This is a genomic window from Paenibacillus sp. YAE3 (assembly GCF_057546105.1).
This window is the reverse complement of the sequence record NZ_BAAIYF010000009.1, coordinates 111,878-225,949: the sequence shown is the minus strand read 5'-3', so window position 1 is coordinate 225,949 and position 114,072 is coordinate 111,878. Positions and strand designations below refer to the sequence as shown.

The 114,072-nt window shown below is 54.8% G+C and carries 108 protein-coding genes, 6 tRNA genes, 1 pseudogene and 2 riboswitches (1 of these 117 running past the window's edge); of the genes and pseudogenes, 29 read left to right on the top strand and 86 right to left on the bottom strand.

Annotated features, from left to right (window positions below; genetic code table 11):
* Window positions 1-190: 190 nt before the first annotated feature.
* The 4 genes from AC27KL_RS18885 to cysT form a co-directional block, all read right to left on the bottom strand.
* The gene (locus tag AC27KL_RS18885; RefSeq protein ID WP_487170646.1) at window positions 191-1,258 is read right to left on the bottom strand and encodes a sulfate ABC transporter substrate-binding protein; all 1,068 of its coding nucleotides are present in this window, start codon (window positions 1,256-1,258) and stop codon (window positions 191-193) included.
* 462 nt (window positions 1,259-1,720) lie between these two features.
* Window positions 1,721-2,785: a sulfate/molybdate ABC transporter ATP-binding protein gene (locus tag AC27KL_RS18880; protein WP_487170645.1), complete on the bottom strand. Its 1,065-nt coding sequence runs from the start codon at window positions 2,783-2,785 to the stop codon at window positions 1,721-1,723.
* Window position 2,786: 1 nt separating this feature from the next.
* Window positions 2,787-3,584 (bottom strand): sulfate ABC transporter permease subunit, encoded by a 798-nt coding sequence (locus AC27KL_RS18875; protein ID WP_339322173.1) that lies wholly within the window; start codon window positions 3,582-3,584, stop codon window positions 2,787-2,789.
* Complete coding sequence (gene cysT, locus AC27KL_RS18870; RefSeq protein ID WP_339322174.1) at window positions 3,581-4,396, bottom strand: sulfate ABC transporter permease subunit CysT; 816 nt, start codon at window positions 4,394-4,396, stop codon at window positions 3,581-3,583. The genes AC27KL_RS18875 and cysT overlap by 4 nt, the downstream gene beginning before the upstream one ends.
* A gap of 298 nt (window positions 4,397-4,694) precedes the next feature.
* Here cysT and AC27KL_RS18865 point away from each other — a divergent pair, with 298 nt between their 5' ends.
* Window positions 4,695-5,096, top strand: coding sequence for a secondary thiamine-phosphate synthase enzyme YjbQ (locus AC27KL_RS18865; protein ID WP_339322175.1), 402 nt, complete (start codon window positions 4,695-4,697; stop codon window positions 5,094-5,096).
* A 316-nt stretch (window positions 5,097-5,412) separates the two neighbouring features.
* On the opposite strand, the gene AC27KL_RS18860 is transcribed toward AC27KL_RS18865, so the two are convergent.
* The 3 genes from AC27KL_RS18860 to AC27KL_RS18850 form a co-directional block, all read right to left on the bottom strand.
* Window positions 5,413-5,997: a TetR/AcrR family transcriptional regulator gene (locus tag AC27KL_RS18860; RefSeq protein WP_036715393.1), complete on the bottom strand. Its 585-nt coding sequence runs from the start codon at window positions 5,995-5,997 to the stop codon at window positions 5,413-5,415.
* A gap of 5 nt (window positions 5,998-6,002) precedes the next feature.
* Window positions 6,003-6,635 (bottom strand): YigZ family protein, encoded by a 633-nt coding sequence (locus tag AC27KL_RS18855; protein ID WP_341000601.1) that lies wholly within the window; start codon window positions 6,633-6,635, stop codon window positions 6,003-6,005.
* 104 nt (window positions 6,636-6,739) lie between these two features.
* On the bottom strand, window positions 6,740-8,095 hold the full coding sequence (locus AC27KL_RS18850; RefSeq protein WP_339322176.1) for a glucose-6-phosphate isomerase: 1,356 nt from the start codon (window positions 8,093-8,095) through the stop codon (window positions 6,740-6,742).
* 244 nt (window positions 8,096-8,339) lie between these two features.
* Between AC27KL_RS18850 and AC27KL_RS18845 the strand changes: the two genes are divergently transcribed.
* Complete coding sequence (locus AC27KL_RS18845) at window positions 8,340-9,239, top strand: NAD(P)-dependent oxidoreductase (RefSeq protein WP_339322177.1); 900 nt, start codon at window positions 8,340-8,342, stop codon at window positions 9,237-9,239.
* Between the two features lie 176 nt (window positions 9,240-9,415).
* Here the strand turns inward: AC27KL_RS18845 and ppnP are convergent, their stop codons facing one another.
* On the bottom strand, window positions 9,416-9,736 hold the full coding sequence (gene ppnP, locus AC27KL_RS18840; RefSeq protein WP_487170644.1) for a pyrimidine/purine nucleoside phosphorylase: 321 nt from the start codon (window positions 9,734-9,736) through the stop codon (window positions 9,416-9,418).
* Between the two features lie 56 nt (window positions 9,737-9,792).
* Window positions 9,793-11,811 (bottom strand): transketolase, encoded by a 2,019-nt coding sequence (gene tkt, locus AC27KL_RS18835; protein ID WP_487170643.1) that lies wholly within the window; start codon window positions 11,809-11,811, stop codon window positions 9,793-9,795.
* A 549-nt stretch (window positions 11,812-12,360) separates the two neighbouring features.
* Between tkt and AC27KL_RS18830 the strand changes: the two genes are divergently transcribed.
* Complete coding sequence (locus AC27KL_RS18830; protein WP_487170642.1) at window positions 12,361-12,495, top strand: hypothetical protein; 135 nt, start codon at window positions 12,361-12,363, stop codon at window positions 12,493-12,495.
* Here AC27KL_RS18830 and AC27KL_RS18825 read toward each other — a convergent pair.
* The 10 genes from AC27KL_RS18825 to AC27KL_RS18780 form a co-directional block, all read right to left on the bottom strand.
* The gene (locus tag AC27KL_RS18825) at window positions 12,492-15,413 is read right to left on the bottom strand and encodes a VWA domain-containing protein (protein ID WP_487170641.1); all 2,922 of its coding nucleotides are present in this window, start codon (window positions 15,411-15,413) and stop codon (window positions 12,492-12,494) included. The genes AC27KL_RS18830 and AC27KL_RS18825 overlap by 4 nt on opposite strands.
* Window positions 15,397-17,367, bottom strand: coding sequence for a vWA domain-containing protein (locus tag AC27KL_RS18820; protein ID WP_487170640.1), 1,971 nt, complete (start codon window positions 17,365-17,367; stop codon window positions 15,397-15,399). Before AC27KL_RS18820 ends, AC27KL_RS18825 begins: the two co-directional genes overlap by 17 nt.
* 39 nt (window positions 17,368-17,406) lie before the next feature.
* Window positions 17,407-18,342: a DUF58 domain-containing protein gene (locus tag AC27KL_RS18815; RefSeq protein ID WP_487170639.1), complete on the bottom strand. Its 936-nt coding sequence runs from the start codon at window positions 18,340-18,342 to the stop codon at window positions 17,407-17,409.
* Window positions 18,339-19,328, bottom strand: a complete 990-nt coding sequence (locus tag AC27KL_RS18810; RefSeq protein WP_487170638.1) for an AAA family ATPase — start codon at window positions 19,326-19,328, stop codon at window positions 18,339-18,341. The genes AC27KL_RS18815 and AC27KL_RS18810 overlap by 4 nt, the downstream gene beginning before the upstream one ends.
* A gap of 58 nt (window positions 19,329-19,386) precedes the next feature.
* A complete protein-coding gene (locus AC27KL_RS18805; protein ID WP_487170637.1) occupies window positions 19,387-21,048 on the bottom strand; it encodes a coiled-coil domain-containing protein in 1,662 nt (553 codons plus the stop codon).
* A gap of 89 nt (window positions 21,049-21,137) precedes the next feature.
* The gene (locus tag AC27KL_RS18800) at window positions 21,138-22,082 is read right to left on the bottom strand and encodes an ABC transporter permease (RefSeq protein ID WP_339322185.1); all 945 of its coding nucleotides are present in this window, start codon (window positions 22,080-22,082) and stop codon (window positions 21,138-21,140) included.
* Window positions 22,079-23,008, bottom strand: a complete 930-nt coding sequence (locus AC27KL_RS18795) for an ABC transporter ATP-binding protein (protein WP_487170636.1) — start codon at window positions 23,006-23,008, stop codon at window positions 22,079-22,081. The genes AC27KL_RS18800 and AC27KL_RS18795 overlap by 4 nt, the downstream gene beginning before the upstream one ends.
* Window positions 23,005-25,413, bottom strand: a complete 2,409-nt coding sequence (locus AC27KL_RS18790) for a hypothetical protein (protein WP_487170635.1) — start codon at window positions 25,411-25,413, stop codon at window positions 23,005-23,007. Before AC27KL_RS18790 ends, AC27KL_RS18795 begins: the two co-directional genes overlap by 4 nt.
* Before the next feature lie 328 nt (window positions 25,414-25,741).
* Window positions 25,742-26,644 carry a formyltetrahydrofolate deformylase gene (gene purU, locus AC27KL_RS18785; protein WP_036714779.1) on the bottom strand — a complete coding sequence of 301 codons (903 nt, stop codon included), beginning with the start codon at window positions 26,642-26,644 and terminating at the stop codon, window positions 25,742-25,744.
* 67 nt (window positions 26,645-26,711) lie between these two features.
* The gene (locus AC27KL_RS18780) at window positions 26,712-27,833 is read right to left on the bottom strand and encodes a deoxyribonuclease IV (protein ID WP_339322188.1); all 1,122 of its coding nucleotides are present in this window, start codon (window positions 27,831-27,833) and stop codon (window positions 26,712-26,714) included.
* A 122-nt stretch (window positions 27,834-27,955) separates the two neighbouring features.
* Here AC27KL_RS18780 and AC27KL_RS18775 point away from each other — a divergent pair, with 122 nt between their 5' ends.
* Together AC27KL_RS18775 and AC27KL_RS18770 are read left to right on the top strand one after the other, a co-directional pair.
* On the top strand, window positions 27,956-28,426 hold the full coding sequence (locus AC27KL_RS18775) for a DUF2621 family protein (protein ID WP_487170634.1): 471 nt from the start codon (window positions 27,956-27,958) through the stop codon (window positions 28,424-28,426).
* Between the two features lie 128 nt (window positions 28,427-28,554).
* A complete protein-coding gene (locus tag AC27KL_RS18770; RefSeq protein ID WP_487170633.1) occupies window positions 28,555-29,472 on the top strand; it encodes a TIGR01777 family oxidoreductase in 918 nt (305 codons plus the stop codon).
* Here the strand turns inward: AC27KL_RS18770 and AC27KL_RS18765 are convergent.
* The 12 genes from AC27KL_RS18765 to AC27KL_RS18710 all read right to left on the bottom strand — a co-directional run bounded on the left by AC27KL_RS18765 (window position 29,451) and on the right by AC27KL_RS18710 (window position 41,357).
* Complete coding sequence (locus tag AC27KL_RS18765) at window positions 29,451-31,427, bottom strand: DUF6382 domain-containing protein (protein WP_487170632.1); 1,977 nt, start codon at window positions 31,425-31,427, stop codon at window positions 29,451-29,453. The two genes, AC27KL_RS18770 and AC27KL_RS18765, sit on opposite strands and share 22 nt — an antisense overlap.
* A gap of 12 nt (window positions 31,428-31,439) precedes the next feature.
* A complete protein-coding gene (locus AC27KL_RS18760; protein WP_487170631.1) occupies window positions 31,440-31,952 on the bottom strand; it encodes an A24 family peptidase in 513 nt (170 codons plus the stop codon).
* A 72-nt stretch (window positions 31,953-32,024) separates the two neighbouring features.
* The gene (locus AC27KL_RS18755) at window positions 32,025-33,026 is read right to left on the bottom strand and encodes a TadE/TadG family type IV pilus assembly protein (RefSeq protein WP_487170630.1); all 1,002 of its coding nucleotides are present in this window, start codon (window positions 33,024-33,026) and stop codon (window positions 32,025-32,027) included.
* Window positions 32,995-35,229 carry a TadE/TadG family type IV pilus assembly protein gene (locus tag AC27KL_RS18750; RefSeq protein WP_487170629.1) on the bottom strand — a complete coding sequence of 745 codons (2,235 nt, stop codon included), beginning with the start codon at window positions 35,227-35,229 and terminating at the stop codon, window positions 32,995-32,997. The genes AC27KL_RS18755 and AC27KL_RS18750 overlap by 32 nt, the downstream gene beginning before the upstream one ends.
* A 20-nt stretch (window positions 35,230-35,249) precedes the next feature.
* Window positions 35,250-35,939 carry a TadE/TadG family type IV pilus assembly protein gene (locus AC27KL_RS18745; RefSeq protein ID WP_212952308.1) on the bottom strand — a complete coding sequence of 230 codons (690 nt, stop codon included), beginning with the start codon at window positions 35,937-35,939 and terminating at the stop codon, window positions 35,250-35,252.
* A complete protein-coding gene (locus tag AC27KL_RS18740; RefSeq protein ID WP_036714770.1) occupies window positions 35,917-36,111 on the bottom strand; it encodes a Flp1 family type IVb pilin in 195 nt (64 codons plus the stop codon). Before AC27KL_RS18740 ends, AC27KL_RS18745 begins: the two co-directional genes overlap by 23 nt.
* 13 nt (window positions 36,112-36,124) lie before the next feature.
* Window positions 36,125-36,976, bottom strand: coding sequence for a type II secretion system F family protein (locus AC27KL_RS18735; RefSeq protein ID WP_487170705.1), 852 nt, complete (start codon window positions 36,974-36,976; stop codon window positions 36,125-36,127).
* 34 nt (window positions 36,977-37,010) lie between these two features.
* Complete coding sequence (locus tag AC27KL_RS18730) at window positions 37,011-37,805, bottom strand: type II secretion system F family protein (protein ID WP_341000599.1); 795 nt, start codon at window positions 37,803-37,805, stop codon at window positions 37,011-37,013.
* 56 nt (window positions 37,806-37,861) lie between these two features.
* Complete coding sequence (locus tag AC27KL_RS18725; protein WP_487170628.1) at window positions 37,862-39,106, bottom strand: TadA family conjugal transfer-associated ATPase; 1,245 nt, start codon at window positions 39,104-39,106, stop codon at window positions 37,862-37,864.
* Complete coding sequence (locus tag AC27KL_RS18720) at window positions 39,099-40,244, bottom strand: P-loop NTPase family protein (protein ID WP_487170627.1); 1,146 nt, start codon at window positions 40,242-40,244, stop codon at window positions 39,099-39,101. The genes AC27KL_RS18725 and AC27KL_RS18720 overlap by 8 nt, the downstream gene beginning before the upstream one ends.
* 218 nt (window positions 40,245-40,462) lie before the next feature.
* Window positions 40,463-40,888: a thiol-disulfide oxidoreductase DCC family protein gene (locus AC27KL_RS18715; RefSeq protein ID WP_487170626.1), complete on the bottom strand. Its 426-nt coding sequence runs from the start codon at window positions 40,886-40,888 to the stop codon at window positions 40,463-40,465.
* Window positions 40,889-41,078: 190 nt separating this feature from the next.
* Window positions 41,079-41,357, bottom strand: a complete 279-nt coding sequence (locus AC27KL_RS18710; RefSeq protein WP_036713108.1) for a hypothetical protein — start codon at window positions 41,355-41,357, stop codon at window positions 41,079-41,081.
* Window positions 41,358-41,716: 359 nt separating this feature from the next.
* On the opposite strand from AC27KL_RS18710, the gene AC27KL_RS18705 reads away from it, so the two are divergent.
* The gene (locus AC27KL_RS18705; protein ID WP_487170625.1) at window positions 41,717-43,033 is read left to right on the top strand and encodes an Nramp family divalent metal transporter; all 1,317 of its coding nucleotides are present in this window, start codon (window positions 41,717-41,719) and stop codon (window positions 43,031-43,033) included.
* A gap of 120 nt (window positions 43,034-43,153) precedes the next feature.
* Here the strand turns inward: AC27KL_RS18705 and kdpC are convergent, their stop codons facing one another.
* From kdpC to AC27KL_RS18670, 7 genes are all read right to left on the bottom strand, one after another.
* The gene (kdpC, locus tag AC27KL_RS18700) at window positions 43,154-43,741 is read right to left on the bottom strand and encodes a potassium-transporting ATPase subunit KdpC (protein ID WP_487170704.1); all 588 of its coding nucleotides are present in this window, start codon (window positions 43,739-43,741) and stop codon (window positions 43,154-43,156) included.
* A 105-nt stretch (window positions 43,742-43,846) separates the two neighbouring features.
* The gene (gene kdpB / locus AC27KL_RS18695) at window positions 43,847-45,877 is read right to left on the bottom strand and encodes a potassium-transporting ATPase subunit KdpB (RefSeq protein ID WP_487170624.1); all 2,031 of its coding nucleotides are present in this window, start codon (window positions 45,875-45,877) and stop codon (window positions 43,847-43,849) included.
* A gap of 102 nt (window positions 45,878-45,979) precedes the next feature.
* Window positions 45,980-47,656 (bottom strand): potassium-transporting ATPase subunit KdpA, encoded by a 1,677-nt coding sequence (kdpA, locus tag AC27KL_RS18690; RefSeq protein WP_487170623.1) that lies wholly within the window; start codon window positions 47,654-47,656, stop codon window positions 45,980-45,982.
* Between the two features lie 59 nt (window positions 47,657-47,715).
* Window positions 47,716-47,793: a potassium-transporting ATPase subunit F gene (locus tag AC27KL_RS18685; RefSeq protein WP_445164822.1), complete on the bottom strand. Its 78-nt coding sequence runs from the start codon at window positions 47,791-47,793 to the stop codon at window positions 47,716-47,718.
* A gap of 131 nt (window positions 47,794-47,924) precedes the next feature.
* Entirely contained in the window at window positions 47,925-48,317 is a 393-nt protein-coding gene (locus tag AC27KL_RS18680; RefSeq protein WP_212952198.1) for a hypothetical protein, read from the bottom strand.
* Between the two features lie 177 nt (window positions 48,318-48,494).
* Window positions 48,495-48,670, bottom strand: a riboswitch (cyclic di-AMP (ydaO/yuaA leader).
* Window positions 48,671-48,779: 109 nt separating this feature from the next.
* Window positions 48,780-48,983, bottom strand: a riboswitch (cyclic di-AMP (ydaO/yuaA leader).
* Between the two features lie 465 nt (window positions 48,984-49,448).
* Window positions 49,449-49,531: transfer RNA gene (locus AC27KL_RS18675), tRNA-Leu, on the bottom strand.
* Between the two features lie 138 nt (window positions 49,532-49,669).
* Window positions 49,670-50,512 carry a helix-turn-helix transcriptional regulator gene (locus AC27KL_RS18670; protein ID WP_487170622.1) on the bottom strand — a complete coding sequence of 281 codons (843 nt, stop codon included), beginning with the start codon at window positions 50,510-50,512 and terminating at the stop codon, window positions 49,670-49,672.
* A 138-nt stretch (window positions 50,513-50,650) separates the two neighbouring features.
* Between AC27KL_RS18670 and AC27KL_RS18665 the strand changes: the two genes are divergently transcribed.
* Window positions 50,651-52,054, top strand: coding sequence for an MFS transporter (locus tag AC27KL_RS18665; RefSeq protein WP_487170621.1), 1,404 nt, complete (start codon window positions 50,651-50,653; stop codon window positions 52,052-52,054).
* A gap of 198 nt (window positions 52,055-52,252) precedes the next feature.
* Here the strand turns inward: AC27KL_RS18665 and AC27KL_RS18660 are convergent, their stop codons facing one another.
* The gene (locus AC27KL_RS18660) at window positions 52,253-52,606 is read right to left on the bottom strand and encodes a helix-turn-helix domain-containing protein (protein ID WP_339322206.1); all 354 of its coding nucleotides are present in this window, start codon (window positions 52,604-52,606) and stop codon (window positions 52,253-52,255) included.
* Window positions 52,607-52,858: 252 nt separating this feature from the next.
* Here AC27KL_RS18660 and AC27KL_RS18655 point away from each other — a divergent pair, with 252 nt between their 5' ends.
* The 8 genes from AC27KL_RS18655 (at window position 52,859) to AC27KL_RS18620 (ending at window position 60,930) form a co-directional block, all read left to right on the top strand.
* A complete protein-coding gene (locus tag AC27KL_RS18655) occupies window positions 52,859-53,476 on the top strand; it encodes a PAS domain-containing protein (protein WP_487170620.1) in 618 nt (205 codons plus the stop codon).
* Window positions 53,477-53,665: 189 nt separating this feature from the next.
* Complete coding sequence (locus tag AC27KL_RS18650) at window positions 53,666-54,097, top strand: MarR family winged helix-turn-helix transcriptional regulator (protein ID WP_246537169.1); 432 nt, start codon at window positions 53,666-53,668, stop codon at window positions 54,095-54,097.
* A gap of 11 nt (window positions 54,098-54,108) precedes the next feature.
* Complete coding sequence (locus AC27KL_RS18645; RefSeq protein ID WP_339322208.1) at window positions 54,109-55,338, top strand: MFS transporter; 1,230 nt, start codon at window positions 54,109-54,111, stop codon at window positions 55,336-55,338.
* 235 nt (window positions 55,339-55,573) lie between these two features.
* Window positions 55,574-56,596, top strand: a complete 1,023-nt coding sequence (locus tag AC27KL_RS18640) for a DUF2804 domain-containing protein (protein WP_487170619.1) — start codon at window positions 55,574-55,576, stop codon at window positions 56,594-56,596.
* Between the two features lie 53 nt (window positions 56,597-56,649).
* Entirely contained in the window at window positions 56,650-56,877 is a 228-nt protein-coding gene (locus AC27KL_RS18635; RefSeq protein ID WP_487170618.1) for a hypothetical protein, read from the top strand.
* A gap of 316 nt (window positions 56,878-57,193) precedes the next feature.
* Entirely contained in the window at window positions 57,194-57,850 is a 657-nt protein-coding gene (locus tag AC27KL_RS18630; RefSeq protein WP_487170617.1) for an urease accessory UreF family protein, read from the top strand.
* Between the two features lie 90 nt (window positions 57,851-57,940).
* A complete protein-coding gene (locus AC27KL_RS18625) occupies window positions 57,941-58,774 on the top strand; it encodes an AraC family transcriptional regulator (RefSeq protein ID WP_487170616.1) in 834 nt (277 codons plus the stop codon).
* Between the two features lie 206 nt (window positions 58,775-58,980).
* Complete coding sequence (locus tag AC27KL_RS18620; RefSeq protein ID WP_487170615.1) at window positions 58,981-60,930, top strand: amidase family protein; 1,950 nt, start codon at window positions 58,981-58,983, stop codon at window positions 60,928-60,930.
* Window positions 60,931-61,109: 179 nt separating this feature from the next.
* On the opposite strand, the gene AC27KL_RS18615 is transcribed toward AC27KL_RS18620, so the two are convergent.
* The 3 genes from AC27KL_RS18615 to AC27KL_RS18605 form a co-directional block, all read right to left on the bottom strand.
* Window positions 61,110-61,195 (bottom strand) — tRNA-Leu (locus AC27KL_RS18615).
* 20 nt (window positions 61,196-61,215) lie between these two features.
* A tRNA-Lys gene (locus AC27KL_RS18610) sits at window positions 61,216-61,291 on the bottom strand.
* Window positions 61,292-61,339: 48 nt separating this feature from the next.
* Window positions 61,340-61,411 (bottom strand) — tRNA-Glu (locus AC27KL_RS18605).
* Between the two features lie 216 nt (window positions 61,412-61,627).
* Here AC27KL_RS18605 and tlp point away from each other — a divergent pair.
* Complete coding sequence (gene tlp / locus AC27KL_RS18600) at window positions 61,628-61,843, top strand: small acid-soluble spore protein Tlp (protein WP_487170614.1); 216 nt, start codon at window positions 61,628-61,630, stop codon at window positions 61,841-61,843.
* A gap of 228 nt (window positions 61,844-62,071) precedes the next feature.
* Here the strand turns inward: tlp and AC27KL_RS18595 are convergent.
* The 3 genes from AC27KL_RS18595 to AC27KL_RS18585 form a co-directional block, all read right to left on the bottom strand.
* Window positions 62,072-62,160 (bottom strand) — tRNA-Ser (locus tag AC27KL_RS18595).
* 7 nt (window positions 62,161-62,167) lie between these two features.
* Window positions 62,168-62,243, bottom strand: a tRNA-Asn gene (locus AC27KL_RS18590).
* Window positions 62,244-62,275: 32 nt separating this feature from the next.
* On the bottom strand, window positions 62,276-62,755 hold the full coding sequence (locus AC27KL_RS18585) for a SprT family protein (RefSeq protein WP_487170703.1): 480 nt from the start codon (window positions 62,753-62,755) through the stop codon (window positions 62,276-62,278).
* 167 nt (window positions 62,756-62,922) lie between these two features.
* Here AC27KL_RS18585 and AC27KL_RS18580 point away from each other — a divergent pair, with 167 nt between their 5' ends.
* Both AC27KL_RS18580 and cmpA read left to right on the top strand, forming a co-directional pair.
* Window positions 62,923-63,273 (top strand): hydrolase/acyltransferase, encoded by a 351-nt coding sequence (locus tag AC27KL_RS18580; protein WP_339322214.1) that lies wholly within the window; start codon window positions 62,923-62,925, stop codon window positions 63,271-63,273.
* Between the two features lie 194 nt (window positions 63,274-63,467).
* Entirely contained in the window at window positions 63,468-63,596 is a 129-nt protein-coding gene (gene cmpA, locus AC27KL_RS18575; RefSeq protein ID WP_156124654.1) for a cortex morphogenetic protein CmpA, read from the top strand.
* A 204-nt stretch (window positions 63,597-63,800) separates the two neighbouring features.
* Here cmpA and AC27KL_RS18570 read toward each other — a convergent pair whose 3' ends face one another.
* A complete protein-coding gene (locus AC27KL_RS18570; RefSeq protein ID WP_487170613.1) occupies window positions 63,801-64,268 on the bottom strand; it encodes a DinB family protein in 468 nt (155 codons plus the stop codon).
* A gap of 189 nt (window positions 64,269-64,457) precedes the next feature.
* Here AC27KL_RS18570 and AC27KL_RS18565 point away from each other — a divergent pair, with 189 nt between their 5' ends.
* Window positions 64,458-65,033: a CGNR zinc finger domain-containing protein gene (locus AC27KL_RS18565; protein WP_339322216.1), complete on the top strand. Its 576-nt coding sequence runs from the start codon at window positions 64,458-64,460 to the stop codon at window positions 65,031-65,033.
* Between the two features lie 90 nt (window positions 65,034-65,123).
* On the opposite strand, the gene AC27KL_RS18560 is transcribed toward AC27KL_RS18565, so the two are convergent.
* The 6 genes from AC27KL_RS18560 to AC27KL_RS18535 form a co-directional block, all read right to left on the bottom strand.
* Window positions 65,124-67,334, bottom strand: coding sequence for a Tex family protein (locus AC27KL_RS18560; RefSeq protein ID WP_487170612.1), 2,211 nt, complete (start codon window positions 67,332-67,334; stop codon window positions 65,124-65,126).
* A gap of 604 nt (window positions 67,335-67,938) precedes the next feature.
* On the bottom strand, window positions 67,939-68,190 hold the full coding sequence (locus tag AC27KL_RS18555) for a hypothetical protein (RefSeq protein ID WP_339322218.1): 252 nt from the start codon (window positions 68,188-68,190) through the stop codon (window positions 67,939-67,941).
* Window positions 68,191-68,374: 184 nt separating this feature from the next.
* Window positions 68,375-68,725: a type II toxin-antitoxin system PemK/MazF family toxin gene (locus AC27KL_RS18550; protein WP_036648300.1), complete on the bottom strand. Its 351-nt coding sequence runs from the start codon at window positions 68,723-68,725 to the stop codon at window positions 68,375-68,377.
* Between the two features lie 3 nt (window positions 68,726-68,728).
* Entirely contained in the window at window positions 68,729-69,010 is a 282-nt protein-coding gene (locus tag AC27KL_RS18545; protein ID WP_036713120.1) for a CopG family ribbon-helix-helix protein, read from the bottom strand.
* A 232-nt stretch (window positions 69,011-69,242) separates the two neighbouring features.
* Window positions 69,243-70,430: an alanine racemase gene (alr, locus tag AC27KL_RS18540; protein WP_339322219.1), complete on the bottom strand. Its 1,188-nt coding sequence runs from the start codon at window positions 70,428-70,430 to the stop codon at window positions 69,243-69,245.
* Window positions 70,431-70,638: 208 nt separating this feature from the next.
* Complete coding sequence (locus tag AC27KL_RS18535; protein WP_339322220.1) at window positions 70,639-71,733, bottom strand: DUF4367 domain-containing protein; 1,095 nt, start codon at window positions 71,731-71,733, stop codon at window positions 70,639-70,641.
* A 304-nt stretch (window positions 71,734-72,037) separates the two neighbouring features.
* Between AC27KL_RS18535 and AC27KL_RS18530 the strand changes: the two genes are divergently transcribed.
* On the top strand, window positions 72,038-72,844 hold the full coding sequence (locus AC27KL_RS18530; RefSeq protein ID WP_487170611.1) for a DeoR/GlpR family DNA-binding transcription regulator: 807 nt from the start codon (window positions 72,038-72,040) through the stop codon (window positions 72,842-72,844).
* Window positions 72,841-74,139 (top strand): UDP-N-acetylglucosamine 1-carboxyvinyltransferase, encoded by a 1,299-nt coding sequence (gene murA, locus AC27KL_RS18525; protein WP_487170610.1) that lies wholly within the window; start codon window positions 72,841-72,843, stop codon window positions 74,137-74,139. Before AC27KL_RS18530 ends, murA begins: the two co-directional genes overlap by 4 nt.
* Before the next feature lie 127 nt (window positions 74,140-74,266).
* Here murA and AC27KL_RS18520 read toward each other — a convergent pair whose 3' ends face one another.
* The 5 genes from AC27KL_RS18520 to AC27KL_RS18500 all read right to left on the bottom strand — a co-directional run bounded on the left by AC27KL_RS18520 (window position 74,267) and on the right by AC27KL_RS18500 (window position 79,165).
* Complete coding sequence (locus AC27KL_RS18520) at window positions 74,267-75,586, bottom strand: MFS transporter (RefSeq protein WP_487170609.1); 1,320 nt, start codon at window positions 75,584-75,586, stop codon at window positions 74,267-74,269.
* A 57-nt stretch (window positions 75,587-75,643) separates the two neighbouring features.
* Window positions 75,644-76,141 (bottom strand): helix-turn-helix domain-containing protein, encoded by a 498-nt coding sequence (locus AC27KL_RS18515; RefSeq protein WP_487170608.1) that lies wholly within the window; start codon window positions 76,139-76,141, stop codon window positions 75,644-75,646.
* A gap of 675 nt (window positions 76,142-76,816) precedes the next feature.
* Window positions 76,817-77,434, bottom strand: a complete 618-nt coding sequence (locus tag AC27KL_RS18510; protein ID WP_487170702.1) for a YkoP family protein — start codon at window positions 77,432-77,434, stop codon at window positions 76,817-76,819.
* A 147-nt stretch (window positions 77,435-77,581) separates the two neighbouring features.
* A complete protein-coding gene (locus tag AC27KL_RS18505) occupies window positions 77,582-78,463 on the bottom strand; it encodes a DUF4362 domain-containing protein (RefSeq protein ID WP_487170607.1) in 882 nt (293 codons plus the stop codon).
* Between the two features lie 135 nt (window positions 78,464-78,598).
* A complete protein-coding gene (locus AC27KL_RS18500; RefSeq protein WP_036713066.1) occupies window positions 78,599-79,165 on the bottom strand; it encodes a GbsR/MarR family transcriptional regulator in 567 nt (188 codons plus the stop codon).
* A 368-nt stretch (window positions 79,166-79,533) separates the two neighbouring features.
* On the opposite strand from AC27KL_RS18500, the gene AC27KL_RS18495 reads away from it, so the two are divergent.
* Genes AC27KL_RS18495 through AC27KL_RS18485 form a run of 3 tightly spaced genes read left to right on the top strand, consistent with a single transcriptional unit; the run spans window position 79,534 to window position 82,487 of the window.
* Window positions 79,534-80,751, top strand: a complete 1,218-nt coding sequence (locus tag AC27KL_RS18495; protein ID WP_487170606.1) for a quaternary amine ABC transporter ATP-binding protein — start codon at window positions 79,534-79,536, stop codon at window positions 80,749-80,751.
* On the top strand, window positions 80,729-81,568 hold the full coding sequence (locus AC27KL_RS18490; RefSeq protein WP_339322232.1) for an ABC transporter permease: 840 nt from the start codon (window positions 80,729-80,731) through the stop codon (window positions 81,566-81,568). The genes AC27KL_RS18495 and AC27KL_RS18490 overlap by 23 nt, the downstream gene beginning before the upstream one ends.
* Before the next feature lies 1 nt (window position 81,569).
* Window positions 81,570-82,487: a glycine betaine ABC transporter substrate-binding protein gene (locus AC27KL_RS18485; RefSeq protein ID WP_487170605.1), complete on the top strand. Its 918-nt coding sequence runs from the start codon at window positions 81,570-81,572 to the stop codon at window positions 82,485-82,487.
* A gap of 190 nt (window positions 82,488-82,677) precedes the next feature.
* Here AC27KL_RS18485 and AC27KL_RS18480 read toward each other — a convergent pair whose 3' ends face one another.
* A complete protein-coding gene (locus AC27KL_RS18480) occupies window positions 82,678-84,120 on the bottom strand; it encodes an S-layer homology domain-containing protein (protein ID WP_487170604.1) in 1,443 nt (480 codons plus the stop codon).
* 337 nt (window positions 84,121-84,457) lie between these two features.
* On the opposite strand from AC27KL_RS18480, the gene AC27KL_RS18475 reads away from it, so the two are divergent.
* Window positions 84,458-85,363, top strand: coding sequence for a hypothetical protein (locus AC27KL_RS18475; protein ID WP_487170603.1), 906 nt, complete (start codon window positions 84,458-84,460; stop codon window positions 85,361-85,363).
* Window positions 85,364-85,456: 93 nt separating this feature from the next.
* Here the strand turns inward: AC27KL_RS18475 and AC27KL_RS18470 are convergent, their stop codons facing one another.
* The 7 genes from AC27KL_RS18470 to AC27KL_RS18440 all read right to left on the bottom strand — a co-directional run bounded on the left by AC27KL_RS18470 (window position 85,457) and on the right by AC27KL_RS18440 (window position 92,962).
* Window positions 85,457-86,218, bottom strand: coding sequence for a DUF6081 family protein (locus AC27KL_RS18470; RefSeq protein ID WP_487170602.1), 762 nt, complete (start codon window positions 86,216-86,218; stop codon window positions 85,457-85,459).
* A 41-nt stretch (window positions 86,219-86,259) separates the two neighbouring features.
* The gene (locus tag AC27KL_RS18465) at window positions 86,260-87,171 is read right to left on the bottom strand and encodes a prenyltransferase (protein WP_487170601.1); all 912 of its coding nucleotides are present in this window, start codon (window positions 87,169-87,171) and stop codon (window positions 86,260-86,262) included.
* A 228-nt stretch (window positions 87,172-87,399) separates the two neighbouring features.
* A complete protein-coding gene (ant(6), locus tag AC27KL_RS18460; protein ID WP_487170600.1) occupies window positions 87,400-88,260 on the bottom strand; it encodes an aminoglycoside 6-adenylyltransferase in 861 nt (286 codons plus the stop codon).
* A 141-nt stretch (window positions 88,261-88,401) separates the two neighbouring features.
* Window positions 88,402-91,074, bottom strand: a complete 2,673-nt coding sequence (locus tag AC27KL_RS18455) for a discoidin domain-containing protein (protein WP_487170599.1) — start codon at window positions 91,072-91,074, stop codon at window positions 88,402-88,404.
* Window positions 91,075-91,292: 218 nt separating this feature from the next.
* Window positions 91,293-91,625 carry a hypothetical protein gene (locus tag AC27KL_RS18450; RefSeq protein ID WP_487170598.1) on the bottom strand — a complete coding sequence of 111 codons (333 nt, stop codon included), beginning with the start codon at window positions 91,623-91,625 and terminating at the stop codon, window positions 91,293-91,295.
* A 244-nt stretch (window positions 91,626-91,869) separates the two neighbouring features.
* Entirely contained in the window at window positions 91,870-92,349 is a 480-nt protein-coding gene (locus AC27KL_RS18445; protein ID WP_487170597.1) for a DUF3888 domain-containing protein, read from the bottom strand.
* 286 nt (window positions 92,350-92,635) lie between these two features.
* The gene (locus AC27KL_RS18440; protein ID WP_197070098.1) at window positions 92,636-92,962 is read right to left on the bottom strand and encodes an ArsR/SmtB family transcription factor; all 327 of its coding nucleotides are present in this window, start codon (window positions 92,960-92,962) and stop codon (window positions 92,636-92,638) included.
* A 181-nt stretch (window positions 92,963-93,143) separates the two neighbouring features.
* Between AC27KL_RS18440 and AC27KL_RS18435 the strand changes: the two genes are divergently transcribed.
* Entirely contained in the window at window positions 93,144-94,520 is a 1,377-nt protein-coding gene (locus AC27KL_RS18435) for an MFS transporter (protein WP_487170596.1), read from the top strand.
* Window positions 94,521-94,634: 114 nt separating this feature from the next.
* Here the strand turns inward: AC27KL_RS18435 and AC27KL_RS18430 are convergent, their stop codons facing one another.
* The 7 genes from AC27KL_RS18430 to AC27KL_RS18400 all read right to left on the bottom strand — a co-directional run bounded on the left by AC27KL_RS18430 (window position 94,635) and on the right by AC27KL_RS18400 (window position 102,016).
* Window positions 94,635-94,832 carry a DUF6199 family natural product biosynthesis protein gene (locus AC27KL_RS18430; protein ID WP_487170595.1) on the bottom strand — a complete coding sequence of 66 codons (198 nt, stop codon included), beginning with the start codon at window positions 94,830-94,832 and terminating at the stop codon, window positions 94,635-94,637.
* A 75-nt stretch (window positions 94,833-94,907) separates the two neighbouring features.
* On the bottom strand, window positions 94,908-95,834 hold the full coding sequence (locus tag AC27KL_RS18425; RefSeq protein WP_487170701.1) for a phosphatidylinositol-specific phospholipase C/glycerophosphodiester phosphodiesterase family protein: 927 nt from the start codon (window positions 95,832-95,834) through the stop codon (window positions 94,908-94,910).
* A 4-nt stretch (window positions 95,835-95,838) separates the two neighbouring features.
* On the bottom strand, window positions 95,839-96,117 hold the full coding sequence (locus tag AC27KL_RS18420; protein WP_487170594.1) for a hypothetical protein: 279 nt from the start codon (window positions 96,115-96,117) through the stop codon (window positions 95,839-95,841).
* A 153-nt stretch (window positions 96,118-96,270) separates the two neighbouring features.
* Window positions 96,271-96,696, bottom strand: a complete 426-nt coding sequence (locus AC27KL_RS18415; RefSeq protein ID WP_339322242.1) for a VOC family protein — start codon at window positions 96,694-96,696, stop codon at window positions 96,271-96,273.
* Window positions 96,697-96,804: 108 nt separating this feature from the next.
* Complete coding sequence (locus tag AC27KL_RS18410) at window positions 96,805-97,416, bottom strand: flavin reductase family protein (RefSeq protein ID WP_339325231.1); 612 nt, start codon at window positions 97,414-97,416, stop codon at window positions 96,805-96,807.
* The gene (locus tag AC27KL_RS18405) at window positions 97,416-98,372 is read right to left on the bottom strand and encodes a ring-cleaving dioxygenase (protein ID WP_487170593.1); all 957 of its coding nucleotides are present in this window, start codon (window positions 98,370-98,372) and stop codon (window positions 97,416-97,418) included. Before AC27KL_RS18405 ends, AC27KL_RS18410 begins: the two co-directional genes overlap by 1 nt.
* 320 nt (window positions 98,373-98,692) lie before the next feature.
* Window positions 98,693-102,016 (bottom strand): family 10 glycosylhydrolase, encoded by a 3,324-nt coding sequence (locus AC27KL_RS18400; RefSeq protein WP_487170592.1) that lies wholly within the window; start codon window positions 102,014-102,016, stop codon window positions 98,693-98,695.
* Between the two features lie 282 nt (window positions 102,017-102,298).
* Here AC27KL_RS18400 and AC27KL_RS18395 point away from each other — a divergent pair, with 282 nt between their 5' ends.
* Complete coding sequence (locus AC27KL_RS18395; protein WP_487170591.1) at window positions 102,299-102,904, top strand: TetR/AcrR family transcriptional regulator; 606 nt, start codon at window positions 102,299-102,301, stop codon at window positions 102,902-102,904.
* 107 nt (window positions 102,905-103,011) lie between these two features.
* Here AC27KL_RS18395 and AC27KL_RS18390 read toward each other — a convergent pair whose 3' ends face one another.
* The 5 genes and pseudogenes from AC27KL_RS18390 to AC27KL_RS18370 all read right to left on the bottom strand — a co-directional run bounded on the left by AC27KL_RS18390 (window position 103,012) and on the right by AC27KL_RS18370 (window position 107,273).
* Window positions 103,012-103,764 (bottom strand): SDR family NAD(P)-dependent oxidoreductase, encoded by a 753-nt coding sequence (locus tag AC27KL_RS18390; RefSeq protein WP_487170590.1) that lies wholly within the window; start codon window positions 103,762-103,764, stop codon window positions 103,012-103,014.
* Window positions 103,765-104,051: 287 nt separating this feature from the next.
* A complete protein-coding gene (locus AC27KL_RS18385) occupies window positions 104,052-104,441 on the bottom strand; it encodes a YmaF family protein (protein ID WP_487170589.1) in 390 nt (129 codons plus the stop codon).
* 248 nt (window positions 104,442-104,689) lie between these two features.
* Entirely contained in the window at window positions 104,690-105,097 is a 408-nt protein-coding gene (locus AC27KL_RS18380) for an exosporium protein C (protein ID WP_487170588.1), read from the bottom strand.
* 85 nt (window positions 105,098-105,182) lie between these two features.
* Window positions 105,183-105,792: pseudogene (locus AC27KL_RS18375) on the bottom strand (UbiX family flavin prenyltransferase).
* Complete coding sequence (locus AC27KL_RS18370) at window positions 105,789-107,273, bottom strand: UbiD family decarboxylase (RefSeq protein WP_487170587.1); 1,485 nt, start codon at window positions 107,271-107,273, stop codon at window positions 105,789-105,791. The pseudogene AC27KL_RS18375 and the gene AC27KL_RS18370 overlap by 4 nt, the downstream one beginning before the upstream one ends.
* A gap of 128 nt (window positions 107,274-107,401) precedes the next feature.
* On the opposite strand from AC27KL_RS18370, the gene AC27KL_RS18365 reads away from it, so the two are divergent.
* Window positions 107,402-108,316, top strand: coding sequence for a LysR family transcriptional regulator (locus tag AC27KL_RS18365; protein WP_487170586.1), 915 nt, complete (start codon window positions 107,402-107,404; stop codon window positions 108,314-108,316).
* A gap of 84 nt (window positions 108,317-108,400) precedes the next feature.
* On the opposite strand, the gene AC27KL_RS18360 is transcribed toward AC27KL_RS18365, so the two are convergent.
* Window positions 108,401-108,601 (bottom strand): YwbE family protein, encoded by a 201-nt coding sequence (locus tag AC27KL_RS18360; RefSeq protein WP_487170585.1) that lies wholly within the window; start codon window positions 108,599-108,601, stop codon window positions 108,401-108,403.
* A 128-nt stretch (window positions 108,602-108,729) separates the two neighbouring features.
* Here AC27KL_RS18360 and AC27KL_RS18355 point away from each other — a divergent pair, with 128 nt between their 5' ends.
* Window positions 108,730-108,957 carry a hypothetical protein gene (locus tag AC27KL_RS18355; protein ID WP_036709159.1) on the top strand — a complete coding sequence of 76 codons (228 nt, stop codon included), beginning with the start codon at window positions 108,730-108,732 and terminating at the stop codon, window positions 108,955-108,957.
* Between the two features lie 54 nt (window positions 108,958-109,011).
* On the opposite strand, the gene AC27KL_RS18350 is transcribed toward AC27KL_RS18355, so the two are convergent.
* The 8 genes from AC27KL_RS18350 to AC27KL_RS18315 form a co-directional block, all read right to left on the bottom strand.
* Window positions 109,012-109,164 carry a hypothetical protein gene (locus tag AC27KL_RS18350; RefSeq protein WP_212950249.1) on the bottom strand — a complete coding sequence of 51 codons (153 nt, stop codon included), beginning with the start codon at window positions 109,162-109,164 and terminating at the stop codon, window positions 109,012-109,014.
* Window positions 109,165-109,411: 247 nt separating this feature from the next.
* Window positions 109,412-111,031, bottom strand: coding sequence for a chaperonin GroEL (gene groL, locus AC27KL_RS18345; protein ID WP_339322250.1), 1,620 nt, complete (start codon window positions 111,029-111,031; stop codon window positions 109,412-109,414).
* A 59-nt stretch (window positions 111,032-111,090) separates the two neighbouring features.
* On the bottom strand, window positions 111,091-111,372 hold the full coding sequence (groES, locus tag AC27KL_RS18340; protein ID WP_036709147.1) for a co-chaperone GroES: 282 nt from the start codon (window positions 111,370-111,372) through the stop codon (window positions 111,091-111,093).
* 382 nt (window positions 111,373-111,754) lie between these two features.
* Complete coding sequence (tatC, locus tag AC27KL_RS18335) at window positions 111,755-112,531, bottom strand: twin-arginine translocase subunit TatC (protein ID WP_487170584.1); 777 nt, start codon at window positions 112,529-112,531, stop codon at window positions 111,755-111,757.
* A gap of 86 nt (window positions 112,532-112,617) precedes the next feature.
* Window positions 112,618-112,887, bottom strand: a complete 270-nt coding sequence (locus AC27KL_RS18330; RefSeq protein ID WP_339325232.1) for a twin-arginine translocase TatA/TatE family subunit — start codon at window positions 112,885-112,887, stop codon at window positions 112,618-112,620.
* A gap of 148 nt (window positions 112,888-113,035) precedes the next feature.
* On the bottom strand, window positions 113,036-113,521 hold the full coding sequence (locus tag AC27KL_RS18325) for a MogA/MoaB family molybdenum cofactor biosynthesis protein (protein WP_036709137.1): 486 nt from the start codon (window positions 113,519-113,521) through the stop codon (window positions 113,036-113,038).
* A 27-nt stretch (window positions 113,522-113,548) separates the two neighbouring features.
* Entirely contained in the window at window positions 113,549-114,025 is a 477-nt protein-coding gene (gene moaC / locus AC27KL_RS18320) for a cyclic pyranopterin monophosphate synthase MoaC (protein WP_036709134.1), read from the bottom strand.
* On the bottom strand, window positions 114,006-114,072 hold the 3' end of the coding sequence (locus AC27KL_RS18315) for a 5-formyltetrahydrofolate cyclo-ligase (protein WP_487170700.1). Its footprint extends 578 nt past the window's final position; the window shows 67 of its 645 coding nt (coding positions 579-645); its start codon lies beyond the right edge, outside the window — the gene reads right to left on this strand; it ends in the stop codon at window positions 114,006-114,008. The genes moaC and AC27KL_RS18315 overlap by 20 nt, the downstream gene beginning before the upstream one ends.

Below are 114,072 nucleotides of genomic sequence, written 5' to 3'. Positions count from 1 at the left end.
CATGGAATGCTTATATTGTATCACGCCGCGCAAAGGGGTGCCCGCCGAAAACCGGCGATATCGCTCTGCACAAAAAAACGGGATCTGCCACACAGGCATCTCCCGCTTGTTGTCACTATAGAGTCCCGCCAACATGTTAGCCGCAATTTCCCGTCCTTGACCGGCGGCTTTTGCCCGAAGAGGCGTCCGGCTAAATGCCGGCGAGCACCTGATACCAGATTCCTTTTTTGGAATAGAGCGTTTCCCGCACCTCGTCCCAGCCGCCCAGATAGGAGATGTCAAACAATCCGGAAGGCACCGGATACCGGCTTTCGTTGGCCTTCAGCACCTCTTCGTCCACCGGCCGGAAGCCGTATTCGGCAAACACCGTCTGCGCCTCCTTGCTTCGTAGGTACTCTACAAAAGCCTCCGCTACCTTGCGCGTTCCGTGCAGATCGGCGTACTTGTCGACGACGGCTGCGGGATTTTCGATTTTGATGGTGTATTTAGGGATGATCACGTCATATTTTTGCCCCTGCCTGATGCGGGCGAGCAGCTCGTTTTCGTAGGTCACGACCACGTCGCCGACGCCGTATTCGAAGGCGGCCATGGACGCCCTGCCGCTTTTGTCCAGCGATTCGATATTCCGGTGCACCTTTTCCAAAAAGGCTTTGGCGTATGCCGGATCTTTTTGTCCCTGCTCCTCCGAAAGCTTCAGTCCGGCTCCGTAAATGGCGTTGATATCCCACTGGGCCCCTCCGGAGGTTTGCGGGTTCGGATACAATACCTTGACGCCCGGTTTGGTCAAATCCGCAAAATCGCGGATGCCAAGCGGGTTCCCTTCCCGCGTGCCCAAAGCGACGATGGAGCGCGTAATCATGCCGCTGTCCGGCGCGTCCCGCCACTGCTTGCTGACGAGCCCCTCCTTGACCAGCTTATCGACGTCTCCTTCCATCGCAAGCAGCGTCACGTCCGCCTCAAAGCCGCCGATGATCGCGCGGGCCTGCGTACCGGACGCTTCATAGGATTCCTGGAATTTGACCGTTTGTCCGGTCTTGGCTTTCCATTCCTCTTGGAACTTGGGCAAAATATCCGCCATGGCGTCCTTGACGATGCTGTAAGCGCCGATGACCAGCGTGACCTCTTTCCCGCTCGCCGGAGCCGCGCTGGCTTCCGTGGCGGTTTCCCGGCTGCATCCGGACAACAGGGCCGACATCAGCAGAAGGAAGGCGAGCATACCCGACATATTCACTTTCAACCGGCTTAAGGATGGTTTCATATGCGCTTCCTCCTGATTTGAAAAAATTGTGAAGCGGCAGCGGTCGCCTGAATTTCTTTCCGAAAGGAAAGCTCGGTTTGTTAGGACAGGCTGCCCCGAACTGACTCAAGATGTTATTAGGCGTTTGACAATGAGCAAAAGTAGCGGAGGGGACGGAATCGATTCTTACGAAGCTAAAAGCTTTTTGCAAAAAAGCTACTTCGGAAGCATATGCTGCGTTCGCCTAAAAGCTTTCCGCAGGAAAGCTCGCTTCGAAAGCATATGCTGGCTCCGAATTTCTTCTTTTTGAAAAAACAGAATCAAAGAAATTTGGAGGCGGGCAGCGATCGGAAGAACGATCCCTAACCGTAGCGGCCACTTTGCACAATGCCAGAACGAATTTCAGCTTGGAATCAGGCAACCACCGAAAGGCCACCCGTAATTACAACCTCGCATAAAAAGCTCGCGTGAAAGCACCAATTTTTAAATCATCACCGGCATCGGATCAACCTTCAGCCGGTTTTCCTCCATCCAGCTCCGCTCCTCGTTGAACATATACGCGCGGTGCACCAGCACCCTCACATGCTGTCCCGGCGTCAACGACGGCTTCTCCAGCGAGCGGTAGGTCATCAGCTTATGGCCGCCGACCTCCACCTCCACCATCCACTCGCTGCCGCGGAAATGAAGGCGGTGCACGACCCCTTCCTCCGTGGCGGAAGGCATGGTGAATTCATGCGCATCCCCGACTTCGATGTATTCGGGCCGTATGAGGGCGCGCGTTCCTGCGCCCGATCCCGCTTCCTCAAAGCCCCGAAGCTCCGACACGTCGTCGATGATCGTGGATTCCCCGATGAACGACGCGACGAATGGCGTTTTCGGCTCTTTGTATATGTCCCAAGGCGTTCCTTTCTGCTCCAGGCGCCCCTGATTCATGATCATGATCTCGTCGGCGACCTCGATCGCTTCATCCTGGTCATGCGTCACGAAAATCGAGGTGATGCCCACGCGTTCGATCAGCTCGCGCAGCCAGGAGCGCAGCTCCTGCCTGATTTTGGCGTCGATGGCCGCAAAAGGCTCATCCAGCAGCAGCAGCTGCGGTTCGGGGGCCAGCGCCCGGGCAAAAGCGACGCGCTGCCGCTGCCCGCCGGACAGCTGATGGGGGTATCGCTTTTCGAAGCCGGACAAACCGGTCAGCTCCACCAGCTCCATCACCCGCTCCTTCAAAACCGCTTTCGGCACCTTTTTCACTTTAAGCCCGAACGCGATGTTGTCGAACACCGTCATATGCTTGAACAGCGCATAGTTTTGAAAGACGAAGCCGATCCCGCGCTCCTGCGGCAGCAGATCGGTGACCGGTTCCCCGTGGAACAAAATCTCTCCGGCATCCGGCTGCTCCAGGCCGGCAAGCATTCGGAGCACCGACGTTTTCCCGCCGCCGCTTGGTCCCAGCAGCCCGATCAGATGGCCTTTCGCAATGTCAAAGCTCACGTCCTTGACGGCGTGGAAACTGCCAAAATGCTTGTTTAAACCGTGAACCTCAATATGCATATCAGTGCACTCCCCTTCTTTTTTTCGCCCATTCCATCAGCAGCATGAGCCCGATCGAAAACGCCGCCAGCACCAGCGCCGCCCCGTTGGCCGAAGTGACGTTGAAGTTTTCGACGTCCTGGTAAATGAGGGTCGTCGCGGTCTGCGTACGGTTGATGATATTGCCGGAAACGACCAGCACCGCCCCGAACTCCCCGAGCGCCCGGGCGATCGTCAGCACCACGCCGTAAATGACCGCCCAGCGGATCGACGGCCACGTCACCTTCCAGAACGTCGTCCAGCTGTAAGCCCCGAGCGTGGAAGCCGCTTCCTCCTGCTGCGTGCCGATCTCCTGCAAAACGGGCATCACCTCGCGCACCATGAGCGGGAACGTCACGAACAGCGTCGCGATGACCATGCCGGGAAACGCATAGACGATCTTGAAGCCGATATGGTCAAAAAAAGCTCCCGCGGCGCTGCCCGGGCCAAGCAGCAGAACGATCATCAAACCGCCGATGACGGGAGACACCGCATAAGGCAAATCGACCAGGCTGTTCATCAGCCTTCTCAGCCATCGGCTCATCCAATTGCCGCGTACGAGGTAAACTGCCGTCATCATCCCAAGCAGTGTGTTCAAAATCGTGACCGTGACGACCACAAGCGCCGTCATCATAAACGCGTGAAGGGCCTCCGGCCGGGACAGCGCGTCTCCCAGCGCCCCAAGCCCGCCGCTGAAGGCGGCCGTCGTCATTTTAACGAGCGGAATGATCAAAAGAACGGTAAATACGGCATAAGTAAGTACGATCCACAGTTTATTCATTGATTTTTCCCCCGTGTCTGTACCCAGTTCACAACCCATAAAATAATGAAGGACAACGTCAGCAAAAGGACCGACACCGCGGCCGCGCCCGCCGTATGGTCGCTTTCGACTTCCCCGTAAATATACACGGAAGCGACCAGCGTGCGTCCGGGTATGTTGCCCGCCACCAGCACGACCGCGCCGAATTCCGCCAGCGCCCTGGAAAAGGCAAGCATGCCGCCGCTTAATATGCCGGGCAGCATGGACGGCAGTACCACTTGAAAAAAGACTCTAAAGCCCGACGCTCCCAGCGTTCTTGCTGCCTCCTCCTCGGACGGATCAATTTCCTCCAGCAGCGGCTGTACCGCGCGGATCACGAACGGAAACGTCACGAACACCATCGCGATAATGATCGCGGGCGGATGAAACACGATATCGAACCCCAGCGCTCCGGCAGCCTGGCCGACCCAACTGGCGGGTCCGAGCAGCAAAAGGATCATCAGTCCGCCCACGGCGGTCGGAAGCGCAAAAGGCAAATCCACCAGGCTGTTCAGCAGCGTTCTTCCCGGAAAACGGCAGCGTACCAGCACCCATCCGATCATCGTGCCGATCAGCATGTTGATGACGGCCGCGGCAAGCGCAAGCCGGAGCGTCAGCAGAACGGCCTTCCAGGCGATCGGATCCGTAACGCTTTCCGCAAATTGGCGCCAGCCTTCCGAAAAGGAATGATAATAGACGCCAAGCAAAGGAAGGATCACCAGCAGCAGAAAATATAAAAGCAGGGTGCTGCGGAACCCCCAGGTCCAGCCCTTATGTCGCAGCAATGTATTCATACGGCTTTCCTCCCCGTTTTTTTGAATCCGCGTGACGCAATGCGCCTATTGCGCGTATGGTGCATATGGTCATCAAAATGGTTTTTAATAAAATGAATTGAATTCCTATTTGTATACTCGGCTTTTCGCTTAAGAGATACTTTACCAAAAACTGTTTGTCATCGTCAATATGTAAGTTTGTATGGAAATTAGAAAATAATGTACACTGCAAAAGGAATTGAAAATAGCTGCGGCGAAGTAGTTGAGTTGCCGTAAATCATCAAATCGTATTGGAGAAAAAGAAGGGAGAATCCATATTATGCTGCATACGCTTGAATTGACCACTGCCGGCCGCGACGAAATGAGGGATATTACGCGGGAAGTCCGCTCGCTCGTGCAAAAAAGCGGAATCAAGGAAGGCACGGTGCTTATTTATTGCCCGCACACCACCGCCGGAATCGCCATTAACGAAAACGCGGATCCGGACGTCAAGCGGGACGTGTTGATGCGTTTGGACGAGGTCTATCCATGGGAACACCCGAAATACCGCCACATGGAAGGCAATACGGCATCGCATTTAAAATCGATCACCTGCGGACCGTCCCAAACGGTCATCATCGCCGGAGGCGATCTGCTGCTCGGCCGCTGGCAGGGCATTTATTTTTGCGAATTCGACGGTCCCCGCCGCAGGCAGTACCATGTCAAAATCATGCAGGGGTAACTTAGATCCACGCAAACGAAAAGCAAGCATCCAAAAGAAAACAGGCGTTGGGGTTCAGGCCGTTCCGCCTATCCCCTTCACCATCCCATCTGCACGATCGCTTTGACGCAATAACAATTTAGTGCTATAAAGTGAACGTCCGTCAAGAGACGGCCGATTCACGAATTTTCTCTTGTCCGCCGATCCCGTTGTCGTCGTTTTGGGGGGATTCGGAGGAGGCGGCATAAACCCGTCAAAAATGGCGCCGGGGCATCTTCCCAACGAATGAACCGCGCTTTGCGGAATGTTCATCAAATCTCGGACGGCCAAACCATAGCTACCGCAAGCATTCGCAGCATATTTTGACATGCGCGAGCGCTGCGGGCTTCACTTCCTCAAAAGTAACCCGGTCTTGGATGTAATACGAGATGAACCCGTGCATAGACAAAAACAGTGTCAGCGGAAGATTCCGGCAGAAATCCTGACCGTGCTTTTCTTCGTTCATGTAACGGCGCACGATGGATGCAAACAATTCCAAACAGCGCCCCTGCTCCGTCCGGCAGTAGGACAACAGCTCTTCGTCCCGGATCATGAACATGATCTCGTACTGGTACGGATGGTCCAGGCCAAAGCGGATAAACTCGAGCATGAGCTGCTCCACCTTGGTCAAATCCTGAACCGGGGAGGCCTTGATGACCTTTTTCAGCTGAACCGCCAGATTGTTGAAATCCTCCACGACGATAGCGTAAAACAGCTCCGCCTTTTCCTTAAAATGATAATACAAGGAACCATGACTGTAACCTAAATGCTGACCTATACTGCGCATGGAGATGGCCCTGTAGCCCTTTGTGACGAACAAATGTCTGGCTGCTTCCAGAATCCTCTCCCTGGATAACTCCTGTTCCACTGCTCTTCTTGCCATAGACCTTATTCCCCTTCAATAAAATAAAGCTGCTCACCCTCCGTAATCAGGGATTGACCCTGCGTCAGATCCACCATCCACGACATGAACGCATCCTTTTCCGCATCCAGCGGCAGGCATTCCAGCGTTACCTTGTCCGTAAAACGTGTCTCCCCCATGCGAACCTCGCGGTTCCGAAGCTCATTTTCAACCTTGCCGAGCCACGTGTAATCTAATTCTACAAAAATTTGCCGATGAAGTACACGAGTAATCGCTTCCCCGGCTTCAATCGCCGCGACGGCGCCGTCCGTGTAGGCCCGGATCAAGCCTCCGGCCCCGAGCATGATGCCGCCGAAATACCGGGTGACGACGATCGCCACGTTTTTCAGGCCCTGGTTTTTGATGACCTCGAGAATCGGCTTGCCCGCGGTTCCGCTGGGCTCCCCGTCATCGGACTGCTTTTGGATTTCGTCACGCTCCCCGATCATGTAGGCGAAGCAGTTATGCGTGGCGTTCCAGTGTTTTTTGCGGATATCCTCGATAAAAGCGTTTGCATCTTCTTCGCTTTCAACCGGCATGATATGCCCGATAAAGCGCGACTTCTTGATGATGATTTCTTTTTCCCCGCTCCTGCGAACGGTACGATAACGTTCAATCATGTCCTTCGGTACCCTTTCCCAGATTGGCAAGAAAGCAGTCCCCCGTATTTTCCCAACCGGTGAACTGCTTCCTTCTGCCTTATGTCTATGCTTAAGATGCGTCGTTATTCAGAAAGTCTGGCTTCCAGATCAGCCTTTTCTTTTTCATAGCCTGGTTTGCCAAGCAATGCGAACATATTTTTCTTGTAAGCTTCAACGCCCGGCTGGTCGAATGGGTTCACGCCGGAGAGGTAACCGCTGATGCCGCAAGCTTTTTCAAAGAAATAAACCAGGTATCCGAAAGAATATGGCGTCAGATCCGGCACGGTTACGATCAGGTTCGGAACCTGTCCGTCGGTGTGTGCCAGCATCGTGCCTTGGAAAGCCTTTTTGTTCACGAAATCCATCGTCTTGCCGGCGAGGAAGTTCAGGCCGTCCAGATCGTCCGGATCGCTTTCGATCGTAATTTCATGAGGAACCTTGTCCACCTGAATGACGGTTTCGAAAATGTTCCGGCTGCCTTCCTGAATGAATTGACCCATGGAGTGCAGATCGGTGGAGAAATCGACGGAAGCAGGATAAATGCCTTTGTAGTCCTTGCCTTCGCTTTCACCGTACAGCTGTTTCCACCATTCCGATACATAGTGCAAAGAAGGTTCGTAGTTCACGAGAATCTCGATGGCTTTGCCTTTGCGGTAGAGCGCGTTGCGAACGGCGGCGTATTGGTAAGCTTCGTTTTCAGCCACGTTCGGGTTGCTGTATTCTTTGGCCGCGTCGGCAGCGCCTTTCATCATTTCTTCGATGTCGATGCCGGCCGTTGCGATCGGCAGCAGGCCTACCGCGGTCAGCACGGAATAACGTCCGCCCACGTCGTCAGGAATCACGAAGGACTCGTAGCCTTCTTCGGTCGCAAGCTTCTTGAGCGCGCCTTTTGCTTGGTCCGTGGTAGCGTAAATGCGTTTTTTCGCTTCTTCCTTGCCGTATTTTTTCTCCAGGGCTGCGCGGAAAATGCGGAATGCGATCGCCGGTTCCGTCGTCGTTCCGGATTTGGAGATGACGTTAACGGAGAAATCCTTGCCTTCGATCAGGTCGAGCAAATGCGTCACGTACGTCGAGCTGATGTTGTTGCCGGCAAAATAAATCTCAGGCGTTTTGCGCTTGTCCTTCGGCAGGTAGTTATAGAAGGAATGCGACAAAGCTTCGATCGCCGCGCGCGCGCCGAGGTAGGAACCGCCGATGCCGATGACGATCAGGACGTCGGAATCGCTTTGGATTTTGGCCGCCGCTTTTTGGATGCGGGCGAATTCTTCTTTATCGTATGCCGTCGGCAGATCGATCCATCCCAGGTAGTCGGAACCTGCGCCGGTTTTGTTGTGCAGCTGCTCGTGAGCCAGCCGGATCGGATCGGCGAAATAATCCACTTCATGCTGGTTGACGAACGCAAGGGCTTTGCTGTAATCGAATTTCAACGGTTTTGACATTTGTCTGTACCTCCTGGTTTCATCTCTACTCCACGCTCTAAAAAATAGCTTTAGAATAGGATACTGTAATTTCTTGCCGCTAGCAAGCACGAAAGAAAGCTTCCATGAAAAGCGTCTCCTCGTGGTATGCCGGCCGGGCTTCATGGTAAAATAGATCCAGCTTCATAAATTCTCCGGGATGCGCCGGGGGCTTCATCCGAAGCCCCTTCGCGCGTTCCTCCACGGAAAGAAAAGGTGATCTGCTTTGAAAAAAATAGGTTTTATCGGACTGGGAACCATGGGAGCGCCGATGGCTTCCAATCTTCTAAAAAAGGGCTACGAAGTAACCGTATATAACCGCACGCCGTCCAAATGCGAGCCGCTTGTCGCCGAAGGCGCAGCAGCCGCCGCAACGCCGCGCGAAGCCGCGGCCGGCCGGGACGTCGTCATCACGATGGTCAGCAACGACGATTCCATCCGCGAGGTGTTTTACGGCGAGGACGGCATTCTGCGCTCGCTCGAGGCCGGCGTGACCGTCATCGATTCGAGCACCATCTCCCCCGGACTGGTCAAGGAAATCGCAGCTTCCGTCGGGGAGCTTGGCGCTTACTTCCTGGACGCCCCGGTGACCGGCAGCAAACCTGCGGCGATCGACGGCACGCTCGTGTTTATGGTCGGCGGCGAGGCTTCCGTACTCCAAAACGTCACCGACGTGCTGGATACCCTCGGCAAAAAGATCATCCACATGGGACCGAACGGCAGCGGCTCCGTTGCCAAGCTGGCGCATAACACCATGGTCGGCATCAACAACCTTGCGCTCGCCGAAGGTTTCGCCATCGCCGCCAAATCCGGCATCCCTGCGGACAGCTTCCTGGAGCTCGTTCAGCTCGGTTCGGCGGGAAGCAAAGCCGCGGATCTGAAAGGCCGCAAGATCATCGAAGCCGATTTCAGCAACCAGTTTTCGCTGGCCTTAATGCTGAAGGACCTCAAGCTCGCTTCTTCCCTGACCGACGTTTCCGGCATTCCCGCGCCGATGCTGAACATGGCCAAAAGCCTGTTCCAGGCCGGAGCGACGCAAGGTTACGGCGACGAGGACCTGTCTGCCGTCGTCAAATGCTATGAAGCTTGGATCGGCCAAACGATCGGCGGCAAGCCGCTGGATTAAGTTTGGCCCGTTCCTCCGCCCGTATGCATCTAAGTTTCGGCAATCCCGATGTTCGAACCTGCCAAGGGCCCTCTTGAAAAGATGACTAAAAGGGTAAGGCTGCGTATGACGCAGTCTTACCCTTTTATAATTATTCGTTTTTCGGATTCGGCCGCCCCCGTAGCATGGGGAACGTCTTAAGCTTCCTCCGGGTAGGAGCAGCAGTAATCCGTTACGCCGAACACTTCCAGGGCAAACTTCGAACGGGCGGGCACACGGAACGTCGCGGAGCCGTCAATGTCCTGCCAAGCTTCTTGGCCCGGCAAAAGCACTTTAAGCTTCCCGGAGAGGATTTCCATGATTTCAGGACCCTCCGTACCGAATTCATACTTGCCCGGAAGCATGATGCCCAGCGTAACCTTGCTTCCGTCTTCCAGGATGACGGTCCGGCTCGTGACCTGACCGTCATAATAAATATTCGCGGCTTTGACAACCGTCGCGTTGTTGAATTCCGACATGAATACCACTGCTCCTTGTCCCATGAAACTTAGATTGATGCCGATAGCGAAACGTATTAGAGCAGCGCTTTGACGCGTTTAACGACGTTTTCTACCGTAAATCCGTATTCTTTCATGACGACGTCCCCAGGAGCGGATGCACCGAAGGTCGTGATGCCAAGGATATCGCCTTTGTCTCCGACATAACGTTCCCAGCCGAAGGTTTGCGCCATTTCCACCGCAAGACGGGCTTTGACGTCAGGCAGGATCACGGAATCTTTGTAAGCCTGATCTTGCTTTTCGAACAGATCCCAGCTTGGCATGCTGATAACGCGAACTTCAATGCCTTCTTTGGCGAGTTCTTCCTGGGCTTTGACAGCCAGTTGAACTTCGGAGCCTGTTGCGATGATTTGGGCAACCGGTTTGCCGTTTTTCGCGTCGGATACGACGTAAGCGCCGCGCTTGATTCCTTCTCTTGCGTTTTCGACGGTTCCTTCAAGGATCGGCAGGTTTTGGCGAGTGAGCACCAGCGCTACCGGATTTTCCTTGTTTTCGACCGCATAAGCCCATGCCGCGGACGTTTCGTTGCCGTCAGCCGGACGAATGACCGTCAATCCAGGGATGATGCGCAGGGAAGCCAGTTGTTCGATCGGCTCGTGCGTTGGTCCGTCTTCGCCGACAGCGATACTGTCATGCGTCAGAACGTAAGTCACAGGCAGTTTCATGATCGAGGACAAACGTACCGCAGGGCGCAGGTAGTCCGTAAATACGAAGAACGTACCGCCGAACGGCTTCAGGCCGCCATGCAGCATCATGCCGTTAATGGCTGCTGCCATGCCGAATTCGCGTACCCCGAAGTAAATGTTGCGTCCGTCGCGGCTTTGCGGCGTATAGTTGCCCACGCCGTTCAAGTGCGTCATCGTGGAGCTTTCAAGGTCGGCGGATCCGCCGAGCAGCTGAGGCACGTTGCCTACCAGCCCGTTCAGCGCATTACCGGATGCCACGCGAGTGGATACGGCTTTGTCGCCTACGGCGTATTTCGGCAGGTCTTTATCCCAGCCTTCAGGCAATTCGCCGGCAACGGCTCTCTCGAATTGGGCAGCGAGTTCCGGATAAGCTTTTTTGTAAGCCGCGAACTGCTCGTCCCAAGCCTTGTTCGTTTGGATGCCGCGTTCTTTTACTTTTGCAAAATGCTCGCGAACTTCTTCAGGCACGTAGAAGTCTTCTTCGTATACCCATTTGTAGAATTCTTTGGTCAGCTTCGCTTCTTCGGAGCCAAGCGGGGAACCGTGCGTACCGCCATGGCCGCCTTTGCCCTGCTTGTTCGGGCTTCCGTAACCGATGACCGTTTTCACTTCGATCAGGGTCGGTTTTTCCGTTTCGGCTTGCGCTTCGGCAATCGCCTTTTCGATCGCGGCCAAATCGTTGCCGTCCTCTACGCGCAGCACTTGCCATCCGTAAGCTTCAAAGCGTTTTTGCACGCTTTCGGAGAAGGACAGGTTCAGTTCGCCGTCCAGGGAAATGTCGTTGGAATCGTAAAGCGTGATCAATTTGCCAAGCTTCAGGTGACCGGCAAGGGATGCAGCTTCGGAAGCTACGCCTTCCATCAGGTCGCCGTCGCCGCAAATGGCGTAAGTATAGTGGTCGACCACTTTGTATTGATCTTTGTTGTACGTTGCAGCCAGCTGCGTTTCGGCAAGCGCCATGCCGACAGCCATCGCAATGCCTTGGCCGAGAGGACCCGTCGTAGCGTCAACGCCGGCGGTATGCCCGAATTCAGGGTGGCCCGGAGTCAAGCTTCCCCATTGACGGAACTGCTTCAATTCTTCCATAGGAAGATCATAGCCGCTCAGGTGCAGCAAGCTGTACAGCAGCATGGAGCCGTGTCCGGCGGACAGGACGAACCGGTCGCGGTTGATCCAAGTCGGATTTTCCGGGTTGTGGTTCATCGTTTTGGCAAACAGTTGGTATCCCATTGGAGCAGAGCCCATAGGCATGCCGGGATGACCGGATTTCGCCTTTTCGATGGCATCGATGGCCAGCGTACGGATGGTCGTAATCGATAGGTTATCGATTGTCTGATTTTTGTCAGTCATGTGTATCCTCCTTAAAGGTTTTCGGATGAGGTAAAGCCAGCGGCGCCAAATCGCGTAACCGGGCGAACCAGCTGCAATAACACGACAAAAGAAAGCGCAAAAGCCTTCTCCCGCTTACGGATTTTTAAGAAGCTCCGCTTGAATGTTTCATTTTGACTTATTGTAACACTTGGCAGTCTTCTTTTCCATATCCTTTATCACCATTCCCTGCAGCGAACGTCATTATGCGGCAACAATTGACAACGGACGGAAGGTTGCAAAATCGTAATATACCGCGGATTAAAGCGGTCACATTTAGCTTGGCGCGCCTTACCCTAATGCACAACATTTGTCATAATTTTTTTTTGCCCGAAGGGGCTTCGCTAGAAGTTCAAGGGGATAAGCTGGAATGATTCGTCTTCCGGGATCGTCCATCACGAATCATGGGGACGGTCTTCGACCTGCCGGCGAGATCCTCATTTTGCAAAAGAAAAAGGCCCCTCGGACGAGGCCCTTATGGATGTACATACACGCCTTTAGTGGACGCACCCTCCGAAAGGAGGTGATGCGATGAACATTTCGTTCGGTGAACTTTTTTTCGATTGGACGCCGCCTTCTTTAGGATTGGGCATAAGCGCTGTCGGCTTTCCGTTGGCAAGCAGCGCTTACGCCCTTAGCTTTGCCTTTTTGGCTTCGCATAGCTAACGCGAATTGCGTTTGCGCGCGGCCAGCAGGCGGTCCATCGATGCGGACCGCTCGTCCTGCGGCGGCTTCGCTTCGGCCGCCGCCGGTTGGCCCGGCCCCGCCGCAGGCGGCCGGGCCGCTTCCCGCCCGCGCGCGCCGCCCTGGCTCTGCGCCGCGGGGCGGGCCTCCGAAGCCGGACGCTCCGCTCCGGCTTCGGGCTTCCCGGCGCGTGCCTGCGGCTGCGCCGGTTCGGGCGGCGGCGCTGGGCGTTCGCCGCCGCCGTAAAAGGCTGCCGCGCGCTGTTTCCGCGCGGCAAGCCTGCCCAGGCCGGCGTCCGGGGCTTCCGCCCCGCCGGCCGGCTGCGGCCGCCTGCGCAGCGCGGCGGCCAGGCGTGCGCCGATCCGGCCCCACGGGAGGGCCAGGCGGCGCACGGCGACATCCGCGACCCAAAGCATCAGGGCCGCGGCCAGCAGCGCATAACGGAGATCATGCAGCTGCCGGCTCGGGCGCGGAGGCGCCGCAAACAGCTCCTCCGGCCGGTCCCAGGACAACACGCGACCGCCGGTCATGTCGGCGAGACGTTGCAGCTCCCGCTCCGCGTCCCCGGTTTCGATCCGGTATTCGGGAGAATACGGGACGATCAGCCCGGTCGGCATGGCGACGTTTTGGCCGCTGCCGTCTTCCAGCGACAGCAGGAAAGATCCGGGCTGCTCCACCGTCATCTCCCCGCTGTAAGTGCCCGGCGATTCCTGAACCAACTCCGTCGTCACCGGCTCCAGCTCATCGCCGGTCACGATCGCCTGCAGCTGCTCGGGCCCGGTTCCGGAGGCGGAGCTTACTTCAAACCGCACCTTGTTCCCCTCGACCTGCGTTTTGACATCGTACGGGGAAGCGGCAAATTGCGGGAAGGTCCATTTCACCATTTGCGTCAGCACGTTGGAAAATGCCGGCCAGGACACCCAATCCTTCGACCATTTCCCCATCATGTCGCTCGTCCAGGCCACCGTGCGGCCCGAGCCGTACTGCCAGCGGGCAAGGAGCGGATCCGGTTCGGGGCTGGTCAGCACCGTCTGGGCCGCGGGCTTGGCCGTCGTTGCCACGTAACCGTAAATTTGCGGCACGCCGCCTTCAAACAACGATCTCCAGTCGCCCGGATCCTGCAGGGCGGGAACAAACGGCTTGTCCACAATATACGATTTCGAGATCATCGCCGCTTCGCGGCTGAAAATCGCCGGAATCGTCGTCTCGTCAAACGCCATGTAAAACCGTCCTTTGGCTCCATCGGCAAGCGTTTGAAGCAAGTTGACGTCCGCGTCGCTGCCTACGGCTACCGTGGACATCGTAATTTTGGCGTCGTTCATCTGTTCCAGAAGCGGCCCGTATCCGCCGTTGCCCGCGGACTGTCCGTCCGTCATCAGGATGATATGCTTGCGCTGGGCCTGGATCTTCAGCATTTCCTCTACCGCGGAAGCGGCGGCAGGATAAATGTCCGTTCCCCCGTCGCTTTGGATCGACTGGATTTCGTCGATCACTTCCTGCTTTTTATCATTCAGCGTCATGGGCGGGACGACCCACAAATTGTTGGTATCGAAAGCCAATACGCCGACCGTATCCTTGGACCGGAGCATTTCGACGGTACGGATCGCCGCTTCTTTGGCCATTTCCATTTTATCGCCGGACATGCTGCCCGAGCGGTCGATGACGAGGATGAGTCCCAGCGACGGGATTTGCCTTTTGCCTTCGAGCTCCATCGATACCGGCAAAGCCCGTTCGATCGGCGTTTTGAAATAACCGCCCATGCCGAAGGAATCCTCGCCGCCGACCATCATAAAACCGATGCCGTAGCTCTTGACGGCCTGCTCGATCATTTCCATCCGCCGTTCGCCGACCTGATCCCCGGATACGTCGTTAAAGATAATCGAATCGTAGGCGGCATATTTCGCGAGCTCCGTCGGCAGGAGCGCGGGGCTCGGCAAGATGTCATACTTCACGAGTCCGGATTGCAGCGCGGCCGCAATGTTCCCGGAGGTCCCCTTTTTGCCCTCCACGATGAGCACCTTCGGGGGACCGTCCACGCGGGTGAACGCATAACCGGCATTGTTCGCCGATTGGCCGTCGCCGTCCATGAACATTTCCGCCCGGTAACGGTGGAGTCCGGTCTGTTTCGCGAGCGCTTTGACGGCAAAACGGTTTTCGCCTGCGCGGATATCCACCGTTTCCCTGCCGATTTCCCGGCTGTCCTCGTAGAGCCTCAGTTCGCCGCGCCCTTTGTAGGTGCTCCTGACGAGCACCTCGATCGAAAAGGATTCAGCTTGGTATAGCTTGGATGGCACGGTAACTTCCTCCACCGAGACATCTTGGAGCTGCCGGGAAGGCGACGGCAGCACGTCGACGGGAATTCCCCGGTCCTTCAGCATCCGCCCTGCGGCCAGCATGCTGCCGACGTTTTCCTTGCCGTCGCTGATCAGCACGATCCTGGAATCTCCGCTGCCGCCCAGCAGGTTCCCTGCCAGCATAAGGCCTGACTCCAGGTTGGTGAACTCCGGCTTTCCGGCGGCGTTGAACCGGAACGGGTCCGGCAGCAGCTTCAGCAGCTTCTGCTCGTAAGAACCTTGGAGCGTCGAAGAGACGACGCCGACGGCGTCGGCTTCCTTTTTCGAAGCCGCCGATTTCTGCACCCAATCTTCCGCCGGCCCGGCTTCCGGCATGCTTGCGGACCGGTCCACGACATACACGACCTTTTTTTGCTCGAGTACCGTATACGATTGCAAACCGGAAATGGCCAGCACCAGCAGCAGGAGCACGGCGGAACGAACCGTCGCCGCCCCGATTTTCCGTGCGCCGGACAGTCGGTAATCCGATTTGAATGCGTACAGCATCAACGCCGCGAGCGGAATCAGCAGAAACAGCAGCCAGGGATGATTAAATTGAACGCCCACGCTGGTACACCCCCCATTCCACGAGTATAACGAGCAAAGCCAGGCAGGCAAGCAGCGTTATCAGCGGTGCTTGGCGCCGCTCCCCGCGGCTGTTGTCCGCGGCTACTTCAGCCGCCTTGCCGGCAGCAGCATCCTTCCCGTCAGCCGTTTGGCCTATCGCCGCAAGCTTGGCATTCGGCGTTCCCTGCTTCCCCTCGAAAGGATCGGCCGACGCTTCGGCGTAATACTCCGTCACTTGCCCTTCGCGATCCCGCTGCTCAAAAACGTACAACCCCGGAACCGGAGGCAGCTGCTGCAGCGCGTTGATTCCTTTTTCGTTCGCATCGGCCTCGATTTCCGGCACCTGGAGCGTTTTGGCCAACCCCTCTTTGGCCACCCACCGGGCCGAAACGGCATCGGCCGCGATCGGGATTTCGACCCGGGATCCCGCCGTATGGCGCCCCAGATTTTGGCCTCCGCTTCCCGTCAGCCAGGAGACCGCCTCATGAACGACGATCGGGAACTCCGCCGACAGCGGAAAATCCGTATCCTGCAGGTCGAACAAAAACGACAACCTCGGCTGTCCGTTTTCCATCCCCGCAATGACCGCGGGGTGGGTGCCGATGCTGACGATCGGGGACGCCCAATCCGGAAGCTTCCGGTTCAAGAGGCTCCCGATGTAGACGCCGTTATAGCTCGCATATTGGTTCACCGGGTGATTTTCAAGCTTCGGCTGGGCTCCGCCCGCGTCGATCTTGCTTTCGCCCCCGCCCACAGTCCACACCGGCGTACGGTCCATCAGCTTTTTCCAATCGTCCTGAGCCGTAAAAGACGGCGCCGACCCGTCGATGACGACCAGATCCGGCGGGTTCCCGGGAACGGCTGCCCTGCCTGCCCCGCCGGGTACGGACTCCTCGCCTTCTTTCCCGGGCAGCGTCATTTTGACGACTTCGGCGCCCGTCAGCTGCAGCGCTTTTTCCAGAAACAGATTGCCCCGGGTCAGCAGCAAAATCCGCGCCGTTTCATTCCGCTCCGAAAACGCGTACGCTTCGTTGTCGGCGGCGTAATCGTCCGCCTCCTCCACTTCGGCCCGGTACACTTCCGCCTCCGGCACCTCCCGGAACGTAAGCGTGGCCGTTCCTCCCGGCGCCAGCATTGCGTTTTCCGTTTGCAGCAGCTTGCCGTCGCCATACAGGTTGACGTGCGCTTCTTTCGCCGCGCCGCCGCTTTGGCCGACAACGGCCACCGCCGTTTTGCCTTCCGCTCCGTTTTTAACGCCAAATTGCTGGAGGGCAAGATTAAAACCGGCTTCCGCCTCTACATTCATCACTTTCACCGGAACCCCAAACGGCACCGAGTCCGGCTCCCCTCTCCACTGCCCGTCAGTAAACACGACGACTTCGGCATCCGTTTCATCCCGGGTGAGCGCGGAAGCGAGGGACAGCGTTTCATCGTAAGCAGCCCTTCCAAAATAGGGTTCCAGCGAATCGACGGCCTGCAAGGCGCGGCTGCGGTCTTTTTCCCGGGAAATAAGCAGGTTCGGCTCCGCATTCATGCCAAGCAGCGTAATCTCGCCGTCTTTGGCTTCGTGTTCGAGATAGTCTTTGATCATCCGCTTCATCAGCGCCAGCTTCTCCTCGCCCGGTTGCCCCTGTGCCGAACCGGAACGTGCGCTCATGCTTCCCGACGTATCGGCCACCAGCACGACATGCGCTTTGCCAATGTCCGCAGCAGACCAATAGGGCTTCATTAAGGCGAAAACGAGCAATGCCGCGGCAAGGAGCTGCAGCCAAAGAAGAAGCCTGTTTTGCAGCTTTTGCCAGGGCCGGTTGGCCTCCAGGTTTTTTATCACCCGTTGCCACAGCAAATGGCTTGGCACAGTCGTATCCAAAAATTTGCGCTTCAGCAAATACATCGCCAAAATCGCCGGTATGCTCAGGCCGAACCAGAGGCCCAGCCATGAACCGATCCCCACTCGGATTCCTCCTTCCCCCATTAGGATTCAAGTCCGGCTTTACGCCCGGATTAGCCCCGAGCCGGCCAACGCGCCGAACACCGCTTCTTGAAGCGTCATGCCGCTGGACAACGCGACAAAGGAAATGCCGCGCTCCGATGCGATTTTTCGCAGCTCGTTTTGGTAACGATGCAACTCCTCCCGATAACGTTCGAGCACCCGTCCGGTAATGGCCACTTCCTTCCCGGTGTTCAGTTCGCTGTCGACAAGCCGCAAATCGCCGCTAAGCTCGGGACGGATCTCCTCCGGCGACAGCACCTGCACCAGCACGACCTCCTGACCGGCGCCCGCCAAGCGGGAAAGCGCGTTTCCCACATCGACTTCGCCTTCGGCAAGCCAAAAATCGGAAAAGATCCAGGTCATGCCTTTCAACCTTGGGATTGCGCCGGGTTGTCCCAGCGCCGCTGATAAGCTTCCTTCCCTGCCGGGGGGCATGTCCTGCAAAAACTGAAACAGCCGCACCGCCGAGCCTTTCCCCCGCAGAACGGGCAAACGGGCGTCGATCCCGTCGCTGTAGCAGCAGACGCCGACCCGCTCGTAGGAGCAAAGGGCGATGTACCCGATGCTGGCGGCAAGCCTTTTGGCAAAAAGCAGCTTGTTTTCTCCGGACTTCCGGCCCCCTTTTTCATCCGGCGACGGCGCGCCGCCAAAATCCATCGAAGCCGAACAGTCCACATAGAGGCTCAGCATCAGCTCCTGCTCGTCCATAAACTGGCGCACAAACGGTTTTCCCGTGCGGGAATACACGCCCCAGTCAAAGCGGCGGATGTCGTCTCCGGGCGTATAGGAGCGGTAATCGGCAAATTCCAAGGATGAACCGAGCCTGCTCGAACGGCGTTTGCCCTGAAGCGTGCCCGCCACCCTTCTGCCGGAACCGAGCGTGAGCCTTTCAAGGCGCGCCATCCAGTCCGAAGGCAGCAGATGCGCGCTGGTCATGGCCGCCCTCCGAGGGCTTGCAGCATTTCGCCTATGATCTGGTCGGTCGTGATGCCGAGGGCTTGTCCCTCGAAATTCAAAAAGATCCGGTGCCGCAGGGCAGGCACGGCCACCGCATGAATGTCGCTTTGCGCCAGATGCATTCTTCCCTGGCAAACCGCCCGCACCTTGCCGGTCGATATGATGGATTGAATCCCGCGCGGCCCGGAGCCGAAACGCACGTATTTTTTGACGCCTTCGGGGGCCGAGGCTTCCTCCGGATGGGACATCATCAGCAGCCTGGCGGCATAATCGAGCACATCGTCGGCAACCAGGACCTCCCTGACCCCATGCTGGATTTCCAGAAGCTCCTCCGGTCCCGCCTGCTTCGCGATGGACGGGGCAAGATTTGCGGTCGTTCTTTTGACGATTTCCTTGAGCTCGTCGGCGCTTGGATACGGCACGAGGATTTTGAGGAGAAAACGGTCAAGCTGCGCCTCCGGCAGCGGATAGGTGCCTTCGTTTTCGAGCGGGTTTTGCGTCGCCAACACGAAAAACGGGCTTGGCAAACGATGCGTTTCGTTCCCGACCGTCACCGTTTTTTCCTGCATCGCTTCCAGCAGCGCGCTTTGCGTTTTGGGCGTGGCGCGGTTGATTTCGTCCGCCAGCACGATGCTGCTGAACAGCGGTCCGCGCTGGAACGTCATGCCCGTCTCTCCCTGCTTGCCGAAGGACAGGATTTGGGTTCCCGTAATGTCGCTCGGCATCAGGTCGGGCGTAAACTGGATGCGGGAGAAGGAAAGATCCAGCGTATCGGCAATGGTGCGGACAAGCATCGTTTTCCCGAGTCCCGGAATCCCTTCCAGCAGCGCATGCCCGCCCGCGAAAATGCACCAGAGCATCTGCTCGACGACCTCCTGCTGGCCGACGATGATTTCGCCGATTTGGCCGCGCACCCGCGCAATCGTTTCTTTCCAGGCTTCAGGCTGGATGATAGTTTCCTGCATCTTCGTGCTCCTTCCCGTTCCCTTATATGTGTTAGACCCGGTTCCATCCCGGATATCGTTACGGATTCGGATTGATCCCGGTAAAATAGCTTTCGACGAGGTTCTGCATCTGCTGCGGCAGCTCCTGCCGCCCCAGCGATTTTTTCGCTTCGGCTTCGTATTCCTTATAGACTTCTTCGTACGGGCGGCTCGCTCCATCTACGGCAGGGGCCGGGCCGCCTTTTTGGATCGTTCCGCCTTGGCCTTGCAGCGGGCCTTTGTCGTTTTGCTTATTCCCGCTGCCCGCAAATTTGCGCGGCGTCTTGACGAAATTTTGTTCCCCTGCGCCAAGCCCCGCTCCGGGTCCTTGACCCGTGCCCCTGCCTGCGCTTCTTCCCGACCCGGAACCGCTCCCGGAACCGCTGCCGCTGCCGGAGCCGCTCCCCTGCCCGGACCCTTGCGTTCCGCTGCTTCCCGGCGAAGCCGAACCCCCGTTTTCCGCATCGCTGATGTCGTATTCCTCGGCCAGGGCCAGCTCTTCTGCACTCCCTCCGCTGCTCCAGGCGTCCGAGACCTCCATGCCGGAGGCAGTCATTTGCGAAGCCAGGCCCAGCCCTTGCGAAGCCAGCTTCGAACTGAGGCTGGCGGCTGCCGCCGATTGGCTCGCGGCTTGCGCTTGGGCGGCAAGCGCTTTGGCAAGCGCGGCCTCCAGTTCGTCCAGCGCCTCTTCCGTCTCTTTGTCTTTAGCCCCTTCGGCAAGGGCCTTTTCCGCCTTTTTCAAGGCTTCCTTCAATGCCTTCGTTTCCGGGTTTTTATCGGCTTCGGCAGCCAGCTTGTTCAATGCTTCCCGGAGCTGCTCTTTTTGCTCCTTCGAAAGCCGCTTCACTTCCTGCTTGAATCGTTCCATCGATTTTTTCAGGTTCTCCGCTTGCCCATCCGCCAGGCTTTTCCCTAAAGAGGACATGTTCGGAGCGTTTTGCATCTTTTTCCCGAGTTCCTTGACGTTCCGCACGGCCGCTTCCTGTTTGGCCGCCGTTTTTTCCATTTCCTTCATCGTTTTTTCGAGCTCGGCCAACGCTTTTTCCGGATCCTTTTGTCCATCCAGCTTTTGTTGCAGCGATTGGAGCCGGTCTGCCAGCGGTTTTTTCACGGAAGGATCGAGTTTTTGCGTCTGAAGCTGCTGCACCAGCTCATCGGTTTTCTTTTTCTGATCCTGAACCCATTCCTTGCGGCGGTCCGCTTCGGCAAGTTTGGCGTCCATCGGGCTCGGCAGCAGCGAAAGCGCGATCGTCCCGATGAACAGCAGACTGGCCGCGATCGCGATTTTTTTATGGCTTGGAAACGGCAGCCTGCGGTTCAGCTGGGAAACGAAACGGTCCCCGTAAGCTTCCGCTTGCTTTCGCTGCCAAACGGCCGCCGGAGCGTCGGAACCGGCAAAAGAAAGCGCCGTGACCATCATATCGGTCCGCTCGGCTCCGCCGGTCGCCGCATCCATGGCCTCCGCGGCCTCGCGGTCCTTCACGCGGTGCGCAAGCCCCCACGCCATGCCGGCGGCGAGACCGAGGATCGCAGCGGCCAGCGCCAGAAAACGGTAAGACGGAACCGGCCACAGCCGGGCCGCGAGCAGAATCAGCAAGGCGCCCGACAGCCCTGCGGCGATCCCGTATAAGGAACAGCGCAAAAAACGGAACTGCTGCAGCCGAAATTTCGTTTTGCCGATGGATTTGCGAATGGCGTCCACCCGTGTCCCTCCTTTAACGTCGCGCGTTGTCGCCACGAACGTTTAATGCTCTTAAAGCAAGTCCAACCTTCCCCTAAAACGTCCAGGTCTCAAGAGGGATCGCTTGCGCCCGTTTCGACGGAAGGCGCGTCGTACCTCTGCTTTCTATGCTTGCGTCTCGCCACCGGTCGGATTTTGCGGATGCTGATCCACAACGATCCGATGATGACCACGCTGTACACCAACAAAAATTCCTGCCACAGCTGGATCGGGGCGTCGGAATTGAGATTGCCGTTCCGGACGAGAAACGCCCCCTTCGAAAAGCCGGGCTCGAACAAGCTGATCAGCGCCCCTGCCGGGTTCAGCCCAAGAATGTAACCGACAAAAGAGTACGTCGGCCCCGTTGCCGTCGTCGGCATCGAATAATAATTGCGCTGCACGATGCTCATCACGAACAAATAAAGCAGCCCCGTCATCAGAAATATGCACAAACCGACGCCATACGTGACAATGACGGAAATCATCGTCCGCTTGAACAAGGTCGAAAACAGCACCCCGAGCGAACCCAGCAGCAGCATGACAAACAAGTAGAACAAGAAAATATAGATCATTTGTTTCAGCGAAATGCCTCCGTACAGAAACACGATGCTGTAAATGGGCATGGTCGCCACGACAATCAGCGTCATAAAGCTCAAGGAAGAAAACAGCTTGCTCAGGATGATCGTGGACGAGCTTTGCTGCGTCGTCAGCAGCATGCTCAGCGTCTGCTTTTCCCGCTCGCCGCTGATGACGCCGGCCGTCAGCGCAGGGGCCATAAACGCGATCAGGACGAGCTGGGCAAAACTCAGCACGTAAAACATCATGCGGCCGGCGCCCGAATTAAAGGCCTGGTTCCCCTGCCGGTCAAGATAAAGCGAAACATAAATGTAGCCAAGGGCGATCAGCCCAAGCACCAAAACGTATGCCAGCAGGGAAATCGCCGACCGCGGGGTCCGCATGCGCAAGCGGAATTCCTTGTCGAGCACCGGGTTGATCCATTTGCGGCTCCAGTTCATTCGGCAGGCCCTCCTTTGGTGATTTCGAGGAATACGTCCTCCAGGTTGGTTTGCGCTTCATGGAAAGATATGACGGCAAATCCCCAGGAGATGATCTTTTGCAGCAGTTGTACCTGCTCCAGGTCTCCGCCGCCGAAATGGACGTGTACGCCCGTATTGTCGGACAGCACCGCCGAGACCATGGCTTCGTCCTGCAAACGCGCGGCCAGTTCTTCCTGGCGTTCCATGACGCGGATGTGGAGCACTTTTTTGACGCGGAGGCGCGCTTGGATGTCGGCCACCCTGCCCTGCGCCACCATTTCCCCGTGCTCGATGACGCCGATCTCGTCCACCATCTCCGCCAGCTCCGGCAAAATATGCGAGGAAATGATGATCGTTTTGCCCATCTGCTTCAGTTCCTTCAGGATTTCGCGCATCTCGATTCTGGCCCGCGGGTCGAGCCCGGAAGCCGGCTCGTCCAAAATAAGCACCTTGGGGTCATGGATCAGGCAGCGCGCGAGGCATAAACGCTGTTTCATCCCCCGCGACAGGCCGTCGACGTAAACGTCGCGTTTGTCGCTCAAGTTGACAAGCTCCAGCAGCTGCGGAATGAGCTTTTCGCGTTCGGCGCGCGGAATGTTGTAGCTCGCCCCGTAGAAATGCAAATATTCCGTCGTTTTGAGCTGGTCGTATACGCCGAAGAAATCCGGCATATACCCGATCCGTTTGCGGACCTCTTTCGGATGCCGGGTGACGTCGAAGCCGTCCACTCGGGCCACGCCCGAAGTCGGCAGCATCAACGTCGCCAAAATCGCCATGGTCGTCGATTTTCCGGCCCCGTTGGGACCGACGAAACCGAACACCGTCCCTTCGGGAATATGCAGATTGATATCTTTTAAGGCGGCAAAGTTGCCGTAACGTTTGCTTAAATGTTGAATATCGATCATGGTTTGACCGCCCCCTCTACCGCAAGCTCGGGCAGAATCAGCTCCGTTGCCGCTTTGGCCGTCACCTTCATGCGAATCCGTCCTTGCAAAGCATACTGGTCGTTCGGATTCGCTGCGCTCCACTGCTTGGAGGTATCCCATTGGATGAGCTCCCAATCCTGCTTTTTGTAATTGAAGATATGATATTCCGTTTGCTTGCCCGCATTTTTGCTCCGCAGCTTGAGGACGCCGCCCGCCATCTTTTTCAAATCCGGAACGTCGTAATCGAACGTGACGCTTCCTTGCTCGATATGGCTGATTCCGTTTGGTTCTTCGTACCACCCCGGCGCCGAGATCTGATTGACGACCGGCGCAATGAAGCCGAACGGAAGGTTCAATTTGCCGTTTTGGATCCAGTGGACGTTGACCGGCTGCAGCCACAGGTTCAGCTGTTCGCTTTCGATTTCGCGGTTGTCGCTGCGGTAATTGAACAGTTTATCGTTGCTGAACGCCAGCACATAGGCATCCCGGGATGTCCAGGCCGAACCTTGAAGGTAATTATCCACCATCCCTTTTTCCCGGACGTAAGGATCGTTGCCGTTCGGGTATCCCTGGAACAGCGCCAAGCTGATCATGCCGTTCCGGGCCGCCTGCACGTTTTGGACCGATGCCAGGGAGACGGTTTTGCCTTTCTCCAAATCCCCCAGCGGGTAAAGTTTCCCTCCGACGACGAGAGCGGCGTTCTTCAAGTTTGTGTTGGTCGTGTTTGCGACGTTTCCGTCGATATTGCCCTTGTCGTTGATGAACAGGTTCACTTTCAGCTGCCCTAAACCTTCGTTTTGGCGGCGTTGTTCCACCCAAAGCTTGGCGAGGGACCACTGCGGCATATCGAGCAGCTGGACTTCCGTGCTTTTCGGTCCGACCTCGACCAGATTGCGGCTGCTGTCCGACCCGGTAAATGCACCTCCGTCCCGTTGGACTTTCACGTACGTGTTTGCGGGAAGCTCCAGTCGGTAATCGCCGCTGCCCGGGGAGAAAAACGCGGTTGCGCTTTTGACCTTCCCCAGCCCGCTGCCGTCCAGCTCGACGACGTTGAGCGTGTGGGCAAGCTCCTTTGTTTTGTCCGAAGCGCCGATCATGTACACCGTACCGCTGGCAATCACCGCGACGAGCGGGATGATCCACCATGCCCATTCCCGCTTGTCCGCCTTTTTCAGCAGCCAATAAAGCAAAGGGGCGACAACAATGGCGTAAACCGCAATCAGCCAGGCGAGAACCTTGAACGACGGCATTTTAAGGGTAGGGAAAAAGTTCAAAACATAGCTCAGGTTCATCAGCGGACTGTAATTTCCGGTCATCGATTTCATGTTGTTTTTTTGCAGCTCATTGCCAAGCAGAGCGGACCATGCAAACGGATGGCCGGGCCAAGAAGCGACCGGCTCCTGGGCCAAATCGTAAGCGGCATACAGCACCCGCCCGTTTTCGATCTGCCTGCTTGCAAACAGCGGTTTCCCTGCGGTCGAATACAGCACCGTCGCTCCTTTCGCCAGCTGGACGTCAGCCAATGTCAGCTCGCCGTCCAAACTCAGCTTGCCGGGACTGCCTTTGCCGTTTCCTTGCTTGTACGCCCCGAGCTTTTCCAGTTCGGGCAACGCTGCAACGCTGAAGGTGCCTTTATATTCGACGGGCGAAATCGCGGCAAAAGGGGCAGCCGTTTTCGGATAAGCCGCGCCGCCTCCAAGCACCAGCTTGCCTCCCGTTCTGACCCACTGCTCGATCGCCCCCACCTGGGCAGGAGTCAGGGAGTCGGATGCGAAGCGGTTCAATACGATCACGTCCAAGCCGTCCATCAGCATCGGATCGCCAGGCACGTCCTGCTGCTTCATGTGAAGCACGCTCACTTTGGAATTGCCGCTCGGCAGGAGCGTCAGGAAATTCATCGCATCCGGATCCTCCGACAGGACGGCGACGTTCGTCGGATTCATGCCGGCTCCGGAAACATAACTTTTCCCGGACGAAAAACCGACAAGATTTCCTTTGTTTACGGATCCCTCATAAAAACGGATTTCGTTATTATTTTTGTCGTATTGCTGCCCCGGAATCGCCAAAACGACCTCTTTCGCCGTATCCTTCGGCAGTTCGACGTGCTGAATATAGGACGCCGGGCTGTTCCCGTAACGGTCCTGCGTCACTTGGAACACGATATCCCCGGAAAGGTCCCGGTTGCTCGTCAGAGTCAGTTTGAGCGGATTCCATGTCCCCTCTTTGATCGTTCCTCCGTAACCTGCTTCGCTTTTCAGCGCGATGGACGGCTTGTCATCGGCGTACACCGTGCCTGTACCCGATACCAGCGGAAGCAGCAGCAAAAGCGCGATCGCCCATAAAGGAAGCCTTGTCCGCCTTTTATTACGTGTCGTAAAAAACAATATTTCCGCTCCTCTCTTCTCATGAGTTGAAATGATTTTTATCTACACTGGCAAAATTGTCCTCATAATAAAGACGCATTTTTTTGCTGTTTCACTTCAATATTTTAAAAATTTTCTAAGAAATTTCCTGCCCGATCGTCAAAATTTGCGAGAAAAAGGCCAGCTGGAATCCTCCGAATCCCATCGGGATGCGCCATACATCGGGTTCCGAAGGCAACTCCCCCGCAGCAAAGGCCCTCCGGATTCGGGATGTATAAAAAAAGCCTGCTTCCATCCGAAGCAGACTTTTTTGTAAGTGAATATGGTTTTGACGATTTAAGACGAAGGTTTAGCCGTTAAATACGACCGTTTTGTTTTCATGCACCAAAATCCGGTCTTCGATATGCCATTTGACGGCTCTCGCCAGAACGACGCGTTCGATGGTCCGGCCGATCCGCTTCAATTCGCCGACATTGTCGCGGTGGCTGACGCGCTGCACGTCCTGCTCGATGATCGGACCGCCGTCCAGCACTTCCGTGACGTAATGGGCGGTTGCCCCGATGATTTTGACGCCGCGCTCATAAGCTTGGGCGTAAGGTTTACCTCCGACAAATGCCGGGAGGAAGGAATGGTGGATATTAATGATCCGGTTCCGGTAATGTTCGATGAAGGACGGCGAAATGATCTGCATGTACCGCGCCAAAATGATGACGTCGATATCGCTGCCGACCACTTCAAGCTGCCGTTGCTCGGCTTCTTTTTTCGTATCGGGCGTCACCGGAATGTGATGGTACGGGATGCCGAACGACTCCACGTATTCCTTCATGTCCGGATGGTTGCTCACCACCATCGCGATGTCGGCGTCCAAATCGCCCGCCTGCCACTGCCACAGCAGCTCGACCAGGCAATGGTCCTCTTTGGAAACGAAAATGGCGAGTTTTTTCTTGCGGTTAACGTCGTATATCTTCCATTGCATGCTGAACTTCGCCGCTACGGCCGCAAACTCTTTTTCAAGCTCGGGCAGCCGCTGCTGCAAATCCGGCAGGTCGAATTCGACCCGCATAAAAAACATGCCGCCTTCCGGGTCCATCGAATATTGGTCGGACTGAACGATATTCGCCCCGTGTTGATGCAGGAAATGCGATACGGCCGCGACGATTCCCGGTCCGTCCGGACAGGAGATCAGCATCCGCGCGCGGTTGGCATGTGCTTGGGATGTACTGGATGCATTTTTCTTGACGTGTAGTTCCATGAAGCTTCTGCTCCTCCTCGTTCTCTCTATAATCTTCTTTTGGTTCCAACGTTTCTTGGCCCGCTGGTTACTTCAACGCTTCTTTGCCGGCGAGGCAGGCGATAAGCCGTTGGTTGATTTGCTCCTCGCTGAGATCCGGGAACAGGTTCGCTTCGGCGATCATGTCGTATAAGCGTTCCAAAGGCTCCCGGGAATCGGCTTTTTTCGCTTTGGCATCGTTTTTGAGCAGCGTCCATACGTCCAGGACGTATTGGCTTGGCTGGATGTCCTGCTTCGCGAAAAACGAGTGCAGATCCTCCACCTGATTCATAAAATCCCCGCCGAAACGCTCGGATACGCTGCCGCGCAAAAGCGCGATTTCGATTTCGTACATCGGACGCTGCGTTTTGGCGTCTTTGCCGATCCAAGGCGTTTCCAAGATAAACGGTCTGCCGGCCAGCTTCTCATGATGCACGACGGAGCGAATCGTATCGAAACCGATCCATCCGGAACCGATCGGGGCGTGACGGTCCTTCCCGGCTCCGCGCGGGTTTTTGCTGTCATTGATATGCACGACCCCGATGCGATCCAATCCGATGATGCGGTCAAACTCTTCAAGGACGCCGTCCAGGTCGTTGACGATATCGTAACCGGCGTCGTGGATATGGCATGTATCCATGCAGATCGTGAGGCGGTCGTTTTTTTCCACCTTCTCGATCATGCGGGCGATTTCCTCGAAGGTCCGTCCCATTTCCGTCCCTTTGCCGGCCATCGTTTCGAGGGCGATGTGGACTTCCGTCTCATCGGTTCCGTTCAGCACCTCGTTCAGGCCGTCGGCGATCCGCTGAATGCCGTATTCCGGGTCTTTGTCTGTATATGCTCCCGGATGGAGGACGATATTTTTCACGCCGATGGCGTGCGTGCGGCGGATTTCCTCCTGCAGGAAGCTGACCGCAAGCTCGAACGTATTCGGCTTGTAAGATCCAAGGTTGATAATGTAAGGCGCGTGAACGACGATTTCCTCAAAGCCGCTCTCCTTCATTAATTGCTTGCCTTCTTCGAGATACATCGATTCGATCGGTTTGCGGCGCGTATTTTGCGGTGCGCCTGTATATATCATAAACGAGCTCGATCCATAGCTGTTGGCTTCGTTGGTTGCGCTTAACAGGCCCTTGTCCGAAAAGGACACATGAGAACCGATTTTTAGCATAATCCATCCCCCTCATTCGAATTAAACCTTATTTTATCGTGAATGCTGAAATAAATCTAGGAATGGGTTATAATTCTAAGAAGGTAAAATGAAAATCGAAGAATAGTGTAGAGGTGAACCGCATGCACAGTACATGGGGCGTGAGACTGCTGTCCTCGTCCATGCCTTCCGATATGTTCATGGATTCCATCATGTTATGGGCCGTCATCCTGCTCGTATTGATGATGATCGGCGGATATTTCATGATCCGGAAATTTTTGAAGGTCCTGCCGAAAAACGACGGCAAGTCCAAGCTCGATTGGCAGAACCATTGGGTCGAATCCAGCCGCCATCTTTGGACGGACGAATCCAAGGCATTTTTGGAAAAACTGGTCAAACCCGTGCCCGGACCGTTCCGGGACATCGCCAAACATTCCATCGCCGCCGAAATCGGCAGAATCGCTTTGGAAGAGGGAGCCGCGGAAGTGACCCGCGACCATTGCATTAAAGGGTACATCTCCGCGACGCCAAAAAAAGACAACAAGTTCCTCGTCGCTTTTCTGAACAAAAACCAGATCGACTACAAGCCGTACGAGCATTTGATGCAAAAGTAGGTTCCGAGATACTAGCGAAACAAGCCCCCGGCAGGAGCATCACTCTTGAAGAAATGAATCATTTCGTCAATTGGATCCCATGCCCGGGGGCTTTTGCATTCCGAGAACCGGATAAGAAGGTGATCAAGTTGAAGAACATAGCCATTGGCGGCGGAACGGGGTTCGTCGGGAAAGCACTGACGGCGCATCTGGTGGGACAAGGATGCGAAGTCACTATCATTTCCCGAAAAAAGCCGGCTGATGCCCAAGCCGGCGTGCGATACCTGACCTGGGATCAGCTCAAAACCGCCCCGGATCTTCTCGAAGGCACCGAAGCGATCGTCAATTTGGCCGGGGCTTCGCTAAATCAGCGCTGGACGCCAAAAGCCAAACAAAATATTATCGAGTCGCGCCTGGCCACCGTCCATGCCGTCGCCAAACTCGTTCAAGCGCTGCGCGAGAAGCCGGCGGTCGTCGTCCAAGGTTCAGCGGTCGCCATCTATGGCACATCGCTTACCGAAACTTTCCGTGAGGACAGCGAACGCCGCGTCGTCGATTTTCCTTCCTCCGTCGTCCAGGAATGGGAAGATGCCGCCGACGAAATTCAGGGCGTTCGTTTGGTCAAACTCCGGACGGGAGTGGTGCTAGGGAATGACGGCGGAGCGTTTCCGCTCATGAAGCTGCCGTATATGCTCGGTTTCGGCGGCCGAATCGGCAGCGGCAAACAGTGGGTCCCATGGATCCATGTGCAGGATATGGTTCGCCTGATCGAATACTGCATCCTCCATCCGGAATTGCGGGGGCCGGTAAACGCAACGGCTCCGGAGCCCGTAACCAACAACCGGTTCGGGCAAACGGTCGGCCGGATCTACCGACGCCCGCATTGGTTCCCGGTGCCGTCGTTTATGATGCGGGCCGTTCTGGGCGAACTCTCCCTCATGCTGCTGGAAGGCCAGCGGGTGATCCCGGAAAAGCTGCTCTCGCAAGGTTTCCGCTTCGAATATCCGACTTTGGAACAGGCTCTGCGGCAATTAAAGAAGGGGCATCAAGCGGATCGGAACGTATAACGTCCTTTGACGATCACGAACGTATCCCCGTCTTGCAGCAGATATTCCTTATAAGGCACCATCTCTTCCCCTTTGAGCCGCGTTCCGTTTTTCGAGCCGAGATCCTTGATCAAAAACCTTCCGTCTTCGCTCCGGCTCAATTCCACATGCGCACGCGATGTTCCTACGGAGCGCTCGACATACTGCGATACCTCTTCGGACCTGCCGATAACAAAATGCTGCTGCCTCAGCTCGATCCTTTCGGCTGCCCCTCCTCCCTCGCTTTCCCGAAGCAGGTAACCCGAAGGAGGGGAGGACACCGGTGTATGGCTTTCCCGACCCGACGAGGGGAGTGGACTTAAGAGCACGGTAGCGCCGGCGCCTTTTCCAGGCTGCAGAGTTTCCGTTTTTAGGCCAATGCCGCCGTCCCCCTCCCCCTCGTCTGTATCCGGAAAACGCAGCGGCACATGATCTTCGGCCCGGTTCCATCCTTCCCGGCGATGCGGGAGCCCCGTAATGCCCCCGGCTCCAGTGCCGCTCTCTTTTGTCATCATTGCACGGTTGCCGTCGCGGTCCTGCACGGCATCCTGCGGAGGGAATTTCCACTTCCACGCCGGCTCCGGATCCTTGTCCGCTTGAATGAAAGCCTCTTCTTTGTTTTTTCTCCCGCCTCTCAAAAATCCCGTAAACCGTTCAATTTCAAAACGAGAACGGCCCTGGCGAAGATTCGGTTCGGCGGAAAGCTCGGCGGAGCCGAAATCGGGCAGCGCTTCGAACGAAGTTGAATCCGCCGCGGCATATTTGGGCGCGAAGAGTTTGCCCATCCAGCTCAGAGTAGCGACGCCTCCCAAAATCACGGTCAATATGGCGCATAAGATCATCGTCCCGTTGCCCGGATCCGGCATATAAATCATCCTCCAGACAACTGCCGCGGCCAGCAAGCAGCCAAGCGCGATGTAGGTTTTGCGCGCGGAGGCGGATTTCTGCGCCGCCTCATCGACGTTTTCATCCGCTTCCGGTTCCGTTTCCGGGTCACCGCCGTTCCAGCTTTTCAAGAAATCGGGCAGCGCATCAACGTTCCGGCCGGCCGGATGAAGCTTCGAGCTCAAGAGATCTTCGCCAGGCATGGCAGCTTCGGCCTGCAACCCGCTTCGCGCCGCCGCAAGGCTCTCCGAGTCCCTGCGTAACCCCCGCTCTCTCACAGGGCTCACCGGTTTTTCCTGCAACCGGGAAACGGCTCCGGGACGTTGCCAAGGAAAGGTCCCCCCATTCATCGCCGCGGGTTCATCTGTTCCCCAACGGCCCGAATCCTCAATGCCTGGAGCTTCCTGCATCCGGTCCCGTTTCCTGGCGGCAGGAGGAGCATGATTGTTCGCGCCTGACTGAATCCGGACATCGCCTTCCTTAGAGAGAAGACCCAAGAGCAGCTTTTTAAATCCTCCCGGGGAAAAGTCCTCGGATGCCGTATAGTGCAGCAGCTGCTGCACTCCGCTGCCGCTCAGTTCGGTTACGGATGCCATGAACCGGGTGACAAGCTCCTTCAAAGCGTCATGAACGGGCTTTAAGCCTTCCGTCCGGTCAAGCGGAACGTAGGTCAGGTAAAGCGTCCCTTCCTGCAGCGACCCGTGCACGAAAATGTATTCTTCGTCCAACACGTATTTGAGCGGCTGCAGCATGTAAAGCGCGCTGTCTTCCAACGCCTCGGCCACCTGCAGCAGCAAAGCGTAATATTCGGTCATGTTGATTTTTTCGCTTTTCAGCATATGGGACAACATCTTTTTTTCCGTGATGTCGTACCAAAGCGTTACCCGAAGATCGACTTCTTTGACATGGAGGGGCAATAAGCGCGGGATCCGCGAAGCCCCGATCATCGCCACCTCTACCTTGCTCAGTTCGTCCGAACCGATGCCGGAGGAGTCCGACAATACCATATAGGTTCCGCCCTGCTGCATAAAATCGCGCGACAAACCCATCATTCCTGTTCACCTCTAACCGAGTGTATAGACGCTGGCCGCAACATAACCGGGAAGCACCGCAAGCATAAACGGAAAACGCAGCTGCTTCTCCTTGCCTGCCGTCAGGGACCGAAAATTCCTCAATATAAAAAACCCGGCCAAATTGCGTGCCACATTCCGCATTCTTTGCATGGTCTCGCGTCTCCACAATAAAATCAGAATACCGATGAATCCGGCGCATAGCACCGAATAAACGATGCACTGGATGGTTAACAGCGTCCCCAGCCATGCGCCAATCCCTCCAAACAGCTTGACGTCTCCGGCGCCGACCGCCCCCATCATATGCATCAGCAGAAGCAGCACGAACCCCGTTCCAAGTCCTTTGACCGAAAACAACAGTCCCTGGAAACCATCCGCTGCGAAATGGATCAGAATCCCGCTAAGCATCGCCGACAGCGTCAACCAATTCGGAATTTTCATCGTGCGAATATCCGTGACGAATGCCGAGATGATGATCAGCGCGCATCCCCAAATCCAAAAATCCATGTCCGAACCTCCTTTTCTTTCACGACGCGCCCGGCGCTATGAGACTTCAATCAGACTTTTTTGCGCCCGGGCTTATCCTTTGACAACCGTAAACATCACCTCGGTCCTTTTCCCGTCCGAGGTCGTAATGACAAACGGCCACGTGCCCGGCGTGGTATTGGTTCCGACGAACCACTCCCATTCGACATACCCTTCCGCATCCGCTTGTTGATCCCCGAGGTATTTGGCCGTGCTTTGCCCGCTTTTATAAAACACGGAAAGATTGGCCGACGCCCCGGGTTCGATTTTGACGCGCACCTTTGCCTTTTTGCCGACGTAGGCAGGGTCCGGTTTTTCAATAATTTGCACCGCCGATCCTTCGGATCCGGACTCGTCCCCTTTGCCCGCGTTCTCTTCCGTTTCCCCAATCCACAACCGTTCCTGGGCTTTCGCCTGGATTACGATTTTTTTATTCAGAAGCGGCACCTTCATCGGCAACTCATAGCTGACCTCGATCCCGAAATAGGGCTCCGTGCGGGTCCGCAAATTCGGAATTTGAATGTTCGATACATGGATGCGCTCATAGTCGAGCAGCCGGCTTTCCATGTACGGCTTAAGAATCGGCTTTACGACCGGGTCAAGGACGGCCTCCGCCGCCTGGTTTTTCAAATCCTGAAGCGGTTCGTCCGCCCTGGCGGCCGCGTCCGCCATCCATTCGTTCAAGGGAGCCGGCAGCGTATCCGTGTATTGGGCGGCCCAATCGCTTAAAGAAAGCTTCGGGATGCTCCAGCTTCCGGCAGGCTTTTTGCCGTCCTCGTTATCCCCTGGCTTTTTGGGCTCAATGGCCAGCGCAACCGGGTACATATGGGTGGATACCATTTTGACGGTATCGCTAACCGTGCTTTGCAGCGCCGTAGAAACCAGCGTCATCTGCACGATATAAATCAGGAAAAGGACAAAGAAGATAAACATCGGCATCACCAGGGATGCCTCGACGACCATGCTCCCCTGCTCGGTGCCGCCGGATCGGGGGCATCCTTTCCCGAAACTCGCCCGCATTCGGTTAATAAGAATAATCCGCTTGTTTGACCGCATAATATCGGCTTCCTTCCACCTTATCCGGACTGCCGCCGGCATATCCGACCCATTTCATCACGCCGGGGAGAAACCAGAGCCTCATGCCCATCTTCACCTCTCCCGAAGCGTAAGTGGCTCTTTCCGCGGGGTTGATTCCCGTATTGAAACGGATCAGCGCTAGCATACGCGACATTTTTTTCTGATTGTTGCTGTGCAGGAGTAAAAAAAGACGCAAATGGTCGCGGTACGTCAATTTCGCTTTAATGTAGCTGGACAGTTCTACGGATCCCGTCGTACACAGCGTGATCATGTCAGCCATCGCCATTTCGATGCCGTAGAGCAGAGCAGCAGCGAGCACAAGCAGCGGATGGCCGAGGCCGCTGTTTTTGACCAGCCCTTCCATCATACGGATCGCCAGCCTGGACGCGAAGATTTCGGCATAGGCCGCCGAAACGTTGCCTACGGGGTTATGAAACCCGTATACGATGTACTCCAATTCTTGGTTTTTGACGCTTAGCTGGTCTGCGACCGCGTCTCCCAAACCCGCCTTCGGATCGGATGCTGCATCCTTCAGACGGCTGATATCAAAATGATTAAAGTACATGGCCGCATATTCGTTTTGCAGCAATTCGTCCTTGACCCCGGACATCATGCCCCCCAGCGCTCCGTACAACCTGTCCATTCCGTTCATCGCCGACTTCCCTGCATCGTAAGGATCGTCGTCAAGGTCGGCTCCCTTGGTTTCCGCCTCGGCAGCTTGCTTGTTAAATTCGATGCTTTCGCCGTAATAGGTTTGCAGCGTGTCGTATTCTTTCATATAAGCCTTTGCCTTTTGATCCAGCTCGTTGATCCGTTCCAAAATATTCGCTGCCTCTTTCAATTTGGCCTTGCCCTGTTTTTCCTTTTCCTTCCGCTCTTTATCCGAACCGCGGTGCTGCTCGATCACCGCCGCTTCCTGGTCCAGCCTGTTCGCGGAACCCGACTCGGCGTAGGCCCGCAAATAGCCGTCGATCACCCCCCGGGCCGCAATGACCGCGCTTTTCATGCTGCTTGAGCTGCCGTAAAGCCCGGATGCCCCGGCCAGCTCGGACCGTGCCGACGAAAGGCTCTGGTCCGCCTGCCGGAACTCGTCCCGCTGGCGGCTGATCCCTTGCTTCAGATCGCCCAGCAGGCTTTCGCTCAGCAAAAGCTGGTCGGTTTGTCCGCGCAAGCCGCGGATCGTCGCCGCGTCATCCCCGTTGATTCCGGCCGTATGCCCCGGAATGACGCTTCGTGAAACCGCGTCGTAACCTGCGCTTTCGGAGCGGTTTTCCGAAGCCGCGATGACTTCTTTCATCTTTTCGTTCAGTTCGGATGCCTCCTGCCATGCCAGATCGGCCTCCTGCAGAAGCTTGCCGTGGCTGTTCGCCGCCGAACGATGCTTGCTGCCAAGCCGGGACGTCACGTCCGACGAATCCGTCAAATAATCCCGGATCTCGTCGCTGTACTGCGGCTCTTCATCCTCGCCGCGGTTCGCGTCTTCATTCGCCTTGGCGACGTAATCATCGTATTGGGCAGCAATGCCTGCTGCAGCGCTCACCCGCGAAGATCCGAGAGACTCATTGGAAATGGAGGAGGAATACACGCCCATGAGCATGCCCGGTATGCCGTTTGCGCTTTGCGCCGCCTGTCTTTGCTTGTCCAGCATCCGGTCCAGCGCGGCCTCCCGTTTGTCGTACAGCTTTTGCAGCTTGCGCAGCACGTCGACCGTATCGGAAGCCTCTTTCATCGAAGAAGACAACGGCTTCATTTTTCCGGCAATCTCAAGCGTAAAATCGATTGGCGCCTTATACTTCATTTCCTCCCCGATTTGTCGGTTGAAAATGTCGTATTCGCCGAGCATCCTTTCCATCTGCAGGCCGGAACTGTCCAGCTCCATCGGCAGCAAATCGAACCGGTCGCTCCTTTTCCCCTTTTCCAAACTGTTGCTCAACACGCCCGCCATAATCTGGTCCCCGCTCTGTTCCCCGTAGGCAAACAAACCGTACCGTTCCTGCAGCTCCACGTCATAAGAAGACATGACGGAACGTACCGCCGCATGCGCCAACCGTTCGGTTTGAACCTTCATCGCCGCGATGCGCGCATAATCGATAAAAAGAGCGACGAACGTAAATATAAAAGCAAGAATCATGATTAAAAACACGGAAACCGAACCGTTTTCCGCCCGCCTTCCAGCAAACACACCTTATCCCCTCTTTCCTGCTACCTGCCCGAAGACCTGAATTGATTCAGCACCTCCGCGGCGCTGCCCGGATCGGTTTTGGCGTCTTCCCTTGTACCTTTGAATTTCGAAGCATAATATCTCATTAAATCAACCGTACGAATGAATTCGACGGGTTCGACGACAGCGGAATTGCCAAAGCTGCTCGCATCCGAACCGTCTTTCAGCAGGGTATCCAGCGGCGGGAGGGACAGCATGCGAGTCAGGTCTACCCTCACCGTCCGCTGCACGATCGTGTTTTTGTAGCTGATCTCGCCTTTCATTTCAGGCGGGACCATGCTTCCGGAATGGTTCATTTTGATGACAGGAAGGCTGCCCCCCGCCCCATTTCCCCCCGGCATGGGAACGGTTTCCGTATTCTCCGTTATCCCGGTCCAGCCAAACAACGCCCCAAGCATCCCGTCTTCGCTCAGCCTCCAATACAAGGAATCGTATTGTCCTTTCCCGACCTGGCCGGTGGCTGCTTGCTTGTGGCTGTTGTCCCAGCTGTAAGCCGCCCGCTCCGCGACGGCGGACGCGGTCTGGTGCAAAAAGCTCTGCTGATACACGTACAGGCAAAAAAATACGAGCGTCATCGTGACAAACAGGACGATCGGAAGCACGAGGGAAGCTTCGACGGTGAAACTCCCCTCGCTGCCTTTGAGAGGTTTAGCTATCCGAAAAAACTTCATCGCTTTTTTTGTCCACTTTCGTTAACAGCCGTTGCACGATCCGAAGCAGCTCTTTTCGGAACAACAAGGCGATGATGATAATCACCGCAATGATCAAGATCATTTCGAGCATTCCGAGTCCGTCTTCCTGTTTCCAAAAATGTTTGGCTTTGCTCCAAGCAAGCATCCACATACCTTCATTCCTCCTACAAATTCATCATCATAAAAGCAGGCGTTCCGACAAGCACAATCACAATCATAAAAATGACGACCATCGGAAAGATCAGCTTGGAAGACGCCTGTTCTCCCCGGGTCCGCGTAATGGCCTTCCGTTTCTCCCACAGAACCCGGGACAAATCGGTCAATGCCAGCACGAAGTCGCTCCCGCCCCGCCTGAAATTGAGCAGAACGGTCGTCGTAAAAATCGAAACCTCCTGAACGGCGCAGCGTTTGCTGAAGTTTTCGAAGGACTGCTGAAAGGAGTATCCCCCTTCGAGATCATCCTTCATCTTGATCAGCTCGCGGTAGAGCGGATGATGAACCTGCTGCTTTTTCTGCTCCACGCAGTGGCTGATCGCCTTTTGGACCGTTTCGCCGGCTCCGACCAGCAGCACGATTTTGTTCAGCAGTTCCGGAAGCTCCGTCAAAATGTCCTGGTCGCGCTTGACGACCTTGCCGTGCATGTCCTTGATCATGGCCGCCGGCACCAGCACGCCCATCGCCCCGCCGATCGCCAGCCCCGCGGCGTCTTTCATGGCGAGCGTCAGCAAGCAGCCCAGCATAAGCAGCAGCCAGCCGTAAGCCATCATTTCCCCGGCGTATAACAGCGTCAATTCGGCGCTGTAGCGCTGGCCGTACAGCTTTTGGATCGAGCGCTGAATTTTGAAGAAAAACAGCGGGAAACGGGACATCAGCTTCAATCGCTCCACAACATACAGCATCGGGGGAGCCAACCTTTTAAGCCGAAGCCCCTCCATATGCAGCTTCGTCACGCTCCGGTATTTCGCGCCGCCGATCCGGTTCAGCACCACCCAACCACCCGCCAGCAGAACCAGCATCACGACCGCAATCAGCTCCACATCCTCACCCCGCTCAAATTTTGATGTTCATAATTTTGATAATCCATAGTAAACAGCCCGCAAGCCCAAGCAGCGCAAACGTCGATATGACCATCCCCATGCCCCCGAACATCGGCTTCATATAATCGCCCGAGGTCAGGTTCATGAACACCAGCATGAGGATGGGCGCGGCGAGGAGCGCCTTCGACTCGAATTTTTTCTGGGCCACGAGAACGGCGATTTCCTGCTGAATGTCCAGCTTTTCGCCGATGATGGAGGAGGTTCTCCGGATGACTTCCACCAGGTCTCCCCCCGTCCGTTTGCATGTGATGAATACATCCGCGAAATTCGTGATGTCCTCCATGGAGGCCCTGCGGCTGAAATCCCGCAGCGCGTCTTCGATCGGTTCCCCATATTCCAAGCGGGCGCAAATGATGGACAGCTCCGTAATCAAATCGTTTTCGGCGTCCGGATCAAGCATCCGCAAGTCGGAAATCGCCTCCCGAAAGCCGTTCTCCACGGATCGTCCGGCTGACAGCGAGGAGGAAAGCGAATAAAGGGCCTGCTTAAAATGCAGGTTTAATGCCGCGCGCCTCCGCTGCAGCATATGTTTCCTCCAAAATCGGGGAACAAGCAGGCCGCCCGTCGAAAGCACAAGCGCCATCAGCCACTGATGATAAAACAGGTATCCGATGCCAAAAAACAAGGCGGCTCCGGAAATGACGCACATTACCCGCTCTAACGGGCTTAAAACATAGACGCTGTAATCGGGCAGCTGCTTATGCCCTTCAGGCTTTGCTTTGGGGGGACGGCGGCTGCGGCGCAGCATGCTCCCGCTCCCGGCGTATCCCTGGCGGCCGCGCCCTTTGAACGCATGTCCGGTTTTCATACGACAGCCTCCTTCGACGCCGGGGGATCATAACGGATGCCGGCCATTTTCAGCTTGTCCTGGTTCAACAACGGTCCCTGAGGCTCCAGCTCCCCAATGATCCTTCCGTCCTTTTCTCCGGTTTCCCTGAACTTGTACAGCGTATGAAGGACGACTTCCCCATTTTCCAGGCCGGCCACCTCGCTGATTTCCATGACCCGCCGCGACCGGTCGCGCAGCCTGCTTAGATGGACGAAAACATCGATTGCCGAGGCGATCTGCTGCCGAACGACGGCGATCGGCAGCTCCGCACCGCTCAGCACCATCGTCTCCAGCCGGCTGATCATGTCGCGCGTGCTGTTCGCGTGCCCGGTGGATAAAGACCCGTCATGGCCGGTGTTCATGGCCTGCAGCATGTCCAGGGCTTCGCCGCCGCGCACCTCCCCGACGACGATCCGGTTGGGCCGCATCCGCAGCGAAGACCGGATCAGGTCCCGGATCGATATTTCTCCCCGTCCCTCCGTGTTGGCGTTGCGGGTCTCCAGCGACACGAGGTTCGGCACGGTCACGATCTGCAGCTCGGCCGAATCCTCGATCGTGATCACGCGCTCGTCCCCAGGGATAAACTGGGACAAAGCGTTCAAGAAGGTTGTTTTCCCCGAACCCGTGCCGCCGCTGATAAAAATGTTATACTTGCCAGCCACCAGCTTTTGCAGAAACAACGAAGCTTCCTCGCCGAGCGCCCCCCGCCTCGTCAAATCGTCCATCGTCATCGGTTTTTCCGGAAACTTCCGGATCGTCATGGTCGGACCTTTGAGCGCGATCGGGGGCAGGACGATATTGACGCGGGAGCCGTCCTTCAGCCTGGCATCCACGATCGGCGACGATTCATTGACGACCCGGTTCACGCCGGACACGATCGTCTGAATGATGTCCTCCAGCCTCGTCCGGGACTCGAATTCCAGCGGCAGCTTCGAAACCTCGCCGTTTTGCTCGATAAAAATGTCCCGATGGCTGTTCACCATGATTTCCGTGATCGCCGGATCATCGACGAGCGGCTGCAAAATATCGAGCCCGCGGAACGAATCGAATATGCGCCGGACCAGCTTTCTTTTTTCCGTCGCGGTCAGATCCAGCAGCTCCCTGCGGCTGAGCACCGTCCGCTCGATGAACTTCATCAGCTCGCCGTTGTCCAAAGCCGACGTGACGTCCAGGCCGGAGCGGACCTCCGCCCGCAGCTGCCTGAAAAGCTCTTCATCCATATCCCTTCACCCCGGTTCCGTTGACCAGCCCTTCCCCGAGCAAATCCCGGCAGAGCTTCAACATATCGCGTTGAAAAATCGGCGAGCTCAGCAGCAGCTCTTCGTTATGGTTTTGTTTCCAGGACGGTATATAAGGAAGGACTCCGTCAATCTCCCGAATGATCTCCGGGGGCGTATTGGCCAAGCTGCCGGCGAAACGGTTGACGATAAACCGGCTTTTCCCCGCCACAAGCCCGAATGCCTCGGGATGGCTGCGTTCCATGTAAGCAAGCTGCTGGCCGCTTTTATACATATGGATAAGGTCGTCCAGCAAAATCCAGACCAAATGCTCGCACCCCTCCAGGACGGCGGACGTCCGGTCATTCATTCCGGAATCGGTATCGGCGATGACGACGTCGTAACTCCCGCAGGCCGCGATTCGTTCGATCAAGTTCAGTACGTCGGCTTTGCTCAGTTGAAGAATTTCGTTGCGGTTCAATACCGGCTCGAACCAATCGCACTTCATCGCCGGATGTTTTACCGAAAACGGTTCGATCGGAATGGGCGCCGGACTTTTGCTTTCTTGCGCCGCCTTCAACTCGTACAGCAGGCGCGGCAGGCCTTGGGCGTCCTCCGCTTTGCGGTTGGGCCTGGAAAAAACGGCGCTGCTGTTCATCGTCTCCAGGTTCAGATAAAACACGGAACATCCCAATCCGCCGAGCTGCTTCGCCATATTGACCGCTGCCGTCGTTTTCCCGCTGCCTCCGACCGCGGACACAAAGCCGATCGTAACCGCCCCGTCCCCTTTCTGAGCCGCCTGTCCCGCAAGCATTCCTTCCTTGGAACAGGCTTGAAGCAATGCTTCGCATAATTCGGGAAGCGCCTGAAATTTCGCTATCTCATGAGGCGGGCCGCCGCCCGTTCCGAGCACCTTCCAGGAGCAGGTTTTGCCCCCTTCCATCCAAGGCTCAAGCAAATCCCGGTCCCCGACAACCAAATCGGGACGTTCGTCTCCGTTCATGAACTCCAAAAAAGCCTCCTGCTTCGTAAAACCGATCATCCGCAATTTGCTTCCGTATTCGCTCGCATGCACGTAATGGAGCAGCGGCTCCAAGTACTGCGGCTCTTTGACGGCAACGACCACCGTATACGGCACCATAAACCTTCGCATCCCCCATTCCAAGACATAAAAAAACACCGTTGAACAACCGCAAAGGCGGCTGTCAAACGGTGCTTCCGTTATCGGCTTCATATTAAGCTCGTCTATCATAAATTGATTATGACTTAATTAGGAATTTACCATATCCTGAAATGAATTACAATACAAAATGTGTAAAATATCGACATATCTTGGATAAAAAATACTCCGCGCCTTCCCTATAAAAACCGTTTTTTCAACTCGGGCGTCGGGAGCAAACACTGCTCCTCCTTGCCGAACCAGCGGTAGCGGTTCCGGGCGACATAACGGTACAGGCGATCCCGGATGGGCGTCGGTACCGCCACAAATATATACAGCAGCGGCCAAGGCATTTTCAATTGCCGGGCGATTCGCAGCACCGCCTCCGAACGGACATAATAGCGCCCCTTTTCGATCAGAACCACGGTATCCACCTCGCCTGCGGGCAAACCGCCCTTGACCAGCAGCTCGGCCCCGATCTCGGATTGCAAGGATGCGAAGCGGAATTTTGCCTTCGGGTCGCGCTCGATGATAAAACGGGTTAATCCCTGGCACAAATGACAGACTCCATCGACAAGCACGATGCCTTCATAGCCGCCGATTTCAGGCGTGCGTCCCTTTTCCATTTTCGGCACCTCCTGAAGTTAGTATCCGCCGTATTAGCCCTGAAATCAAGCATGGCAGAAAAAAGGGGCGGGGAAAACGAGCCGCATTTTTATCTATCAAGCAGGTATGAAACGTATCATTAGGCTTACATAATCCGAAAAAAGAAAAAAGCCCGGGTAGCTTCCCGCGCCTGTATCTCGGTTCGACAGCTTATTTCGCCAAAGCTTTGTCGATCCATTGGTTTTCTTCGATTTGCTGTTCCAGCTCGCCTTTGTAGCTCTCGATGCATTTGCAGATGAAGTCTTTGCGGCATACGGGGCAAGGCGTTTTTTGCAATCGGCTGATGTTTGTCATTTTCCATTCCGGAAAACGGCTATAGAACACGCGGCACACTGTTCCGTCAGCCAGGTTCATGATGAATTCGTACAATCCGCTTTGCTCGTTGCTGCTGGCTTCCTTCATGTTCGCAATCACTGGTCTGTAAGACATATGCATCACCCGTTTATAATAAATTTCTGAATCAAGTACCTAGACATATTAAAGAATTTTAAACTTCATGTCAATAAAAGCTTGCGTCACTTCGCGCGCCGCTATTCCGTTGGAAACTGGAAAATGCGGCGTCCTTCGTTAAACGATGGCGCACCGGCGGCGGCCTGGTAATTTTTTTCAGCGTAAAATCAGGCGATAAACCGGCAGGCGGTCGATAACCCTCCAAGTCCGTACTCTCTGCTTGCCCACATCCGGGCACCGCTATACTAAAAAATATTCAAACGGACCGCAAGTGAATAGCAAACGGGAGCATTTAGAAAACTACCCCATAATAAGGTGCACAAGGTGCGTGATACCGAATGAAGGGCTGGACCAAACCTAAAAGACGCTCCTCGCTCACAGGAATCAACCATTCGCTGGAAGTTCCACGCAGAGGCCCGGCATTCCGGAAATTTCTGGCTTTCGCCGGTCCCGGTTATCTTGTCGCCGTCGGTTACATGGATCCGGGAAACTGGGCGACGGACATCGCCGGGGGCGCCGGCTTCGGGTATTCGCTGCTGTCCGTCATTCTTTTGTCCAATCTGATGGCCGTGCTGCTCCAATCGCTTTCCAGCAAGCTGGGCATCGTCACCGGCCATGACCTGGCGCAAGCCTGCCGCACCCAATACAGCAAACCGGCGGCCATCGGTCTGTGGATCCTGTGCGAAGCGGCGATCGCCGCATGCGATTTGGCGGAAGTGGTCGGTTCGGCCATCGCCCTGAAGCTGCTGTTCGGTATTCCGATACTGTACGGCGTGCTGATTACGGCGCTTGACGTTTTGCTTATCCTGCTTCTGCAGCATCGAGGTTTTCGTGCCATCGAAACGCTGGTCATCGTGCTTGTGGCGACGATCGGGATCTGCTTTGCGGTCGACCTGTGGCTGGCCAAACCCCATCTTCCCAGCGTGTGGGCCGGATTCATGCCGACGCCCGACCTCATAACGAACCACGAGAAGCTATATATCGCGATCGGGATTCTCGGAGCCACGGTGATGCCGCATAACCTTTATCTTCATTCGTCCATCGTGCAAACCCGCCGGTATGAAACGACGGATGAGGGCAAACGCGAAGCGATCCGCTTTTCCGCCTGGGATTCCGCCATTGCGCTGACTTTGGCGCTCTTCATCAATGCCGCCATCCTGATCGTCTCCGCCGCGACCTTCCATCAAGCGGGTTTGACGGAGGTCGCTAATATCAGCGATGCCTTTCATCTGCTGACGCCGCTGGTCGGAACGACGCTGGCAAGCATCGTTTTCGGACTCGCGCTTCTTGCTTCGGGGCAAAACTCCACGCTGACGGGCACCCTGGCCGGGCAGATCGTCATGGAGGGTTTCCTGGACATCCGGCTCCCGCCCTGGCTTCGCCGGCTGGTTACGAGGCTGATCGCCGTCATCCCGGCCGTGATCGTCACGATGATCGCCGGCGAACAAGGAACCGAAGATCTGCTGATTTTGAGCCAGGTCATGTTGTCGCTCCAGCTTCCGTTTGCGGTGATTCCCCTCGTCCAATTTACCGGAAGCAAAAAGCTTATGGGTTCGTTCGCCAATCCGGCCTGGATCAGCTTGCTCGCTTGGTGCGTCTCCGCCGTCATCGTCGTTTTGAACATGTTTCTTATTTACCAAACCTTTGCAGGCTGAAGAAAAAACGCCATGGTTCGTCCCAAGCCGAACATGGCGTCTTTTTTCTTATGGCAATAACAGCTGCACTACGATCTGCCCTTTCTGCCTTCCACTTGAAACAGCCTGGAAATCCAAAGCTTATTCCCTGCCCGTCCCCAACTCCTTCAGGGCCAAATTCAGCTTCAGCACGTTCACTCTTTTTTCGCCGAACACGCCCAGGTCGCGCCCTTCGGTAAATTGTTCGACCAGCTCCTTCAATCGCTCCTCGGGAAGATGCCGGAGTGCGCCGATCCGCGGAATTTGCGCCATCGCGGCCGCGGGCGATATGTGCGGGTCCAGCCCCGAGCCGGAATTGGTGACCAGATCCACCGGCAGCTTATCGACCGGAACCTGCGGGTTTTCCTTCTCCCACCGGGCGATGGAAGCCTGAACCCGCTTCAGCAGCTCGGGATTGGACGGGGCATAGTTGTTGGACCCGGAGCCTGCGCCGTTATTGTCGATACTGGAAATCCGGCCCTGGAAAAACGACGGATCGGCAAACGTCTGCCCAATGAGCTCCGAACCCACCGTTCTTCCCGCGCCGTCCTTGATCATGCTGCCGTTGGCCTGGTGCGGAAAGAAAAGCTGGGCCAGCCCGGTGCTGGCCAGCGGGTACGCCAGACCGCAAACAACGATGAACAGCAAACTGGAGCGCAGCGCCAAAAGCCAAATGGAGCCATGCGGCATTTTTTCGAATTCAGCCGTGGTTTTCAATGGATATCACCCTTTTTCAAATCGTTAAGAGGAGCGTTCAGCTTTCCCCATGTATCTCTGCCATCCAAATCAGCATGCTCAGATCCACAAATGCACGACCAGATCGATCAGCTTGATGCCGGCGAACGGGGCGATGACGCCGCCGAGGCCGTAAACCGTCAGGTTGCGGCCCAGCAGCCGCGCCGTGCTCATCGGCTTGTAGCGGACCCCCTTCATCGCCAGCGGAATCAGCAGCGGGATGATGACCGCGTTAAAAATGAGCGCGCTAAGGATCGCGGACAGCGGGGAGCCGAGCCCCATCACGTTCAGCGCCTTCATCTGCGGAATGGCCGCCATGAACATCGCCGGAATGATGGCGAAATATTTGGCGACGTCGTTGGCGATGCTGAACGTCGTCAGCGCGCCGCGCGTCATCAGCAGCTGTTTGCCGATCGCCACCACTTCGATGATTTTGGACGGGTCGGAATCCAGGTCGACCATGTTGGCCGCTTCCTTGGCGGCGACGGTGCCGCTGTTCATCGCGATTCCCACGTCAGCCTGGGCGAGCGCCGGGGCGTCGTTCGTCCCGTCCCCCGTCATCGCGACCAGCTTGCCTTCGGCCTGCTCGCGGCGGATGACGGCGATTTTGTCCTCCGGCTTGCTTTCGGCGATAAACTCGTCGACGCCGGCTTCGCGGGCGATGGTTGCCGCCGTGAGCGGATTGTCCCCCGTGCACATGACCGTTTTGATGCCCATTTGGCGCAGCTGTTCAAAACGTTCCTTCATCCCCGGTTTGACGGTATCCTTCAAATGGATCAGGCCGTAGATTTTGCCGTCGACCGCCACGGCCAGCGGAGTGCCGCCTTCCGACGCGATCGCGTCGGACTTCGCCGCCAAATCCTCCGGAATGCTGCCGCCTTGGGCGAGCACCCACCGCCGCACCGCGTCGACCGCGCCTTTGCGGACATGCCGCCCGTCCTGCAAATCGATGCCGCTCATGCGGGTTTCCGCTTTGAATTCGACGAACTCGCCGCCGGCCGCAACCTCCGTGTCATAGGCGAGCTGCTGCTTGTTCATCAGCTCCAGCACCGACCGCCCTTCGGGCGTTCCGTCCTTGAGCGAGCCGACCGCGGCCCAGTACGCGGTTTCGGCAAGCGCCGCTCCTCCGACCGGAATAAATTCGCTCGCCATCCGGTTCCCGTACGTGATCGTTCCCGTTTTGTCCAGGATCATCGTGGTGATGTCGCCGGAGGCTTCGACCGCCTTCCCGGACATGGCCAGCACGTTGAACTGCGTCACCCGGTCCATCCCGGCGATCCCGATCGCGGACAGCAAGCCGCCGATCGTCGTCGGGATCAGGCAGACGAGCAAAGCAATGAGCACCGGGATATCCAGCGGAACGCCCAAATATGCGGCAATCGGTGCCAGCGTGACGACCACGATCAAAAAGATGAGCGTCAGCGTGGTCAGCAGCGTGTTAAGCGCAATTTCGTTCGGCGTTTTCTGGCGCGAAGCGCCTTCGACGAGCGAGATCATCCGGTCGATGAACGACTCGCCGGGATCGCTCGTGATGACGACCTTGATCCGGTCGCTCACGACCCGGGTTCCCCCGGTCACCGAGCTGAAATCCCCGCCCGCTTCCTTCATGACCGGAGCCGATTCCCCCGTAACCGCCGACTCGTCGACCGACGCAAGCCCTTCGATGACCTCGCCGTCGCCCGGGATCATTTCGCCTTGGGACACGACGACGATGTCGCCTTTGCGCAGCTCCGTGGAATTCACCGCGATGATTTCGGAACCGACGCATTTGTTCGCGGACGATTCCTTTTTCGTTTTTTTCAGGGCGTCGGCCTGCGCTTTCCCGCGCCCTTCCGCAAGCGCCTCGGCAAAGTTGGCGAACAATACCGTAAACCATAAGATCAGGAACACCGCCAGATTAAAGCCCGTGCGTCCGGCGGTATTGAAATACCCCGGAAACAGCACCATCAGCAGAACGACGAACGTGCCGATTTCCACCACGAACATGACCGGGTTTTTCATCATGACGACCGGATTCAGTTTAATGAAGCTGCCCTTCAGCGCCTGCTTCACGATGCTTCCCGTCAGCATGCTTTTTCGTTTTCCGTCCATGATTTTCTCCACCTCGTTTATCCATCGCTTAACATGCATTTTTCGATGGGACGCTCCCAGCGAACCATCGCTTCCGTTTGCAAACCATTTCCGACAGGCCCCTTACATCGTCAAAAACTCCGCGATCGGCCCCAGCACGAGCACAGGCAGGAAGGTCAAAGCCCCGATCAGGAGCACCGTTCCGACCAAAATCCCGGCAAACAGCTTCGTATCCGTGCGGAAGGTGCCGATCGATTCGGGAACGGGCTTCTTCCGCGACAACGAACCGGCCACGGCGAGAAGCGCGATGATCGACACATACCGTCCCAAAAGCATGACAAGCCCCGTGCTGACGTTCCAGAACACCGTGTTATCCCCCAGCCCTTCAAAGCCGGAGCCGTTGTTCGCCGCGGATGACGCAAATTCGTACAACGCCTGGCTGAGCCCGTGATACAGCGGATTCGAAAGGGCGTCCGTGCCGAGATGCGTCAGGAACGAAATGGCCGTCGGCGCCAAAATGATCAGCGGATGCGCCAGGATCGCGACGGCGATCAGCTTCATTTCCCGGCTTTCGATTTTGTTCCCGAGAAACTCCGGCGTCCGCCCGACCATGAGGCCGCAAATGAACACGCCCAATATGGCGTACATCAGCATGTTGACCAGCCCGACGCCTTTGCCCCCGAAGACGACGTTCAGCATCATCTGCGCCAGCGGAGCCAGCCCGCCGAGCGGGGTCAGCGTATCGTGCATGTTATTGACCGAACCGGTCGTCGCCGCGGTCGTCACCGCCGTGAACAAAGCGGACTGCGCCACGCCGAAACGAACTTCTTTTCCTTCCATGCTGCCCTGCGAAGCGTCGATGCCCAGCTGATGGATCAGCGGGTTGCCGCTTTTTTCCGAGACGTACGTCAGGGACAGGAACGCCAGGAACAGCACCATCATGGCCGAAAAAAGAATCCAGCCCTGCTTGCGGTTGCCGGCGAAACGCCCGAACGTGTAAGGCAGCGCGGCCGATATCGTCCACATGCTTAAAATTTCGATGACGTTCGTGAGCGGACTCGGATTCTCGAACGGATGCGACGAGTTCGCCCCGAAAAATCCGCCGCCGTTCGTTCCCAGATGTTTGATCGATTCCAGGGACGCTACCGGCCCCATCGCGATATGCTGCACAGCGCCGCCAAGCGTGTTCACGGTCACCGCCTGATCAAGCGTCTGCGGCACCTTCAACCCCACAAGCACCAGGGTAACGATCAACGCGAGCGGCAGGAACACCCGGACATGGGCTTTGACGAAATCCTCGAAAAAGTTGCCGAGTCCGTCCCCGCGGCGGGTTATGCCCCGCATGAAAGCGATCGCCACGGCCAGGCCGGACGCGGCCGACGTAAACATCATCATCGTGATGACGATCATTTGCCCCAAATACGACATGCCGCTTTCCCCGCTGTAATGCTGCAGGTTCGTATTCGTCATAAAGCTGATGACGGTGTTGAAGGACAAGCTCGCCTCCATGTTTCCCGTCCCGTTCGGGTTTGCCGGCAGTCCGCCCATCCATCTCAGCACCGCGTAACTTACGGCCACAAGCACAACGTTCGTCGCCATCATGCTTAAGGCATATGTTTTCCAGCTCATCCCGGAGCGTTTCCGAAGACCGATGACGGCATAAAAAAACTTCTCCACGGGACCGAACATCCGGTCCATCCAGTTCGCCTCGTTAGAAAACACGTGGTAAATATAACTGCCTGCCGGTTTGACCAACAGCAGCAGCACCACGATCACGATGCCTATCTGCAATATATCCAAAATCGTTTCCTCCTCTTATAAGCGGGTGAAGGCGTCTAAGCCTGCTCCGCCCGGCCTTTCTAAAACCGTTCCGGATGGATCAAGGCATACGCCAGGTAGACGAACACAAACGCCGTCAGCACCAAAACCACGATCATCGGCCTTCGCCTCCCCCATCCACGACATGGCCGCACCAGATGAGGAACAGCAAAAAGATTCCGAACACGCCCGCAAGCGTTAAAATCATTAAAAAATCCATCATGGTTCAACGCTCTCCTTGTCAAATCCCTTATTTCAGCAAAAATCCGACTTCGCCGTTCAACGTGTGAATGACGTGATCCGCGCCAAGCCCCCGGTAAATGCCCGGCGAGTGATGCGCCCGGGTGATTACGTAGATGGAATCCGGCGTCCAAGCACGGCAAATTTGCAAGTAACGGCACGTTAAATTCAAACTGTTTTCGAATATAAAAATCCGGCCGATCCGCCACTCAGGCACGACCCATTCCTCCGTGTTGTTGGTATGGAGCCGGATGACTTTGGAGACGCCCAGCTTCTTCAGATCGCGTTCTTCCTTGGCATTGTTCGTCAGTGCGGCGAAAGGCCGCTTGAGATAGATCAAAAGCTTGATAAAATTGCGCCCGGCCTCGTTCGGGGCCGTCACGACGATGAGTTCCTCCTCCACGGCTCTCGCCTCCTTTCGTTTCTGGATCGGGCAATCCGCAACAATCGCACCTTTTATTAAAAATGCTTATCCGAAATGCTGACCCGAATAAAAAAAAGCCGCAGGAAAGAGGATTCTTTCCCGCGGCTTCCAACATCCATGACCAAAGAAAGCCATGAAATATCGCTCACGACGAATGGGGCCTCTCCCGATACGCTTACGAGGTTAGCTGACGGATTCGGGCGTGAGAGTCGCCCTTCCCCCGTCCGGTTTTCGGACAAAGGGATTCACCCCGGCGCCATCCGCTTGTGGAAGCAAACGGCGCGTTGGTTCCCCCGCTTCCGGCCAAAGCCGGAATTCAGCGTTAAAGACGTTTCTATTGACTTTCATCCATTTTGTGCAACGTTGCGTTTTTGGCAATAAAAAACCACAGAGGTCATCCGATCCCCTGCGGCCGATGTTCATCGATCACAAGTTTCATCATTCCTCTCTCAGGCGACGCTTACGAGGTTAGCTGACGGATTCGAGCGGTGAGAGTCGCTCTACCCGCGATCGGATCCATGGCATCCGTTCGCAGGATTCACCCCGGCGCCTCCCTGCCTTCCGACTCTCACACCGGACGACGGGACGCGCGATTGGTTCCCCCGATTTCCGCTTCTTCAAACGGAAATTCAGCGATTTAAAAATGGAAACATGTTCAATTACGATTTGAATCATACACCCGCGTGCATCGGGATGTAAAGGAGACGCGAAATCGTTATCCGCGTAAAATGGCGACCCTATCATACAGGTTATCGCTTACAAAAGTCTTTATCTGCGCCAAGCTCTCGCATGCTCTCTATTTTTCGCGTTTTTGGCAATGGATGCGAAAGCCCCCTTCTATTGCGTTCCTTTGAATGCGGATCCCTTTTTCCGCAAACCGGCCGGGCCCAATCGAATCGTGAACCGTTGCCCTATGGCGACCTAAAAGCATAAAGAATGGAGCAAAACAAAAAAGAGGCCGCGTTGGCCTCTTTCGTTATATGTGAGTCTATGGAATTTCCCGCGGCGGCAAAAGCTTCTTTTTACGAACGAACGCTTGGATAGCGAAACATTGCCTGGTGCAACAAAAAAATCCCTGCAAAACAGGGATTTTCTCGGTCAGATCGTCAATGCGGTAGAGAGGACTCGAACCTCCACGGGCATACGCCCACTACCCCCTCAAGATAGCGTGTCTGCCATTCCACCACTACCGCATAATATTAACTTTTGCAGCAACTCTGTTATTATACACCGATTATCACGATATGTAAATAGTTTATTTCTTTTATGCAGTCCGATCCCTGGGAATATATGAACCGTTGCGTAAAAACGGGCCGTGGACCAAAGCCCATTCATTCCTTCAACAGCTTGCCCAGCTTGGCGACCGTATCACCTTCCGCCGTCGGAACGTTGATCGTGACGGTCAAATCCGGGTCGTCGGACGTCACAAACGAAACCTGCTCGAATTCGAGCCTGCCCGCGGCCGGATGATGAATGATTTTTTTCCCTTCGGGGCCGTTTAAGACGTCATGCCGCGGCCACCACGCCCTGAATTCTTCGCTTGCGCGGTTTAATTCACCGATCATGTCCGTCCACCATGGATCCCCGGCAAATTTGGCGTAGTTTGCCCGAAATTGCGCCAGACGGTGCCGGGCATGGGCTTCCCAACGTTCCCGGAGCAGGCTGCGGACATCCAGGGAGGTAAACGTACGCCAGACGGAGTTGCGTTCCCTTGCCGGCATCGTTTCATATTCTCCATACACCATGCTGGCGATCCGGTTCCATCCCACGATGTTTAAGCGCTGGTCGGTCACGTAAGCCGGGCTTGTTCCCTGCAGGTCCAGAAACCGCTGAAGCGCCGGCGTAATTTCCGCGGCAGCCTCCCCCGAAACGGGGGGATACTGCTGCAAGGCAAGCAGAAACAGATGTCTTTTTTCATCGGCATCAAGCTGCAGGGCGCGCGCGATGCTCTCCGTCACCTGGGAAGATACCTGTATGTTTCGGCCCTGTTCCAGCCACGTATACCAATCGACGCTGATGCCGGCAAGCAGCGCCACCTCGCTGCGCCGAAGTCCCGGAGTCCGCCTGCGCCCCTCCACCTTCAAACCGGCCTGCTCCGGCGTCATCCGGGCGCGCCGGGTGCGCAAAAACTGGGCAAGCTCCCGAAGACGCTCCCCATCCGCTTTTTCCCACAAGTGCTTCTCCTCCCCTTCCCGTTCCCTAGGAGAATTTCTCCTAGGATAAACCCTCATCTAGTCCCATGATAAGAACCATTATACACTTTCCCGGTAACGGCGATGACTGCCGAATTTGCCTTTTACGGAGGGATTGTCTTGGAAAAAGCGATGAACATCCAGTCCGACGGCCGCTGGAAGCCGGCTAAAGCGCTGCTGCTGCTCGGACTGTCGATCGGATACTTTATGGTGCTGCTGGACACGACGGTAGTCAGCGTCGCGCTGCCCGCGATCCGCGCCGACCTTGGCGGCGGGATTTCCGGCCTCCAATGGGTCGTCAATGCGTATACGATCGTGTTTGCCGGCTTCCTGCTCTCGATGGGCGGGCTGGCCGACAAACTGGGAGCCCGCCGCGTCTATGCCGGAGGCCTGGTCCTGTTTCTGGCCGCTTCGGCCTTGTCCGCGGCCGCCCCTTCGCTTGGCTTGCTGATCGCCTTGCGCGCCGTTTTGGGCATCGGAGGCGCGGCTCTGACGCCGGCCTCGCTAGCGCTCGTTGCCCATGCATTTCCCGAACCGTCCGCGCGCGCCCGGGCGCTTGGCATCTGGGCTGCGGTCACCGGGATCGCCATGGCTGCCGGGCCCGTTGCGGGCGGCCTGCTGGCCGATTCGCTCGGATGGCGAAGCATCTTCCTGCTGAACGTGCCGCTTGCCGTCATCAGCTTGGCCATCGTCCTGCGGCTCGGCGCCGAAACCGCCCGCAAGCGGCGGCAGCCCCTGGATTGGACGGGCCAATGGACGGCTGTAACGGCCATCGCCGCGTTATCCTTCGCGCTCATGGAGGGATCGGCTTACGGCTGGGGATCGCCGATCGTGATCGCCGCTTTCGTCCTGACGCTCGTCAGCGCGGCTCTCTTTGCGCGTGCCGAAATGAAAGGCCCCGACCCGCTGCTTCCGCTGGGAATGTTTCGAAACGCAACCGTATCGGCGGGAATGATTGCCGGCATGGCCGTCAATATCGGATTGTCGGGGATTTTGTTCGCGCTGCCGCTCTTTTTTCAACAAGCGCGCGGATTATCGGCTCATACGGCAGGCCTGGCCCTCCTTCCGATGACGATCCCGCTGGCGTTCAATCCGATCGTCACCGGCCGCATCGTCGGCAGGATCGGCGCCAGAATCCCGATGACCGCAGGGTTCCTTCTTGCAGCCGCAGGAACGATCTTCCAGCTGCGAACGGTTTCAACCTCCGATTACGCCCTTCCTTTGATCGGCCTGTTCCTGATCGGCCTTGGAGTTTCCCTCACCATCCCCGCGCTCATGACCGCGGTCATAGGCGCGGTTCCCCGGGAGCAGACAGGCGCCGCATCGGGCGCATTAAATTCGAGCCGGCAGGTGGGCGCGACCTTGGGCGTTGCCATGATCGGCTCGATCCTCGGCGGCACCCCGTCGATGACGGCGGGGATGCGCCTGGGGCTGGCCCTGACTGCGGCCGTCCTGCTGGCCGGGAGCCTGCTGTCGTTTGCCTTTATCGGCCGAAAGGGCCGCAACCCGCGGATTGAACGTTAATGTTCCCAACCACAAAAAAGAGCCTTGCTCCTAAAGCAAAGGCTTCTTTTTTGCGTTGTCCCGGGGCACGCCCCCCTATGATAGCCGCTCCCTGAAGGCTTGCCGCCACCCGGCTGACCAATCGGGATCGACGGTCCATCCTTCCTGCAGGAACAGACGCATGCGTCCCTTCAGGCCGTCGCGTCCGATTCTATTTGCTCATTCGCCGTTCGATTGTTTTTTTCGGTAACGCGTAAACTCGATATATTCCCTTATGAACTCTTTTTCCTTCTCGGACAACGGAACGTCGCCGTCATCCCCTTCCTCCCATGCATATGTACCTGTGTTTTCCTTCAAATGAAAACGCTCCTGGTCTTTGCCCAAAATCAGCCAATCGAGGCTGACGTCGAAAAAGGAGGCAATTTCGATCAGTTTATGGGTACCCGGCGTTGATTTTCCTCTTTTCCAATCCCCCAGATTCCCCGTGCTGATCCCGAGCTGCTCGCAAAACGATTTTTTCGTCATCCCCCGCATTTTGATTAACGATTCGATTCGATCGTAAATGGATTGCATATTAAACCGCCTTCCGATAATTCTTATGACGACGTATTTTCGTAATTTTTCTCTTGCAAAATGACGTAAAAAAGTATATACTTTTCTTTATGCTACAGTAATTATAACATAACAATAATTGGAGAAATAAGTTTATTCCTTTATTCACGCAATCCTCATACATCCCATGCGAACTCCCCGTCAGACAGACCTGAATCAGCACGCGTACCTGCGATAAAGCACTTCCAATACAAATAGAGGGAGCGACCTTAGTTGCCTAAAACAAGCTTCACTTTTCCCGAAATCATCGATTCGTTCAAGCAGGCCGTCGCGGTCGTCGATGCCGATGGCTGCATTGTCTCCGTCAACCGAAACTGGGTCCAAAATTCGATCGATGCGGGCATTCCCGAAACGTTCGAATGGATCGGCGTCAGCTTCATGCAGATTTATTACGCCCTGTCGGAGGCCGACGGACGGCCGCCGGACGAGCTTGATTCCGTATTGAACGGAACGCTGCCTTATTATCGCCAAGAAATCCAGTCCTCGATGCAGCATCCGAATAAGTGGTATCTGCTCGAAGCCTCGGCGATTTATGACGATGGCCGCCATACCGTCAAAGGGATGACCGTGTGCTTCACCGACATCACCAAGAGCAAAATGATCGAGCATGATTTGCTGGAGGCCCTGACCCAAATCCGAACGCTGCGCGGGCTCCTTCCGATCTGCGCCGTGTGCAAAAGAATCCGCGATGAACAAGATATTTGGAATTCGGTCGAAAGTTTTCTCGAAAAACATACGCACGCGGAGTTCACCCATGACATCTGTCCGGACTGCATCCGGCGCCTGTATCCGAAGTATTCCTCTATTTTGGACGGATCGTCCTGCTCGTAAACCGGCCTTAACATACGCATGCCCGGATTGTCGTTTCGATACGCGACGCTCGAAAGCCATCCGTGCTTGTATGCATTCGCAATGAATAACATTCCATTTTATGGATGTAACGTTGACGATTTCTATTTATATGAATATAATTGTTATGACAATTAATTGAAGGAGTGCATCTCTCTGAAAAGGTCCAAATTGCCCCACCAATCGATTGGATTCCGGTTCGGCAACATGTCCCGCAAAATGTCCTCCCTGTTTGCAAGCAGACTGAAGCCGTACGGCATCACCCCCGAACAATGGACGGTGCTGTACCAAGTGTATCTCCAGGAAGGAATCAACCAAAAGGAGCTTGCGCTGAGATCCGGCAAAGACCAGCCCTCCATTACGCGGATCCTCGACGTTCTCGACAAAAAGGGCTTCGTCCGGCGCAAACCCGACCCCGGCGACCGGAGAGCCTATTTGATCTATGCGACCCCGGCCGTTAAGCAGCTGATGAACGAAACCGAGCCGCTGGAGCTCAGCCTGAACGACGAGCTGATTGCCGGGATTACGGACGAGCAGCTCGAGACGCTCGACCAGATTATGAAACAAATCAACGCCAATATTGACCGAATATTTGTAGAGTAGAGGTTACAACCATGGAAGACACCAAAGACAAATTGTGGACCCGGGAGTTTATCATGCTGACGGTGTGCAATCTGCTGCTGTTTTTGAACCTGCAGATGATCTTGTCGCCGCTCCCCGGTTACGTCAAAGAACATTTTCACGCGGGCGCTTTAACGGTCAGCCTGTTCACGACCGTGTTTGCTTTATCCGCCATTATCTCCCGTCTCTTCTCGGCGAAAGCGCTGGAAAAAGGGAAACGCAACGTCATCTTGTTTCTGGGGCTTGCCCTGGCGCTTCTCGCCACGCTGGGCTACCTATGGAGCGGCACGCTTGCGCTGCTGCTAGCGATGCGGATCGTGTTCGGCATCGGCTTCGGCATGGGCAGCACCACGCTGCCGACGATGGCATCCGGGATCGTTCCGGTCCGCCGCCTCGGCGAAGGCATGGGGTATTTCGGCTTATCGACCAGCATAGCCTTGTCCCTTGGACCCGTCATCGGCAGCATGCTGCTCGAAAAGCAAGGGTTCACGACGCTCGTGTACGCAACGATCATCGTAATCGCCCTTATTTTTCCGCTTGTTTATCCGCTGACGAAAAAGGTTAAACCGCCGGAGCCTGCCGCCGTTCCCAAAGCATTTTCGGCCGTCCCGGAGAAAAAGGGATTCCCGAAAGCGCTCCTGCTGCCAAGCCTGCTGAACCTGCTCATGTCCGTGACGTACGGCGGGCTCCTCAGCTTTATGAACCTGTTCGGCAAAGAGGCCCATTTGGCCAACGCTTCGCTTTTCTTTCTGTTTAATGCGGCAGCGGTCATTTTGATCCGGCCGATTTCCGGCAAAATTTACGATAAAAAAGGCCATAAAGCCCTGCTCATCCCGGCAGCGGCATGTTTGATCGTCGGGCTGTGGCTGCTGTCCTATGCGACGTCGACCGGCTTTTTGGCGCTGGCCGCCCTCTTCTACGGGCTTGGATTCGGCACGCTGCAGCCGACGCTGCAATCCTGGATGCTTCAGCTCGTACCGCCGCAGCGGCAAGGGATGGCGAACAGCATGTATTTCAACTCGCTCGACTTCGGCGTGGCCGTGGGCGCGCTCGTTTTGGGGCAAATCGCCGCCTTCAGCAGCTACGGCACGATGTATCGGTATTCCTCGTTGTTCCTGGGCGTCTTTATCGCCATTTATGCCTTGTACCTGCTGACCCGATCCAAAGACGGGGCGAAAGCCATTCTCCAGCCTTCCCCGGACAACCGCTCGATCGACGGTTAAACGTCGCAGACCCTTCCGCATGCCGCGGAGGGGTCTTTTTCCACGCTTCGTTTTTAAGTCCCGGCGGCCCCCCTGGAATTTAAGGTGATTCTTCGAACCGCTTCCCCATATAATGGTTTCATGACATCCGTAAGCCTAACGTTAAAGCCATTTAGCAAAAATGCAGCGGCACATGTCTTTTTGTTTTGTAAACGCTTTCTTATCTAATCACAATACATAAGGAGGAAGACCCGTCATGCGAAACCACCGGATTACGACCTTCTCCGATTTGCTCTACCCGAACGGTACCTTGATGCAAAAAGGCTATTCGACCAAAGCCGTGATGCGCTACAACCGCAAGCATATTAAGGCTCCGCCGTGGCGGATCAAGGAATGGGATTTCTACCAAGTGTCCAATGACGATTACTGCCTTCAGCTGACCATCGGCCACGCCTCTTACGCCGGGGAAGTTTCCGCGATGCTGATCGATTTGAACGAGAAAAAAACATACGCCGCAAAAGAAATCATCGTGCTCCCGTTCAACCGGCTGCACATGCCTGCTTCCGCCGAGCATGGGGATTTGGCCGTTCGCCGCAAAACGATCGACATGCAGTTTGAGGTGTACAAAGGCGGCCGCCGTTTGCGCTGCCGAACCCGCGATCCGAAAACGTTCCCCCGGATGGACATCGATATCGAGCTTTCCCAGCCCGATCTGGAATCGATGGTCATTGCAACGCCGTTTGACGAAGATCCTCGCTATTTTTATTACAATCACAAAATCAATTGCATGCCTGCCAGCGGCACGGTCACGTTTGGCGACCGGACGATCGCGTTCGAGCCGGAAACGGCTTTCGGACTTCTCGACTGGGGACGCGGCGTCTGGCCGTTTAACCATGAATGGGTTTGGGGCAGCGGCAGCGCCTGGATCGGCGGCAAACGTTTCGGATTCAACATCGGCTTCGGGTTCGGCAATACGGAGGCCGCCACGGAAAATATGCTGTTTTACGACGGAAACGCCCACAAGCTGAACGAGGTGTACGTCGACCTGGCGGCAGGCGGGTACATGTCCCCGAAAAAAATCACCAGCGATGACGGGCGGTTCGAAATGGATTTTGAGCCGATCTACGACCGGTATACCGAAACGAAAATGCTGTTCGTCGACAACTGCTGCCACCAAATTTTCGGGCGTTTCAACGGCAAAGCCGTTCTGGACGACGGCACCGTGATCGACGTGAAGGACATGTCGGGGTTCGTGGAGCACGCGGTCAATCGCTGGTGACTACAACCGGCTGCGGCAAAAAGCCCTCCCGGTTCATTCTGGAAGGGCTTTGAATGCTTCGTAAAGGCATGCGTAAGAATATGCGCCGGCCCTGCAGGACCGGAGCGGACCAGCCGCTGGAGCGAAGGGTTCAGCGCTTCACGGTACGCAGCATCGGGCTCAGCAGCGAAGGCAAAAGCGAGACATCCCCCTCAAAAATCGAAGACGATTCGGGCCTGCCTGCCGAAACGGCTCTGACAGGAAGTTATCTGATTACAGACGGCTTGTCCGGATCGAGGTAGTCTCTTTTTTTCCCCTATTCCCTTTAAGTGCTTCATGTTTGTCATGAATCTCGTACCGAAGGAGCGATCGGCTCGCTCTCTTCGGGCCCAACCATCCCTTGTTAATATTATGTAATATTTTATTACATTAAATAGAGTTATTTTCATCTTTTTTCACTTGTTTTATTGACAAAAGAAAAAGTTTGTGTGATATTAACTTACAAATATTCTGTTTTGAATAGTCGGATAGCGTACTTTGTGTCATATAATATAACATTTAATTTGGTTTTCATCCATTTCTAATGGCTCATCCTATTCTTGCTTGGAGGTGACCGCGTTGAACGACAAAAGCACCAAACTGCTGGATTACGTGCAGATGCTGGATAACGATTTATCGGTTGGAGGCTTCAGCTGCTTATCGGACTTAAGAAGCCGCATTTCGGAGGGACGTATTCAAACGCTGATGGAACTCGAAGGTTATTTTCTTCATCCCCTGACGAACCGTTTAGTCCGCCAAGACGGCACCGCCATTCAAGCGGTATACGAGGCGGCCGAGCTGCTGGACATCGCCTCAATCAGCAACATCGACAATATGCTGCTTGGCCCAGCCGTAACGACGGACGAATGCGAAGCCGCAAGAAAACGGGGAAAAAGACTGGTGAAGCTGGCACAAGCCTTGTACCCATGGCTCAACCTCTCCGTATTGGAGGGCATCGTCCGGGATCAGCTCGGTCCTGCTTGCCTGCCTACCGTTCATGCGTACATCAACTACCAATTGGGAACAAGCTGCGATCAGGCCGTGTACGGTTATATGAAATCCGCCATATGCGCCTGCGTGTACGGTGCGGCCCGCCCTCTGAACATCGCCCGTCCCGAGGCCGTTATGTTGGCCGGCAAATGGACGGCGGAAACGGAAAAGGCGTGGCTGCTCGAAAAAGATTCCCTGACGAAAGAACGTTTTGAACCCACGGCAAGCAGCCCCCATATCACTTGACCGGAAACGCCCGAATAGACACGGAAGCGGCCCCACGTTGTGGGGTTATTTTGATATGGACCCGATGTTTCATGAAGGAGAGAGACGACGATGAACCTTGCACCTGCCGCTTTTGATTTTTTGCCCGCACAGCCGGGGATGGCCAATCACTTCGACGACTATATCGAACTCCGCGACCATATTTCGCAAGAGGGCTTCCCGGTTCTCTTTTATCAATTTGTCGTTCCTCCGGTACACCCGGGACGGTGCCCGCTTATCCCCGGAGGCTGCATCGATATCCTGTTCCCTTTCGGAGCACAGGTTTCGGGCCCCATGGTGATAGGCGGCGTCCGCAGCCGGACGTTATCGCTTCAGCCGGGAACGACGTATTTTGGCGCCAGGCTCCTCCCCGTACCGCTTGCCCCTCATTCCCTGATCCCCGTCAAAAAACTGGCGAACAGCTGCGTCCCGCTTGGCGACTTCCTCCCCGCCCGCCTGTGCTCCATGCTGCGGATTCCATTGGAGGGCGGTTCCTTTTTCAGCCGGATCAGCCTCTTCCAAGAGGGAATAGCCCGTGTTACAGCGCTGGCGCCGCTTGGAGGAGATCGGGAACCCAGAGGACTCGGACCTGCGATTGACCGAATCTGCGAAGCTCGCGGAAATATCAGCCTTAGCGATTTATCGGGCATCATGAACTGCTCAAGCCGTCACTTCCGCTCTTTATTCGAGGCATATGTAGGGATCCCGCCCAAGACGTTTTGCCAAATCGTACGTTTCCAATCCGCCGTCCGCCAACTGCTGCAGCCCGGTAAAATCGCCTTCAGCAACATCGTTTCGGAATCCGGTTATTACGATCAAGCCCATTTTATCCGCGAGTTCAAAAAATTCAGCCTTGAATGCCCGACCGTCTGGCTAACGCATCTTCTGCAAAAAAATCATAGTTAGCGTCATATTACCTCACATCAATTCCGTTTTATACAATCCATGTGATATCTTCTCCGCTAAAATAGGCTCCAACGATGAAAATAAGGCCGCTTGTTTATCCCCAATCCCTGCATTTCCGCCTTCCGGCCCTAAACCAGGGATTTCAAACAGGCCCTTGTCTTCCGTATAGAGTCATCTTTCATAACATCACCACAGGAGGAGAACTTATGAAGAGTTTCAAAAGCAAACAGTTAGCGCTGCTATTTATCTCTGCCCTGTCGCTCACCCCGACGATGGCATCGGCCTCTCCGGCAGCCTCCCCCGCCCCGAGCGGCGAGATGGCGGAAACCTTATCCCAAAACTGGATGCCACAATCGCTGACATCCGCTGGGGCGAGCAGTTCGCCGATCACGGCGGCCGAATTCGCCGAAGCAGTCAAAACGGCCGCAAAAGCCGCCGGTTCCTCCGTCACCCTGGCGATCCCCCAAGAAAATGGAGGGCTGACGCGGGAAAAGGCGGCTTCCCTCCTGGATTCGCTCATTCAAGTGCCTTACGCCAAGCCGGTTGAATATCGCGACGTTGCTCCGGACAGTCCCGATCGCAAAGCCATCGCAGACGTATACACCGCCGAGCTGATGCAGGGAAAATCGCCCCAAGCTTTCGGCTACGGCAGCATGTTGACCCACCGCGAAACCGCCGCCATCGTCTATCGCCTTTACCGATATTTGCAGCCCTTCAAGCTGACGGAGGCTACGATAGCGGAGATGCAAAAAGCGATGGAAACCGGGCGCCTCACCTCCGAAGAACTGGTCGGGCAATATTTGGAGCGGATCGGGAAATACGATCATCAAGGCCCCAAATTCAACAGCATCCTTACTTTGAACGCCAAGGCGCTGGAAACGGCAAGACAGCTTGACGCCGAGCGCGCCGCCACGGGGGAACGCAGCCCGCTCCACGGCATCCCCGTGATCGTCAAAGACAATTACGATACATATGACATGCCCACGACCTCCGGCAACGTCGGCCTGAAGGGCGTCATCCCTCCGGATGACGCGGCGCAAGTGAAAAAATTAAGGGACGCCGGCGCCATCGTGATCGGCAAAGCCAATCTTCACGAATTTGCTTTCGGCTATACGACCGTCAGCTCGATGGGCGGGCAAACGCTTAACCCGTACGACCTGACCCGCGTGCCCGGCGGTTCCAGCGGGGGTACGGCCGCCGCCGTTGCCGCCAACCTCGCCGCGGTCGGCATGGGCACCGATACCGGCGGATCGATCCGGATCCCTTCCTCGTTCAACAGCCTGGTCGGCATCCGCCCGACCGTCGGCTTATCCAGCCGCGACGGCATTGCCCCGCTGGCGCTCACCCAGGATACGGGCGGACCGATCGCACGTACCGTAGCCGATGCGGCCCTCATATTGAATGCGACGGCAGGTTATGATCCCAACGACATTGCGACGGCCAAAAGCGTAGGTTTCGTGCCAAAGGATTATACCGATTACCTGGATCGCGACGGGCTGAAAGGCGCCCGGATCGGCATCGTACGCGAAGTATTCGGCACCGACGAACAGGTCAACGCCGTCGCCTCCCGCGCCATCGATGAGATGAAAGCCGCAGGCGCCGTACTTGTGGACAACGTCAAAATCCCGAACTTCGATGTCATCAACAAATACGGAAGCCTAAGCGCCTGGGAGTTCAAATTCCAATTCAACGACTATCTCAAGTCGCTCGGCGACGCTTCGCCGTACAAATCGTTGGACGAATTGATCGCTTCCGGCCAATACGATCCTTCAATCGAAAAGGCGCTGATCGACCGGAACAAACGAACCTCTTTGGACGCGCAGGAGTATAAGGACATCGTCCTGTACCGCACGAAATACGTGCAGGAGGCCGTCCTGAAAATGATGGCGGACCATCAGCTGGACGCCCTGATCTTCCCGACCTCGTCCAAAACCGCCGTCAAAATCGGCGAAGATCAGGTGGCCGGAGACGCCTTCAAGCTGAGTTCTTTTACGGGCTGGCCTACGGTAACGGTGCCCGCAGGATTTACGCCGGACGGTCTTCCGGTGGGCATCGACTTCTTCGGCCGGGCATTCAGCGAACCTGAGCTTATCAAGCTGGCTTATAGCTATGAACAGCACACGCATCATCGCCAGGCGCCTGGTTCGACGCCATAACGTTTAACTTTCCGCGTTATTCCGAACTCATATTCCTTATTAAAATTCACCAAAAAAGCGCACCTGCTGCCGCGAGGTACCCGTCAGAATCCTCGGTTCGCGGCATCGGTGCGCTTTTGTTTTTATTTTTGAACATAAAAAAATCCTTGGCTTCGCAAGGACTGTCGTCGTTATGATTATGGTGCGGTAGAGAGGACTCGAACCTCCACGGGCATACGCCCACTACCCCCTCAAGATAGCGTGTCTGCCATTCCACCACTACCGCACGTTTAGGGAAAATAAAACTGGTGAGCCATGAAGGACTCGAACCTTCGACACCCTGATTAAAAGTCAGGTGCTCTACCAACTGAGCTAATGGCTCTCGATGACTCACAAAGATGTGCGCCAATACATGTAAAAGCGAAAGAAGTGACCCGTAGGGGATTCGAACCCCTGTTACCTCCGTGAAAGGGAGGTGTCTTAACCCCTTGACCAACGGGCCAGATTATCAATCGTGACAACAGAAATTATCTTAACAGAATTTTTGGGACATGACAAGTACCTTTTTGAAATTTTTTTTATTTCTTTTAGAACGGGCCTTTTTTTGCGTCATGGATGAATAAGTTTGGCCTTAATCCGGCATCTTATGATTGGTATGTCATCACCGGGATGATTTAATCCTGAACCTAAAATACACACATCAAAGGAGAACGAAACCATGGCTAAACCTGACAACCGCTCCGACAACGCGGAAAAAATCCAAAACGCCATCGACAATACGCGCGAAAACATCCAAAAAACGAACGATTACCTGGACGAGCATGCGGATGAAATCTCCGGGGAAGAGTTCCACAATCTCCAGCACAAAAATACGAAGCGTGAAAGAGCCATCGAAGGCTTTGAAGCCGAATACCAAGACGAAAAAAATCAATAAGTCGAAACTAGGGTTCTCATCCCTAGAACAGAAGAAGCTCCCAGCGTAAGCGCTGGGAGCTTTCGAAGTATTCCAAAACGGAGAGAGAGGGATACCCTCCCTTCGGTCGGGACTGCGACGCTGTTCCTATCGATGCCTATGCTCCGACGCCCCCTCTTCGAGGGTTCTCATCCTATACATAAAAACTCCCAGGCGCTAAGCGCTGGGAGTTCTCGAAGTATTCCAAAACGGAGAGAGAGGGATTCGAACCCTCGCACCGCTTACGCAGTCTAACCCCTTAGCAGAGGGTCCCCTTATAGCCACTTGGGTATCTCTCCAAGATACTGGCTCCCCGAACAGGACTCGAACCTGTGACAACTCGATTAACAGTCGAGTGCTCTACCGACTGAGCTATCGGGGAACGTTTTCAATATGGTAACAATACATAATTTATCATGATTTTTGGGGCGAGTCAAGCGTGGTCTGCCGGAGTTTTCCCCTGCATTTGCCGCATCGAAAACGCCTGGTATCCACCTTCCGCTTGCGCATATATTTCATCCCGCATCCCTGGCAAACCAGGACGAAACGATACGGCAGCGTTTTTCTCCCTCCGCGGCTCTGAAGCGTGCTGCAAAACCGGCTTCCGCCCACATGCGCGAGCAGCGTTTTAAAATCGGAATCGCGATGCTTGTACCCTCTTCCGGCAAGGTGCAGGTGGTAATGGCAAAGCTCATGCTTAATGATTTTCTCCACCTCTTCCCTGCCGTTTTCCTCCAGCTGATGCGGGTTGATTTCAATGTCATGGGTATGCGTAAAATATCGTCCTCCCGTGGAGGACAATCTCGCATTAAACGTTGCCCGATGCCTGAACGGTACGCCGAAGCTCTCCAGCGATACGCGTTCCACCCACTCCTGCAGCTCGTCGTTGCTCATGATCGGCATGTCCTTCATCAATGCTCCCTTTCCGTCTATTTGCACGGACACGAGTATTTCCGCGCAGGAATCTACTTGAATTTTAACTTCACCCTAAGCTACACTGTCAAGTAAGGATTGATTTGCATCGATATGCAAGCAGCAAGCACGGAGGGAGAACCATCATAATGCCAAACATGCGATACGTTATTTTGCAATCGGGAGACAAGCTCCAATACGTGGAGATGCCCGCCGATTATGCTTATCAGCTCAGCGCGCTGAATTTGAGGCTCCATAAGGAAGTCAGCAAGCTTACCGCCCAGGGTACGCCGGAGCTGCCGCTCGCCGTGGCCGAATGCGACCATCTCGAGCTGCTGCAGGAAACGTCCGCGATCGTAAGCGGCCTGGATTATATCAACGAACTGGAAAAATCTTTTGCTTCCCTCAATGAAACAAACTATCCGCTCATCTCGCTGCTCACCGAAATCCGGGCCCTGCAGGCGCAGCTGGAGCAATGGTACGAGGAAGAAGCCGTCTGACGTCCATGTTTAAAGGCGCACGCCGCTAGAGAGAGGGCACATCACGTCCCGTTCGGGTCCTCTTTACGTCAAAAGTCGATTGCTTGGATGTTCGCGGCATGATCCGCCTCATAAAACGATGTAGACCTGCACGCTTTGGGCGTCTTCCCCATATGCTATCCATACAGACGGTTTTGCATGAGGAGGAGATACCCTTGCCGCAATGGCTCTGCAATCAACTGACACGCGCCTTCCGCAAAAAGGACAGACGCCAAATCAAGCTGCTGAACGACTGCTGGTTTTTTTACCGCAATTCAGGCAGCGAGGGCTCGGATCACTCATAAGTTTCGATATCCATAACGCAAGCAAAGAGGTTGCAAAAACCTAAAGCAAGAAAACGAGCCGGACGGGCAACGTCCGGCTTCTTTTTTTGTCCTGAAGGCTGCTTATGAACCCTGGCCGTATCCGCTCTCTTTCCCCCAAAACACGGCCAGCAGCAGAAATGTTTCTTTAAAAAGGAAGCGGGGGCATCCCCCAAATCTTGACGCTTATTCAAAGCTTCTCATTGCCGGCCAGACGCCTTGCAGCTTGCTTAACAACACAATTTGACCCGTATGGTAGGCATCGTGGGTAATCAAACTCATAAAACGTTGAGGATGCGCTTCGAGCTCCTCTTCCGGCAGCCGCTCCAGTTCGCTTTGCAGCGCTTCGTGAACATCCATAAGCCTCGATTTGGCCTGCTCCCAGCCTTCGCGGCTCGCTTCAGGGATGCGGAACGTCTCATCGTTGCTTAGATTGAAAGCATCGGATGTCCCCTTTAGCCGGGCCAGCAAACGCTCCTTATAATACAAAAGATGCTGGACGTTTTCCCAAATGCTGTTGGCCGCCCCGTCGGCGGGTTTCCACAGCGCCTGCTCAAACGATACATTTTGAAGGGCAGGCTGCAGCGGCGGATACCAATCTTCCTTTTCCGTGCAATAACCCCAATATTCCAGCAGCAAATTCCGGATGCTCATTCCATCGCCTCCATATCATTGTAACCATCAAATCGAAATACGGTAGTTACAATGAGAATAACATACATATTCTTCCTGCACAACAGCCAATATGTTTAAAACGGTTTTCTCCCGGCGGTTCGCGGCCAAAGATGGCAAAAGCCATCCGTGATTGCTACAATGCTCATATAGAAAGGATGAATTGAGGCCATGTTATGGGATGATTTCGTGAACAGCCATTGGCATGATTGGCGGGGCAGCGGACGCGAAGAGGACCGTTTGGAGAAGGAAACGTGGCTTCGCCGGTTTATGCAGGAAAACGGCATTACCGCCGCCACCCTTCCGGATCCAGCGGAACTCCGCGAACTAAAAAAGCTCCGGGCCTTTCTGCGGGAGCTCATTGGCCGGATCGTCGCCGGAGAAAGCATGACCGATGATCAGATCGGGATGCTGAACGACTGGATGGAAAAAGCGCCGGTATACCGCAAATTGACCCGTGCGGCCGATGAAGCCGTGAGCCTGGCGTATCTTCCGGCCAACGCCGATTGGACGCAAAGCATGGCCGAAATAGCGGCCTCCTTTGCGTCCGTGCTGGCGAATGGCGAAACGTCCAGAATCCGCATCTGCGACAACCCGGACTGCCTTTGGGTGTATTATGACGATACGCGCAACCGCTCCAAGCGGTATTGCGACGACAAAATGTGCGGCAACCTGATGAAGGTGCGGCGTTTCCGGGCCAAAAAGAAACTTTCTGCCCCCGTTCAAGCAAACCCGGACGCCCCCTGATGAATAACCGACTTCCCTTATAAAGACATGCGGAAATAAGCCCCGGTCTATCGATTTTTTCGACAGGGGCTTATTCGTTTTTACCGCCTTCTATTGCTGATCTTTCGGCTTGCGCATCGTCAAACCGACGCGGCCTTTTTTCAAATCCACGTTCAGCACCCAAACCGTTACATTGTCCCCGACGGAGACGACGTCCATCGGATGTTTGACGTAACCTTCGCTGAGCTGCGAAATATGCACGAGCCCGTCGCTTTTGATGCCGATATCCACGAAGGCCCCGAAGTCGATGACGTTGCGCACGGTGCCCTGAAGCTCCATGCCCGGAGACAAATCCTCGATCTTCAGCACGTCCGTCCGGAAAATCGGCAGCGGCAGCTCCTCGCGCGGGTCGCGGCCCGGGCGCTGCAAGCTTTCCAAAATGTCGCGCAAGGTCGGCACGCCGACGTCAAGCGCTTCGGCGAGCTGGCCGACATGTTGCTGTGCCAATAAATCCGACAGCTCCTGCGTGCCCAGCTTGTCCATGCCGATGCCCAGCTCCTTGAACAAGCGATCGACCACCGGATACGATTCCGGGTGGATCGGCGTGCGGTCCAGCGGGTTCTCCCCGTCCGAAATCCGCAGGAAGCCGACGCATTGCTCATACGTTTTGGCGCCGAGGCGCGGCACGTTTTGCAGCTGCTTGCGGCTGATGAATTTGCCGTTCGAATCGCGGTATTTCACGATATTTTTCGCCAGCGTCGCGTTGACCCCGGCCACGTAAGACAAAAGCGACGGCGAAGCCGTGTTGACGTCGACGCCGACGTGGTTGACGGCCGATTCCACGACTGCCTTAAGGCTTTCGTCCAGATGCTTTTGCGAGACGTCATGCTGGTATTGTCCGACGCCGATCGCTTTCGGCTCGATTTTGACCAGCTCCGCAAGCGGGTCTTGCACCCGGCGGGCAATGGAAACCGCGCTCCGTTCCGCTACGTCCAGGTCCGGGAACTCTTCCTGCGCCAGCTTTGACGCCGAATATACGCTCGCGCCCGCTTCATTGACGATCAGGTACGCCAGGTTACGATCCTGCAGCTCCCCGATCACTTCCGCCACGAACTGCTCGGTTTCGCGCGAAGCGGTGCCGTTGCCGATGACGATCAGCTCGATCCCGTATTTGTTGATCAGCTCGCGGAATTTCTCCGCGGCTTCCTTTTTCTTGTTGTTCGGAGGCGTCGGATAGGTGACAGCCACCTCAAGCAGCTTGCCCGTCTCGTCGACGACGGCCAGCTTGCAGCCCGTCCGGTACGCCGGGTCTACGCCGAGCACGCATCTGCCTTTGACCGGCGGCTGCAGCAGCAGGCTGCGCAGGTTGCCGGAGAAGATGGAGATCGCTTGATTCTCCCCTTTTTCCGTAAGTTCCGCGCGGATTTCCCGTTCGATCGAAGGCGCGATGAGACGTTTGTACGCATCTTCAATGACCGCGGTCAGGACGTTCTGCACGATGGACGGCCCCTTTACGGTCTGGCGCGCCATGAAATTGTGGATCGGCTCGGCCGATACCTCAAGCCCCACTTTGAGCACGTTTTCGCGTTCGCCCCGGTTGATCGCCAAAATCCGGTGAGGCGGCATCTTTTTGGCAAGCTCGCGGTAATTGTAATAGTTTTCGTACACCGATTCCTGCTCGGCATCCTTGGCCTCCGAGGTCAGCATCGCATGATCCATCGTATAACGGCGTACCCAGGAGCGGATCGTCGCGTCGTCGGCCATGTTTTCCGCCAAAATGTCCATTGCGCCGGCAATGGCGTCGTCCGTGCTCTCCACGCCTTTTTCGGCATCCACGTATTTCGCGGCTTCCTGCTGCAGATCCCCCTGCTTCGGCTGCCCCATGATCCATTCCGCCAGCGGCTCCAGTCCCTTTTCCTTGGCGACGCTTGCCCGCGTTTTGCGTTTTTGCCGGTATGGACGGTACAAATCCTCCACTTCCTGCAGCTTGACCGCCTTCTCGATGGCCGTCTTCAGCTCGCCCGTCAGCTTGCCCTGCTCGTCGATGATCCGGATGACTTCGCATTTCCGTTCCTCCAAATTGCGCAAATAGTGAACACGTTCCTCGATATCGCGCAGCTGGTTTTCGTCGAGTTCTCCGGTCATTTCCTTACGGTATCTGGCGATAAACGGAATGGTGTTCCCTTCGTCCAGAAGCTCGACCGTCGTGCGGATCTGCTTCAGCGAAAGCTGCAATTCCTTCGCGGTCTGCTGGATGATCCGTTCCTGTTCGATTGCCTTCTGTTCTTCCGTATTCATGTCGACAACTGCTTTTTCCGTCATATGAAATCCCTCTTTCCCGTTCAATTCGCTTGTTTCGGCGACAATTGCATCGTTCGTTCGTATATTTCGTTCGTTTAATGGCGCTTTTTATGCATTTATGGTTGTCATGTAAAATTTCGTTCTCCACCCGCATTACATGCAAGGCATGGAGCTTCAAGTTCCAAATTGGCGTAAAATCCTCGTCAAACGGTCTAAAAAATTTAGATATTTTTCTAAAAAGTGAAGCAAGGTTCTTGTATATTATCACAAACTTTTGCCTACATTTCCAGCGGACATCTTTGGAAGAGGCAAACAAGGATGGCAGATGCTTCTTTCAGGGGGCATTTATTCCCTTCATTCTGCCAGTTTCGTCGGCATTTGCGTTAACGCTTTGTCAAAAATGCTCGGGTGCGAGGCTTGTATTTTACAATCTTTTTACGCGGTCTATCAAGGATTTGGGGCGGTGGAAACTTTCTCCACAAGGGGGGGATCCATCTAACGAGGGGAATGTCGGAGTTCAAAAAAGCGATCCCTCCAAAGTATTTTGGAAGAGGATGCCGTCAACTTTTACAGGACTGATGTGATAAAAAAGGAGGTTCACATTTTGTGAGCCTCCTCTTTTTGATTATTTCTGTAAAAAACGAAATAAACCAACAGATAATAATATTCCTCCAAACAAACGATATCCGATAATGTATGATTCCAAATGGGCTTTCAGGTCGGCGGAATCCGTGCTTCCTCCCACGGCAGTTAAAAATTCCAAAGCACGGTCATCCCCCATACTAGTACTATTTAGAAGATACCGAGCGCCTATAATTATACAAATTAAGGCCAGTAGCCTCATAAGGATTTCCTTTAAATGAATATTTTTAAACAATAAACCCCCTCCTTTTTTACCATTATAAACCTTTTTTAACTTAAATATCAAAAAAGTTTCGCCTCTGCTATGACGAATTTCGCATCAAAATATCATCTCCCTCTCTTTTCCCAGGCAAACAGCCGCAAAAAAAAACGAAAAAAGGCGGCCCCCCGGGCACGCCTTTTCACTGCACTATTCATGGTTAAAAGTCGATCAAGCTCAAGCTGATCTGCAGGGAATCATCCACCTTTTTCATCGTTTCCTCGTCCAGGTGGGTGATTTTGTCCGTCAGCCTTTGCTTGTCAATGGTTCGGATTTGCTCCAGCAATATGACAGAGTCCCTGTCAAAGCCATGCGAAGCCGCATCGATTTCGACATGCGTCGGCAGCTTGGCTTTCTGAATCTGGGCCGTAATCGCCGCTACGATGACCGTAGGACTGAAACGGTTGCCGATATCGTTTTGGATGACCAGCACCGGTCTTACTCCGCCTTGTTCAGAACCGACAACGGGTGACAGATCCGCAAAAAAAACGTCGCCGCGTTTTACGATCAATGTTTACACCCCGCTCACTAAGCGACCTAAAGTGCTGTCTGCATCTTCCTCCGCATGAAACGCCTCAGAGGCCATCGTCAAATTGATTTTGGCCATTTCCATGTAGCCGCGCTGCATGGACTCGCGAATATAACGCTTTTTCCGTTCCATCAGATACAGCTTCATGGCCTGCCTGATCAATTCGCTGCGGTTGGAATTTTCCATAGCAACGATGCCATCCACTTCCTGCAAAAGATGATCCGGCAAGCTGATCATAATTCGTTTGGTATTCTGCATATTAGCCACCTTTTCTTCCACCCCCACAACCTTCACACCCTTGTGCACCAGTATTACTTTATTCAAGGAAATTTATACAAAGGAATATATATGCCGAAGGTATATCAGGTATGCTGCATTCCATTATAAACTACAGCCGCGGTGTCCGTACAGACAATCTCGGCATAAATCCTTATTCGAGAAGCAGGCAAGTTATTCCTGCTAGCTGTTTCGGAAAAGTCGGGCGGCCATTTTTTTCCTGTTATTCAGGGAGGAGAGAGTTGACCAATCGGACGGAATTTCCGCCGCGAACGTACAAGCGCGGCACCCGGCCCGCGATCATGCAGACGACCTCGTAGTTGATCGTGCCAAGCCAGGAAGCCAATTCGTCGGCGGTGATGCTTGAGCCGGATTGGCTGCCGAACAGCACCACCTCTTCGCCGGCTCCGATCTCTTCCGCTTCTTTCCCGAAGGATTTGAGCGACACCATGCACTGGTCCATGCAGATCGTTCCGGCCACGGGCGCGCGGCGCCCGCGGATCAGCACCTCCGCCTTGCCGCTCAGCATCCGGGAATAACCGTCGGCATACCCGATCGGGAGCGTAGCGATCATTTCCTCTGCTTCTGTTACATATCTTGCGCCATAACTTACGCCCCAATGCGGGGGCAGCTTTTTGACGAACGAAACGTTGGTTTTCAGCGACATGACGGGGCGCAGAGCTACGCGCTGCCGGTTGACCTCATCCGATGGGTACAAGCCGTATAGGCTGATCCCGATCCGCACCATGTTGAAGCTCAGCTCCGGCATGTCGATCGCGGTCGCGCTGTTTCCGGTATGGAGTATCGGGAGGCGGATGCCTTTTTGCTCCATGGCTGCAACGACGCCGGCAAAACGGCGGTATTGCTCCTGCGTATAGCTTTTGTCCTCTTCGTCGGCTTTGGAAAAATGGGTGAACATCCCTTCGACTTCAGCCTGAGGCAGACCCGCAGCCTCCTCGATGAAGGACACCGCCCCGTCCCCGGGCAGCAGCCCCAGGCGTCCCATGCCGCTGTCGATTTTGACGTGCACCTTGAGCGGCCGCTCCAGGCTTGCTTCCGGCAGACGCCGGATCGCCTCAAGCACCTCGGGACTGAATACGGTCACCGTCACCCGATGCTCCCAGGCAGCCTGGATTCCTTCCGGGGGCGTATACCCCAGCACCAGCACCGGCGCCTGAATGCCTGCCCGGCGAAGCTGGATCGCCTCATCCAGAAAGGCGACGCTCAAATAGTCCGCGCCGGCTTGCTCCAGCGCTCTTGCCACTTCCACGGCGCCATGGCCGTAAGCGTCCGCCTTGACGCAGGCCAGCAGCCGCATCCCTTCGGGAAGCGCATGCCGGAATGCTTTATAGTTCTCGATGAGATGATCCAAATTGATTTCCGCCCGTGTTGCTCTATATTGAACTTGCATTTTTTGCAGTCACCTTCTCTTACGTTTTACGCCAAGCTCGCTCATTAATCGTAATGTTCGAAAAGGCCACTGTCAATGAACCACGGCGGGGCGGTTTCGGGCATGTTTACCGTACCACGCGGGCGTACCGATCCATCCCGCAATCAAAAAAGCGGAGTCCCCTGCCGCAGAGCAGCTGCCCTGCAGCGGAGAATCCGCCCGCGTGGAGTTATTTTCCGGTCTGCTCCTGCAGCGACACGGCGATTTTTTTCATCTCGTCGAACGGCAGGTTGCTGCTCGTGATGCGGAATTCGATGCCTTCGTCGTTCATCCAGGTCAGCGTCTTTTGCTCGTCTTCGGTATACAGCCCCGCCGTAAAGCCGAGATCGACGACATCTCCGGATGCCAGGGAGGATACGGCCTGGTCCGGGGAGCGCGATTCCATGATGGTATATTGATAGGTTCCGTCATAACGGAGAAGGACCGTATGGTTTGCGCTGTCCTCTATTTTGTGGACATCCTTCTGTTCAACGCCTTCCGGCATGTACACCGGTTCGATCGTTCCGAAGTCTCCAAGCACTGTTGGCGCCGCCGCGTTTTCGGCTCCCTGCGAATCGTCCGCGGAGATTGGATTTCCGTTCTCGTCCACTTCCGTCACCATGCCCAGCGTCGGATCGCCTGCGGACGCCATGTTCCGTTTCATGTCGAAGGAGTCCTTTTCGAACTTGGCATCGAACTTGAAGTCGCTGAATTTCACTTCCACCATGACATGCGCTTCGGCGTCGGATACCTGGACCTGCTTCGGAGCGTAGTTGTCTTTGCTGAGCCAAATTTTTTGGCGAACCAGGGACGAGCTGTGGTAATTGGCGGCAACGTCGAATACATAAGCGTCTTTGTCCTCGGCGAACTGGCGGGTTTTGTCGCTCAAGATGCCCTGCACCAGGGATTGGTATAAGTAGACCTGCCCTTGGTTTTCGGGCCAGTCGCTCTTGAAACGGAAGCTTTTCTTCAGGCTGGGCGTCAGGACGAATACGCCGTCGTCATTGCGGAGAACGATCTGCGTCACGTCCTTTTGCGCGTTGGTCAGGCTGATCCGGTAGTAGGAAGGATTTTGGTACCAGACCTCGATGTCGTATTCCTGCGGTTTTTCGCCCGTATACAACGTCATTTTGCCCGTTCCTTTATAAGATCCCTCCTTGCTTTGCAGTGTGTCGGCCACATCGGTTAATCCTTTGACTACGGAAGCGGCGTCCTTTTTGCCGCACCCGGCAAATACGACGGTAACGCACAAGATCATGGCGAGTACCCATGACATCCGGCGCATGACATCATCCCCTTTAGCACATGTTTTACTTGATTGATACATGTCTATGAGGGACTTGTTCACATTATGCAGACTAGCCTGACAAGCACAGGGGGACAAGAATCTTTCCGGATGACCCGTATTCCGAAAAACCCTCCGTACCTTAGTAAGGGATCGAAGGCGCCTCCGCTGTTAATAAAGAAGAATATCAAACCGCAAAAAAACGAACAAAAACGAAACATCATGAATAACATCGTTGACAAGAACGAAGAATCAGGAATAAGATAAGATCATAGCATCGAATTTTTAACCATGGAGGAACGATATGTTAGCTGAGGAACGCCGGCAGCGGATATTGGAGCTGCTTGTCAAAGACGGCAGGGTCATTGCAAAAGATCTCGCCGGCATGTTTGACCTGTCGATTGATTCGATTCGGCGGGATCTGACCATCATGGAAGAACAGGGACTGCTGCAAAAAACATATGGGGGCGCCGTCCCGTTAACGCCGCCTCCGAAGGTACGCACGCTGGCCCAGCCCAGATCCGTTCGATACGGAAACGCGGCGCCGCACCAAGACGCCATCTCGAAATACGCGGCGTCCCTCATTCAGAAAAATGATACCGTCTTTATCGGCGGGGCCGGCATCCAGTACGGGATGCTGAAATTTCTTCCGGGGGACATTCCTTTTACGATCGTCACAAACTCGCTGACCATTGCGGAGTCGATTCGCAGCCTGGGTCATGTCGAGGCGTATCTCGTTGGAGGAAAGCTGCGGGCGAACGGCGACAGCATGATCGATACGATTGCTTTTGAAATGATCAAAAAATTCTATTTCGATATCGGCTTCGTGACCGGAGGCGGGATCGCCCTGAACGGGATCAGCACGGCTACGCCGGAAGGGGCCGCTTTGACCCGGGCCGTCGCCGAAGTTTCCCGGCGCACCGTATGTCTTGCCCCACACGAAAAAATGGGCGTCCAGATGTTCGCCACCTCCATCCCGCTGCATCAGATCGATTTGCTCATTACCGATCAGGGCGCTTCGGACAAAACGTTGCGCGACATCAAAAGCCAAAACGTCAACATCTGGATCGCGGATGAGACCGATCCGGAAGAAGGAGAAGCTGAACAATGAAAGCGATTAAGGTTGTACGCTCCTCGCCATTGCTAGGCAGCGTGAGCATTCCCGGTTCCAAAAACAGCTCCCTCGCCCTGCTTGCGGCAGCTTGCTTGGCCGATGAACCCGTTACGCTGCTGGGCATTCCGAACATCGCCGATTTAAGAGTCATCTATGAACTGGGATCCGAAATCGGCTTGAACGTGGAACGCGATATGAACGGAACCGTACGGTTGGATCCGAGAAATATCCACAGTGCCGATTTGGATCCGGCGAAATCGTCCGCCTTCAGATCTGCTTATTATTTCGCCGGTGCGCTGCTGGCCAAATTCGGAAAAGTATCCGTCGGGTATCCCGGCGGGGACGACTTCGTCAGCCGGCCGATGGACCAGCATATTAAAGCCTTAAAGATGATGGGAGCTTCATTCGCTTTTTTTGATCGTCATTATACGGTGGAAGCCAAGGAATTAAAGGGCGCAACCATTTATTTCGATATGATCACCTGCGGCGCGACCATCAACGTCATGCTAGCGGCCGTCCGCGCTAAGGGTACCACCGTATTGCTTAATGCCGCGCGCGACCCGGAAGTAACGGATGCCGCAAACTTTTTGAATCAGATGGGTGCCAAAATTACCGGCGCGGGGACCGATACCATCCGGATCGAAGGCGTGTCCGCGTTAAAAGGATGTACTTACACCGTCATCCCCGACCGATTGATCGCAGGCGCGTTTTTAATGGCGGCCGGCGTCACCGGCGGCTCAGTGACCGTCCAGGACGTCATACCGGCACACCTTAGGTCTTGTATTGCCAAGCTGCGCGAAATCGGCATCGAGATCGAAGAAAACGAGCAATCCATTACGGCTCATTCTACCGGAATGCTGCGGGCAACCAGAGTCCGGACGGCGATGTATCCGGGGTTTGCCACCGACTTGCAGCAGCCGTTAACCGCCCTGCTGACGCAGGCCGGGGGCAAAAGCATCATCGGCGAGCGCATCTACCCGGCCAGATTCAACCACGCCTACCAGCTCAACCGGATGGGAGCCGATATTAAAGTCCGATCGGGCGTGGCGTACATTAAAGGCGGCACCCAGCTGCACGGCAGCCTGGTGCATGCTTCGGACGTCAGGGCAGGCATCTGCCTGATTCTGGCCGGGCTTTGCGCGGAAGGCACCACGACGATCGCCGGCGTGCAGCATATCGACAGGGGTTACGAAGACGTTGTCGGTTCCTTTCGTGCGCTGGGCGCTAATATCGGTCTATACCCATCCGATACCTCTATGGATCCGAATTCTCTCCTTACCGAGAGCAACTAAAAGTCCGATTGAACAAACCGGCCCTTCGCAAACCATTTCAGCCTTTCAGCCGATGTAAAAAACGGCCCCGTAAAGGACTTCATCCTGCGGGGCCGCACCGCTTTATATGAAGAAAAGGAATAAAGAATTATAGAGATGGGGTCGCTTGCGCCGCATTCGTTTTTTCCGGGGAAGCAAACCAGGATTGATCCACGTCATCGGCCGCAGGCAGCTTTCGCGTGACCGGGTCGAACATCCAATAGATGCCCACGCCCAGCACCGCGAGCCCGCAAACGGCAATGACGGCCGAGCTTGACGTCACGACGCCTGCGCTGCCGCCAAGCAAATTGCCCAGCGGCATCGCGATACCGCTTAACCCGGAAGCCGCGGCAAAAACCGTTCCCATGTTTTTTTCCGGCACGCCTTTTTGGATGACCGTATTGATGATGACGTTGGTGACGCCTCCCGGGAACCAGGCCAGCCCATAAACCAAAACGACGAGCCACGTCCAGCTGCTGAATACGCACAGGCACCAGGCGATCCCGGATAAGCAGAAAGCGGCGGCAAAAACAACGCCGAGACGAACCCGCTCCAGCTTCATATAAGGCGCAAGGAGGGCGCCAAGCAAACTTCCGCAAGCCCCGGCCATAAGCAGCATCCCATAAATCCCGGGCCCGCCCAATCGGTCGGCAAAAGCCGGCATGACCGTAAAAGTCGCCCCGCCCGCCGCGTTGATGACGATCACGCCGAGTTGGATGCGCGACAACGGCGTGGCAAGGATCAGCCGAATCCCTTCCTTCATGTCCGATACGTAATCCTTGAACGGGGTGCGGCGGGTGTTCGATTCCGAGGTTTTGTTTTTTATTATCTTCTGTTCGTTGTTATGCGAATTATTTGGTGTTGTTTTGATTCTCAACTGCATAAACAGCAGCGCCCCGATAAAGAAGCCGAGCGAGTTCCACAAATAAAGCGCAACCGCGCCGAGCAGTACAATGAGCGCCCCCGACGCGGCGTTGCACGCAACGTCAATCCCTTGATACGCAAACGAAAACAAGGAGTTGCCCTGCGTCAGCTGCTTTTTATCCAGGATTTTCGGCAGCGCCGACATTTGCGCGGGATAAAACCACATGTTGATCGTCGTTAAGATCGGGGTAATCGCCAGCACCAGCCCAACCGTCAAAAAATCAAAATAATGCGCAAGGGGCACGACCAGCAGCAAAACCGCCTGAAACAGCTGGGAATACACCAGCAGGCCCCGCAGGGGCACGCGGTCGATCATGGGCCCCGAGAAAAGCTGAATGATTCTGGGCAAGATCGATAGAAATCCGGCGATCCCGGTATACAGCGTGGAGCCGCCAAGGCTGTACACCAGCCACATGGCCGCAACGGCATACAAACTGTCCCCGATATTCGTCAGGATCCGGCCGATGAACAGCAGCGTGAAATTACGATTCTTAAAAATCCCCATCCCATACACCCTTCCCGTTTGTCATTATTCATAACCCAAGCAACCCGGTTTGGCCGGTTATTTTGCCGCTTCCGCCGAAATCACCCGAATTCCGATCGCATATTCCCGGCTGTTTTTCGCTTTCGATGCCGAGGTCTTCGCAACCCATGTTTCGAGCAAAGCCTTGAATTCGGCCGTCATTTCCTCGTGCTGCTCCGGAGTGAGCTGCATTCTCACGTTCATTTTCGTGCTGGATGCCGCTTGATAATCGTCTGCCAGAACCGGATCGACAAGCTGCGTTCCCTTCGTGTTGAACCACTTCGCCTTGGACTTATAATATTTCTCCACGATCCCCCCGACAGTCCGGGTCTCCACCAGATCGATCAATCCGCCGTCGTGCAATTTTTGAATATGATAGTGGATGCTTCCCGGCGATTCCCCAAGTTCATCGGCTACTTGCTTGGCTGTTTTCGGCGTCTCGACGATCGCTCCGATAATCTTCACCCGCTGGGCGCTCCCCAGCAATTTGGCCTGCTCCACCGAGATTTCAATGGATTGGTGCTCATTCTGTTCCATAAACGCGACACTCCCGTTCTTTAAAATTTCGATCCAATTTAATTAATCATTCTACATTTATAATTCATTCTAATTTTTTAGATCGATAAGATGGCTTTATCATAACCCACCATTTTCCATTTGTAAATAGGCATATTTTCTTTTCGAAAAAAATAAAGGCACAACCGCAAGAAACGGTCGTACCTTGGATTTCCATGCTTTTTCCGGTGGCCGGCCAACGACATGGCCGTCAGCGAAGAACAAAGGATATAACGCTCTTCGTCGCCCATATTTCATGAAGCTGGTTTCGTGTCCCTGTCAAGGGCAGGCCGACTGAAATATAGTATACGGAAGCCTACCAATATCCTTTAGGAGGGGAAAATTTTCATGAGAAAACATTCATGCAAATGCGATCCTAAACCGAAAAAGTTCAAGCGGTGTTTTAAAGAAGTCAAAGGCTGCGTCACTTACACAACCATTATCTATAAACCAAAAGTTAAAAAGTACCACGATCCGTTTTCCTGGTGTCAGGAAATTCCGTGTAAGAAGGGCCGCTGTAAACGGAGCCGTTGCCACGTCTGCAGACCCCATAAGAAAAAGCACCATTGGTGAGGCCATCGGGCGCATGTTCCCCATGACATCCTTTAGGCCGCCATCCAAGATGGCGGCTGCTGTTTGAAAACGCTTCACAAGCCGTCATGACACGATCGCGGCCATTCCGGCGACCTTTGCCCATGCTTCCTTCCGATAGCGCAAAAGCAAAGACTGCCTCGTCATCAGCAGCATTTTGGGGACAAGCTTCGTGACTTGCCGCTTCGTGCGGGCTCCGCCTTCCGGGTGCAGCACCCGGAGCAGCAGGCGCAAATAATAGGTCGAGAACATCCGGAAGCTCTTGGACTTCAGCGGATGCAGCTCAAAGCCAAGCCCGTGGATCATCCCGCGGTGCAGCAGCGTAATGCCGGTCAGCGCTTTGACATGCGCTAGCCCGGGATCGGTTTCGAACGCCGCGCTGATCTCCTGCATCGATTTCCGCAGCATTCTGGCGGTCAACAGCGCCGCACGGTCGGCCCCCAGCTCCTTGGAGAGCCGGAGCACCTGCCGGTTGTCCAGATGAAGCTCCCCAACCCAATCGCCGGCATGAATCCATTCTCCGGTATGGCATTCCAGGCTTTTTCCGTGATGCCTCTTCACCACAAGTTTGCAAATTCCATAGGTTTGAACGGAGGAACTCCGCCATTTCGTCATTTGGTCAAACACCGATTCCCAGGCCATCCATAACGACTGAACGCTTGCTTTTGAAAACGTAGCGAACATATTCAATAGGGTTCACGTCTTTCTGTTCAAGATTCGGTCTTCTGCAGCAGACCGCCTTTTTTCCTCGAGGAATGGCTTCTATTAACGTTTGACGGCCCGGATCGGCAAAACCATGCAAAAAAAGAAAAAAAGGTGCTTTCGCTAAAGTTATTTTCCCGTCCCTTGCTCCGCCGCCGTCTTCGGCAAGGACCGATAGACGGAACCAGAGTGTACGATCCCGATGATTTCCTTCGCTACCGCCGTCATTTGCTTGCCGTCCGGACTGCCGTCGCAGGAATTCCACCGAAAATTCCGTTTGCCGCTGTTGATGTATACCGTCAGATCATACGCATCCCCCGCGGGGCCGCTGCAGGCAGCAGAGAGCTTTTTCTCGGTCAGGTAACCGGCAAGGACCAAGGCGCGGTATATTTTCTGGAGATCCTTTTCCGGAATGGCAAAGTCGCTGACCGCTGCCATGCTGTCGCCTTCAAGGCTTTTTACAAGCTTCTGTTCCGCCGTATTGATTTCATTTTTCAAGCCGGGACCATACTTCAGAACTATATCGAAGCGGTCCTGCCTGCTCACGTCAAAATGAACCGTCAACAGCTCGACCTCCTCCCTTTCCCCTGCGCAGCCCGTAAGAACATACCGGATTTGCGTTTCCGTTTCCCCGCGGTTCATCCGGCCGCAGTCAAAGGTCATTACCGTGCCCGAACCGTATTCGTCCATCGTCGTATCCAGCCGCAGCTCGACCCGGCCGTTTTTACGCGTTAAATCATGGTAAATGGGATCGCCTTCGATCGTGTACCGGATCAGCCGCTGCGTTCCCTCTTTTTCGTTCACGAAAGCATCCAGCCTTCCCAGGTTTTTGACCATCCCGTGCATGTCGACCACATCGGCGCCCTTGGATGTTTGGCCGTCTGCTCCCGGTTTCTCCGTATGGTGAGGCGTTTCTGGAGTTTTTTTGCCGTTTTGCGGCTCCTGCCGGTCGGAACAGCCGAAGATGAAAGTCAGCATAACGATGAGCATAAGCAAGCCAAGCTTTTTCATAGAATCCCCCTCTTACTCGTGACGTTTTCCCTTCCTGACGTACCCGCTTGACAAAAGGTTCCAGCAGCGCCGGTCCACGGGCAGAAGACACAAAAAAAGGACCTTGGGAGCCTGAAGCATCCCGGTCCTCTATGATTAATTTTCCCTGGGCGGCACTTTCGGTACCAGCTTGTAAATGTCCCCGTTTTCAAAGGTATCGATCAGCCGGTCCAGCCACTCGTAATAAGCGAACGCATCCTGGAGCTTGGCTTTGTCTTTGCGCAGCATCTCCATCATTTCCGGATCTTCCGCGTATTCCTTCTCCATTTTATTGATTTCATCCGTCGCTTTGCGAAGGACCATCATGTTGGATTCCACGGACTTTCTCCATTTGATGTCAAAAAAGTCGGTAAACGTCTGGTACCAATCGTACTCCACTTCATACAGGTCTTTGCGCGAGCCTTTTTCCCAAACCTTGTTTACCATTTTCAGATCAAGAAGCGTGCGAACGCCCGTACTCATACTGGTTTTGCTCATCTTCATTTCGGCGCCCATCTCATCCAGCGTCATCGGCTTGTCCGCAAAAAACAGCAGGCCATAGAGATGTCCCGTCGATAAGGAAATGCCGTATAAGTCCATATTTCGCCCGATCGTTTCGATCACACGTTTGCGTATTTTGTCCAGCGCCGCATGCTGCGCTTCTTTGCCCGGGTCCAAGCCCATGCTTGCAACCTCCTTATAGTTCAGCCATTCTCTCGGGTGTTTTCCGTTAGATCACTCATCGCTTAGACGAAAATCCAGAGGCAACAACCTTCTTGGTCTATTGTAGAAAAACGCCTTTTAAAAGTAAAGAAGCCTCAGAAGCCGCATACGGGAGCATACGGGAGGAAACCCGAGGAATGGTTTGTACAGTTTTTTCTGTACGTTCTTTACATACTGTTAATACGTTTGTTACGATATTGTTAGTTGTTGCATCGTTCAACGCCACGGATTCCATCGGCGCTCTTTTTTTCTGCTGTTTAAAGGGCCGCCGATCGAATCATGGGTTTTTGCAATTTTTGTGCTCTAACTGGTTTAAAGGGGGGATTCATTTGTCCATCTTACAGCTTCATAAGGTAAGCAAATTGTTCGGTCCCCACGCGGAGAGCTGCGTGGAGCTTCTCGAGCAAGGTTGGACCAAAGAAAGAATAGCCAAGGAGAAAAACGTTACGGTTGGCGTCAACCGGGTCAGCCTCGATATCGAGGCCGGCGAAATTTTCGTCATCATGGGATTGTCCGGCAGCGGCAAATCGACGCTTGTGCGGATGCTGAACCGCCTCATCGAGCCGACGTCCGGGGAAATCCTCGTGCATGGCAAAGATCTGATGAAAATGAACAAGGAGCAGCTGCGTACCGTCCGCCGCCAAACGATCAGCATGGTGTTCCAAAAGTTTGCGCTGTTTCCGCACCGCACCGTGCTTGAAAACGTGGAATACGGGCTTGAAATACAAAAAGCGGATAAACGCCAGCGGCGGGAAAAAGCGAAGCAATCGCTGGAGCTCGTCGGACTTGCGGGCTGGGAAAGCAAACGCCCGGACGAACTCAGCGGCGGGATGCAGCAGCGGGTCGGCCTGGCCAGGGCGCTTGCCAACGATCCCGAAATTTTGCTGATGGACGAAGCCTTCAGCGCGCTTGATCCGCTGATCCGGCGGGATATGCAGGATGAGCTGCTGGATCTGCAGGAGAAGATGAAAAAAACGATCGTCTTCATTACCCATGATCTTGATGAAGCGCTCCGGATCGGAGACCGGATCGCGCTGATGAAGGACGGCGCCGTCGTGCAGGTCGGAACGCCGGAGGAAATTTTGACCCAACCGGCCAACGCCTATGTGGAACGTTTCGTGGAGGATGTCGACCTTTCGAAGGTGCTGACCGCATCCCATGTCATGCGCCGTCCGGAAACCATCATGGCCGACAGGGGGCCGCGCGTCGCGCTGGAGCTGATGCGCGAACGCGGCATTTCCAACCTGTTCGTCGTCGACCGCGCCAAACGCCTGCTCGGCGTCATCACGGCGGAGGACGCTTCGGCCGCCATGCGCGGCGGACAGTCGCTGGAAGATATTCTGATCGTCGACGGGCCGCGCGTCCATCCGGACGTCGTCATGAACGAATTGTTCGAAATCACGAGCCTGTCCAAGGTGCCGCTGGCCGTCGTCGACGACGAAAATCGCCTTCTCGGCGTTATTGTCCGCGGAGCACTGCTCGGTGCCCTCGCCGGACAAAACCATCCGAAGGAGGTGATGCCGGATGCCGAAACTACCGCTGGATGAATGGATCGAGACGATCGTGGGCTGGATGGAAGATCATCTGACGTTTTTGTTCGATATGATCTCCGGCGCCATTGAAGGGATCGTCAATGCTTTTACCTGGGTGTTCATGCTGCCTCATCCTTTTCTTTTTATCGTTATTTTGGGCATCCTGGCCTTCCTGGTCGGGCGCTGGTCGCTGGCCCTGTTCTCCGTCATCGGCTTCCTGCTGATTTATGATTTGGGGTATTGGTCCCAAACGATGGATTCCTTAAGCCTCGTCATTACGGCCGCGCTGATTTCCGTCGTCGTCGGCATTCCGATCGGGATTTGGTGCGCATACAGCAAAGGCGCTGCCCGGATCATCACGCCGCTGCTCGATTTCATGCAGACGATGCCGGCGTTCGTTTATTTGATCCCTGCCGTCACCTTCTTCAGCATCGGGGTCGTGCCGGGCGTCATCGCCTCCGTCATTTTTGCGATTCCGCCGACCATCCGCCTCACCATGCTGGGCATTCAGCAAGTGTCGGGCGAGTTGACGGAAGCCGCGGATGCCTTTGGTTCGACTTCGGGCCAGAAGCTGTTTAAGGTGCAGCTGCCGCTCGCGATGCCGACGCTGATGGCGGGCGTGAACCAGACGATCATGCTGTCGCTGTCCATGGTGGTCATCGCTTCGATGATCGGCGCGCAGGGGATCGGAGCGGAAGTATACCGCGCCGTAACCCAGCTGCAAATCGGCAAAGGTTTTGAAGCCGGACTGGTGATCGTTATTTTGGCTATCGTACTGGACCGTTTTACGCAACAGCTGTTCAAAAAATCCGATCGAAAAAGGGGAAGATAAGATGAAAAAACAAAGCAAATGGTTGATGCTGCTCGGTCTCGCCGGCATACTGACGCTTTCTGCCTGCAACAGCGGCAGCGGCGGCGCGGATAACGGCAAAACGGAGAACGGAAGCTCCGCGGAATCCATCGGCAAGCAAGTCAATCACGAAATCATCGGCATCGACCCGGGCGCGGGCATCATGAAGGCCACCAGCAAAGCGATCGAGGAATACGGCTTGTCGGACTGGAAATTGATCGAAGGCTCCGGTGCAGCCATGACGGCGACGCTGGCCAAAGACATCAAAGCCAAAAAGCCCGTCATCATTACCGGCTGGACGCCGCACTGGATGTTCTCCAAATACGATCTGAAATATCTTGACGACCCGAAAAAGGTATACGGCGAAGCCGAAGAGATTCACACCGTGGCCCGCAAAGGCTTGAAAGAGGATGAGCCGACGGCCTACGAGTTTCTGGACCGTTTCGAATGGACGTCGGATGAAATGGGCGAAATCATGACCGCCATCGAAGAAGGCGCCAAACCCGAAGATGCGGCGAAAAAATGGGCCGAAGACCATCCCGACCGCGTAAACGAATGGATCAAGGATCTGAAGCCGGTAAGCGGCAATAAGCTGAAGCTCAGCTATGTCGCCTGGGATTCGGAAATCGCCAGCACCAATCTGCTCCAATATATCCTTCAAGAGAAGCTTGGTTACAAGGTAACGGCCTTGCAGGTCGAAGCCGGCCCGATGTGGACCGGAGTCGCCAACGGCGACGTGGACGCGACCGCCGCGGCCTGGCTGCCGCTGACCCACGCGGACTACATGGACAAATACAAGGATAAAGTCGATGACCTCGGCGCCAACATGACCGGCGTCAAAACCGGGCTTGTCGTGCCGTCCTACGTGGACATCAACTCGATTGAGGATTTGAAAAAATAAACGGGCTTTGCCTGATAAAAAATGCTTTAACGCTGATGATGCCGTCCCAATTGGGGCGGTTTTTTTTGGCGGGGAATTCTTTTGCCCCCAAGCCTGTGAAATCAAACAGCCTCCGCGAATGCGGAGGCTGTTGCACATTTACGTTGCCCATAGGGACCATACGTTTTTTATGCATGATGTGCCGTTCTCGTTACTTTTTGCCGTTACCCTTCCCGTGGCCTTTTCCATTTCCGGGTCCATGGCTGTCTTCATGTTTACCTTTGCTTTGGTTTTGTTCCGGTTGCTTTTTTTCGATGTTGATTTCTTTTCCGTTCGAGAATTTCACCGAAAGCTCGATCTCTTGGACGTCGCCCGGATTCACGTTAAGCACCGATACCAGTTTGCTGAGGGCATCCTCGGGATTCGTCCGCTCGGTAATCGCCGCATCGCTCAGCCATTTTTCGATGGCCTCCGCGGCTGGTTTTCCTTCCAGCTTCTCTCGGGTTTGGCCGGACTTGCGCTCGAACTCCGCTTCGATCTTCCCTTTTTTGTTTTCGTATTCCGCCTCCACTTTGCCCTGGCCGGTCAGCTTCATTTCAAGTTCCAATTGAACGACCGTTACCTTCGACGGCTCGTTCGGCTTCGGCGCGGAATCTTTCCCGCCATCATTCGGCTTCGCATCGAGCAGGACGGCTTCTTTGACGATGTTGTCCAATACGACCAGCTGTACGGAGTCATGAACCGCCAATTGGTCTGCGCGGACATATTTGGTATGGTACGACACGAGCAGTTCGGGCGAAATGCCGTAGGTGAACGATTGGTTCGCGTATGTAGCGATAGTCACGCTGCCGTCAACGGAACCGTAGACGCTGCCGCTGACCGTGGCCGGCGTTTTGGATTTGTTGAATTCAATGTTCTGAATCACGCCGCTTACTTTAACCGCGCCGGCCTGATCGAGCAGACCGCCGCTCGTTCTGTCCAGCAAGGCGGCGATTTCGGCCCGGGTCACGTTTTTGTTCGGTTTGAACGTGCCGTCCGGATAACCGCTGATGATCCCTTTTTCGACCGCAACGTTCACATAACCGACGGAGCCGGCAGGAATGGCAGCCGCATCCTTGAACGCCGGCGTCTTCGTCATTTCATGCAGTGCCTCGGACTGCAGCCCGAGCGACTTGACGAGCAGCCCCGCAATCCACACGCGGCTTGCCGGCTTTTCAGGCTGCACCGCTTGCTCGGAAGCGTCGAACAAGCCGTTTTCCAGCGCCGCCAAAATATAACCCTTTGCCCAAGGATATTTTTTGCCGATCAGTTCGGCATCTTTGAAATGAAGCTTCGCATCCGGCTTCTGGGCTTTGGCCTGGTCTTCCAGTCCGAGCAGCCGCACGGCCATGACGATCGCCTCTACCCGGGTGACCGGCTGATTCGGCCGGAACGATCCGTCCTCGAACCCTTGAAGTACGTTTTTCGATTTCATTTTGGCGATGTAGGCTTCGGCCCAATCCGCATCCCCGATGTCGTTAAAGTCGAGGGCAAACGGGGGCTTGGCGCCTTTTGAATCCGCTTTCTTGCCGCTTGAAGCCGAGGTCATTCCGGCAAGGCCGGCCGTCAAGATGATGACCAGCACAAGCGTAAGCAGGTTTCTTATTGTTTTCAACGATAATTCATCTCCTTCGAATAGCGATGGCTTGATTCAGCCGGTGCTTCCGTGCCTCCATGCGCGGCCTGCGTTCCGGAGGACGGCTTTTCCGGCCGGTTTGATGGAATCTAATGTTGTTTATCGACAATATTCGATGTTTTTTAATGGGCATCTAGTCCTAAATTATTGGATTGAACCGGCCATTCCAGGGCTCCCCTCGCTTCCCCGCTTGAAGTCGGGGATCCTATCGACCAAGGTCCAGGAAAAAGTCCAGTCCCCGGATGGAGGCAGCAAGGACCCATTCCCAATAAAATACAGTTAATTTCAAAATTGAACTGGATTGGGGAGATTCGTTGTGAGAAAGGTCAGAAGTACAAAACAAAGCGCAGCCATCCGCTTGTTTGAAGGCGAGAAATGGCTCGTGCTGACATCCGTGCTCGGTTTTTTGCTCTCGGCGTTTTGCGGGCTTTGGGTGCTCGCATTCGGGAGCGAGGCGGCTCCGGGAGGAAACATTCTAAATGCGTTCTCTTTTAACGCAGCCATCGGCATCTTTCTGCTGTCCACGGCGGCCATCCTGCCGTATACCGGGCTGGGGAGCAAAGGCAGGGCATTCTTCCGGTATCCGTATATCGTGCTTGCGCTTTATTCCTATGCAGCCGAAACCGTGCAAAATTTTCGCGGGGTGAATCCAAGGTTTGTCGTTGGGGGCACTCCCTTCGACGAGGCGGTCGGTAATATTTTCGCTTTTGTCGCATTGCTTCTCGTTCTTTTTTACCTGGCCATCGCCATTACCTATTTCCATCCCAAGGTATACGCCAACTATCCGGAATTTGCAACCGGAATTCGCTATGCCATGGTTGCCGTCACGCTGTCGTTTGCCGCGGGCATTTGGATTTCGGTGAATCAGGGCCGGACGGTGGGCCTTCACGGGAACATCATTTGGCTGCACGGCTTGGGTTTCCACGCGCTTCAGGCGATCCCGCTCGTCGGCTGGTTGGCGGAGCGTTCTTCCCTTTCCAGGGAAACGCGGCTGCGGCTGGTTCATGTTGCCGGCATCGCTTATGTATTGGGGCTGATCGCGATCGGCTGGCAGACGGTTTTAGGCCATGCCGTTCTTGAATGGTCGGTTCCGACGGTTGCGGCGGGCGCCTGTTTCCTGATCGCGTTGGTGGCGGGGATCCGGGTGCTTGGCAACACGCCTGCGGATCGCATTTTCACGCCATCGGCGGCACCTGCTCCCCGGCGTTCGCGCGTCCTCTAAAAAACAGAGCCCCGAAAATGATGGCTTCTCAATCGAAAAAAGGCGCCCCTTCCCTCCGACAACGGAGTCAGGGACGCCTCTTTCCATTGAATATTACTTCTCTTCCTTATTGCTGCCGGAGTGGCTTCCGTCTTTGATCGTCACGGTGACCGGCGAATATTCCGCGGTGACCGTTTGCCCGTGGACGGACACGCTGCCCTCCGGCGAAATGTCTTTTTCGGTCATGATGCCAAGCGCGATCGTAAATTCATTGAATTTGATCGGAATCTGTTTTTCGCGGCGGATTTCTACACCGTTCAGATAAAAGATCGCTTCGTCGTTGCCGCGGTCATACGTAATTTTGTACGTGTTGAACTCGCGCGCTTTGAAGTTGGTATCTTCCTTGAAAATGCAGAAATAACGCGTTTTATCGGACGGCGGCACCTCAACCCCCGGGAAAGGAAGCACCGCGTACACGCTGGCGTACTTGTCGTTTCCGGCAAAAAAGTCGAGCGCCGCTCCCGTCGTAAAATCGAGCAGGTTAAGCGACACGTAACCGTCGTACAGGTCGCCCGGGACCGTATTTTGCGTGCGCGCTCGGATTTGCAGCTCAAAGCTGACTTCGCCGGATTCAGGCACCTTGATCGTTTCCACCGAATAATACATATGTTTGGCGTTGTCCAAAATTTGAATCTGGTCGTTTTGGCGGCTCAGCGGAGCGCGTACGTACAGGATGCCGTTGCGGACGATGACGACCGCATTCGGCTCGCGGTATTCCCAGAACGAACCGTCCGGCAGCGGAAACCCGCCGATTTTCCAAACCTCGCCTTCCGACAAAATGGTATGAAAATCGCCGATCACTTTTTGTTGTTCCATGTGGCTAAGACTTCCTTTCTTTTACGGATGGAATAAGCAAATCAAATCAGTCCTTGAATCACGAGGCACACGATCATGATCAGACCGCTGAGCTGCGCGGATTTGACGGATGCGCCCATCAAAGGCAAATAAGCATGGGAGCTGTTTTGCGGCTTCAGCCTGCCGTATACCTGGTAAAGCGGAAGCATGGCCGGCAGCGCCAGCAAACCGTATACCGGAAGCGCACCGGCAATGACGCTGATGACCAGCATGACGGCGGCCAGAAAAAGCAGGAATCTGGAAAACGCCAATGCCCGCTTCTCGCCCCATACGACGACCAGCGTGCGTTTGCCCGCCTGACGGTCGGCCTGCCAATGCAGAAAATGGTGGTTGAACAAAATCAGCGTCGTCAAAAGTCCGATCGGAAGTGAAAGCAGCAGCGCCCTCAAATCCAAATGGGAAGTCTGCACGTAATAAGCGCCCATGACCGGAAGCACGCCGAAGGAGAGCAGGATCGCGATTTCGCTGTACCCTTTCCCCCGGTACCCGAACTTCAGCGGAGGCGCCACGTAAAAGTAAGCGATCAGCCCGCCGAGGGCTCCGAAAACAAACGCCCAGATGCCGGAACAGATCGCCAGCACGATGCCGCAAACGGCAGCCAGCGCAAACAGTCCCCACGTGATGGCCGCAAACTTGCGGACGCTCCACACCTGGTTCGTCAAAAACCCGGAGTTGGTCGAAACGGCGTCAACCGCTTCTTTCGCCGCGGTATCCGTTCCGCTTTTGTAATCCCACAGGTCGTTGATCATGTTGGAAAACAAATGCGCGGACGCCGCCCCGACCAGCGTTATCAGGAACAACCAGACGTTAAACACGCCGTCCCACACAAACGCGCCGAGCGCGCCCAGCGCAACCGGGATGAGCATGACCGGCACGACGCCGAACCGGGAAGCTTTTCGAAATTGCTTGAGCATGTTCGCCGATGCTCCTTTCTTCTAAGGATACCCCTATTCTTTCGGGAATATGGATTCGGCGCAAAACAAAGCCACCGAACAAATGATATTTTTCACAAACTTTTCCGTAAAAAGCAGCCTCTTTCAGAAAAAAGAAGCCGCGTGAAATGATAGGATTTTTCAACATCCCTCGTAGGAAAAAAGTTGTGTTTTCTTTCTATTTCAGCATAGCACTTTTATCGATCTTTGTCATGGAGTGTTAGATTTTGCATAAATCCGTTCCGTGTAGCCGGTGATGGCCGCGTCATAATCCGGATAGTCGTAGCCCAGGCTGGCGGATACCATTTTGGAATATTTCCGAAACAATTCATAACAAGTCAATAAAGATTGCCACATGTTCGCGTACCCTTGTTCGGCATACGTGGACAGCAGCTTTTCCCAATCTTCCGGCGGAAGATAACGGTCGATGAATTTATAGTTTTTGCCCACGCTGAAAGAGAAGCCCTTCTCTGTCCCGATCTGCCAGGACATCATGCGCAGCAAATTCGGCCGGGCAATCTCGTTCAAATGGTCGATGGCGAACAGAATCTCTTGGCGGGCCAATCCCTTGACGACGTACGTGGACACCATCCAAAATTCGTTGCAGCAATCGTCGAACTCCCTGGCAGTCGGCTTTTGGATCCAATACTGCCGGTCGCTCGGACGAACCTCGCGTTTGACGAGACCGTCCTTGTCCAGCAAAACCTCGACCAAACCGTCGCTGCCTGCAAAGTATTCATCAGACTCGGCTACCGGAATAAGCGTTAGATCCAATTTAAGCCCGTCCTCAAAAAGAATGATGTACGAAAACCAATTGCCGAGTTCGGGCGGAAAAAGCTCCATATCCTCCGGCTTTTGCATCATCAGGCGTTCCCCGAAGACGTTCAGCCACTCATCGCTTGCTTTGAACGAATCCATATCCGTCACAAAATAAGAAATATCAAAATCCTGAAACGCATCCCGGGGGATGTTGGCGTTGGTTCGCGACCCTTCCAGCGTGACCATTCGAATCCGGGGATCATTGACGGCGAAGTCGACGAGCAAATCCATGAATTGTTGTTCGTTTCTCATTTTGAGTTCTGCCCTCCCAGCGCATAAAATATCGCTATTTTTTAACCAAATGCTAGGCCATCCCCTATTCTACCTAACCTGAAAAAAGAAAGCTACGGACGCCGCCCGCGGCATCCATAGCTTCGTTTGCCAAACCAAAATCTATCGTTTGATGTTGTCCAGCGCTTTTTTGCCCAGACGTTCCAGCAGCTGCTGTTTGTACAGGCTTTCCACCTTCACGTGTTTGCCGAGGCTTTCCCAGTAACCGTCGCTGCGCGGACGCGGGTCGTATTCGCTTGGCACGAGGCCGGGCACCTTCGGACCCGCATGTCCGATCGCGTAGTTTTGCGCCGTCGGCGGCTGCTGCGAAGTGAGCTCGTTTTCGGTATTCCAGGAGACATAGTTCGCTCCCGCCCAGCCATGCCCGCTGCCCAGCCAGCCGCGGTCGCGGATGGAGATCGGCGCATCGATGTTGTCGAACAGGCCGCCGACCGACCAGCGGTGATGCGGTTCGCTCGTGTTGTAGTTTTGGGTCGCCTTGCCGTCCAGGAACACGTTTGGCCCCTGCACCCGGCTGTCGACGACAAAAGCATGCCGCGCCGTTTCCGTGTAAATCCTTTGCGCCAAATTCAGCTGCCCCATCTGGTGGATCACATAACGGCGGCCGCCGGTAATGATACTGACCATGTCGTACATTTTGCTGTCCTGCACCGTAATCCATTTGGAGTTGCGGCTCATCTGCACCAGCGAATACGACAGATGATAACCGGTCACGTCGCGGACCCAGCCGTTTTTGACGCTGTTAAAAACGACAAAACGTTCCGCGTGCTTTTCGTCGGCATGGTACGGATCGGTTTTGTCGTTGTCCATCACCGTATCCATCACGCTCGGGTCGAACTCGGTATCCGCTCGCATGTTCTCCACGCCGACCTGCTCGATCCGGGCGCCATCCGTATATTTGAACAGCTGCCCGCCGCCCCATTTTTGCTCGATGGCATTGGCGATAGACGCATCCACCGTAATCGTGTTGCCGTCGATCGCCGTGATGACGCGGTCAAAATCGAGATTAAACGGCGACCACTGCGTGACGGTTCCGCCCGGGCGATTATAAATGTAGTCCATGCCGATCTCGTGAATCCAGTTTTTGTCGCCGATCCGGCGGACCACGACCGTATCGCCAACCTGATACCCGCTGGCATCGTCCACGTGGAAGGTCCGGGAGCCGGAAGGCACGTACAGATCGGTGATCGTTCTCATGGAGTCGTTATCGATGCTAAGGCCCGTATTTTCCCCGATTTCGATCAGATTGCGCGGCGTCGTTCCCGTGCCGTAGATGAGGGTGCCTTTGTCATCCTGCCCTTCGCCCCGCAGCACGACGCCGCTGGCTTTGATTTTCAGCGTGCCTCCGACCTCGTATTTCCCTTTTTTAAGCAAAACCGCTCCGCGGAAGCCGTCCTTGCCCACCGGCAATTGAGACACTTCATCGATGGCCGCCTGAATGCGGGCCGTGTCGTCCCCGTCCCCCGGCTTCACCGTCGCCTTCACTTTGACGTTCGGGATTTTTACGCCGCCGCCCATGTAGCCGGCGTTCGAAAAATCCAGAATTTGATTGCCGCGGAAGTCGCTTACGTACACCAGCTTGCCGTCATCGCCCAGAAAGGCGATTTGGCTCTGGTCCTTCGGAATGCTCTTTTTGTCCCATACTGTAAAGTAGAAGGAGTCGTATACCGGCGGTTTGCCTGCTTGCTCCATCGTCAGCCGGATTTCGTACCGGCCTTTCTGATCTGCCGTGCCCGCGGGCGTCCACTGCTTGGTCTCCCCTTTCGCCACGGCCACCGGGTCCAGCTTGGCAATGACCTTGCCGCCGTAGACCAGTTCGCCGCTCAGCGTGCCGTTCACGTTGGAGATGGTCGACACGGATGGATACGCATCTTTCGGCTCGATGAGTGCAGGCTGGCCTATTTCGCTTGGGATACGCGGATGGGCGAGCGTGGAGTTCATCACGTATTTCTCATCCGCAAACGCGTTCGGATCATCGACCACGATCCAAAAATCATTCGTTTTCAGCTGCGTCGTCGTTTGCACTACGCCATGCACAAGCGCCGCGCCCACCTGGTTGGCCGTAAACGCTCCCGAAGGATCGATGCTCACGTCCTGCGTCGTCGCCGCGAACGTCTTGGCGTAAGGCGTCAAATCCACTTCCTGCCCGGAGTCCAGTTCGCCCTTCAGGACCAGGCTGCCTTTCTCGCCTTTATTCAAGCGGATTTCGGCATTGTTCGGGTATTCCTTCCCGCTCGGGTCCGTAAAATAGATCCGCTTCAGCCCGGCGGGGGCCGGCGCTTCCGTGCTGTGATACACTTCAAGTTCGGACAATTGAACGTTCAAGTCTTTGCTTAAATTGAGATGGAGTTTGATATATCTTGCGGACACGTTTTCGAACATTGCTGCCTCCGTTGCCGTCAAATCTTTATTTTTGCCGTATGCCTGATTCCAGCTGCCGTTGTCGTCGGAATAAAGGATTTGATAATCCTTTAGGTTATCCGCGCGATTGAGATGAAACATGACTTTGTTGAAGGTTTCCCTGGCTCCGAGGTCGACCGATATCCAGACGTTCATATCGTCCCCGCGGTCCGCCGCCAGCGGCTGCCAGACGGTCGAAGGATCGCCGTCCACGGCATTGCCGGCCTTCCCGGAGCTGGCCTGCGCGTTTTTGCCGAGCGCCAGATTGGCGCTTGGGTCGCCGGCTGCAGCCGCCTTGTCCTTGCTGCCGGATATAGCCGGAAGTATCAGCAACAGAGCCATGAAGCCGAGGCCAAGCTTTTTCATCGAGCCCATCAATAAAATCCCACCTCTCTGAAATGAGGATTGTGCGAAGTGGCTAGGATTGCATTCCGCATCCCCTCTATTTTGAAATCGCTTACATTTTAACTTGCGCAGGTGTGGAAAGACATGTCTTTTTTATCGATGGGCTTGTGTTTTGTTAAGGAAAACGCGCGGAGGCATGCCAGCGTTCAATTTCGCTGATATAGCTGCTTTTTCTTCCGCGCTCCTCGTCACCTCATGGATCTTGCCACTTCGATCATTTTTTCCTTGGTAATGGTCATGCTTTCCATCTCGACATAAGTATCGCCCTGGATCCAATGCAAAATGCCCCCGGGGATTGGCTTCCGATCGACCCAAGCGACAAAATATCCTTTAGCTTTACCGATTTGCACGACCTCCCCTAAGGTACTCTGCTCAAAATGCTCCTGCACGATCCTTGTCCGTGAAGTGTGGTTTCGAAGGTCGATGATCTCGATTTCCTTCTTATATACATATCCCTTGGCCTTATGCTGCTCGATGCCCAGAACGTATTCTCCCTTAGGATCAAAATAATGCAGCCTCACATTCCGGATCGGTTCGTTAAATCGCAGCAGATACGGGGATCTGACTTCAACCCTTCAATCGCGGGCAAGCTTCCCGCCGGGCAAAAGCAGTTTAAAGTCCGCATGAGTTTTGATCTTGTTAAAATCAACGGGCTCCTCGAGGGCTGACGCTGCACCGATCGAAACAGCCGCGGCCAGCAGTATGTTCAATAGCAAAATGTTTTTTGTCCCTTCATATGAAATAGAGTCTATGCGGCATGTCCCATCAATCTTCCTTCAGCAAAGCATCGCCCCATTTACGCATCCCTAACGGCTGATGTTTAATAATATCCTCATAGTTCGGCGGGAAGTTAATCCTGATTGGACCCTTCAAATGTTCATAATGCCCGAGTTTAATGTCGTACGGGGAGATTTTGAAAATAAAACGATCTTTTCCTACAGGAATGTGGGGTCCGACGGTGGGAGTTGCCTCTAAAGTAATCCAAAAACTAAACGTTCGATAACCGTGAATCCGTTCGACGTTAGTGACATCCACGAAATATGGATACAAACCAGGAGGCTCCGTCAGAATATCCTCATATGCTTCAACCAGCTTCGATTGCATCTGAGGTAAAAGGACCAGCATAAGCATGTCCTCCGTTTGCAGTTTTCTTGAATCCGAATAAGGTTTTTCCTCGGCAAAACAAAGCCTTCCACCGGACAACATACAGAACATAACGGAGATCAGAATTGCCCATTTCCTCAAGTGACCGCCTCCTTCGCAATTAAGATTCTAAGAATCATGCCGATTTATGCACTTCTTATACCTAAGCGAAGCAGCGGTACGGAATCAATTTTAAAGTTGTTGACTTCATTTGCAATTTTTTGTTCATCCTTCGCCGCTATTTCCTGAACCTCTATGAAAATGCCCCTTCACGCTGCATGGTTGCAAATTTTAAGCGCCCCCGTCAATGCCGGAGGCGCTTTTGCTTTATCCGGAAGAGGTGCCGGCATGAGTTTACAAATCCCTATACCGTGCCGCCCGCCTCCTCTTATTCATACAGCCAGCCCAAGGACTCCGCAAAATCCTTCAGTTTGTCCGGCTGCAGCGTATAATAGTGCCTCTTTCCCTCCCTGCATTCTTTGATGTAGCCCGCTTCCTTGAGCTCCTTCAAATGGTAGGACAGTTTGGACGGCGATACGTCCTCCAGTTTAAGCTGCAAATCCGCAGGACACACGGCAGCAGGCTCAAACGTGCAGACAGGCGACTGGTAATCCGGCTGCCTGCCCTCTTTGATCATCACCAAAACCTTCATCCGAATCGGGTCGCTAAGTGCTTTGGCCGCTTTGGCCATATCATTTTCATAATTGGGTCTCATGGAAAATATTATACGCCTCCCTTATTGACAATTCAACTTTTCTTGAAATATAATCATTTCAAAATATTTTGAAACGAGGTGCTTTTTAATGCCCCCACGAGATTTATCCTCCACAGTTTCAAGGGGTAAGAATACTGCCGCTGCCCACTCTGCTACCAAACCGGATGCGTCAAGGAAAGCCTTGGGCTGGAGCCTGGCGATCCTTGCGTTTGCCCAGTTGATCTACTCCCTGGACATTAATATCGTGTTCGTCGCGCTTCCCGAAGTGGGCCATGCGCTGGGCTTTTCGAAGCAATCCCTTCAGTGGGTGGTCAGCGCCTATACGATTTTTTGCGGCGGTTTCCTCCTTCTTGGCGGCCGCGCCTCGGACCGGCTCGGGCAAAAAAGGATGTTCGTCTCCGCGCTGCTTCTGTTTGCGCTGGCTTCTCTGCTCGGAGGGCTGGCTTGGAATCCACTCGTCATCATCATGGCCAGGGCGCTCCAAGGCATTGGAGCCGCGTTTCTTTTTCCGGCTACCTTGTCGCTCATCAATCGACTGTATGAAGAAGGCCCCCGGAGAAACCGTGCCCTCGCGGTGTGGGGCGGGGCCGGGGCCAGCGGGCTGACCCTCGGTTCCCTTCTCGGCGGGATTCTAACGAATGCCATCGGATGGGAAGCCGTTTTCTTCGTCAACGTGCTCTTCGCCGGCGGCGCAGCCCTTGCAGCCCTCTTCGTGATTCCGCGGGACTCCGCCCGATCGGGAAGAAACCGCTTCGATCTCCCCGGCGCGCTAACCTTTACCGCTGCCGCGACCCTTCTCGTTTATGTTCTCGTGCAGGGACCGGAGTCTGGATGGGGTTCGGTCAGCATTTTGGTATGCGCCGTCATGTCCCTTCTGTTGTTTCTCGCTTTTGTACGGATCGAAATCCGTACCGCGGATCCGCTCATGCCGCTGCATCTCCTTCGGAGACGCAGCCTTGTCACAGGCATGATCATAACCTTTCTTTACATGGGCACATTCGGCGCGATCCCTTATTTCCTGACGGTTCTGTTCCAGAATGTGCATCAATTCAACGCCCTGCAAACCGGTCTGGCATTTATCGTGCCTTCGCTTTCCATCGCCCTCGGAACCCAATGGGGCGAAAGGCTTGCCACCCGTTTCGGCATGCGCAGCACGCTCCTGAGCGGCTTCCTGATCGGCATTGCGGGTACTGCCCTCCTCCCGCTGGGGGCGGGTGTCGACTCCGGCTACCTGCTGATCGTTCCCGGCTTGATCATTTCCGGTGTCGGCCAGGGCGTCGTATGGACCGGCATGTGGATCGCCGCTTCCACCGGCGTGGCCCATTCGGAGCAAGGAGTAGCCTCGGGCATGGCCACAACCACGCTGAATATCGGCAACGCGATCGGGATGGCCTTCCTGATCTTCATCGCCAATTCCGGCATTGACGGGCAAACCGGCAGCGCGCTGCTGGCCGCGCAGGCTTCCGGTGTCCAAACCGCCTTGTATTTGGCCGCCGCAGGATTGATTGTCGGGGGAGTTGCCGCCTTGTTCCTTCCGCGAAAGAAAACAAATCCATGATGGACAAACGAAAGGCTGCCCATGGGCAGCCTTTCAAGAGGTATTAAAGCACGAGACCGCCTTCCGGCGCTAATTCTACGGGTTCTGCTTGTCGGTAGCCTCAGGGAATACTCCCTAGGTCCAAAAGATCTTCGCCAGCGCGCTGCCCAGACCTGCCAGAAGGAACAACGTTCCGCCAAACCGGGTCGCCCAGACATAACCCATGGAGGGTTCTTCATCACCGCTGTTTTTCCACCTTTCGGTTATTTTCCAGAACGTCGCGGGGCCGATCAGCATCACCAAACCTGCCAAGGTCAACAGGATCTCGATCATGGCGGTCGCGTACTCTCCTTCCATTTACCGGTTCATTCATCGAGCGGGCTTTTTCCTGCGGACCCGGCTGCCGATTTATGTACGTTTATCCGGCTTCGGCAAAGCGGCTTTGGCCGTTTTGGCCGCGCCTTGCTGAGCCTTTTTAGCAGCATACCGTCTTAAGTCCTCCGGCGTGACAAAATCGGTGTAAAATCCGTAAACGCCCTTCGCCTTATACTTGTCCATCGCTTCGGGGCTATTGATCGTATGGACGAAACTCCGCTTGCCCATCTGCTTCAGGCCGCTTAGAAATCCGGAGGTCGCCCGCCATTCGGGCATCGTGACGGCCGTAACTTTCGGACGGATTTTGACGTACTGCAACACTTTTTGGTTCGAATCGGCCGTCTGGTACAACGTATAAATGTAAGACTCGAACGGAAAGACGCGCTCGATGACCTCGTACATTTTTTCGTTATAAATTTGCGGGATGATCCGCTTCAATATATACGGGTCTTCATTCAGCAGCTCTACGATTTGATTGAACTGGGCGGTCACCGTATCCGGATCCGTGCTTTTCGTGTCGGTCACAAAATAGGCGTCCGGATACTCGTGCATAATATCGACGATATCGCCAAACGTCAGCAGATGGTATTGATCGAACATCGTTAACGACCTCATCCGGTCAAGCGGAAGCGGCCCTCCGGTCATGTCTGCCGAAACCGGTTGTCCAAGCGATTGAAAAGCATAAAGGGACCAGTCATGCCGCCCGACCAGGCAGCCGTCCGACGTAAACTGCAGATCGATTTCAAAGACGCGCTGTCCTTTTTCGTAATTCGTGACAAAAGCCTCGTAGGAATTGGTGTACGGCTTCTGGTCGATCCCGCCGAGCGCGTGGGCAACCAGCCGGTAATCCGTCCATCCGGCCGCGGACGCGGAAGAGCCCAGGGACAGCATGCAGGCGGCCAGCAGCGGGGGCAATGCGGCAAACCATTTTTTTATGTCAACCTCCAAGATTCTCGGCATCACGTTATTGCGGGGCACCCTTTTCAACGCTTACCGTTTTCGTTCTGGCCGGATCGTACACGTCCTTGTCGGTATAGGGGCTTTCCAATACGGCTTTCACATATTCCCCGATCCGGTATTCCTCCGCGTTTTTGACTTTCACTTCAAATCCGCTGACGTGCAGCATATTCCTGTCGGCATCGACGCTATCGATCCGGCCCTCGACTTCAAAACGATGAGGATGATGGCACCCGGCTGCCAGGACGCCGAGCAGGATCAACGAAACCAACCACGCGGCTTTCATGGACTTGTCGTTCCCTTCCCTAAAAAAGCCTTTTACATATAAAACAGTTTAGAGCGGAAAAGGTTGCGGGCATGCGCGGATTTTTCGGTGCCTTCAGCATTCGAACACACAACAAAAAGGACCGGCTGAGCCGGCCCTTTGCACAAGCTTTTTTTATCCTTCGGAACCTTCCCCGCTAAGCTGCCAGGTAATGCCGAATTTATCGCGAACCATGCCGTAGGACGGGCTCCAGAACGTTTCCTGCAGCTCCATGAGAACTTGTCCGCCGCCCGACAGTCCGTTATAAATCGATTGCAGGCGCTCCAAATCCTTCGTCATCAAAGCGATGGTCAATTGGTCCCCCTGCTTGTAAGGGTTCCCTGGAAACGTGTCGGAGAACAGCAGCATCTGACCGTCGAATTCAAGCGCGGCATGCAGGACGCGGTCCTTCGCTTCCTCGGGCACCGGATGGCCGAGATCCGGCTGATCGCCAAAACGTTGAACGCCTAAGTTGTTGGCGCCCAGCACCTTTTCATAAAATGATACCGCTTCGGCGCATTGTCCGTCCAATACGATATACGGCGCGACTTTTAAGCTCATATTCCTTGTCCTCCCTTATCATGATTCGTCTTTAACATGAGTTACCTTCCTCATTATATCCCGCTTTTTCCGCGAAGATAAGGCGAACAGACAAGCATTTGCAAAAAATCACTTCGGCCGTTCCAAAGAAAACGTCTCTCCCAGCTTCGCATAATCGCTGCCGGCCAAACGGCTGACAGGCCTTAAGACATCCGCCAGGATCCGGCCGCGATCCAGCACGACGTCATCGACATGAAAGCGGACGACGCGCCCGATCAGCAGATCCGCAGCCGGGGAATCCGGCGTCCCTCCCAGCGGTATGGCCCGTTCAAGCACGCACTCCATGCGTATTTTCGCTTCGGCAATGCCCGGGACGCTTACGCTTTCGCTCGGAACCGCCGTCAGTCCGGCAAGCTCCAGCTCGCTTTCGTTCGGCGGCAGGCTCGCCGCGGTAACGTTGAGCTTCTCTACCGAACATTCATCCCCGATATGCACCACAAACTCGCCTTCGCGAATCGCATGGCTTGCCGTATCTTTCGGGATGCCTTGCTTTCTCTGAACCGACACGGATATCATAGGCGGATCGGCCGTCACGATGTTGAAGTAACTGAACGGCGCCGCATTGACCTTGCCGTTGCCGGCAAGCGTCGTCACCCAAGCCACGGGTCTTGGAATGATGCTCCCGGTCAGCAGCTTGTAATTGTCGCGTTCGCTTTGGCTTAGCGGATCGACGGACACCATCATCGGCGTTCCACCCCCGGTATCTCGCGGACTTCAAACGGCGTCAGCTTGGCTTCGATTTCTTCCCGCCGCGGCTCAAACCATGCCGGCAGCATCAGTTTTTCGCCCAAACGGTCCGGTTCTTCGTCGCGCGCAAATCCCGGCGGATCGGTCGCAATTTCGAACTGGATGCCGCCTTCCTCGCGGAAATAGAGGGCGTTGAAGTATTGACGGTCGACAATCTCCGTTGTTTGGAAGCCATGCTCCAGCACATGCTCCCTCCACTCGGCGTGCTCCCGGTCGTCTTTCGCGCGCCAGGCGATATGATGCACCGTGCCCGCGCCGCCCGTTCCGCGCTCGACCGGATGGGCAAGGACGTCGACGGTATTGCCGAGCTCCCCGAACGACCGGAACCGGATGTATGCCCCATCCTGCCCGACTCTGTCGAGGCCCATCACATGCTGCAGCAGGTGGGACGTCCGTCCAGGATCCAGGCTGTACAAAACCGCGCCGCCGAAACCTTTAATCGCCCGCCCGGCAGGAATGCCGCCAAAGCTCCACGTGCTCAAAGGCCCGGCCTCCCGCTCCACGATTTCGAGCTGCAGTCCGTCCCCGTCCCGGAAAGCGAGGTACGTCTCCGAAAATCTCACCGTTTTCTCGTACGAAATGCCGTAAGCCGCCAATCTCTCTTCCCAGAAAGCAAGCGCTCCTCCGGCAGGAACGGCAAACGTCGTGACGCCAACCTGCCCGCCGCCGACGCGTCCTTGGCGGGAACGGGGCCATGGGAAAAACGTGATGATTGTACCCGGGGTACCTTGCTCATCCCCCAAATACAAGTGATACACCTCCGGCGCATCGAAATTGACGGTTTGCTTGACCAAACGCAGCCCCAGTACGCCTGCATAAAAATCGACCGTTTTCTGCGGATCCCTTACAAACGCGGTAATGTGGTGAATGCCTGCGGTTTTCATGTTCATCGTCCTCTCTAAAATCCAATTTTCTTAAAATTAAGATATGAGATCGAATACGTACTGTTAAAATCGTAAAATCAAGTTATTTATCTTGATATAAAGATATTATAAATTGAATTAGTTGTCAATACGTAAAACGAACCCGAGATCCAAACGACGGTGACGCAAAACCTCTCCGATTTTAATAGAAAAAACGGCCGGAGCTTTCGCTCCAGCCGCGTTTCCGTGTGCTTCATTCCAGCGGCTTTCCATCCACGGCACATTCGCGGGTATCCGGGTGCCGTTTCATCCGCCTGAAGGCGAATCCGCTTTGACTCGGCTACGGTTTACTTTACATGACCCGTACGCGTATTGCTCAGTTCGCTTTCATTGTGCAATCGGGTTACCGCCGTGACGGCATAAGTATACTCCTGGCCCGGAACGGCGCTGAGATCCGTAAACGTTTGCTTCACCCCATCGACTCTGCGCACGGTGGCGATCAGCTGCGAAGTATCGTCGGGATCGATGGAACCTTTGCCGGCGACGCGGTATATCGCGTAATAAGCAGGTTTTTGTTTCCCGTTGTCCTTCCAGTCGACTTCAATCGTGCCTTTTTTGCCTTTGACATTGAGCAGCTTCGGCGCGACCGGCGTTTCGTCCGGCAGCCACGGCATGGCGGGAATCAGCGCGGGACGGGAATACATCGCCGCGACGGCGTCCCTTACACCCAGCGGATTGGCAAGCAGATGGGACGTGCTGAACATGATATTGCCCGAAACGTCTCCGCCTTGATCGTTATTGTATCTTAGCTGCGTCGGCAGCTGATCGGGATTCGTCCAGTTGCTTTCGCCGACCCGGTATGCCGCCTGGCCGATATATAACTGTACGGGATGTTTGCCGGAATTGTCGTTTTCCCCGTTGATTTCTTTGGTCCACCAATCGATCAGCTTTTCGTAAGCAGCCGCCGGATTTCCGAAATGCCAATAAATTTGCGGCGCCAGGTAATCCACCCAACCGTTTTTCATCCATGTTCTCGTATCGGCATACAAGTCGTCGTAATTTTGCAGGCCGTTCGTGTCCGATCCGGTCGGGTCCGTGCCTTTATTGCGCCAGATGCCGAACGGGCTGATGCCGAATTTGACGTAACCTTTTGCGCTCTTGATGGCCGTGTGCAGTCCTTCGACAATGCGGTTGACGTTGTCCCTGCGCCAGTCGGCCAAAGACAGGGTGCCTCCGCCGTTTTTGTAGTCGCTAAACTGCTTGCTGTCGTCAAAAGGCTCGCTTCCCGGATACGGATAAAAATAATCATCCATATGGATGCCGTCGACGTCGTATTTTTCGACGATTTCCCGGACTCCGCCAATGATGTATTCCTGCGCTTCAGGAACGGCGGGATTAAAGTACATCTTGCCGCCGTTTTTCACGACCCAGTCCGGATGGAGCCGGGCCGGATGGTTGGCCGCGAGCAGAGCGGGGTTGTCGTGCATGCTGATCCGGTACGGGTTGATCCACGCGTGGAATTCGAGATTCCGTTTATGCGCTTCTTCGATCATGAACTGGAGCGGGTCATACCCGTCGCTTGGCGCTTTGCCTTGCTCTCCCGTCAGCCAATGCGACCATGGGAAGTATTCGGACGGGAAAAAGGAATCGCTTGTCGGGCGGACCTGCACGAAAACCGCGTTGATTCCCGTTTGCTTCAACTCGTCGAGCAGCTTCACGAAATCCCGTCTCTGCTGCGCGGGATCAAACACGTTTTTGGTCGGCCAGTCGATGTTCTCCACCGTGGAAATCCATGCGCCGCGCAGCTCGCGCTTCGGATGGGCAGCCGGATTCGTGACGATCAGCAGCTGCTGGGCCTTTTTGCCGCCGACTTCGGCCGTAATCGTGGTCGTTCCCGGCGCCTTGGCCGTCATTTGGCCGGTTACCGGATCGATCGCCGCCACGCTTTCGTTCGTGCTGCCGAACGTGATCCCTTCCGTAATTTCCTTTTTGCCTTCGACCTTGTAATCCCCGTACACTTTGGCTGCAGGCGCTTCTTCTCCGATCGTCACGGAAAATACGTTTGCGATTTCGATGCTTTTCAGCTCCCCTGCCTTCACTTGAACCCTGTAGCTAGCTTCGTGTCCTTCGTATTTGGCGCTCACCTCGGTATCACCTACCTGCAAAGCATGAATCTGCCGCCCGGTGATTTCGGCGACGCTGCTGCCGGGTTCGACCTCGAACCTTGCTGCCGCCGACACATCGACCGGCTCTCCTCCGCCGTAAACGGCAAATGCCTTCAGATCCGCCGTCTCCGTCAGCACGAGCGAAAGCGGTCCTTCAATGAACAACCGGTCCGGCACGACGGGATCCGAAGATACGGCCAGCCGGTATACGGCATTGTATTGATTCAGGTACGTGGCCGTCAAAGCGGTTTCCCCTGGCGCCAGCGCACGGATCGTTCCGTTTGCGTCAATCGTTGCCACCGATTCGTCGCTGCTTGCGAACGTCACGCTGCCGCTTTCGGCCGGCTGCGGAGCCGCGTCGCCTTTACGGGTGACCAGGATGCCGGCCGACGCCGAATCCCCGGCTTTCAGCGGTTTGACTCCCGACCATTCCACGGCAAAAACATCCGTGTTTTCATACACGGCGCTGATTTGGTCCACATAGAGCGTTCCCGCGCTTTTAGTGCCGGTCTCCACCAAATAAATGTAGTTGAGCTTGACCGGATAACTTTCGGACGGAATGTTTGCCGTGACGTAACGCCAGCCGTTCAACACTTCGCTGCTGAGCGTAAAGTCAAGCGTAAACTGTTTTCCCAGACTGTCCTGCACCTGGCCGCGAATCCAATGTTTCTTATCTTCGCCGTACACCCAAAATCCGATTTTTTTCGGTTTGCCCGGAATATCGCGGCCGTCTTTTCCGTCGGGATTTTTGAATCGTATGTAAGCCGCGGAAGTGCCTTCGTTGTTCGTAAAATCGTATTCCAGCCGTCCTGCCGAAAGGCCGTACCGTACGGGAAACGGACGCTGCACCTGGTCCAGCGCGGCCGAGTTCGCCCTTACGGAAGTGACCCGGACGTCATCGATCTGTTCAAAATCCTCAAACACTTGGGACCATCCGGTTTCTGCCGTCGCCTGCGCCGGCGCCACGACGTTCACTTCCACCTCTGCGGCGAGGCCGTTGTACACCGCTTCGACGACGCCGTGCGCCGGCTGATTCCCCGCCGTGAGCGTCGAGCCGTCGAGAGTGCCGATGCCGGGTACGCTGTCCGTTTTGATGCTCCAAGCCACCTCCGACTGCGGGATGTCCGTTCCGGTTCCGTCCGCTCCGTATCCTTTCGCAACCAGGGCAACGGACGCATTCGTCTCAAGCGTCATCGGACCCGGTGAAATTTCGAGGCGCGCGGCCTCCATGTTTCGGTTATCGCCCGTATGTTCCTTCATGCCTCGTTCTCCCGTGCTATGTTCATTGACGGTGTTGGCAGAGGCAGCCCTGTCCTCGGCAAGGCCTTCTTCCGCGATGTTTCCTGCGGCAACGTTGTTTTCAATGACCTGATGCCCGGCTGTTTCCCCGTTGTCTGCTTCCCCGTGCACGGATGCCGGAACAGAGGTTATGAATGCGCTTACAATTAAACTTGCGGCAAGCATCCCGCAAAACGTTCTGCCAAACCATGATCCCTGGTGGTTCATCCTTGCTTTCTCCTCCCATAAGTGAAGTTTTCCAGCGAATGACAAGCGCCCGAATCCTTTTCGGCGATCCACCCCCGATCTATTTGAAAATATGTTTTAATTATATAGTGCATTATAAAATTTTACTACAAAAAATGATTTTAAAATTTGATGTTTTTTTCAAAGAAATATGTCGAGGAAATCCATTTCAAGAAACAACAATTCGAGTGAATTTGACGTTTTATTGACATGATGTTGATTAGTGTTGTTAAATAGAATGAAGCCATGCCATGGAGGTAGGACATGTCGAAAAAGCTGGATCCGCGCGTAGCCAGAACACGCCAAATGTTAAGGGACGCGCTTGTCGAATTGATTCATGAAGAAGGATACGAAAAAATTACCGTTCAGGACATCACGAAACGCGCAGGCTTGAACCGCGCCACATTTTACCTGCATTACCGCGACAAACTCGACCTGCTGAGCCAAAGCTGCGAGGAAATTTTGCATGACCTGGTTGAAAGCATGAACGCGTCTTTAGCGGGAACCGAGCCCTTTGATTTTATGAGCGGCCAACCCCACGATACGTTTATCCATCTGTTTGAGCAAATATCGTTCAACAGCCGTTTATATAAAGTGTTTTTGACCGAAAAAAACATGTCGCATTTCACTTCGCGCCTGATGGAGCTCATGATCGATTTTGTGGCCAGAGGGATGAAAAATTTGCAGCCCGATGACGAAAAGCTGGCCGTAAACCGGGATATTGCCGTAAGGTATTTTGCCGCCGCCTTTTTGGGGGTCATCACGTGGTGGCTTGAAAAAGACATGCCTTACACCCCGAAGTTCATGGCAACGCAGCTCATGCGGATCGGCACCCGCGGCCCGTACATCGAAGACCCGTTCGTCAAATAACCTGTGCAGGCTCCTTGAAGATCCTCACGACGCACTAAAGGCGATTCTTACTCCCATAGGGAATAAGGACCGCCTTTTTATGAAATGGTCGAATTGCCTCAAATCAATTAATGCGCCGTATATCCGCCATCAATGACAAGCTCGGAACCCGTTACGAAGGAAGACTCGTCCGACGCCAGGAATAATACGCCGTAAGCCACATCCTCCGCCTGCCCCCAACGAGGGAGAAGGGTTGCGGCTTTCAGCGGCGCGCTGTAATGATCGTCTGCCAAAATATCCTTGGTCATGGCCGTTTCGATGACGCCGGGATGCACGGAGTTCACGCGGATGTTTTCTCTCGAAAACTCGACCGCGGACGCCTTCGTAAAGAGACGGACAGCGCCTTTGGATGCCGGATAAGCATTGGCCGCTCCCGTACCCACGATGCCCGCCATGGAAGAAATGTTGATGATCGAGCCGCCGCCCGCTTTGCGCATTTCCGGCACCACCATTTGCGTTCCGAGGAATACGCTGGTCGCGTTGATGTCCATCACCTTTTTCCATTGGTCAAGCGTCGTATTCAGCAGCGGCGTTGCCGGCGCCACGCCCGCGTTGTTCACCAGAACGTCCACCTTTCCAAAAGCTTCGACCGTTTTGTCGATGACGTTTTTCCAATCTTCTTCGCTTACGACGTTATGTTTGACGGCGATCGCTTCGCCTCCCGCCGCTTTAATTTCGGCGACAACCGCTTGCAGCGCCTCCTCGTTGATATCCGTCGCTACCACCTTTGCCCCTTCTTTGGCAAACAGCTTGGCTTCGACGGCACCTTGTCCGGAAGCGGCTCCCGTAATAATCGCTACTTTTTCGTCCAAACGCCCCATATGTTTTTGCCTCCTTATCAGAATAAAAGCAACAACTCAAAAGAATCATAATGAACATTTCATTGACATCAAGTCGTTTTATCGACATCATGTCGCAATTCCATTATAGTAGCTCCAAATAAAATGGCAACCGACAGTTTCTTTGTTTCTGACGATTTATGGACACTTCGCAAAGGAATGTCGCAAATGCGATGAAAGTAATACATGTCGAAGGAAAATGTCGATTAGGCAGACGCACGAAAAAAGCCGGCATTTCGCCGGCCGCTTCACTTGATCGATTCCTTGTTTCAATATGGCGCTTCGTTCCCCGTTTTTCCCTGATACCGGTGCGCGTGCGGAATTCTCCCGTTTACGGTCGTATATCCTTCGAAAAGATGGTAATGTCCTCCTCCCGGCAGCGGAACCGCGGGTCCCGTCGTTCCTCTGATCACGTGCGCATGCTGATCGTCCACCGTCGTTTCCACGTAATAGTTATGGACATGCTGCACGCCGCTTGGAGCCGGGTCCGTTTTCCCCGCATAGCGGTGATAGTGCCCGACGTCGACGGACGTCTCCCCCGCAAACGGATGCACATGCATTCGGACCGGCCTCCCGTCCCAGGACGTAATATAAAGACTGTGCGAATGCCCTGAGCCGTCATCAGAGTGAACCATAAACCCCGTGATCGGAACCTCCATGAAACCACCCTCCACCTTAAAATTGACATGACAGCAGATGGGACAGCCTCCGTTCCGCATGCGCCGGAGATTGCCCGCATAATAAAGCTGAATACCCCAATATATGTCGATTGCTTGTTCCGGCATTCCATCTTTTCGAAAAGGAATTTTCCAGCCTGGCATCCTTTAGAAAAAAGAAAAAGGACCGTCCCCCCGCAGCTTTGCTGAGGGGACAATCCCTTGGTGGATAGGGTCTTTACGTTGACGGATTACGTCGTAATAAATCCGCTGAACGCGATCGGTCCGATGACCGTTGCGCTCGTTCCGGGCGTCAGGTTTTCAATCGAAAGCGTATAATCATGAACGCCTGGCGCTACGTTGGCGTCGGTGAATTGGACGGGAATGAGGTAATATCTCTCAAATCCTGCCTCGAAGCCTTGCCGAGCATAGTAGATGACATTCGTATCCCGGAAGATACGCACCAACACGCTTCCCGTCCCCGTATCTCCGCGGATGCCGACCACGGCTTTCAAATCCACGAAATTCGGAACGCCTGGAACCGTTAATTGGAAATGCGCAATCCCTACGCCTGCCGGAGTGATGGGGATCGGAATGGATGCACCGTCGGTCACCGGCGTCGGCACGCTTGCATTATAAGCGATCAGTTGCTGAGCCATTGCTCTATCAACTCCTTTCGAAAGATAGTTCATTCTATGTCGGAGTGATAGAGTTGGTATGGACAAGACAACCGATGCATTTATATCATTTTTTGCTAGAATCCTCCCGCTTTCCCTGCTCAGCGGTCTGGTTCCCCCGCTTCATTCCCTGCCATCGCTTCCGTCGACAGATGAATCCCCAGCTGATCCACCGTTCGGACCACAATGTGCGTGATCATATCATCCATGGTGGCCGGATGGTTATAAAACGCCGGCACGGGCGGCATAATCGTCGTTCCCATTCGGGATAACGCCAGCATATGTTCGAGATGGATATCGTTCAGCGGCGTTTCGCGCACCAGGAGGATCAGCTTTTTCCGCTCCTTCAAGATGACGTCCGCCGCCCGGGTCAGCAGATTGTCGCTTAAGCCCATTCGGATCGAAGCCAATGTCTTCATGCTGCACGGCGCCACGATCATTCCATCCACCTGAAACGAGCCGCTGGAAATGGCCGCCCCCAAATCCTTGTATCCGTAGACCGCATCCGCAAGCTTCTCCACTTCTTTGGACGTATAGGAGGTTTCATACTGAATGTTTGCCGCCGCCCAGGGCGAAATGACCGCGTGCGTTTCAACGCCGGCCTCTCTTAACGTTTGAAGCAATCGGATCCCAAAAATAGCCCCCGTCGCCCCGGACATCCCCACAATGATTTTCATTTTACGTTCCCGGCCTTTTCAAATATGTCCCGGACGCGTCTTTGTATTTCTTCCGGATAACCCGAAAACGAGGCTTGAAGCGGCGCATAGCCTGCAGGCCACTCATCCGAAGCCAGGCAGTTATATACGATCTTCGTCGTTGCGGCTTTCTTCTTCTCGCTCTGATCCAGGTAAGCCACAAGCGGCAATACAGGCTGATCCGGAAAAACAATGGCTTTGTCCGGATGGCTGCGGGTGGCCAAGGCCCATACCACCTGTTCGATCCGGCTTGGATCGATATCGTCGCCCACGACGATGACCTTCGGAATGTACGATCCTCCGCGGCAGGCAAACACCGCTTCGCCGATGCTTCGGGCCAGTTTGTTCCGATCGGCGTATTCCGCGGTGGAGTCTACCGTTACGACAAGCCAATGGACGGCAGATTCAAAGGGAATAAAACAGCGCCGAACAGGCAATCGACGTCGTCGCAGCTCATGTTGAATGCTTGCGGCGATCGCGACGCCCCAATTCGTGTGGTTCTCTTCCGGAGGCATGCCCGCTGCCACGACCGGCATGATCGGATCATGGCGGTGCGTCATCGCCGTCACATGGAAACACGGAACTTCCTTTTGGTGCCCCACCCAGGTATATCCTGCGTATTCCCCCATAGGGCCCTCGGGGACCGTTTCATCCAAAGACACAAAACCTTCGATGACGATTTCGCTGTTGGCCGGAACCGTCAGGTCATGGCTTTCGCAGCGGACGACGTCAAGCGGCTTACCGTACCATCCGCCTAACATTTCGGCCTCATGGGTACCGTCAGGCAGCGGATATCCCGCAATCATCGCGATTCCCGGGTCCACGCCGAGGCAAAGGGCATACGGCATCTGCTGCCCCAGCGCCTTCCATTGCCCGTATATTTTGCCGATATGCTGGGAGGGCACGATGACGCCGGCCATCGTCCGTTTGCCGTGCAGCATGACCCTGGTGATCGCCCAGTTGACCCAGGAACCGTCCGGGCTGCGTACGATCAAGATGCCGTATGTGTTAATGTAACGGCCGCCGTCGCCTACATGCAGGTACGGAACCGGAAGACTCGTCAAATCGATGTCATCCCCGAAAAGCTTATTTTCCTTGCAAGCCGCATCCTCCACTTCCTGCGGAGGCACCGGCGTCACTTCAGGAAGGCAGGACCATGCTTCGACCAGCTCCGTCATTCCCGTTTCCGCCGGAAGTCCCAGCGAAAGCGCGATTCGCAAAAATGGATGACGTTTACCCGGGCTCAGCCCTACCGGCGCTCCCAGCACCCGAAATCCGGAAGCATTGTCCTTGATGTTGCAAAATAGCGGCGCGGGGGACGGCAATTCATAGGCATACCGGATCATGGCCCCCATTTCCAAATTCCAATCCACTTCCTGGTCGACCGTGAACACATCTCCAAAACGTTTCAATGCATCGATATATTCCCGAAAACTCATATAAGATTTCTTGATGGCTTCCATCGGCTTAAACCTCCTGCGTACTCTAAAATAATCTGCATGAAAAGTTTACACCCGCCACTTTTTATATGTAAAATATATATTAATATTGGTTAACATATAAAAAATATATCGTTAGAAGAGGAAACGGCATGGATTTAAAAAAACTGTTATATTTCGTGACCATCGTCGAAGAAGGACAAATTACCCGTGCCGCGCAGCGGCTGCATATCGCCCAGCCCCCGCTCAGCCTCCAGCTTCGATCCTTAGAGGAAGAATTGGGCGTAACCTTGATCGACCGCGGGAACAAAAAGTTCGAAATCACCCCGACCGGGTGGACGTTGTACAAACGCGCGAAAGAGGTGCTGCATTCGATTGACGGCATGGTCGCGGAAATCCAGGAACAACATAAAGGGATGAGGGGCAAGCTTTCCATAGGCATGGTCATGTCCTGCGTTCCTTACTTGCCTTCCGTCATTAAACAGTTTCAGGAGGCCTATCCGCTGGTTTCCTTTCAGCTGTGGGAAGACGATTCTTACCGGGTAGAGGAGCTGCTGCAGAACAAGACGATTGAACTTGGCCTGGTTCGGCTTCCGCTGCAATCCGAGTTGGCCGCCCAAACCCCTGACGTAGCGATTCACCGTTTACAGACGGAACCGTTAGTGGCCGTCCCGCCGAGCGGCTGGGAACCGTTCCAGGCAAGCAGCGTTTCGTTGGCGGAGTTATGCCGCCATCCCCTGCTGATCCTGCGGGGTCAAGGAGACTACGGCGTGTACCACCGGTTTACGGATGCTTGCAAAATCGAAGGGACCGAACCGAATATCGTTTGCGAGAGCCCGGACGTGTCCACGCTGATGCTTCTCGCCGAATCCGGCATCGGCATCGCGGTCGTTCCCCGATCGGCTTTGCTGCTCCGGCGGGAGCCGGTTCCTTACGCCGAAATCGCTCCGCTGATCGCATCCGATACCGCCATCATTACTTTGAAGGACCCATATCTCTCTAAGGCGGCCCGAAATTTCAAGCAACTGCTCATTGAATCCATCGCGAGCAGCCGCTTCAACCGCTAGATATCCAAACCAGGCGCATCCAAAAAGACCTTCCGCATGAAGCTGCGAAAGGTCTTTCTTTAAGTTGCTTTTTTGGCCAGGGTCTTAAGACTCCAAAATATTCTGCACGCGCCCCACCGTTCCGTCGGTGAGCTTTACCTTGATCCCTCTGGGATGGTTGGGGGAATTCGTCAGCAGCCTTTGGACGACGCCCTGCGTGCGTTTGCCTGTGCGCTGGTCCTCTTTTTTGACGATTTCCACGGCCATTCCCGGTTTGATGTTCGCCCGGATCATATGCGGTTCCACGTTTATATCACTGCCCTCTCTGTCTCATATCAACCTGCGTAGTATTACCTTCCATCATAGCACAAATGCAATCGGTTGTTCATTTCGGGTACAATAGAGACAAATCGACTGATGGAGGCTTCATGGACATGGAAGAAGAACAAAAGCTGCAGGCCATTCCGGCCGAAGATGAACAAGGCAATTTCAAGCTGCTCGATGTCGGGCGCATTCTTTCGATATCATCCGAAATCGAAGGCGATGAGGACAGCGCCGCAATCTTTCATTACGAGGACGGCAAAACGTATAAATACGTTCACAGCGAAAAAGCCATGAAGCAATTCGGCGAATGGATTCAAAAAGGGGAAAACCGGATCTAAAACAAGCAAAGCCGCCATAATGGCGGCTTGATCATTTTAAAGCGACGAAAATACTTAACGCGGTTTCGAGTCCTTCGCCGCCAATAAAATCAAACGTCTGGACAAACTAAAGATAGAGGTGAGGAGGAGAAGCACTTGGGTTTGCAGCAAAATATGGTTGCCCCCCGGCTCTTCGCGTTGCGTCTTTTTTTTCTTCTTTTTTGCCATCGGTCCTGCACCTCGCTTCAGCCTTGAATGTTTCATTGCCGCCGCTCCCATCTTATTCAAAAGGGCATTTCGGTAACAGCCCAGATCCAAGGGCTGCCGTCTGTTTATTGTATGCAGATCCAATCGAAGCGTTGCCTGGACCGTGTACATTTCGAATTCGAATCGAAACGAACGCTCCCAAAAATGAAAAAGGCTCCCTTGCGGGAGCCTTTAAAACACTGATATTACAGGCTTTTGGGGCCTTTTATTACATCATGCCGCCCATGCCGCCCATGTCAGGCATAGCTGGTTTTTCCGGTTCAGGCTTGTCGGCGATGACCGCTTCGGTAGTCAGGAACATAGCCGCTACGGAAGCTGCGTTTTGCAGAGCGGAACGCGTTACTTTCGCAGGGTCGACGATACCGGCTTCGAACATGTTCACCCATTCGTCGGTAGCGGCGTTGTAACCTACGCCCACTTTTTCTTTTTTCAAGCGTTCCACGATGACGGAACCTTCTTGGCCTGCGTTAGCGGCAATCGTGCGGATTGGCTCTTCCAGAGCGCGAAGCACGATGTTGACGCCTGTTTTTTCGTCGCCGGTCACGTCAACGGCAGCCACAGCGTTGTATACGTTCACGAGGGCCGTACCGCCGCCGGAAACGATACCTTCTTCAACCGCAGCGCGGGTTGCGTTCAGGGCGTCTTCGATGCGCAGTTTGCGCTCTTTCAGTTCGGTTTCTGTTGCAGCGCCGACTTTGATGACTGCTACGCCGCCAGCCAGTTTAGCCAGACGTTCTTGCAGTTTTTCTTTGTCGAACTCGGAAGTGGTTTCTTCCAGCTGCGCACGGATTTGGTTCACGCGAGCGTTGATGTCGGCTTTGTCGCCGGCTCCGTCCACGATCGTCGTGTTTTCTTTCGTTACGCGCACTTGACGTGCATTACCCAATTGCTCGATCGTAGCGCTCTTCAGGTCGAGACCGAGTTTTTCGGTGATCACTTGGCCGCCGGTCAGGGCAGCGATATCCTGCAGCATCGCTTCGCGGCGGTCGCCGAATCCAGGAGCTTTGACGGCAACGGCGTTGAACGTTCCGCGCAGTTTGTTTACGACCAGCATCGCTTGAGCTTCGCCTTCGATGTCTTCGGCGATGATTACAAGCGGTCTGGCTTGTTGAACGATTTTTTCAAGCAGCGGCAAGATTTCTTGCGTTGTGGAGATTTTTTTGTCCGTGATCAGGATGTATGGATTGTCGAGAACGGCTTCCATTTTGTCCGTGTCGGTGATCATGTATGGAGATACATAACCGCGGTCGAACTGCATACCTTCCACGACTTCCATTTCGGTGTTGAATCCGCGGGATTCTTCGACCGTGATGACGCCGTCCTTGCCCACTTTTTCCATCGCTTCGGCGATCAGTTTGCCCACTTCGTCGTCGGCAGCGGAGATTGCGGCAACTTGAGCGATTTTTTGGTTGTCGTTCACCGGAGTCGCGATGTTTTTCAGTTCGGTTACGGCCGCTTTCACCGCTTTGTCGATCCCTTTGCGAACGACCATAGGGTTAGCGCCTGCCGTTACGTTTTTCAGGCCTTCGCGGATCATCGCTTGAGCCAGAACCGTTGCAGTCGTCGTACCGTCGCCGGCAACGTCGTTCGTTTTGGTAGCTACTTCTTTAACGAGCTGGGCGCCCATGTTTTCAAAAGCGTCTTCCAGTTCGATTTCTTTTGCGATCGTCACGCCGTCATTGGTAATGAGCGGGCTTCCGAATTTTTTCTCGAGAACGACGTTGCGGCCTTTAGGTCCGAGCGTCACTTTTACGGCATTCGCCAAAGCGTCTACCCCACGCAGCATCGCGCGGCGCGCGTCTTCACTGAAACGGATATCTTTTGCCATGTTGATAAAAACCTCCCACAAATATATTGTTGTATTTCGATATTGCTATGTTCAGGCCGTTAGCCTACGATTGCATGAATGTCGCTTTCTTTCATAATCAGATATTCTTTACCTTCGTATTTGATTTCCGTTCCGGCATATTTGGAGAACAGAACGCGGTCGCCTTCTTTAACTTCCAAAGGAACGCGTACTCCGTCTTTCACCGCTCCGCCGCCGACAGCGATAATTTTGCCTTCTTGCGGCTTTTCTTTTGCGGAGTCCGGAAGGACAATCCCGAATGAAGTCGTTTCCTCTTGTGCGATCGGTTCTACCAATACGCGGTCACCTAAAGGTTTGATCATGAAAAATAGCCTCCTTGTTAATATGTTGTGTTTCTGTAACGGCGTTGTTGTCGGTATGTATTAGCACTCGACAACGTCTAGTGCTAACAACCACTTTTATGATACTCAACTTGAGCGCAGATTTCAAGTCCTCTGGATTGATTTTTCAAAGAAACCCGCACTTTTTCAAACCGCCTCCGGCAAGCTTGTCCAGAGCCTGTCCAAAGCGTTTTCAGGTCATACTCCATCATTCTATCCACCGGATTTGAAAATATGCCGGAAAGCGAAAACAACATTCAGAAAAAGACAGCCTCCGTTTCCAAAGATTCAAGAAACAAAAAAAGAGCCTGCTTCCCTTGCGGGGAAGAACGCTCTTTATGTTCCTGCGGATTTCGGCAATCGGTTATTCCGGGTCGCCTTCCTCCTGCTTGTACCGCGCTTCGATGGCTTCGTCGGCCGCAAGCTGCTTCCGGTAGACTACGGATGACAAATACACGCTGAATTCGTACAAAAGGAGCAGCGGAATCGTCACGAGAAAATCGGAGATCAAATCCGGCGGCGTGATGACCACGGCGATGAACACCAGCGCAAAATAGGACACCTTCCGCATCTTGCGCAGCCTGCGCGGGTTCAATATTCTCAGCTTGGTCAGAAACATCACGATCAGCGGCAGCTCAAACAGCAGGGCGATCGGCACCACCAGCGTAAACATGAAATTGAAATATTGGGAAATGCCGTACGTTTCGGTCAGTCCCATATTTTTGGTGATGTTCGTCGTAAAGCCCAGCGCCATCGGAAACACCACGTAATAACCAAAGGCAATGCCGGCCAAAAACAATATAAAGACGTACGGAACGTAACGCAGCGCGGCTTTGCGCTCGATTTCCCTAAGGCCGGGGCTGACAAACGCCCACAGCTGGTAGGCCGTAAACGGGATGGTCAGGACAAGCGCCACCACCATGGCTATTTTCATGTACATGCCGATGCCGTCCCAGAACGCAAATGCATGAAGCTGAAAATTCTTCGCCGAGTCCACGCTGACCAGATATTGGTAAATAGGGTTGGCGCAAACGAGGCCGATGACAAGGCCGAGCAAAAGAACGGCCAAAACGTAAATGATCCGCCTGCGCAGCTCCCCGAGATGTTCGACAATCGACATTTCTTCCTGTTTATCAGACATACGGTCACCGTCCTATCTCTTCTGCCTGCGGACAAAACAAAATCCCTCCCCGCACGGAAGGGATTCCAAAGTCCTCTTTCCTAAACCTATTCCGGAAGACGTTTGTTGTCTGTTGTGCTTTGGGAAGTTGCCGGAGCAGCCGCTTGCTCTTCGTTAGAAGCAGCAGCCAGCGGTTTGGCTTTTTCGTTTTTGCTTGAAGACTCGTCATCCTCTGCAATAATATCGCGGGCACCGTCTTTGAATTCCCGGAAAGTGCGTCCCACGGCTCGTCCGAGCTCAGGAAGCTTGTTCGGCCCGAATAACAGCAAGGCCAAAATCACCAGCAATATAATTCCCGGCACGCCAATACCGTTCAGCATTTCGAATTCTCCTCTCTGTCCTCTATCAATAAAACATCACGACGTCAAATTCGGACATAATTCTGCCACAAAGACATCATACCATAACTCAAATCTCAACAATATCAAATAAGTGTGACAATTTTGGAAATAGCATGCGGGAGGTTTACTGACGGAATTGCCCCGTCACCATCAGCAGCGCCTCCGGCAGCTGGTCCATGATCGCCGCCAAATTTTCATGCACGCCTTTCGGCGTTCCCGGCAAATTCACGATCAGCGTCCGGCCGCGAATGCCCACGATGCCTCTGAACAGCATGGCCGCCCGGTTCTTCTGCATGACCGTTGCCCGCATCGCTTCCGCCATGCCCGGCACTTCGCGTTCAATGACCCGTCTTGTCGCTTCCGGGGTGACGTCGCGGATGGCCAGTTCCGTTCCCCCCGTCGTCAGCACCAAATCCGCCTGAAAATAATCCGTGAGTTCAATGAGCGATGCGATAATCTCATCCTGTTCGTCGGGGACGATGCGGTACTCCACAATCTCCCCGCCGAGTTCCTCCTCCACCAGCTCCCGGATGACCTGGGCGCTAGTATCTTCGCGCTCACCTCTTGAGCCTTTGTCGCTTGCCGTCAAGATCGCCGTTTTCCACACCATAAGATCACCCCTCCTCCTGCTCATCCTTTATTCAGATTCCCGTACGTAATCGCCGCTTTTTCCGCCGGTTTTGGACTTCAGCATCGTCGGTCCGATCACCATATCCTTTTGCAGCGCTTTGCACATATCGTAGACGGTCAAGGCGGCTGCGGAAACGGCGGTCAACGCCTCCATTTCGACGCCGGTCCTGCCGGTTGTTTTCACGGTTCCTTCTATATATAACTCATCGATGCCGTTGTCGGAAAAATGGATGTCGATGCCCGTCAGCGGCAGCGGATGGCACATCGGAATCCAATCGGACGTTTTTTTGGCCGCCATCACGCCGGCGACGGAAGCGACCGCAAGCACGTCGCCCTTGCCGATTTTTCCTGCCTTAATGCGGGATAACGTTTCGGGCGCCATTTTGACCGCCGTTTGCGCGACCGCCGTGCGCGACGTGATGTCCTTGTCCGAAACGTCCACCATTTTGGCTCTGCCTTGTTCGTTAAAATGCGTCAGTTCCATCTTCAGCCTCCCCGTTCATTTTGCGTACACCTTGTTCCGTTATCAGA

Excerpts from the sequence above, each read along its gene's own strand:
- AC27KL_RS18865 (WP_339322175.1), top strand. The coding sequence starts at position 4,695 with ATGCTGCATACGCTTGAATTGACCACTGCCGGCCGCGACGAAATGAGG.
- AC27KL_RS18625 (WP_487170616.1), top strand. The coding sequence starts at position 57,941 with ATGAACCTTGCACCTGCCGCTTTTGATTTTTTGCCCGCACAGCCGGGG.
- AC27KL_RS18735 (WP_487170705.1), bottom strand. The coding sequence starts at position 36,976 with ATGCTGGTTCTGCTGGCGGGTGGTTGGGTGGTGCTGAACCGGATCGGC.
- groES (WP_036709147.1), bottom strand. The coding sequence starts at position 111,372 with ATGATCAAACCTTTAGGTGACCGCGTATTGGTAGAACCGATCGCACAA.
- AC27KL_RS18850 (WP_339322176.1), bottom strand. The coding sequence starts at position 8,095 with ATGTCAAAACCGTTGAAATTCGATTACAGCAAAGCCCTTGCGTTCGTC.
- AC27KL_RS18490 (WP_339322232.1), top strand. The coding sequence starts at position 80,729 with ATGCCGAAACTACCGCTGGATGAATGGATCGAGACGATCGTGGGCTGG.
- AC27KL_RS18535 (WP_339322220.1), bottom strand. The coding sequence starts at position 71,733 with ATGCGCCGGATGTCATGGGTACTCGCCATGATCTTGTGCGTTACCGTC.
- AC27KL_RS18725 (WP_487170628.1), bottom strand. The coding sequence starts at position 39,106 with ATGGATGAAGAGCTTTTCAGGCAGCTGCGGGCGGAGGTCCGCTCCGGC.
- AC27KL_RS18485 (WP_487170605.1), top strand. The coding sequence starts at position 81,570 with ATGAAAAAACAAAGCAAATGGTTGATGCTGCTCGGTCTCGCCGGCATA.
- AC27KL_RS18385 (WP_487170589.1), bottom strand. The coding sequence starts at position 104,441 with ATGGAGGTTCCGATCACGGGGTTTATGGTTCACTCTGATGACGGCTCA.
- moaC (WP_036709134.1), bottom strand. The coding sequence starts at position 114,025 with ATGGAACTGACGCATTTTAACGAACAAGGCAGAGCCAAAATGGTGGAC.
- purU (WP_036714779.1), bottom strand. The coding sequence starts at position 26,644 with ATGGAACTACACGTCAAGAAAAATGCATCCAGTACATCCCAAGCACAT.
- AC27KL_RS18415 (WP_339322242.1), bottom strand. The coding sequence starts at position 96,696 with ATGAGCTTAAAAGTCGCGCCGTATATCGTATTGGACGGACAATGCGCC.
- AC27KL_RS18795 (WP_487170636.1), bottom strand. The coding sequence starts at position 23,008 with ATGATCGATATTCAACATTTAAGCAAACGTTACGGCAACTTTGCCGCC.
- AC27KL_RS18875 (WP_339322173.1), bottom strand. The coding sequence starts at position 3,584 with ATGAATAAACTGTGGATCGTACTTACTTATGCCGTATTTACCGTTCTT.
- murA (WP_487170610.1), top strand. The coding sequence starts at position 72,841 with ATGAAAGCGATTAAGGTTGTACGCTCCTCGCCATTGCTAGGCAGCGTG.
- kdpC (WP_487170704.1), bottom strand. The coding sequence starts at position 43,741 with ATGCCGCATGGCTCCATTTGGCTTTTGGCGCTGCGCTCCAGTTTGCTG.
- AC27KL_RS18715 (WP_487170626.1), bottom strand. The coding sequence starts at position 40,888 with ATGGAAAAGGGACGCACGCCTGAAATCGGCGGCTATGAAGGCATCGTG.
- AC27KL_RS18830 (WP_487170642.1), top strand. The coding sequence starts at position 12,361 with ATGAACATTTCGTTCGGTGAACTTTTTTTCGATTGGACGCCGCCTTCT.
- AC27KL_RS18765 (WP_487170632.1), bottom strand. The coding sequence starts at position 31,427 with ATGATGGGTTTGTCGCGCGATTTTATGCAGCAGGGCGGAACCTATATG.
- AC27KL_RS18780 (WP_339322188.1), bottom strand. The coding sequence starts at position 27,833 with ATGCTAAAAATCGGTTCTCATGTGTCCTTTTCGGACAAGGGCCTGTTA.
- AC27KL_RS18530 (WP_487170611.1), top strand. The coding sequence starts at position 72,038 with ATGTTAGCTGAGGAACGCCGGCAGCGGATATTGGAGCTGCTTGTCAAA.
- AC27KL_RS18635 (WP_487170618.1), top strand. The coding sequence starts at position 56,650 with ATGCTTCGTAAAGGCATGCGTAAGAATATGCGCCGGCCCTGCAGGACC.
- AC27KL_RS18420 (WP_487170594.1), bottom strand. The coding sequence starts at position 96,117 with ATGAAAGCCGCGTGGTTGGTTTCGTTGATCCTGCTCGGCGTCCTGGCA.
- AC27KL_RS18370 (WP_487170587.1), bottom strand. The coding sequence starts at position 107,273 with ATGGAAGCCATCAAGAAATCTTATATGAGTTTTCGGGAATATATCGAT.
- alr (WP_339322219.1), bottom strand. The coding sequence starts at position 70,430 with ATGCAAGTTCAATATAGAGCAACACGGGCGGAAATCAATTTGGATCAT.
- AC27KL_RS18800 (WP_339322185.1), bottom strand. The coding sequence starts at position 22,082 with ATGAACTGGAGCCGCAAATGGATCAACCCGGTGCTCGACAAGGAATTC.
- AC27KL_RS18380 (WP_487170588.1), bottom strand. The coding sequence starts at position 105,097 with ATGGCTCAGCAACTGATCGCTTATAATGCAAGCGTGCCGACGCCGGTG.
- AC27KL_RS18325 (WP_036709137.1), bottom strand. The coding sequence starts at position 113,521 with ATGGTGTGGAAAACGGCGATCTTGACGGCAAGCGACAAAGGCTCAAGA.
- AC27KL_RS18505 (WP_487170607.1), bottom strand. The coding sequence starts at position 78,463 with ATGAAAAAGCTTGGCTTGCTTATGCTCATCGTTATGCTGACTTTCATC.
- AC27KL_RS18885 (WP_487170646.1), bottom strand. The coding sequence starts at position 1,258 with ATGAAACCATCCTTAAGCCGGTTGAAAGTGAATATGTCGGGTATGCTC.
- AC27KL_RS18465 (WP_487170601.1), bottom strand. The coding sequence starts at position 87,171 with ATGCTCAAGCAATTTCGAAAAGCTTCCCGGTTCGGCGTCGTGCCGGTC.
- AC27KL_RS18740 (WP_036714770.1), bottom strand. The coding sequence starts at position 36,111 with ATGTGGATGCTTGCTTGGAGCAAAGCCAAACATTTTTGGAAACAGGAA.
- AC27KL_RS18560 (WP_487170612.1), bottom strand. The coding sequence starts at position 67,334 with ATGACGGAAAAAGCAGTTGTCGACATGAATACGGAAGAACAGAAGGCA.
- AC27KL_RS18620 (WP_487170615.1), top strand. The coding sequence starts at position 58,981 with ATGAAGAGTTTCAAAAGCAAACAGTTAGCGCTGCTATTTATCTCTGCC.
- AC27KL_RS18730 (WP_341000599.1), bottom strand. The coding sequence starts at position 37,805 with ATGCTGCGCCGCAGCCGCCGTCCCCCCAAAGCAAAGCCTGAAGGGCAT.
- tatC (WP_487170584.1), bottom strand. The coding sequence starts at position 112,531 with ATGTCTGATAAACAGGAAGAAATGTCGATTGTCGAACATCTCGGGGAG.
- AC27KL_RS18350 (WP_212950249.1), bottom strand. The coding sequence starts at position 109,164 with ATGGCAAAAAAGAAGAAAAAAAAGACGCAACGCGAAGAGCCGGGGGGC.
- AC27KL_RS18570 (WP_487170613.1), bottom strand. The coding sequence starts at position 64,268 with ATGAGCATCCGGAATTTGCTGCTGGAATATTGGGGTTATTGCACGGAA.
- AC27KL_RS18755 (WP_487170630.1), bottom strand. The coding sequence starts at position 33,026 with ATGCGGTCAAACAAGCGGATTATTCTTATTAACCGAATGCGGGCGAGT.
- AC27KL_RS18585 (WP_487170703.1), bottom strand. The coding sequence starts at position 62,755 with ATGAGCAACGACGAGCTGCAGGAGTGGGTGGAACGCGTATCGCTGGAG.
- tlp (WP_487170614.1), top strand. The coding sequence starts at position 61,628 with ATGGCTAAACCTGACAACCGCTCCGACAACGCGGAAAAAATCCAAAAC.
- kdpB (WP_487170624.1), bottom strand. The coding sequence starts at position 45,877 with ATGGACGGAAAACGAAAAAGCATGCTGACGGGAAGCATCGTGAAGCAG.
- AC27KL_RS18815 (WP_487170639.1), bottom strand. The coding sequence starts at position 18,342 with ATGACCAGCGCGCATCTGCTGCCTTCGGACTGGATGGCGCGCCTTGAA.
- cysT (WP_339322174.1), bottom strand. The coding sequence starts at position 4,396 with ATGAATACATTGCTGCGACATAAGGGCTGGACCTGGGGGTTCCGCAGC.
- tkt (WP_487170643.1), bottom strand. The coding sequence starts at position 11,811 with ATGACTGACAAAAATCAGACAATCGATAACCTATCGATTACGACCATC.
- AC27KL_RS18470 (WP_487170602.1), bottom strand. The coding sequence starts at position 86,218 with ATGGAACAACAAAAAGTGATCGGCGATTTTCATACCATTTTGTCGGAA.
- AC27KL_RS18705 (WP_487170625.1), top strand. The coding sequence starts at position 41,717 with ATGAAGGGCTGGACCAAACCTAAAAGACGCTCCTCGCTCACAGGAATC.
- AC27KL_RS18760 (WP_487170631.1), bottom strand. The coding sequence starts at position 31,952 with ATGGATTTTTGGATTTGGGGATGCGCGCTGATCATCATCTCGGCATTC.
- AC27KL_RS18430 (WP_487170595.1), bottom strand. The coding sequence starts at position 94,832 with ATGATCGAGATCCTGTTGACCTTGGCAGGTTTGGTGATGCTGATCGGC.
- AC27KL_RS18515 (WP_487170608.1), bottom strand. The coding sequence starts at position 76,141 with ATGGAACAGAATGAGCACCAATCCATTGAAATCTCGGTGGAGCAGGCC.
- AC27KL_RS18720 (WP_487170627.1), bottom strand. The coding sequence starts at position 40,244 with ATGGTGCCGTATACGGTGGTCGTTGCCGTCAAAGAGCCGCAGTACTTG.
- AC27KL_RS18365 (WP_487170586.1), top strand. The coding sequence starts at position 107,402 with ATGGATTTAAAAAAACTGTTATATTTCGTGACCATCGTCGAAGAAGGA.
- AC27KL_RS18855 (WP_341000601.1), bottom strand. The coding sequence starts at position 6,635 with ATGATTGAACGTTATCGTACCGTTCGCAGGAGCGGGGAAAAAGAAATC.
- AC27KL_RS18565 (WP_339322216.1), top strand. The coding sequence starts at position 64,458 with ATGTTATGGGATGATTTCGTGAACAGCCATTGGCATGATTGGCGGGGC.
- AC27KL_RS18580 (WP_339322214.1), top strand. The coding sequence starts at position 62,923 with ATGCCAAACATGCGATACGTTATTTTGCAATCGGGAGACAAGCTCCAA.
- AC27KL_RS18390 (WP_487170590.1), bottom strand. The coding sequence starts at position 103,764 with ATGGGGCGTTTGGACGAAAAAGTAGCGATTATTACGGGAGCCGCTTCC.
- AC27KL_RS18775 (WP_487170634.1), top strand. The coding sequence starts at position 27,956 with ATGCACAGTACATGGGGCGTGAGACTGCTGTCCTCGTCCATGCCTTCC.
- AC27KL_RS18880 (WP_487170645.1), bottom strand. The coding sequence starts at position 2,785 with ATGCATATTGAGGTTCACGGTTTAAACAAGCATTTTGGCAGTTTCCAC.
- AC27KL_RS18510 (WP_487170702.1), bottom strand. The coding sequence starts at position 77,434 with ATGTTCGCTACGTTTTCAAAAGCAAGCGTTCAGTCGTTATGGATGGCC.
- AC27KL_RS18645 (WP_339322208.1), top strand. The coding sequence starts at position 54,109 with ATGGAAGACACCAAAGACAAATTGTGGACCCGGGAGTTTATCATGCTG.
- AC27KL_RS18685 (WP_445164822.1), bottom strand. The coding sequence starts at position 47,793 with ATGATCGTGGTTTTGGTGCTGACGGCGTTTGTGTTCGTCTACCTGGCG.
- AC27KL_RS18520 (WP_487170609.1), bottom strand. The coding sequence starts at position 75,586 with ATGGGGATTTTTAAGAATCGTAATTTCACGCTGCTGTTCATCGGCCGG.
- AC27KL_RS18710 (WP_036713108.1), bottom strand. The coding sequence starts at position 41,357 with ATGTCTTACAGACCAGTGATTGCGAACATGAAGGAAGCCAGCAGCAAC.
- AC27KL_RS18440 (WP_197070098.1), bottom strand. The coding sequence starts at position 92,962 with ATGAGACCCAATTATGAAAATGATATGGCCAAAGCGGCCAAAGCACTT.
- AC27KL_RS18500 (WP_036713066.1), bottom strand. The coding sequence starts at position 79,165 with ATGGGCTTGGACCCGGGCAAAGAAGCGCAGCATGCGGCGCTGGACAAA.
- AC27KL_RS18355 (WP_036709159.1), top strand. The coding sequence starts at position 108,730 with ATGGAAGAAGAACAAAAGCTGCAGGCCATTCCGGCCGAAGATGAACAA.
- ppnP (WP_487170644.1), bottom strand. The coding sequence starts at position 9,736 with ATGTCGGAATTCAACAACGCGACGGTTGTCAAAGCCGCGAATATTTAT.
- AC27KL_RS18860 (WP_036715393.1), bottom strand. The coding sequence starts at position 5,997 with ATGGCAAGAAGAGCAGTGGAACAGGAGTTATCCAGGGAGAGGATTCTG.
- AC27KL_RS18640 (WP_487170619.1), top strand. The coding sequence starts at position 55,574 with ATGCGAAACCACCGGATTACGACCTTCTCCGATTTGCTCTACCCGAAC.
- groL (WP_339322250.1), bottom strand. The coding sequence starts at position 111,031 with ATGGCAAAAGATATCCGTTTCAGTGAAGACGCGCGCCGCGCGATGCTG.
- AC27KL_RS18660 (WP_339322206.1), bottom strand. The coding sequence starts at position 52,606 with ATGCAATCCATTTACGATCGAATCGAATCGTTAATCAAAATGCGGGGG.
- AC27KL_RS18405 (WP_487170593.1), bottom strand. The coding sequence starts at position 98,372 with ATGAACATGAAAACCGCAGGCATTCACCACATTACCGCGTTTGTAAGG.
- AC27KL_RS18455 (WP_487170599.1), bottom strand. The coding sequence starts at position 91,074 with ATGGGCTCGATGAAAAAGCTTGGCCTCGGCTTCATGGCTCTGTTGCTG.
- AC27KL_RS18395 (WP_487170591.1), top strand. The coding sequence starts at position 102,299 with ATGTCGAAAAAGCTGGATCCGCGCGTAGCCAGAACACGCCAAATGTTA.
- AC27KL_RS18425 (WP_487170701.1), bottom strand. The coding sequence starts at position 95,834 with ATGCCGAGAATCTTGGAGGTTGACATAAAAAAATGGTTTGCCGCATTG.
- AC27KL_RS18810 (WP_487170638.1), bottom strand. The coding sequence starts at position 19,328 with ATGCAGGAAACTATCATCCAGCCTGAAGCCTGGAAAGAAACGATTGCG.
- AC27KL_RS18410 (WP_339325231.1), bottom strand. The coding sequence starts at position 97,416 with ATGGTGTCCGTCGATCCGCTAAGCCAAAGCGAACGCGACAATTACAAG.
- AC27KL_RS18745 (WP_212952308.1), bottom strand. The coding sequence starts at position 35,939 with ATGAAGTTTTTTCGGATAGCTAAACCTCTCAAAGGCAGCGAGGGGAGT.
- AC27KL_RS18400 (WP_487170592.1), bottom strand. The coding sequence starts at position 102,016 with ATGAACCACCAGGGATCATGGTTTGGCAGAACGTTTTGCGGGATGCTT.